The organism is Pantoea sp. FN0307, assembly GCF_050113815.1.
Taxonomy (GTDB): Bacteria; Pseudomonadota; Gammaproteobacteria; order Enterobacterales; family Enterobacteriaceae; genus Mixta; species Mixta alhagi.
The window spans coordinates 55,378-170,720 of the sequence record NZ_JBNJSO010000001.1 but is presented as its reverse complement, the minus strand read 5'-3'; the positions used below and the strand labels follow the sequence as shown (position 1 = coordinate 170,720).

The following is a 115,343-nucleotide window of genomic DNA, read 5'->3' as shown; positions in this document are numbered from 1 at the left end:
CAGCTCCTGCGGCCTGGCTGAAGAACAGAGCGATAGTGCGCTGTTTGTTGCAAGGATGAATCATGCGCAAACGCAGGCGGCGCTGATTATTGGCATTGACGATCCCCATATTCATTCGCTGGCGGCGGATCTGAATAAACCCTGCGTATTAATTAACTGCAGCGATCGTGAAATGCGCCTCGACAGCGTTTCCCCCGATCATCATCTCATCGGGGAATTTTCCGCCAGTTATCTGTTCCGACAGGGGCACCGCAATATCCTTAATTTGCAGTGTTTGCGGCGCGCTACCATGGAGCTGCGTCTGGCAGGGATTCGTCAGGCATGGATGCGGCAAAATCTCACTTTTGACGCAGGTCAGCATCTGGTTACTACCGCCGGTTTCGGCGCAGAGGAAGCGGAGCTGGCGGTCACCAGCTGGCTCAGCACCCTGCCCGATCGCACCCATCGGCCCAGCGCAATCCTTGCCGGCGGCGATTTTATGGCGATGGGCGCAGTGGCGGCGATAAAAAAACTGGGTCTGTCAGTGCCTGGCGATATCTCCGTAATGAGCACCGACAGTTCGAATCTGGCAGAGATCCATGACGTTCCTTTAACCTCAGTACAGGTACCGCGCGATGAACTGGGATTTGAGGCGATCCAGCTATTGCAGCGCCGACTGCTGCGGCCCGCTGCTCCATCCTGCAACCTGTTATTACAGGGAAAACTGGCGGTACGAGAATCGGTGCGGCGTTTCAGTGCACATAAAATAGAACCGGCGCTGAGTACCCATCATCCGCAGCTCTATGACGATCGCTTATAACATTAAATTTTTTAATAAATAAACAGTCGGAGCGAGAAGCAGATCCGTTTCATATCTGAGCTACACTTAGCTGGACCGCTTTAATCAATAAGGGTTATTTCAGCCTAAGGAGAGCCATTATGCCTCGTACGTCAGCTTGCTCAGTTATTCCTCCCTATATTCTGCGTAAAATTATTGATAACGGATCGGGGCATCAGCAGGATTATGCCCGCCGTACCTTAACGCATGTTCAGCATCTGATGGCGCATAACTGGCATAAGCCAACAGCGCCGCAAAACGCCGTCGGCGGTCATGTGGATCGTGAAATTTATGATGCGCAAAATACAGAAAGCTTGCCCGGTACGCTGGTGCGTAAGGAAGGCCAGCCTGACAATAACGATATTGCTGTTACCGAAGCCTGGGACTATTTGGGCGTAACCTATGATTTCTTCTGGCAGGCATATCAGCGTAACTCGCTGGATAACCAGGGGCTAACGCTGATGGGCACGGTGCACTATGGTAAAGAGTATCAAAACGCCTTCTGGAACGGACAGCAGATGGTGTTTGGCGACGGCGACGGCGAGATTTTTAACCGCTTCACCATTGCTATTGATGTGGTGGCGCATGAGTTAGCGCATGGCGTGACAGAAACCGAAGCGGGTCTGATTTATTTCGAACAGGCAGGCGCGCTGAATGAATCGCTCTCCGATGTATTTGGATCGCTGGTTAAACAGTTCCATCGCAAGCAAACTGCGGATCAGGCCGACTGGATTATTGGCGAAGGTTTACTGGCGGAGGGCATTAATGGACGCGGGCTGCGCTCAATGGCCGAGCCGGGCACCGCCTATGATGATCCCATGCTGGGCAAAGATCCGCAGCCGGGCCATATGCGCGACTATATTAAAACCCGTGAAGACAATGGCGGGGTTCATCTTAACTCTGGCATCCCAAACCGTGCATTTTATCTGGCAGCCAAAGCGCTGGGCGGCTACGCCTGGGAGCTGGCGGGACACGCCTGGTACGATACGGTTTGCGACAAAGAGTTGCCGCAGGATGCTGATTTTAACACCTTTGCGCAGTTCACGATTCGCCATGCGCAAAACCGTTTTAACAAGGCAACGGCGCAGGCAATTGAGAACGCGTGGAAAGAAACGGGCGTTTTATCATGAAAGAGTTACCGGAACTGACCGACGACGCCGTGATCGATCTGGCGCGCGAAGGCGGTTTTGCTTATATACCGAAACTGGCCGGTCAGCGGCGCATTGCGCTGGGGCAATTGGCCAATCCGCAAAAAGAGCGCGTCTGCGAAATTTTGCGGCACTCTTTACCATTAGGGGAACCGGCCGATAAGCAGCAACAGGCCGGGCGTGGCGATCAATATTATTACCGTATTCAAATCAGCTACGATACGCAGCATCACTCTGCTGATATTGTGATTGTGATTCCTGACAGCCTCGCGCCGCCGGAACTCAAGGCGCTGTGGAAAGAAGGCGAGTAAGACCATAAAAAAGGCCCCTTACGGGGCCTTTTTATTATTTCTTCTCGATCTGGTCATCCAGCGCGTAAGCAATCACATAATCGCCGCGATCCGGCGACTGACGTGCGCCGCCCGCAGAAATCAGGATGTACTGCTTACCGGTAGTCGGCGAGACATAGCTCATGGGGCCGCCCTGACTGCCGACCGGCAGACGTGCTTTCCATACCTCTTTACCGGTGGAGCTGTCGAAGGCGCGCAGATAGTAATCCTGCGTACCGGCGATAAACACTAACCCGCCCTGCGTGGCCAGCGTACCGCCCAGCGTCGGCATACCAATCGGCATCTGCATACGCATTTTCACGCCAAACGGACCGGTATCCTGCACGGTGCCTACCGGAACCTGCCAAACGATTTTCTGCGTTTTCAGGTCAATTGCAGAGAGCGTACCGAACGGCGGTGCCTGGCAGGGAATGCCCAGCGGCGACATAAAGCGGTTTTTATTAACCGCATACGGCGTGCCTTTCAGCGGTACTGCACCCATGCCGGTATTGATTGCTTCGCCGCCGTTGCTGCCGCGTGCAATTTTATCGGTGTTGGCCGGGATCATCTGTACCCACAGACCCAAACGCATATCATTAACAAAGATATAGTGATTGTTGGGATCGGTAGAGAGGCTGCCCCAGTTCATGCCGCCCAGCGAGCCAGGGAAACTGAGTGACTTATCGGTACCCGGTACGGTGAACAATCCGTCATAACGCATCGATTTAAAGGCGATACGACATACCAGCTGATCGAACGGCGTTGCGCCCCACATATCAGACTCTTTCAGCGTTTGCGCACCGATTTGCGGCATGCCTGTAGAGTGCGGCTGCGTTTTGGTGTACTGCTCGTTCGGGATATTGCCCTGCTTCATCGGCAGCTCTTCGACTTTCGTCAGCGGCTGACCGGTGAGGCGATCCAGCACAAAAATCTGCCCGGCCTTGGTGCCAAAAACCACCGCCGGTTTGGTGCTGCCATCTTTTTGCGGGAAATCAATCAGGCTCGGCTGCATGGGGATATCAAAATCCCACAGGTCGTTATGTACCGTTTGATAAACCCACTTCTCTTTGCCGGTAGTGGCATCAAGCGCCAGAATCGACGCGCCATATTTATGATCCAGCGGCGTACGATTAGCACCCCACAGGTCAACGGAGGAGCTGCCCATTGGAATAAATACGGTATTGGTCGCGGCATCCCATGACATTGGCGCCCAGGAGTTTGGCGTGCTGCGGGCATAAGACTGGCCCGGCTGCAGCGGCGCATTCGGCTGCTCATTGCCTGGATCGAATGCCCAACGCATCTGACCGGTAACCACATCGAAACCGCGCAGTACGCCGCCCGGCATATCGGTCTGCACGTTATCCGCTACGCGGCCGCCCACAACCACGGTAGTCCCTGCCAGAGTAGGCGCAGAGGTCAGCTGATATTTAGGATCCTGCGCATCGCCAAGTCCTGCTTTAAGATTAACGCTGCCGTTGTCACCAAACTGCTGGCAAAGCTCGCCATTATCAGCGTTGATCGCGATCAGGCGCGCGTCGATGGTGTTCATCAAAATACGGCGCTGGCAGCTATCACCCGCTGGCAAAGAGACCGGCGTAACTGGCGTTGAGCCAGGCATTGTTGGCTGAGGCAAAGGCTTATTAATATCAAAATAGGCCAGGCCACGGCAGCGGTTCCACACCTCGGCCTGTGCGTTAACCTCATGTTTCCAGATTTGCTTGCCGCTGTCGGCATCGACCGCAATCACATTGTTGTGCGGCGTACACATGTAAAGACGGTTGCCTACCTGCAGCGGCGTTTGCTGATCTTCCGCGCCGTTGCCGGTCGGACTATCCGGTACATCACCGGTGTGGAAGGTCCAAGCAACTTTTAAATCTTTCACGTTGTCACGCGTAATCTGATCCAGCGCCACAAAGCGGCTTCCGCCCGCTGTGTTGCCGTAGTTCTCCCAGTTTTTCTGCGCTTTACTTTGATCGACTGGCACCAGCGGCAGCTGTTGACCTTCAAAAGCTACCGTAGGGTGAGGCTGAAACATCTGCACCAGCGTTGCCAGCATAGCAACGACCAGCACGGCACTGGCACCATAAGCGGCTTTCGCGGCTGAGGGTTTATTCTCATGTTTGCGCAGTGCCGGTAACGTCAGCAACGCAAGGATCATAAAGCCGGTCGGCACCATCAGGCGCGAAACCAGCGGCCAGAAATCAAAGCCACCATCAATCGGTGCCCAAATCAAGGATCCGACAAACACCAGCGCGAACAGCAGCACCGCTGACGTTTTGCGACGGAAAAACTGAATTGCAGAGAGAATGGTGACAATGCCAGCAATAAGGAAGTACTTGCTACCGCCAAGTACGGCGAGTTTACCGCCGCCGATAGCAAAGAATCCCCCGGTAGCCAGCAGTACCAGCCCCAGCAAAATGCACCATATACCCAGCCCTTTCGATGAGCGGGCAGTTGTTTGAACCATAGTAGAACTCTCCTGGTGGAACCAAGGCTTAGCAATAATGATTAAGTCATCTGCCCGGCATGCGGACCGGCGCGGTGATTTATTATGCAGCCATAACAATGAGTTAATCCGAAACGGGCGATCCGCCCGCCAGTAGATCTTCTTCCTTAACCATCAACGCTTACTGCGCGACTCAAAAGAAAATAGACCAACGGCGCGGATTGTACCAATTGGTTCATAATGATTTAAACAAATATTTAACAATAGTGCGAAAATTCGCACTTTTACTGCAAACAGACGGAGAGAAAAGCGGGAGGGAAAAGAAGAGTTGCGCATCTGGCCGCCAGCCAGAGTAAAAGCGGTGAAAGCTTTACCGACTCAGCGGGAAAATTCGACCCGTTTCTTTGAAATAAGCCCGTGCCCATGCGTGCAGAAATAATCGGTCGCACCGCAGGCTTTCAACACCTGAAGCGGCTGATGGCATTCAGGACAGTGTGCCTGGCGAACATAGTGCGCACCGCACCGCTCACAGCAGAAATCGCTATCGGTCAGGGTTAGCGGGAAATCACATGCGTCACAGTGTTGCTTCATAACCTTTCCTTAACAATGAATATAAATTAAGCATCCGACTTTTTGCCGTCGGGAAAAAACCACAAGGCCTTAATGCCAGAATAATCTTTTTCAGTGAGATTTGCATGGCGTCAGTGATAGCTGGATAAAATATAAGTAAATCAATGATAAAAAACAAATAATGAGCAATATGGTTTATTTTTAATAACTCATTAAAAAATAATAATAGTAAAAACTAACCGCAGATTTATTAATTAATTGCTTATCGGGAGATACAAAAAATAAAGTTCAACTAGCTATTCTATTAGAGGATAATTGAAATGAAGTGCTTAAATAATGCACAGCTAAAACAGATTTCTGGCGCTAACCGTCCTGGCGGCTACTGGGAAAATGATTACTGGGACTACGACCAGCACAGCGCCTGGGCTAATCAGTGGCATGATGCGGGTCGCGATGCCTGGAACAACCGGGGAGAGAGAGATTATCCCTGGAACAGGTCATAAATATGATACGGGGCTGCATTTGCAGCCCCGTATCAATTAACGCTTGTTCTTTTTCAGGTGCGAAAGCAGACGCTTACGTTTACGCTGCTGATTTGGCGTCAGCAGGTTACGTTTACCGGCGAAGGGGTTATCGCCCTCTTTAAACTGAATACGGATCGGCGTTCCCATCACGTTCAGCGAACGGCGGAAATAGTTCATCAGGTAACGCTTATAGGAGTCAGGCAAATCCTTCACCTGGTTACCGTGAATAACCACGATCGGCGGATTATAACCACCGGCGTGCGCATACTTCAGCTTAACGCGACGGCCACGCACCAGCGGCGGCTGATGATCTTCTGAAGCCATGTTCATAATGCGCGTCAGCATAGAGGTACCAACGCGGCGCGTAGAACAATCGTAGGCTTCATTGATGGATTCAAACAGATTGCCAACGCCACTACCGTGCAGGGCAGAAATAAAGTGAACCCGTGCGAAGTCAATGAAGCCCAGACGGAAGTCGAGCGTCTCTTTCACTTCGTCCCGGATCTCCTGCGACAGGCCATCCCACTTGTTAACCACAATAACCAGTGAGCGCCCACTATTCAGGATGAAGCCAAGCAGTGAGAGATCCTGATCGGAAATCCCCTGACGGGCGTCAATAACCAGCAAGACAACGTTCGCATCTTCAATCGCCTGCAGCGTCTTGATAACCGAGAATTTTTCAACCGTCTCGGTTACTTTACCGCGCTTACGCACGCCAGCGGTGTCGATCAGAATATATTCCCGATCGTCACGTTCCATAGGAATATAGATACTGTCACGCGTGGTGCCCGGCATGTCATATACCACGACGCGATCTTCACCAAGGATGCGGTTAGTAAGCGTTGACTTACCAACGTTGGGGCGACCTACAATGGCAATTTTTACCGGCAGGCCCGTTGGGTCGAACTCTTCTTCCTCTTCCTCATCTTCGCCGCTCTCTTTAGCCGCTAACGCCGCCCAGTAGGCTTCGTTTTCTTGCTCTTCAGTCAGCGGTTCGGCCGGCACGACCTCGTCCATCCACGGCAGCAGCGCCGTTTCCAGCAGCGTGGTGACGCCGCGTCCGTGCGATGCAGCGATAGAGTGAATCTCGCCCAGCCCCAGCGCATAAAAATCAACCACGGCGCTGTCAGCATCCATCCCATCGGTTTTGTTGGCGACCAGAAAGGTTGCTTTCTCACGCGAGCGCAGATGTTTGGCAATAGCCTGATCGGCTGGCATCAGGCCAGCACGGGCGTCAACCATGAACAGCACCACGTCCGCCTCTTCAATCGCTAACAGCGACTGTTCCGCCATCCGCGTTTCCACGCCATCCTCGGTGCCGTCAATACCGCCGGTATCGATGACGATGAACTCACGTCCTTCTACCTCGGCGCGCCCGTATTTACGATCGCGCGTCAGACCGGGGAAATCTGCCACCAGCGCATCGCGGGTGCGCGTTAAACGGTTAAACAGGGTGGATTTGCCCACGTTAGGACGCCCAACCAGCGCGACCACAGGTATCATAAATAAAGCCTCATTACGAAACGAAAAATCAGAAGCCTGAACAGGTTAGTATATACGGTCAGAACCGCCCCGATCAGGCTGAAGGCGCTAAGGATAACACGCCATCAAAAAAACGAAACGGCCCCTGTAAGCCAGGAGCCGTTAATCAGCGTTACGTTAGCCGCCAGGGGTTAACGGGTGATGGAATAAACCTCTCCGTTTTTGGCCTGGATCAGCAGCTTATCGCTGGCCACTACCGGCTCAGTCTGGAAGCCGGAGCCGTCAACTTTCTGCTGTGCCACAAAACGACCATCATCAGTATTCAGCCAGTGCAGATAACCTTCGCTGTCCCCTACCACGATATAGCCGTTATAGAGCACCGGCGAAGTCAGGTTGCGGTGCAGTAGATCGCTCTGACGCCAGATGGCGACACCGCCGTCGGCGTTAAGCGCCACGACGCGGTCATCCTGATCGACAAGATAGATACGGCCTGCATCAACAATGAAATCTTTCACCGAGCCGATCTCACGTTTCCATAAGATCTGACCGGAGCGCAGGTCCAGCGCCGTCAGGTTGCCGTTGTAAGCAAGCGCATACACCACACCGTTAAGGATCACTGGCGTCGTATCAACATCGCTCAGACGATCGATTTCAGTGGCGCCGCTCGGCTGAGAAATACGCTGCTGCCAAATAATCTGACCCTGATTAAGGATCACGGCACTAACGCGACCATTATCGCCGCCTACAATCGCGCCGCCAAAGGCGGTTGCTGGCGCAGACTCGCCGCGCAGCGACAGCGCTGGCATGTCCAGGTTAACAGTCCATTTTACCACGCCGCTGCTCTGATCCAGCCCCTGCAGCATGCCGTTACTGGTATGAACCAATACCAGACCGTCGCTCACCACCGGACGAGAAAGCGCCTCGCCTGCGACTTTTGTCTGCCAGGCTATGGAACCATCACTGCTGTTGAGCGCATAAACCTGAGCGCGTTCGCTGCCAATATAGATATGCTCGCCGGCTGCGGTAATACCGCCTGACAGCAAGGCTGGCGTATTCTTCGAGAAGAAACCATTATCGGTAGAAAGGTTGATCTTCCATTTTTCTTTACCGTCACTGGCATCCATCGCCTTAACGATACCAAAACGGTCGGCAGCATAAACGGTGCCTTCCTGCCAGGCGGGATGCAGGTTTGAGTAATAATCGCCAATGCCGTCGCCGACAGAGGTGCTCCACGCTTCCTGCGGCTCAAACTGGTTTTCAACTTTCGGCAACGGGGCCATTTTGACGACATCTTCTTCGCCGCTAAACAGCGAGCAACCGCTGAGTAAAGTGACTGAAATCAGCCCTGGCAGCAGGTATTTACGTAATTCCATGCGCTCTCTCTTGAATGGCTTAACCTAAGTTATTCATTTTCATCTGCATCATTTCTTTCAGCGCCGGTGACGCTTCGGAATCGATCCCCTTACTCCAGGCATCACGGGCACCTTGTTTATCGCCCTTGCTTAGCAGCGCTTCACCGCGAATATCCGCGATGATAGCCGTCCAGCCTTCGCCTTTTATGCTGTCCAGGGTTTTCAGCGCCTCGTCAGCCTGCTTTTGCTGCAGCTGAATTCGCGCCAGACGCAGATTCATTACCGCCTGCAGGTTAGCGTTCTGCGTATGTTTTATGCCACTCTGAAGCTGCGTAGCCGCTTTAGCCAGCTCATTTTTATCAACGTATTGCTTCGCTAAATCGAGCGAAGCCAGTGCGCCATAGGTATTGCTGTTATCGTTAGCAAACTTTGCCACCGCTTCCAACGTCTGCGGCTTGCTGCCATCCAGCGCGCTGGTCAGCTGCTGGTAATGCGCTGACACCTCACGTGCGGAGGTATCTTCATGACCGCTCCAGTAACGCCAGCCAGCCAGGGCACCGATGCCCAGCACCACGCCAACCGCTAATGCTTTGCCGTTATTGGCAAAAAAACGACGGAGCGCGTCCACCTGTTCGTTTTCGTTGCTGTAAACTTCCACGCCATCCTTCTCCTTAACTGTTCCTGCCGTAAGCGCTTATGACAACAGCGTCACTAACGCCGCCGCGACATCGTTTTGCGCCAGCGTTTGTTGCTCGCCGCTGCGCAGGTCTTTCACCACTACCTGCCCGGCTTTTACTTCGTCTTCACCCAGCACCAGCGCAACGCGAGCGCCCCACTTATCGGCACGGGCAAACTGCTTCTTAAAATTACCGCCGCCGAAGTTGGTCATGAGTTTCAGCGCTGGCGCGGCATCACGCACCTGCTCAGCCAGTTGCATGGCGGCAGACTGCACGCCCTGACCTGAAGCGATAACATAGACATCAACAATACGAGACGGTTCAAAATCGGGGTTTACCGCCTGCACCAGCAGCACCAGACGTTCCATACCCATGGCGAAACCCACGCCCGGCGTAGCACGACCGCCCAGCTGCTCTACCAGACCGTCATAACGGCCACCGGCACAAACCGTGCCCTGCGCGCCCAGGCTGGTGGTTACCCATTCAAACACTGTGCGGTTATAGTAGTCGAGGCCGCGCACCAGACGCTGGTTGACGGTATACGCGATACCAACGCTGTCCAGCAGCGCACACAAGCCGGTGAAATGCTCGCGCGACTCTTCATCCAGATAATCGCCAAGCGTAGGCGCATCGTTTAACAGCGCCTGCACCTCTGGATTTTTACTGTCCAGTACGCGCAGTGGATTGCTGTACATACGACGTTTGCAATCTTCATCCAGCTTTTCTTTATGCTGCTCCAGGAACGCTACCAGCGCTTCGCGATAGTTGGCGCGCGCTTCCAGCGAGCCAATAGAGTTCAGCTCCAGTGCGACGTGGTCGGCAATTCCCAGCGCTTTCCACCAGCGAGCGGTCATCATAATCAGTTCGGCATCAATATCCGGCCCCTGCAGGCCAAAGACTTCAGCACCGATCTGGTGGAACTGACGATAGCGGCCTTTTTGCGGACGTTCATAGCGGAACATGGGACCCATGTACCACAGACGCTGCTCCTGGTTATAGAGCAGGCCATGCTCAATACCCGCTCGCACGCAGCCTGCGGTCCCTTCCGGGCGCAGCGTCAGGCTTTCGCCGTTGCGATCGTCGAAGGTGTACATCTCTTTTTCCACCACGTCGGTCACTTCGCCGATAGCGCGCTTAAACAACGGCGTATGTTCTACGATCGGCAGGCGAATTTCGCTGTAGCCATAGCTGGCCAGCACCTGTTTAAGGATCCCTTCGATACGCTGCCAGACAACGGTGTCTGTCGGCAAATAGTCGTTCATGCCGCGGATGGCCTGGATGTTCTTCGCCACGTCATTTCTCTCTATATGTAAATTACACCAGACATATTGCCTGGCCGTTCTGGTAATAACACCAAAAACGTAAAACAGAAAAAACCTGTACGGCGCAGCCGTTCAGGTTCATTCAGCGCGCCACCAGCGTGACGCCGCCAGTTACTTTTCTACCTGCTGCACATTAATGCGGCGGGTTTCATCAAGCATTGCTGCTTTGGCACGAATTCGCGCCTCAAGCTGATCGATCATATCATCATTGTCGAGACGGTCGCGCTGACGCACACCATCTTCATAAAAGCCGCTTTTCTTGTTGCTGCCGGTTACGCCCAGCGTTGAAACCAACGCTTCGCCTGGTCCATTTACCACACAGCCGATAATCGATACATCCATCGGCGTGATAATATCTTCCAGCCGCTGTTCCAGCGCGTTAACGGTGCCGATAACATCGAACTCCTGGCGGGAACAGGTTGGGCAGGCGATAAAGTTAATGCCGCGCGTACGAATGCGTAGCGACTTCAGAATATCGAAGCCAACTTTAACTTCTTCTACCGGATCGGCCGCCAGCGAAATGCGCAGCGTATCGCCGATGCCTTCTGAAAGCAGCAGCCCTAAGCCAATGGCTGATTTCACTGCACCAGCGCGTGCGCCACCCGCTTCGGTGATACCCAGATGCAAAGGCTGATCGATCTGCTTCGCCAGCAGACGGTAGGATTCGACGGCCAGGAAAACATCAGAGGCTTTAACGCTCACCTTAAACTGATCGAAGTTCAGTCGATCAAGGTGATCCACATGACGCATCGCTGACTCAAGCAGCGCCTGAGGCGTCGGCTCGCCATACTTTTCCTGCAGATCTTTTTCCAGCGAGCCGGCGTTCACGCCGATACGAATAGGGATATTACGATCGCGCGCGCACTCCACTACCTGGCGGATACGCTCATTGTTGCCGATATTACCGGGATTAATACGCAGGCAGTCAACGCCATACTCCGCTACTTTCAGCGCAATACGGTAATCAAAGTGAATATCCGCCACCAGCGGAACATTGACCTGCTGCTTGATAAGCTTAAAGGCTTCTGCGGCGTCCATCGTGGGCACTGAGACCCGCACGATATCAACGCCAACGCGCTCCAGCGCTTTAATTTGTTTAACCGTCGCTTCCACATCCGTGGTACGCGTATTGGTCATGGATTGTACGGCGATAGGTGCGCCGTCACCCACTGGCACCTTGCCGACGTAAATACGCGTTGATTTGCGACGGATAATGGGTGCTTCGTTATGCATGTTGTTTCTCCATAATCGCCGCGAAGCAGCGCTCGGGGCTTACTGCGCCCCAAGCGTCAAGCGGGCAACCTGGTTGGTACGAATAAAACGACTTAAATCAACGGGCTGGCCCTGGTAGTGAACCTGTACCGCTGCCGGTGCGCCAATTTTCAGACGATAAGGCGCCGTACCGGAGAGGCTGAGTTTACCACCACTACGTTGCATTCCGCTGAACAGTTTTTTACCTGCCGCATCGGTCACTTCCAGCCAGCAGTCGGCATTAAAATCCAGTACGACCGTATTTGCATCAGCGGCGGGCGGGCTAACGCTGGCGCTACTGGTTGGTAAAGGGGAAGCGTTATGCGTTACAGGCGCGGGCTCGGTAACTGGCGCCTGACTTGGGGAAACGACAGCATTCGCGTTATCAGCGCTGGCGGTTGCCGTAGGCGCTGCGGCAGCTGGCGCTGCGGCAGCTGGCGCAGCGGTATTTGGCGCTGGCGCGCTGGTACCGGGCGCGGCGGTGTTAGCCGCAGCGCTGCTGGTATTGTTGGCGTCATTTAACGGCACGCTGGTCCCCTGGTTTTCAGGTTGCGTTGCTGTCTGAGACGTACTATCGATGCTGCCGCTGTCGGTTAAAGGAATCGACTGGCTATTATCGTCAGCGGTACTGCTCTGATCGGAGAGCGAGACCAGATCGTCCTGGGCGGCTTTATGGTTCTGCCACCACCAGGCGCCGGTCAAACCCACCACGACAAAAACCACCAGCCAGGTAAAAATCATTAACCAGCCGTCACGTTTTTTACGCCGTTTGCCCAACGAGAAGCTCTGCATCGGCTCGACCTTTGCCGCACGCACCGGAGCCTGCTTCGCCATCATCGGCAGCAGCTCCTCTTCAGGGACGTGAACCAGACGCGCATAAGAGCGAATGTAACCACGTAAAAAGGTTGAGGCTAAATCAGCGGGGGCTTTATCCTCTTCAATGTTTCGCACGGTGGAAAGTTTCAGGCACAGGCGCTCAGCTACGTTTTGCTGTGTCAGCCCCATTTGCTCACGGGCTGCGCGCAGGCGGGTGCCTGTGGAATTTGCTGCTGCTGTTGTATCTTGAGTGGCTTCAGTATTCATTAGCTAGAAAATGCTGGTACTGTATCGATTGTGGAAAATTTTGCGCCAGTTGCTGACCGTAACGTGCTTTATCTACGGTCCGCTGTTCCAGCGCAGCGAAACGAATCTCCAACCACAGGCTTTCTGCTGTCGCAGGCACGCTGTGATGATATACCTCTAACAAAAGCCGCGCTTGCTCAAGCTCATGTTTTTCAAGATGCTTTTTAGCTTCAGTCAGTAACGCATCCACCTTGTGCCGATCGTTCTGCAGCGCCTGGAGGAGCATCTGTCGTGCAGATGCATACTCCTTCTGCTGCAACCAGCAATAACCGGCGCGTTCCTGACTGTCAGCCCTCGCTACGGCAGAATCCTGCACCGCAGCCAGAGTAAATTGTTGATGCGCCGCATCATACTGCCCTAAACCGCAAAGAAACGCACCGTAATTGTTAAGCACATAACCATTTTTTGGTGCGTTTTTCAGCGCCATTCGGAAATAATGGTGCGCCATTGCACTATCATTTTCCTGCTGACAGAGACGCGCCATCGCCAGCAGTACCCGATAATCTTTTGGCGCATCCTGCAACGCCCGCTGCAAATTGCGCCGCGCCGCCGACAATTCCCCCTGCGAGAGGTAAATCAGCCCCAACTGCAGGCGAATTTGTCCGCTGGTGCCGGGCTGTTTTTGTCCGTTGCAGCCCGTCAGCATCAGCGTCGCTAATACTATCAGGCAGGGTAATCCTTTACGCATACCGCCTCCCTGTGTGATGAAGTCTGGTATGTTACGCCAAACTCAGCAAGGCAGGCAGCCTGTAACGCCTGAAAAAGGCTTTACTTGTCCGGTTTCAGAGCGCCTTCACAGATATTTGTTCACCGGCCATTTTCTTGCGCAGCGTACGCTTGGTGCGGTCAATAACATCACCGGCCAGCTGACCACAGGCGGCATCAATATCGTCACCACGGGTTTTACGAACGATGGTGGTAAAACCATAGCCCATCAGCACTTTCGCAAAGCGATCGACGCGGCTATTCGAACTACGGCCATAAGGCGCGCCCGGGAAGGGGTTCCATGGGATCAGGTTAATCTTACATGGAGTATCCTTCAGCAGCTCTGCCAGCTCATGGGCGTTATCGGTGCTGTCGTTAATATGATCCAGCATGACATATTCAATCGTAACGCGACCCTGATTAGCATTGGATTTTTCCAGGTAACGGCGCACCGCAGCCAGGAAGGTCTCAATATTATATTTTTTATTGATCGGCACGATCTCGTCACGAATGGTATCGTTCGGCGCATGCAGCGAAATCGCCAGCGCGACGTCGATCACATCGCCCAGCTTATCCAGCGCAGGCACTACGCCAGAAGTGGAGAGCGTGACACGACGCTTGGAGAGGCCAAAGCCGAAATCATCCAGCATAATTTCCATCGCCGGGACGACATTATTCAGGTTAAGCAGCGGCTCGCCCATGCCCATCATCACGACGTTAGTAATCGGCCGCTGGCCGGTGACTTTAGCGGCACCAATAATTTTCGCGGCGCGCCATACCTGGCCAATGATTTCAGAAACGCGCAGGTTGCGGTTAAAGCCCTGCTGTGCGGTTGAACAGAATTTACACTCCAGCGCACAACCAACCTGGGAAGAAACGCACAGCGTAGCGCGGTCGTCTTCCGGGATATAGACCGTTTCCACCAGCTGATCGCCAACGCGAATCGCCCATTTAATCGTGCCATCGGCAGAGCGTTTTTCTTCAGCGACTTCCGGCGCACGGATTTCGGTTAACTGCTTGAGCTTATTGCGCAGCACCTTATTGATGTCGGTCATTTCATCGAAATCATCACAGCAGTAGTGATACATCCATTTCATAACCTGATCGGCACGGAAAGGTTTTTCGCCAAGGGAAAGGAAAAACTCGCGCATCTGCTGACGATTAAGATCGAGCAGATTGATTTTTTCGCTTTTGGGGGAAACAACAACGGGAGATGCGGACGACGGCGTCACAATGTGTTCGGACATAATTTTCTCTGGCCTCGTTATTACACGTTATGGCCCTGGTTAGGGATAAAAAAGAAGCGCCCTCGCTGAGTAAACTCATGAGGGCGCATTATTGTACAAATAACTGTAGCGTGAAGCTATTGCACGACCGGTTAACCTGACAATTAATTTGTAACTGTCATTGTGCGGTCAGGCGCATCCGTGATTAACGGGTACGCGGGCAAATCTCGTTTTCACCGAAAAAGAACGCGATTTCACGTGCAGCAGACTCCAGAGAGTCAGAACCGTGCGTGGCGTTTTCAGTGAAGCTGTCAGCGTAATCAGCACGCAGCGTACCAGCCAGCGCGTTAGCCGGGTTGGTTGCACCCATCAGATCGCGGTGACGCTGAACGGCGTTTTCGCCTTCCAGTACGGAAACAACGATCGGACCGGAGGTCATGAACTCAACCAGACCGTCGAAGAAAGGTTTGCCTTTATGCTCGGCATAAAAACCTTCCGCCTGCTCCTTGGTCAGGTGCAGCATTTTTGCAGCAACAATTTTGAAACCAGCGGCTTCGAAACGGTTATAAATTGCACCAATTACGTTTTTTGCCACCGCGTTGGGTTTTACGATGGAAAAGGTACGTTCTACTGTCATTTTGACCTCTGTCTTAACTTCCAGGTTAAGCCGGTTGTGAATATATTGATACCGGCCTGTGAAAACGGCGCCGATTATAGGGGCGCAGAGCCAGCTTGCCTATCTCAGAATCAGCAATTTATAGAAAAAGTATGATCCTTTTCGCGTTGCTGCTTCATTAATGCTCATTCTGACCCTACCGTAATTTATTCCACAGTAAAAGAGACGGCGGCGACCTGGCCAGCAGCATCCAGCACGCTGAGCTGATATTGCCCCGTACGATTAAATACCAACCGCTGCGTCAAACTGCCGTCGGCAGCGCTCAGTACTTCACCATTAAGAAACCACCATCGCGCCGTACCTTCTCCTCCCTGTGTGGTTACGCTCAGCGATAATTCAGATTTTCCCGGCAGACGATGCAGAATCTGCCCATCCCGTATGCCGGTTAAAAGTAGCGGCGGCGTGATACTTTGCAGGGCTGGCGCACAGCTGGCCGAGGGCAACGGCAGACGCTGCGCGCGCCGCTCGTTGGGCAGCAGCCACGGCTCCAGCGGCATGGGCCAAAGCGCTACCCGCCGGGCCCGCGCGCCACTGCAATCCGCTGCAACCCGCTCTCCTTGCGCATTGAGCCAAACGGTTTGCTGCAGGCCGAAAAGCCCTTCCTGACCGTTGGCAAGCAAGGTGGGTGGCGTGGTGCCGTTTAATACCCAGCTTTGTCGTCGCTGACGGCAGTTGCTGTCGCCTGCAGGCAACGGTTGTCCGCCCGGCCAACATAACGTTAACGCACTCACGCTGGCGGGACGCGGATCGGCAGGCAGCACAGCCCCACGCAGCTGCGGCGAGGCCATCAGCAGATGATGCACCTGATTAAGAACCGGAATAGCGCTTGCTGCACCAAACTGACCGGCTACCGGCGTGCCATCAGGCCGTCCAACCCATACCCCGATCAGATAACGCGCATTGATCCCGATAGCCCAGGCGTCACGATAGCCATAGCTGGTGCCGGTTTTCCAGGCTAACGGCGCTATCGCAGGCAACGCGGCGTCAGGCTGAGGCTGGGCTTCGCCCGCCAGAATGCGTCGTATAATCCAGGCCGCGCCAGGGGATAACAAAGGCCGTTCGATTAAGGGATCGCTGGCCAGCATACGCAAACGGGCCGCCTGGCCATGCCGGGCAAAAGCGCCATATGCCGCCACAATCTCTTCCATGCGCGCACCTGTGCCGCCAAGAATCAGCGACAGATTAGGTTCTGCCGCAGCGGGAAAACGCAGGGTTAAGCCCGCATTACGCAGCGCCGCAGTCAGACGTTTCGGACCATAAGCCTCCAGAAGCTGCACCGCAGGCAGGTTTAGCGAACGAACCAGCGCTTCGCTGGCGCTAACCGGGCCATGAAAGCCGGTATCAAAATTACCGGGTCGATAATCGCCAAAGCGGCGCGGCACATCCTGTAGCAAAGACTCTGCGGCGATCAAGCCATCATCCAGCGCCAGCCCATACAAAAAGGGTTTCAGCACCGATCCCGGCGATCGTACGCTGCCGATCATATCGACATGACCGAAGCGGCTCTCATCGTTAAGATCGACCGAACCCATCCAGGCGCGCACCTGCATCGTAGTATGATCCACTACCAGCACCGCCATAGAGGTACGCGGCGGCAACGATCCTTTCCAGCCCTGCGCTAACGCTTCGATCTGCCGCTGTAGCGAGGCATTGATGGTGGTGGTGATTTTGCCCTGCTTTGATAACGCCAACACCCGCCGCGCCAACAAAGGCGCTAACTGCGGCATCTGGCGCGGCGCAAGCCACACCGGCTCCTGCATTATTTCCTCAACGTCCGCCCGTGGCCAAACGCCATAGTCTGCCAGACGTAACAACACTTTATCGCGTGCTGCCTGTGCCCGTTCAGGCCAGCGGTCGGGGCGTAAACGGCTTGGCGCCTGTGGCAATACCGCCAACAGCGCCGCTTCGCCGCGCGTGAGCGCTGCAGGCGACTTACCCAACCAGCTCCAGCTGGCTGCTCCCACGCCCTCCAGCGTTCCACCAAAGGGCGCGCGGTTCAAATAGAGCGTTAATATTTCGCGCTTGGAGAGATGCCATTCCAGCTGCAATGCACGCCAGGCCTGATGCAGTTTGCCAGCAAAGGTTCGCGGCTGTGGATCGATCAACCGCGCAACCTGCATGGTAAGGGTGCTGCCGCCAGAGACGATCTCACCACCGCGTAGATCCTGCCAGGCTGCCCGTAAAAGCGCTAATGGATTGATGCCCGGATGATGCCAGAACCAGCGATCTTCATAAGTCAGCAGCGCCTGCAGATACCAGGGCGAGACTTCTTCCGGCGTGACCGGATAACGCCAGATGCCGTTTTTATCAGCGAAGCGCCATAGCGGGGTGCCATCTTCTGCTACCACCAGGCGGGCAGGTGCGGCCTGCTGCAACGGTAAAGGAAACAAACGATCCGCCATCCACAGCAGGGCCAGCAGAAAAAACAGACCTGCCAGCACAATTTTTACGGGGCGTAAAAGAGATTTCATAAAAAATAACGCCCGGTTTTACCCGGGCGCTCAGTTAGCGAACCGTCAGCCGCGCCGGCGTTTCACCGGTTGCGCGCCACTGCGGCACATACATCGATTCCACCTGCGGCGCCGGAACCTGATAGTTACCTGGCGTAACCGCTCGCGCTAAATAGAGCAGTTGAGCGGGCCGGTAGTTGTCCACATCAATAGCGGCAACAAAGCGATCGTCACGAAACTCCATGTGCTTAATGCTGACCTGCTGCATATCATTCATCAACTCCTGCACGTTCGCCGCGCTTTCGCCCAGACTGGCGCTGGCGCTGGCAAGGTTCTGATTCTCCAGCTCCAGCCCCGCAGGAAGCAGATCGGTAACCAGCGCATCCGGCACACGATCGGTAGCCGAGACGGTGAGATGCACCAATATCAGTTGGCCACTTTTCACTGCTGTCAGAGACAAGGGGTTGCCATTGAGATCGAGATATTCACGACGCACAGCAAGGTTATGACTGGACGCCGGCGGCGGGATCTGCGGGTAGCCGACTACCTCCAGGCGGCCATATACCGGGGCCTCGCTCAGGCTGTTTACCGTTATCCCAGCATCAAGCAGCGACTCGCCAGGCGGCAGAATGCGGGTTTTATTGCCGCTAATCAGCGCCTCCTGCTCATTGAGCCTTACCTGCCACACCGTGCTTTCATCTTGCTCCAGCGTATGTGCTGCAAGAAATAGCGCATTGTTTTCCTGCGTCGATAGCCACTGCTTCCCGTTAAGCTGTTGCGCCAGAGCAATAATTAAATCGTCCTGCGCTTCCGGCAGTAACTGATACTCGCGCAGCAGGGTGACAATTTGCGCACTGTCACGCAACGGGCTGCCGTAATCTTCCAGCCAGTAAAAATGGGCGGGACGCACGCTATGTATGCCCTGGTCCAGCAGCGCGTTGGCGCGTGGCGTATCGCCCATCAGCTTCAGCGCCACGCCCAGCTGCACCAGCGCCAGGCCCGATTTTGCCTGTGCTCGCTGTTCATACAGCGCACGCAATGCCCCCAGAGGCGCTTTTTGCTGACGTGCCAGAACCAGCGCAGCGTAAGACTGCACGTTAAAGCGCGTTGCCGCAGCATCATTGCTGTAATACACCTCTATTTGATTGCCATCCTGCAGGTAGCGCAGCAGACGCTCATTGCCTTTGGCCAGGATCGTTTTATCAGGATGATAGCCCTGCTCGCCTGCGCGCGTCAGGAAATCCATCGCATAGGCAGTAAGCCAGAATTCTTCGGCGCTCTCCTTACCCCATAAACCAAAGCCGCCGTTATAGCGCTGCATCTGGCCGATACGATCAATCCCGGTTTCAATCGCCGCGTGTCGCTCGCTATCGCTACCGCTTTTAATGCCCAGGGCCGTCAACTCTTTATGATTGGTGTATAGCGAGGGCCACAAACCGCTAATAGTTTGCTCCAGGCAACCGTAAGGCCAGGCATAAAGCTCGCTGATATAACGTGCAATGTTAAGTGGCGGACGGCCACTCAGCGCCAACTGGCTCTGTACTGTCGCAGGCTCCAGTCCGCTGAAGTTTTCAGCAGGCAACTGCCACGGCGTCCCGGGGCGTATAACAGCGTTAAAACTGCGCGTCTCTGCGGGCCAGGCGGGCCGTACGCCAAGGACCCAGCGGCCTTTACCCGGTGCCACATTTTCGCCCGGAATTTCCACGCCTGTAATAAGAGCCTCAATACTGCCTTCGCCATAACCCATTGCGGCACTGACCGGCACCAATAGCGTGGTGCGCTCTCCCGGACGCAGGCTTATCTGGCGCGGCGACGGATCCATCAGCGTTACCAGACCACTGGCCTGCAGGTTAACTGTCAATGTTTGCGGCCTTTCTGTGAGGTTGGTGATATCCAGCGCCAGACGGCTGCTGTCTCCGCCAGCCAGAAAGCGCGGCGATGCCATTTGAGTAATTAACGGCGCGGCAACCACCACGGTGCTTTCACTCTGGCCGAAGCGATCCTCGCTCCATGCCTGCGCCATCAGCCGCATCTCCCCGTTAAACTCCGGTATCGGCAGCGTAATGGTGCCCTCGCCGTTGGCATCCAGCGTAACCGGCTGAAGCTGTGTAGCCAGAATATTGACATGATTAACCGGCTGTTGCCCGCCGCGCTTTAAAGGATCGCCTTCATCGCCATCTCCACCGAAGCGCAACGCGGCCAGCCGCCCCTGCCCTTCGATTAGCTGTCCATAGACATCATACTGATCGGCGTTATAGCGCTTACGCCCAAAGAAGGCGGCGTAAGGATCGGGCGTTTTATAGTCAGTAATGTTCAATACACCGCTATCAACAGCTGACAACAGTACCTGCACCTGCTTTGGCATATCACCGCCTGCGCTCGATGCCTTTACCTTTATCGTGAGGTTTTGGTTCGGTCGTATTTTTTGCGGCGCCGTTAGCGTCAGATTCAGTCGGCGCGCCTCGTCCTGCATCGGTAAATGTAAAATTCCTACGGCGCGCTTCGGCGTAATGCCCTGCGCTTTATCTCCGGGACGAATAACCAGCGCGCTGAAGTAAAGGTCGTGACGACGCCACGCCTTATCGACAGGAACCGCCACCTGGATGCCCCCGGCAGGTACATCGACTGTTTGCCACCAGAGCGGACCGCCACTTGACTCCACCAGCAGATAGCCTTTGCCTGCAGCAGGCGCTTCTATCTGTACCATCGCCCTGTCGCCCGGCTGATAGTTGGCTTTATCCAGCTTGAGTTTCACCTGATCGGGCCGCACCGCGCCGGTGCCATCAGTATTATCCTGCCAGCTGTAGCCTGCCCAAAAACGTATGCTACTGCGGCGCTCACTGTCAGGCGCAACCGCTTCGATTCGATATGAGCCCCACTCTACCGGGAAAGCGACTCTGGCCTCGCCTTCAGCGCTAAGCGTTATCTGGCGCGTCTCTTCAACCAGATCTTTTTGATCATAACGTGACTGCCAGCCATCGCCTTCGGCGAAACTCCAGTAATAGTCACGTCGTTCACGGATCAGCCGTACTTCAACCTGCTGATCGGTTATTTTTTCGCCGCGCGCATTAGCCAGCACAATGCTGAATTCTGCGCTGCTGTTCTCATCGACAACCGGCTGCATGAGGGTGGTGTCGTTGCGGTAATCATAAACCTCTTTACTGGCAAATAATGGGCGGATGCCCGGCAGCACCTCGGCAGGCCAGATCGCCTGGCTAACGCGACGTGTAACCGGACGCCCACCGCTTTCCAGCAGGCTGGCCTGCAGAATAAGACGAGCTGGCGAAGCTATTTCCTGCCAGGAGGCAGGCGCGGCGACCGACGCCTTGCCCTGCGTATCCAGCGTCAAATCGATTTCATCCAGATTGCGCTTCAGCCCCTGCTCATTAATATCGCCGAACTGATAGCCAGGCAGGCTTTTCACCGCTTCGCGATCGGGACGCAAAAACAGCTGCCCCTGCAGGCGATTGCCTGCAGCCGGCGCGCCATACAGATAACGTCCGCTGACGTGAAAGTTGATATCGCTGGTTGGTGATACAGGCCGATCGCTGGCTGTCAGGCTGAGCGCCATGCGCTCCGGCATAAAATCTTCGACGCTAAACGGCCACTGACGCGGACGGCCATCGCCCGCATCCACCCGTAGCATCCAGCGCCCGGTCGGCGCATCTTTTGGTAACGGATAACGCAGCTGCCACAGGCCGTTTTCCGGCTGCCAGGTCAGGGTGCGTGCCGTGTCACCATCCGGCTTCACAATATCTAACTTTACCGGCTGCGGTGGCAGCGGTTTGCCATCCGCGTCGCGCATCAGCGCATTAGCGATCAGCGTCTCGCCTGGGCGGTAGAGATCGCGCGGCCCGAAAATAAACAGCTGTTTGTCATAGCCTTCAGGCCCGGCAACGGCAAACTCCGCCAGATCCAGCGCCGGGCGACTAAGATCGATCAGCGACGTTTGATCGTTTTTGGTTGCGAGGATCAACTTCGCTTTGGCCTGCCAGGGCAGTGTCGCATGCCCCTGATCATCGGTGGTGGCCTGGCTTAAGATATGCCCTTTTTCATCCAGCATGCTCAGAGCCACGCCATCCAGCGACGCGCCATCCTCCAGCCGCTGGCTAAAGAGATCTACTCGCTGTGGGAACTGATGCAGCGAGAGGCTAATATCGCTGAGCGTGAAGAGCGTAGCGGCATTGGTGTAGCTGTAAGTTCCCGCCTGCTTCATAACGGCCAGATAGACGCCTGACTGCGACAGCGGCTTAATATCCCCCAGCGGCAACTGGAGCTGTTCGCGCGTATTGCGTGCCGGGTTCAAATCAAAACGTCCGGTATAAACCAGATCCGCCTTTTGCAGCAGCGATTCAGACTGCCAGGTTTGCAGGCTGTTGCCATACTGCCAGTCGGCAATAAACGCCGGCAGGGAGGCCATTTTAATGCGGAAGAAATCAACATCCACCTGATTGACGTTAAGCGCCATTACCGGCAGCCCCGTTGTGATGCGCGTCGGCAACAGCGATCCACGGCTGGCGAACCCTACCATCGGCTGTATATCACGCGTGGTCAGCATCTGTTCCGCCGCTTTTTCCAGCGTGGCGCCGTTAGCGGCTTTCAGCCCGCTATCAACACGCACCTTGAGTTCTCTTGCTGGTTCCAGATGACGAAAACGCAGCTCTTTACGGTTAGGTGAAAGCTCCCAGCCGCCCTCCAGTGCGCCGCTTTTGCTGTCTGCGATATGAGCATATTGATTAAAGTTTTGCTGCTCATTCAACGAAACGGAAAAGGTCACCACCAGCGTGCCGGCGCCGTCGAGCTGCACTTCTGAAATATCGATAACCTGCAGCGGCTTGCCCTGCTCTCGCGCCTGCTGTGCGGCCCGCTGTTCAGCGCTGAGCTCAGTTGCGCTGCTCCTGGCTGTGGCCGTTGGTTGACTGGCGGCGGCCTTCAACGGCGTATCGGAATTGTTATCATCACAGCCGCTCAGCAGCATTAGCGACAGCAGCCAGGCGGCGCCAGCTTTATACCTTAACCGGGACATAGTTACTCCATGGCAAAAGTGCCTTGTAAAATCAGAGCGGCATTATCGCCTGAACAGAGAGAAAATTTAACAAGCCTGAATAATTTCCTGCGCAGCACCTTATTGCTCTGTTTACAAATTCTGGCAAGCGCTTATCGTGACGAAGAGAGGTTATTGCGGCGAGTGCCGCAAAACAAATGTAACCCTGAGGAAAAATATTTCGCTTTTTGCGGCTGCTTTTCCGAATCTGTAATCATGAACGCAGCATCAAAGATTGGGCCTTGAGCTGGGCTGCGAGATCGTCGACACTCACAGCACATCATTGGATATTGAGGTTGTTATGACATCCGCTCTCTTTGTAACCGCTCAGTGGTTAGCTGAACATCAGAACGATGCAGATTTGCAGATTATCGACGCGCGTATGGCGCCTGCGGGTCAGGAGCACTTACGGGATATGCATGCCGAATACGCGGCGGGACACCTGCCCAATGCGCCTTTTTTTGATATTGAGCAGCTCTCCGATCGTAACAGCCCTTATCCGCATATGATGCCGCGTCCGGAAACTTTTGCGGTGGCGATGCGAGAGCTGGGCATCGACAGCACAAAACATCTGGTGGTATATGATGAGGGCAATCTGTTTTCAGCGCCACGCGCCTGGTGGATGCTGCGCGCCTTCGGCGTTGAACGGGTTTCACTGCTGGCGGGCGGCCTGGCAGGCTGGAAGCAGGCTGGCTATGCGCTGCAAACCGGCGATGTCGATCTGCCGGAAGCGGAGTTTGAAGCACACTACGATCCGCAGTTGGTGAAAAGCGTTACTGACGTGCTGTTGATCAGCCATGAAGGCACCGCGCAGCTGATTGATGCGCGCCCGGCCAATCGCTTCGCAGGCGAAGTTGACGAGCCGCGTCCAGGCCTGCGTCGCGGCCATATCCCCGGCAGCAGGAATGTCCCCTGGGGTGAGTTGGTGATGAACGGTCAACTGAAGCCGGAAGCGGAGCTACGCGCCATTTTTCAGCGTCAGGGCGTAGACTTAACCCAGCCTATCGTAGCCAGCTGCGGTTCTGGCGTCACGGCGGCGGTCGCTATCCTGGCGCTAGCAGCGCTGGGTATCAAAGAGGTTAAACTGTATGACGGTTCATGGAGCGAATGGGGCAGCCGCGACGATCTGCCTGTTGCCACGTCGCACTAAGCGCCGCGGCCTGGGGTAAGGCATCGCCACAATAAAGAAGGGTCGCCAGGCGACCCTTTAATCATTCATACGCTCTGCGCGGCGGCGAAGCCAACTTAGATAATGCGCTGGCCGCCTTTGAACTCACGCAGGAAACTTCCCCAGCGTCGTTCATAAAACGGCGTAATGTGCGCCGTGAAGAAATGGCTGATGCCCTTCTCGCCTTCGACGATTTGGCAGATATCCACCGGCTCATCATCCATCAACGTATCGGTGGCGACCGCCCCTACAGCGCGAATGATCTTATCGATATCCTCATCCGCCTCAATAGCGATCAGCAGATTAGGTCGATCGTCTGCCTGCTCTTTGATATGCGCAACAAACGCCCGGCGCACCTGCTTATATTTGCTTAACAGCTGCGTTAAAGAATCGATCATCTGCGCAGGCGGCTCGGCAACTTCCGATAGCAGCAGCGGCGTACCGCCCTCCAGCACCGTTTGCTGGCTTAGCGCATCGCCCTCTTCCCCCAGCAGATGAGCAATCTCGCGTGGAGAGAACTCTTTCCCCGCTGGCAGTTTGGGATTAAGAAACAGCGTTTCGCCCTGCGTCATCTCAAACAGCGTGCGTACCGGCAGTATGACATAAGACTGTTCGCCCTCTGTCGCTTCCGCCATCGCCGCTTCGGAGGTAAAAAAAGGAATCACGCTGGTGCCATCTTCCTTTTCCCAGTGCTGTAGCTCTACCGGCGTGCTGGCATCCAGCTTTTCATCAGTGCTGCTGCCCGGCACCCAAACGCTGGCTTCCATCAGCAGGGTAAAAAACTCTGGCCGATGCGCAGGCTCGGTCGCCGCCAGTTCCAGCACCTTTTCCAGACGTGCGTTAGCGTTTGTTTCCATGTGATTCATGCTCTTTCTGTCTTGTTTAACGGGGCCAGAACCAGGCTGGCCCCAGGCGCTTATTTCAGCAGCAGATTAGCGATGGTGCGCACGCCAAGCCCGGTCGCACCGGCTGCCCACTGTTCAACCGCGCCTTTACGATAGGTAGCGGAACAATCAATATGCAGCCAGCCCTGCTGATAGTTACTGACAAAATGCGACAGGAACGCAGCGGCCGTACTTGCGCCTGCGGTATGTGCCGCACCGGCAATATTGTTCAGATCGGCAAAGTTGGATGACAGATGAGTCCGATGGAACTCCGCCAGCGGCAGACGCCAGAACGCTTCGTTTTCGCTGGCGGCGCTGTTTAACAGCTCCTGCGCCAGCCGATCGTCAAAGGTAAACAGCGCGTGATAATCGTTGCCCAGCGCGGTTTTTGCAGCGCCGGTCAGCGTAGCCGCATCAATAAGCAGCTCCGGCTGCTGCTGGCTGGCATCAATCAGGCCATCCGCCAGAACCAGACGCCCTTCCGCATCGGTATTCATGACCTCAACGGTTTTGCCGTTGCGGTAGCGAATAATATCGCCCAGGCGGAAAGCGTTGCCGCTCACCATATTGTCTGCACAGCAAAGATAGAGTTTTACGCGTTTTTTCAGGCCGCGCGCAATCGCCAGCCCTAACGCGCCGGTAACGGTTGCTGCGCCGCCCATATCGGACTTCATGGAGTCCATAAAGGCGCTTTGCTTCAGACTGTAGCCGCCGGTATCAAAGGTAATGCCTTTGCCTACCAGACAGGCGTAAACCGGGGTATTTTCGTCACCGCCCGGATTATAATCGAGCGCCAGCAGGACCGGACTGCGCGACGAGCCACGGCCCACGGTATGCAAACCCATATAGTTTTGCTCGCGCAGATCTTCACCCTTGGTGATACGGTAACTCACCGCATCGCCGGCATATTTGCTGATCAGATCAACCGCGCGCCGCGCCAGTTGCTCCGGGCCCAGCTCTTCAGCCGGCTGGTTAATCACATTGCGCACCCAGTCGATGATGTTCAGACGGCGCTCCAGCTCCTGGCGATCGCTGTCGCTGAGCGGTGCCCAGTCAACGCTGCGTTCGCCTTTTGGCCCGCGATAGCCTTGCCAAAACGCCCAGCTTTTTTCCAAATCCCAGCCGTCGCCGCTCAACGTCACATGGCGAATGCCCTGACCGTCAATTTTACGCGCGGCGCGCTGAATGGTTGCCAGCGCATCGCTGCCGTTCAGGTGGATTGTCATCCCTTCCTGGTTGCTGCTGAGGATCGCTTTTTCGCCCCAACGTGCATCCGCAGCCGTGGTCGACAGCGCGATATTCATCTTTTCAGTGGTCATTTTTGTGTCCCTTTATATTTTTCTGAAACGAGAATGAAGCTGCCGGAGTTACTCAAACTCATCCAGCCAAACCAGCAGTATCGCTTCAAGAATTTTTTCACTGGATGCATCAGGATTATCATCAAACCCTTCCAGCTGACAAATCCATTGATGCATATCGGTAAAGCGTACCGTTTTTGGGTCGGTATCAGGATAAGCATCGTACAAGGCTTCGCCGATTTCACGGCTGTCGGTCCATTTCAGTCCCACAATTTCTCCTCAGACGAAAACGGGCCGGCTTTAAGGCCGGCCCGCGTAATGATTAATGTTCGCGTGCGTGGTTGATGGTATAGCGTGGAAGCTCCACTACCAGGTCTTCATCCGTTACGCGCGCCTGGCAGCTGAGACGGCTTTCCGGCTCCAGTCCCCAGGCTTTATCCAGCATATCATCTTCATCTTCGCTGCTTTCCGGCAGTGAATCGAATCCTTCACGCACGATGCAGTGGCAGGTGGTGCAGGCACAGGATTTTTCACAGGCATGCTCAAGCTCAATGCCGTTGCGCAGCGCGACGTCAAGAATAGTATCGCCCTGTGCGGCGTCAAATACGCCACCTTCCGGCAGCAGGTCCTTATGGGGTAAAAAGACAATCTTCGGCATTGATCAAACCTCATCCACAGAATGACCGGCCAGCGCGCGACGGACTGAGTTGTCCATACGACGGGCGGCAAAATCCTGGGTTACTTTATCAAGTTGTTTTACCGCCGCGCTGATGGCATCGGCCTCTTCGGCGCGGAGTGTTTCCTGCAGCTGCTGCTGCGCCTGTTGAATCTTCTGTAACTCATCTGCGCTCAGCAATGCGGCATCTTCCGCCAGCGCGCCGACCAGGCTTTCCAGCACCCGCAGGCCTTCAACCTTCTGCTCGGCCAGCTTACGCGCCGCCACATCCTGCTGCGCATAGGCCATAGAGTCGGTAATCATGCTGGCAATTTCGTTTTCGGTCAGTCCATACGAGGGCTTAACCTGAATCGAAGCTTCTACGCCGGTGGATTTTTCCATCGCCGTCACGCTCAGCAGCCCATCCGCATCCACCTGAAAGGTTACACGAATATGCGCACCACCAGCGGGCATGGCCGGAATATTGCGCAGCGCGAAACGCGCCAGCGAACGACAATCGGCAACCAGCTCACGCTCGCCCTGCAGCACATGCATGCTCATCGCCGTTTGACCATCTTTAAAGGTGGTAAATTCCTGGGCGCGCGCGACCGGAATGGTGGTGTTACGCGGAATGATTTTCTCAACCAGGCCGCCCATGGTTTCCAGCCCTAAAGAGAGCGGGATCACATCCAGCAGCAGCATATCGCTGTCCGGTTTGTTACCTGCCAGAATATCAGCCTGAATCGCCGCCCCGATGGCCACCACTTTATCCGGATCGATGGTGGTTAACGGCTGACGACCAAAAAATTCGCCAACCTTTTCACGCACCAGCGGGACACGCGTCGAGCCGCCCACCATCACCACTTCCAGCACCTCTTCCGGCGTGACATCAGCATCTTTCAGCGCCCGGCGGCAGGAGAGCAGCGTCCGCTTCACCAGCCCGGCGATCAGGTTATCGAAATCAGCGCGCGTAACCGTGCCCTGCCACTCGCCCAGCGTTACGGCAACGCTCTCATGTTCGCTCAGCGCGATTTTGGCGGCGATGGCCTTATCCAGCAGCTGCCGCTGTACGCTGTGATCGCCACGATCGTGCAGCCCGGCCTGCTCACGCAGCCAGTCGGCCAGCAGATGGTCGAAATCATCGCCGCCCAGCGCTGAATCGCCGCCGGTCGCCAGCACCTCAAACACGCCACGGCTCAGGCGCAGCACGGAAATATCGAAAGTGCCGCCGCCAAGATCGTAAACCGCAATCACCCCTTCCTGACCTGAATCCAGGCCATAGGCGATCGCTGCCGCAGTGGGTTCGTTCAGCAGACGCAGCACCTTTAACCCCGCCAGACGAGCGGCGTCTTTGGTCCCCTGACGCTGTGCATCATCGAAATAGGCGGGAACGGTAATTACCACGCCGTCCAGCTCGCCCTGCAGGCTTTCACGCGCACGCTCGGCCAGCGCCTGCAGAATATCGGCAGAAACGCGTACCGGATTCACCATGCCCGCTGCCGTCTGGATCATCGGCAGACCGTTTTCACTGGGCAGCAGTTGATAGGGAAGATGAGGATAACGCTGTTGAATATCGGCCAGCGAACGGCCCATCAAACGCTTAACCGAACTAATGGTATTCACCGGATCGGTTGCCGCCTGCTGGCGCGCTTCCCATCCTACGCAATTTTGCTGCGCCTGATACCACACCACCGAAGGCAAAAGGTGACGACCCTGCGCATCGGGCAGGGTTTCTGCCTGTCCGCTGCGCACGGTGGCGACCAAAGAGTTAGTGGTGCCCAGATCGATTCCCACGGCCAGACGACGCTGGTGCGGGGCAGCACTCAGACCCGGCTCGCTAATTTGTAATAACGCCATGTTAGTTTTCCCGGTTAGAAATCGAGCAGCTTCTCTTCCAGCTGTTCTGTCTGGCTGCGCAGTTTAGCGAGAAAACGCAGCTTGCGCACCGTATCTGCCGCCGCGTCCCACTGGGCAGCGGCCAGTTCCTGCTGCATTTGCTGACTGCGCTGCTGCATCATTGCTGCCAGCCGCTGCATAAAGGCTTGCAGTTTCGCTTCGGCGTCGGGCGCCTGTTCTATCGCGTCCAGCTCTTCCCGCAACGCCAGCTGCTCCATCAGAAAGGCGGTATCGCGCATCGTATGCTGTTCATTATTGATATCGAAACCGTGCAGCGACAGCAGATATTCCGCGCGCGGCAGCGGCTGGCGCAGAGCCTGATAGCCTTGATTGATGGTGGCGGCCTGCTGTAAGGCCTGAAGGCGTTCACGCTCCGGCTGTGACGCGAAGCGATCGGGGTGGAACTGACGTTGCAGCGCCTGAAAACGAGCGGTGAGCTCTGCCGTGTCAATCTCAAAAGAGGGCGGCAGGCCAAAAAGAGTGAAGTAATCCATAGCAGACTCAGTTGATAACAGAGGGATGCATAAAAAGAATCGCCCCGTTCCCGGAGCGATTTATTCTGCTGCTGCGCCAACGCTAAACGTTGAAGCTTTCTCCGCAGCCGCATTCATCTTTCATGTTCGGGTTATTGAACCTGAACCCTTCGTTCAGGCCTTCCTTCACGAAATCAAGCTCGGTCCCATCGAGATAAACCAGGCTTTTCGCATCGATAACCACGTTAACGCCTTTATCTTCGAAAACGGTATCTTCGGGCTGGGGCGCATCAACAAATTCCAGCACGTAGGCCATGCCGGAACAGCCAGAGGTACGTACGCCAAGACGTAAGCCAAAGCCTTTACCACGGTTATGCAAAAAGTTGCTTACGCGGGAAGCCGCGCTGTCGCTCAGGGTAATAGACATAAATCCCCCTTACTGTGCGTCTTTCTTGCTCTTGTAATCCGCGATGGCGGCCTTGATGGCGTCTTCAGCCAGGATTGAGCAGTGAATTTTCACCGGCGGCAGTTCCAGCTCTTCGGCGATCTGAGTATTTTTAATCGCAGCGGCTTCATCAAGCGACTTGCCTTTTACCCATTCGGTAATCAGCGAGCTGGAAGCGATAGCGGAACCGCAACCGTAGGTTTTGAAACGCGCATCTTCAATAATGCCGCTGTCGCTTACCTTGATTTGCAGCTTCATAACGTCGCCGCACGCCGGTGCGCCGACCATGCCGCTGCCGATAGAGGGATCGCTGTTGTCAAAAGATCCCACGTTGCGTGGATTTTCGTAATGATCGATTACTTTTTCGCTGTAAGCCATGATCTGTTCTCCTGAAACCTGAAATTAATGATGCGCCCATTCGATGCTGTTCAAATCCACGCCCGCTTTAAACATTTCCCACAGTGGAGAAAGCTCGCGCAGTCGGCCAATGGATTTGCGCACCAGCGCAATGGTGTAATCAATCTCTTCTTCAGTCGTGAAGCGGCCAAGGGAGAAACGGATTGAACTGTGTGCCAGCTCGTCGCTCATACCGAGCGCGCGCAGCACGTAAGAAGGTTCCAGGCTGGCGGAAGTACAGGCGGAGCCAGAGGAAACCGCCAGATCTTTCAGCGCCATGATCAGCGACTCGCCTTCTACATAGTTGAAGCTGACGTTCAGAATGTTCGGTACGCCCTGCTCCAGATCGCCGTTAAGATAGACTTCTTCGATATCTTTCAGGCCATCCCACAGACGGTTACGCAGCGTGCGCAGGCGCGCCATTTCGCTTTCCATCTCTTGTTTCGCGATACGGTAAGCTTCGCCCATGCCGACAATCTGATGCACCGGCAGAGTACCGGAACGCATACCGCGTTCGTGACCGCCGCCGTGGATTTGCGCTTCCAGACGAATACGCGGCTTGCGACGTACGTAAAGCGCGCCGATGCCTTTCGGACCGTAGATTTTGTGCGCGGAGAACGACATCAGATCCACTTTCAGCTGGCTGAGGTCGATCGGCAGTTTGCCAACGCTTTGCGTGGCATCAACGTGGTAAATGATCCCGCGCGCGCGGCACATCTCACCGATGGTCGCGATATCCTGCACCACGCCGATTTCGTTATTAACATGCATGATGGAAACCAGAACGGTATCGTCACGCATCGCCGCTTCCAGTTGCTGCAGATCGATAATGCCGTTGCTCTGCGGCGCGAGATAAGTCACTTCAAAGCCTTCGCGCTCTAACTGGCGACAGGTATCCAGCACCGCTTTATGTTCGGTTTTGCTGGTAATGATGTGCTTGCCTTTTTTCTGATAAAACTGGGCGGCGCCTTTGATAGCCAGGTTGTCAGACTCGGTCGCGCCAGAGGTAAACACGATTTCACGCGGGTCAGCCCCTACCAGCTCGGCGATCTGGTTGCGCGCAATATCAACTGCCTCTTCCGACTGCCAGCCAAAACGGTGGGAACGGGAGGCCGGGTTACCGAAGGTGCCGTCCAGAGTAAGATACTGCATCATTTTTTCCGCCACACGCGGATCGGCCGGCGTGGTAGCGGAATAATCCAGGTAAATCGGTAATTTCATTGCTCTTAAGCTCCGTACATCGCTTCAAATCAAAAATTATCAGGCCCGCAGATTTATATTAATGGTCTCCTGCGTGCGGCCATTCGCCATACGGCGCGTTTCGTTATTCTGACGATCGGCTATATCAAGGATCTCTTTATTATTCACCAGCTCAGCCAGCGTAATGTTGTTGAGAAAATCGCTGATACGCTCGCTTAAATCGTGCCACAGGACGTGAGTCAGGCAGCGCTCGCCGCCCTGGCAGCCCTCTTTCCCCTGGCAGCGCGTCGCGTCAACCGACTCATCGACAGCGGTGATCACCGCGCCAACGGCGATTTCAGCCGCGCTTTTGCCCAGCAGATATCCACCGCCCGGTCCGCGTACGCTGGCCACCAGGCCATTTTTACGCAGGCGCGAAAAGAGCTGCTCAAGGTAAGAGAGAGAGATCCCCTGTCGCTCTGAAATATCGGCCAGCGGCACCGGCCCTTCATGTGAGTGCAGTGCAACGTCAAGCATCGCAGTAACGGCGTAACGGCCTTTTGATGTCAGTCTCATAGCTTGGCGACCCTCAGTTATACCCTGTTTCGGAGTGATATATGATGGTCTCAAGTCTGACATTCCCGAGTGTTTTGGTCAACTATTTAACCTGGTAAAACACTCAAGTATTAGCCGCTGCGTTTGTACTCTGGCAATGCTTAATTTTCGCCGCGCTTTTTCTCAAAAGAGGCAAGCATGCCGCGCAGAATATTTAGCTCGTCACGCTCCGGGCGGGCACGCGTATAAAGGCGGCGCAGCTTGCTCATTACCTGCCCCGGATTCGACGGGCGAATAAAGCCGCTGGTCACCATCATCTGCTCCATATGCTGATAAAAGCGCTCCAGATCGTCGACAAGCGGATAGGGGCTCTCTTCATACTGCGGCTGCTCTACACGATCGCTTTGCAGGAAAGCCATGCGCACTTCATACGCCAGGATCTGTACGGCCATCGCCAGATTCAGTGAGCTGTAGTCGGGGTTAGCCGGGATCGCTACGTGATAGTGACATTTTTGCAGTTCGTCATTGGTCAGGCCGACGCGTTCACGACCAAATACGATGGCAACCGGCGCCTGCGCGCCCTCTTCCACACATTTGACGCCGCACTCGCGCGCATCCAGCATCGGCCAGGGCAGCGTACGCGAACGGGCGCTGGTGCCGACCACCAGACTACAGCCGGCAATCGCTTCATCCAGCGATTCGACAATTACCGCATCGCCAATCACATCGCTGGCCCCTGCGGCGAGCGAGATGGCCTGCGAATCAGGCTTAACCAGCGGATTAACCAGATAAAGGTTAGTCAGCCCCATGGTTTTCATCGCGCGGGCGACGGAACCCATATTGCCAGTGTGAGAGGTTTCCACCAGCACAATACGAATATTTTGCAGCATATAACTCAAGGAGGTCGGTGAGATAATTTGTTGATGCTAACATAAATGCAGGACATTTTCCGATCTCCCTGCTATACTCCGCGCCGTTTTCCTCGTTCTTTAACATCCAGTGAGAGATACTGATGCATCCGATGCTCAACATCGCCGTGCGCGCTGCGCGCAAGGCCGGCAATTTAATCGCCAAAAATTACGAAACTCCGGACGCCGTTGAAGCTAGCCAGAAAGGCAGCAACGATTTCGTGACCAATGTTGACCGCGACGCCGAGCGCCTGATTATTGAGGTGATTCGCAAATCTTATCCGCAGCACACTATTATCGGTGAAGAGAGTGGTGAACTGACGGCAGAAGATCAGGATGTACAATGGATTATCGATCCGCTGGATGGCACCACCAACTTTATTAAACGCTTACCGCATTTCGCGGTCTCTATCGCTGTGCGCATCAAAGGCCGCACCGAAGTGGCTGTGGTTTACGATCCGATGCGTAACGAACTCTTCTCCGCCGTACGTGGCCAGGGCGCTCAGCTGAACGGCTATCGTCTGCGTGGCAGCAATGCCCGCGATCTGGACGGCACCATTCTGGCAACCGGCTTCCCGTTCAAACAGAAGCAGCACGCTGCGACCTATATGAAACTGGTTGGCAAGCTGTTTACCCAGTGCGCGGACTTCCGTCGTACCGGTTCAGCGGCGCTGGATCTCTGCTATGTCGCTGCCGGTCGCGTTGACGGTTATTTTGAAATTGGCCTGAAGCCGTGGGATTTCGCCGGTGGCGAACTGATTGCTCGTGAAGCGGGCGCGCTGGTAACTGACTTTACCGGTAATCATGGCTTTATGACCTCTGGTAATATCGTTGCCGGTAATCCGCGCGTAGTGAAAGCGATGCTGGCTTCCATGCGCGATGAGCTGAGCGATGCGCTGAAGCGTTAATCTCACGCTGGCGAGAAATGCCGCACGCTTCTTCTGGAAGGTGCGGCATTTTTTTATCTTTTTTCAGCGCAGCGCGCGCAGGCCGCCTGAAATCGCCGGTTGCGCGCTGAGCCACAGCACGACGCCGCCAGTCATCAACAGCAAACCGCCTGCCAGCGCCAGGCTCTGTAACGCCACGCGTTGCCAGGGCGCAGGCGCAGTGCGCCGGTTCAGCCGTATCGCCAGCGTACGCGAGCTGTGTACCAAAAGCGCCATCATTGAGACCGTCAGCGCTGTGCCCAGCGCCATCGCCAGTGCGCTAAACACGCCCCATGCATAGACGCCAATCACCCGGGAAAACAGCAGCATCATGATCGCACCGGAACAGGGGCGCAGCCCCATCGACAGTACCACCAGCAGTGACGTTTTCCAGCTGGTTGCCTGGGCCAGCTGCTGATCGTCAGGCAGATGCTGGTGACCGCAGCCGCAGTGCGCATCGTGCTGATGATCAAGCGGACGCAGCTGCTGAATGCGCAGCGCGCCGTTACGCCGCAACTGACGCAGCGCGCGCCAGCACAGCCAGACGCCAAGCCCGACCACCAGCAGATAGCTGCCCTTCTCCAGCCAGTAGCTGCTGAGATGAAGCTGGCGGGAAGAGGCCTGCAGAATCACTAACACCAACGTCACCAGCGCTACCGCCACGGAACCCTGCACCAGCGCGGCGGCCAGCGTCAGGCGCAGGCTGGTTTTCAGGCGCACAGGATGCGTGGCGAGAAAGGTGGCGATCACTACTTTACCGTGTCCCGGCCCCAGGGCATGAAGAATGCCATACAGCAGGCTAAAGCCCAGCAGGGCCAGCCCAGCCTGATGCGGATGCGCTGCCGTTCGCTGCAACAGAGCAATCATCTGCTGATGCAGACCCTTTTGCCAGATAACGCTTTGCCACAGCAGCTGCGGCCAATACCACCAGGCGGCCAGCGCGCCCAGCAGCGCCAGCATCAGTACGCTCCACAGCGGCCACAGGCTGCGCCAGCGCGCGTTATCGCGTTGCAGAATCATTGACATGAGAGCGTTACCGTTTGAGCGAACTGACGGCCCAGGTCCATGCTTTCCGGCGGCGCATCGGCTTTATCCAGCGACAGGGCGAAATTTTTCAACGCAGCGTCCGGCTGTGGTGTTTGCAGCGTCATTTTGCAGCGGGACGCCAGCGGTTCCGGCAGGCTTAACGCCTGAGCATTCTTCCAGGTCATATCGACAAAATAGGTGGGATCAAAAGAGCTAAAAGTATAGGTCTGGCCTTTCAACGGCTGCGGCTGCGCCAGCGGCAAAACAAATGTCAGCACCGCCTGCGCCCCGTTGCGAGCCAGCGCGTAAGATGGCGGCAGATTATCAAACTTTACCGCTTTGCCCCGATGCCAGAACTCAGTGAAATAGTGCTGTGCCAGTACGTTAGCCATTACTTCCGCCGCCAGTTTTTTCCATACCGGTGAACCGGGCTCGGCGTCGCCGGCATCATATAGCAGATCCGCTGAGGTGATCTCATCCATCGTCCAGACCATCTTTAAACCGGTCAGCGCATCATTACTGACCACCGGCATGGTTTGCATGGCAATAAAGCTGTGCGGATGAGACCAGGCTAAAGGCGAAAGGAGTAGCGTCAGGCAGCCAATACCGGCGCGTTTAATCAGGGTGGTCGCTGTCATTCATCTTCCTGTACGGCAATTCTGTGAGCCAGGTTAACGTCTGGATAAAAATATGTCGGCATGCATCTGTTGTCACGCCGGTTGTCTATGCTTATTTTTGGTATGACTGACCGGAAAATTCATGATGAGTTCTGCTACAACTACAGCACCACTCTTCTCCAGTTCCCAGCGTCGTTGTCATCTCCTGCTGATGCTCTATTTGCCCGAGCCCTTGCTGACCCTGGATAGCCTGTGCCAACTCAATCATGTAGATCCTCCGCTTGCCCGGCAAGATATAGCGGAGGTCGATGAAGAGATCCAGCGTTATCACCGCCTCGCCATTTTACAGCAGCAGGACGGCACATTTTTGCTGCAGGGCGAAGAGCTGGACAGACGCCTCTGCCTGCTGCACTGGCTGCGTCGGGCGCTGCGCGTTTCTCCGGTATTTATCGAAGGTCATTTTACGCCTGCACTGCGCCAGCATCTGCAGGCGCGTCAGATTGAAAAGCTTTTATATAACGAGCGCAACCTGCAGGCCCTGATTGAACACTGTGCAGGTCGCCTGCAACGCAACTTTAGCCCACGCGATCGGCTGTTTCTTCAGCTGTTTATGCAATATTCGCTGTGCCATGCGCGCCAGGCTAGTTTTTCGGCCCGTCAGCAGCTTTGGCTGGTAAATAAAGCCGAGCGGCTGGCGGCACAGGAGGTGATTCAGCACTGGCAGCGGCGCTGCCGCTTTGCACCCGACGCCAGCGAAATCGATTTCTATACATTGCTGTTCAGTATGATCCACGCGCCCTCCCCCGGGCGATTATCGCATCAGGGCGAACGGGAACTCATGGAGCAAACCCAACGGCTGATGGCGCGCTTTCAGTCTCTTTCCGGCATGCGCTTCAGCAATGAACAGGGGCTGTGCAGCCAGCTCTACACGCATCTGGCTCAGGCGCTGGACCGCTGCCATTTCTTGATCGGTATCGATAACAGCCTCTCTGAGGAGGTTATCCGCCTCTATCCACGCCTGCTGCGTACCACGCAAAGCGCTGTTGAAACCTTTGAAAATCATTATGGCATCCGCTTTTCCACAGAAGAGATGGGCCTGATCGCCGTTATTTTCGGATCCTGGCTAATGCAGGAGAGTGCTTTGCAGGAGAAACAGGTGCTGCTGTTGACGGGCGATAAGGCTGCGCTGGAAAAGGAGTTAGAGCAACAGCTGCGGGAACTCACGCTGTTGCCGTTGAATATTAAATATTTATCAACATGCGACTTTCAGCGTTACGGAGCGCCGAAAGGCGTGACGCTGGTGGTCTCGCCTTATGCCGCCCCGCTACCGCTCTATTCGCCACCCTTCATTCATGCTGAGCTGCCGTTAACCGCTCACCAGCAGCAGCGAATTCGTCTATTGCTGGAATCCTGAGGCCTGTACGCGCGGACGCAGAAACAGCGCTGGCAGCACCAGCAGCGCCATTAACCAAAAGATATTACCGTGCAGATGGCGGAATAGTACGCCGCACACCATGGTCATCACCGCAATACCGCCGCCCATCGCCAGCGCCGAATAAACCGATTGCAGACGAATCACTTCCCCACCCTGACGCGCCGCGATAAAACGCATTGCCGCCAGATGGCAAACGGTAAAACTGCCGCAGTGCAGGATCTGGGCGACAATCAACCATGGCAGTTGGGTGGTCGTGGCCATCAGGCTCCAGCGCACCAGCGCGCAGATGCCGGAGAGCAGCAGCAGATCGCGCGCGCTCCAGCGGCGGAACAGACGATTGCTCAGCGCAAAAATGATAATTTCCGCCACCACGCCCAGCGACCACAAATAGCCAACCACGCTGGCGGAATAGCCCGCCTCCTGCCACCAGATAGCGCTAAAGCCATAATAGGCGGCGTGCGCGCCCTGCATCAGCGTCACGCAGAGCAGGAAACGCCATACGCTGTTTTCCTGCAGCAGAGATTTCCATTCGGTCCACCCGGCGCTCTCCGTGGTGCGAGTTTCTCCCACTGGCATTATTGCCGGTCGCAGTAGCATCCCACCCAGCATCATCACAATGCCCACGCTTAACAGCGCCAGGATCGCCTGGCTGTTCCAGGCGGTAATCAGCACGCCGGTCAGCGCCGAGCTGATGACAAACGCCAGCGAACCCCACAGTCTTACCGGCCCGTAAGGCAGCGCGATTTGGCGCGTCCAGGTGGCGGCCAGCGCATCGCTGAGCGGCACCAGCGGCGAGAAAAACAGATTGAAGCCGATCATTACCAGCAGCAGCCACAGCCACTGCTGTCCCAGCCAGAACCCGGCGGCGCACAACAGCGTTAACAGCGCCAGCAGACGCAGCGCCAGCACCAGCTGTGAGGGATCGCGCACTCGTGAGGCGATAAGCAGGCTGCCACCAAAGCGGGCAATCATTCCGGCCCCCAGCAGCAGACCGATTTTTTCCGCATCCAGCCCGCTGCCTTTTAACCATACGGCCCAGAAAGGCAGATAGATGCCATAACAAAAAAAGTAGGTGAAGTAACCGAGTGCTAACCAGTATGTTGAACGGACCGTCATATATCCCCCGACAATAAGGCGCTTACTTTGGCAAATCGTGGAAGGATAAGCAATTAAGGGTTTCTGCGGGGATAAAAAAGCCCCGGCCAACGGGGCGGGGCTTTTAGCTAAAGCGAGAGGAAAACTCTCAGGCGTAAACCGGGAAGCGAGCGCAAACTTCCAGCACTTTCTGCTTCACGCGCTCGATGGTCGCTTCATCGTTGATGTTATCCAGCACATCCACAATCCAGCCAGCCAGCTCGCGAACTTCAGCTTCTTTAAAGCCGCGACGGGTGACCGCCGGCGTACCGATACGGATACCAGAGGTGACAAACGGGCTCTTGGGATCGTTCGGCACGCTGTTTTTGTTTACGGTGATGTTCGCACGGCCCAGCGCGGCATCGGCTTCTTTACCGGTAAGGTTTTTATCCACCAGATCCAGCAGGAACAGATGGTTGTAGGTGCCGCCGGAAACCACGTTGTAGCCACGTTCCAGGAAGACTTCGACCATCGCCTTGGCGTTCTTCGCCACCTGCTGCTGATAAACCCGGAACTCCGGCTCCATCGCTTCTTTCAGCGCCACCGCTTTACCCGCGATAACGTGCATCAGCGGGCCGCCCTGTCCGCCTGGGAAAACGGCAGAGTTAAGCTTTTTATACAGTTCTTCGTTGCCGCCCTTCGCCAGAATCAGGCCGCCGCGCGGACCCGCCAGCGTTTTATGGGTGGTGGTGGTAACGATATGCGCATGCGGAACCGGGTTCGGATAAACGTCTGCGGCAATCAGACCCGCAACGTGTGCCATATCAACAAACAGGTAAGCGCCAACGCTGTCGGCGATTTCACGCATTTTTGCCCAGTCGCATACGCCAGAGTAGGCGGAGAAGCCGCCAATGATCATCTTCGGCTTATGCTGCTGTGCCAGCGAAGCCAGCTCGTCATAATCGATTTTGCCCGTTTCGTCGATACCGTAAGGTACAACGTTATACAGTTTGCCAGAGAGGTTTACCGGAGAGCCGTGCGTCAGGTGACCGCCGTGTGCAAGGTTCATACCTAAAATGGTATCGCCCGGCTGCAGCAGCGCGGTATAGACTGCAAAGTTTGCCTGTGAACCAGAATGCGGCTGGACGTTGGCATAATCTGCGCCGAACAGCGCTTTGGCGCGATCGATAGCCAATTGCTCAACGATATCTACATATTCACAACCGCCGTAATAACGTTTGCCCGGATAGCCTTCGGCATATTTATTGGTCAGCTGTGAACCTTGCGCCTGCATCACGCGCGGGCTGGTGTAGTTTTCTGAAGCAATCAGTTCAATATGCTCTTCCTGACGAACCTTTTCTTGCTCCATTGCTTGCCACAACTCGGCATCGTAATCGGCAATGTTCATATCACGCTTTAACATCCGCATCTCCTGACTCAGCTAACTTTTAACGGCACTATATGGCCCTGACGGGCGAAGGCCAACAGTGTAAACCGTTTTGCAGGTAGAAGCATAGCCTCGTGAACGGCTTTTTACGCAAACGATTGGCTTGAGCACTGGCAAGGTTTGCAGCCCGATTGCCTTCCTGCTTTTATCATGACAGTTATTCAGTCGCCGCCTGTCTGTTTTTCATTATTGCTAACGTTAGCATCCTTTATTTTTCCAGGATTATTTACAAATAACGACAAAAGCAATTAACATGCATTTAAAATGCAATTTATAAATTTCACTGGAGAGTGATTATGCTTGATGCCCAAACCATCGCCACCGTTAAATCCACCCTGCCCGCTGTGGCAGCAACGGGTCCTGCGCTAACCGCTTACTTTTATGACCGGATGTTTACCCATAACCCGGAACTGAAAGATGTGTTTAATATGAGCAATCAGCGCAATGGCGATCAACGTCAGGCCCTTTTTGACGCTATCTGTGCTTATGGCGCTAACCTTGAAAATCTGGCGGCTCTGCTGCCTGCCGTAGAGCGTATCGCGCAAAAACACACCAGTTTTTCCGTTAAGCCGGAACAGTATCAGATTGTGGGCAAACACCTGCTGGCCACCATTGATGAAATGCTCAATCCTGGCCCGGAAGTGCTGGACGCCTGGGCCAAAGCCTATGGCGTGCTGGCCAATGTGTTTATCCAGCGCGAAGAGGAAATTTATCATGAGCACGAGGAAAAACCGGGCGGCTGGCGCGGCACACGGCCTTTCCGTATCAGCGCTATTCAGCAGCAGAGCGAGGTCATTAAAAGCTTTACCCTGACGCCGGTAGATGGCGAACCGGTGGCGGATTTTAACCCAGGCCAGTATCTGGGCGTGCATGTGCAGGATCCTGACTTCGCTAACCATGAAATCCGGCAATACTCTCTGACCCATGCGCCAAATGGTCGCGACTATCGCATCGCCGTAAAACATGAAGCGCTGGGTACGGTTTCCGGCTGGCTGCATGCGAAAGCAAAAGTTGGCGACGTGGTTAATCTGGCAGCGCCGGCCGGCGACTTTTTCCTGCAGGTCGAGGCGACAACACCTGTGACCCTGATTTCAGCTGGCGTCGGCTTAACGCCGATGCTGGCGATGCTGCATGCCCTTGCCAAACAGCCTCACCAGGCACCGGTAAGCTGGCTTCATGCAGCAGAGAACGGTGCCCGCCATGCGTTTGCTGATGAAGTCGCGCAAACCGGCGCGTTGCTTCCGCATTTCAACAGCCATGTCTGGTACAGCAAACCGCGTGAGCAAGATGCCGGACGCTTTAGCGCGCAAGGCAAAATAGATCTCTCTGCCGTTGCCGCCGAGCTGGCTGAAACAGATCGCCACTACTATCTTTGCGGTCCGGTAAGCTTTATGCAATTTATTGCGCGTCAGCTGCTGGATGCCGGCGTTCCCCATCAGCATATTCATTATGAGGTGTTTGGCCCGCACAAAGTGGTTTAAGCTCATTGCTGATTCCGGATATTTACGCAGGTGACGCATGAAAACGATCGGTTTGTTGGGCGGGATGAGCTGGGAGTCAACGGCGCTCTATTACAAAATTATCAACGAAGGCATCAACGCGCAGCTTGGTGGTTTGCACTCTGCCAGGCTGGTGATGTATAGCGTGGATTTTTATGAAATAGAGCAGCTGCAGGCGGCCGGTAACTGGCAGGAAGCAGGAGAAAAGCTTGCGGCAGCAGCCCACGCTTTGCAGACGGCGGGCGCTGATTTTATCGTGCTCTGTACCAATACCATGCATAAAGTGGCACCTGCAATCGCCTCGGCGTGCACTCTTCCGCTGCTGCATATTGCCGACGCCACGGCGGAAGCGATTAAAACGGCCGGGATGGGTAAAGTCGGGCTGTTAGGCACCCGCTTTACGATGGAGCAGGCATTTTATAAACAGCGGCTGCAGAACGACTATGGCATTGAAGTAGTGATCCCGGATGAAGCCGGACGCGAAACCGTGCATCAGGTTATCTATCAGGAGCTGTGCCTGGGCCATATTAATGCCGCTTCCCGAGAGAAATATCGCGCGGTGATGGAAGAGCTGGTCGCGCAGGGAGCGGAAGCCATTATTATGGGCTGTACGGAAATTACGCTGCTTATCGATCAACAGGATGCCACGGTTCCGCTGTTCGACACCACGCAAATTCATGCTGAAGCGGCCGTCGCGCTGGCATTAGCCTGATGAAAAGCCAGCCCCGACCAGGCGCTGGCAAAGAGTGCGGTCGGATTTAAACCCCACTGGCGTCCAGGCGCGAAAGCAATCAGCTCGCCTGGACGTTAGCAGCCAGTGGAATCAGATCGCCTCTTCATCTTCTTCACCGGTACGAATACGCACCACGCGCGCCACATCGTAGACAAAGATTTTGCCGTCGCCGATTTTGCCCGTTTGCGCCGTCTGCATAATGGTATCGACGCAGGTATCGACAATGTCGTCAGCCACTACGATTTCAATCTTTACCTTCGGCAGAAAGTCGACCATATACTCCGCGCCGCGATAAAGCTCCGTATGCCCTTTCTGGCGACCAAAGCCTTTTACTTCAGTCACGGTCATCCCGGTAATGCCCACTTCAGCCAGCGCCTCGCGAACATCGTCGAGCTTGAACGGTTTGATAATTGCGTCAATCTTTTTCATAACGGACCCTTTTTCTCTCCCTCCGTGGCCGGACGGGTAATACTCAGACTGTGTGCGGTAGATACGATCTCTGTTTCCGCAGGCTAAGCTAACATATCTGACCGCGTGAACGGCACTAAAAACTACAACTCTTTGAAGTCGTTAGCATCCAGCTCGTGACGCGCCAGCAGCTTATAAAACTCGGTGCGATTGCGTCCTGCCAGCCTCGCCGCGTTGGTAACGTTGCCTCTGGTCATCTGCAGCAGCTTACGCAGATAGTTGAGTTCAAACTGATTACGCGCCTCGACAAAGGTCGGCAGCACCGTGTTTTCGCCCGCCAGCGCCTGCTCCACCAGCGCCTCGCTAATTACCGGCGCGGAGGTCAACGCCACGCACTGCTCAATAACGTTAACCAGCTGACGCACGTTGCCGGGCCAGCTGGCGCTCATCAGACGCTTCATGGCATCGGTTGAGAAGCTGCGGACAAAGGGTTTATGCCGTTCTGCCGCCTGGCGCAACAGATGATTCGCCAGCAGCGGAATATCCTCGGCACGCTCATGTAACGCCGGGATTTTCAGGCTTACCACATTCAGGCGGTAAAACAGATCCTCGCGAAACTCCTGCTTCTCCATCGCTTTCGGCAAATCACGATGGGTGGCGGAAAGAATGCGCACGTTAATGTCCAGGTCGCGGTTGCTGCCCAAAGGCCGTACTTTCCGTTCCTGCAGCACGCGCAGCAGCTTAACCTGCAACGTTTGCGGCATATCGCCGATTTCATCTAAAAATAGCGTGCCGCCTTCAGCCGCCTGGAACAATCCTTCACGCGCGCTTACCGCCCCGGTAAAGGCGCCCCGGGCATGACCAAACAGCTCCGATTCCAGCAGCTGTTCCGGCAAAGCGCCGCAGTTAATGGCAATAAAAGGTTTACCGGCTCGCGGGCTGGCAGCATGAATCGCCTTCGCCAGCACCTCTTTACCGGTACCGCTTTGCCCGTTAATCAGCACGCTGACGTCAGATTGCGCCACCATATGCGCCTGTTCCAGCAGGCGCTGCATCAGCGGGCTGCGGGTAACGATCGCTTCGCGCCAGGCATCATTGCTGGCTGGCGCGCTATGGGACATCGCTTCATCAATCGCCTTATAGAGCGCATCCCGATCCACAGGCTTGGTAAGAAAGCTGAAAACGCCCTGGCGCGTGGCTGAAACCGCTTCAGGTATCGAGCCGTGCGCCGTCAGGATAATCACCGGCAGGCCAGGATGGAGCTTCTGAATTTCGCCAAACAGCGCCAGACCATCCATTTCATCCATACGCAGGTCGCTGATCACCAGATCGACCTTCTCTTTATTCAGCTGACGCAGCGCGTCTGGCCCGCTGCTGGCCGTCGTGACCTGAAAACCTTCGCTGGTCAGACGCATTCCCAATAGCTTTAGCAGCGCGGGATCGTCATCAACCAGCAGCAAACGGGCAGAGTTACGTGGCATTATTGCGCCTCTTTTTCATGGCTGTTTTCACCTGACGGCGCAGATGTCACGCTCTCATCAGAATGACTATTATCTGAGACATCAGGCGACTTACGCGACGAGAGCTGCCGTTCAATATCGGTCAGCGTCTCCAGCTTGCGACGCGTCTCCATCAACTCCCGATTCAGGCTGCGCTGCTTTTGCCGCAGCGCATCAAGCTGACTGTCGCTGCTCTGCTGCAGATGATGGTAGCGCGTCCGGCTTTCTGATAAATCCAGCTGGGACGCCTGGTTATTACGCCACAGCTGCAGTAGCGGGCGAACCGAGGCGGGATAAGCCACGCTGAAACTGTCCAACTGCTCTACGTACTGACGCCGTTCAACCGGCGTAACGTTGCCGTTATCCAGCAGGATCCCCTGCTTAAAGCTGTTTTGCCAGTTAGTGGCGGGCCAGCCGTGCGCCTCCGCCCGCGCCTGTACCGGCGACAGCCTGGCTGCGCAATCAATGGCGCGTATCCAGTAGAGCGGATTTTTAATACTGCTGCTGTCATCAATGTGCCAGACGCGAGCGCAATCCACCGCCAGATAATCAACGATATTGATTTTTGGTTCAGGCGGCGTCGCAGCCTGATTGGGTAAAACGCTGTGTGTGGGCTGCTGACAGGCAGCAACCAGTAAGGCCGACATCAACAGCAGAGGACGGCCAAAACTTTGTGCGGCAGAGAATGTAAATATGGTCATTGGCTATCATTTCCCGGCGCTCAAATTAAGTTCAATACGGAAGCAAACATCAGCCTGATCCGTGGTGATTAGCTGCAGATCGCCCTGCATACGCCGCAGGCAATCTTTGGCAATGCTCAACCCCAGACCGCTGCCTTTAACCGCGCCCTTACGCTGCTGGCTTCCCTGGAAAAAAGGCTCAAAGATCATTGCCTGTTCTGCAACCGGAATCGGCGTGCCGGTGTTAGCAACATCAATCCATACCCGGTTGCCGTGCTTCTGGCTGCGCAGCCAAATGGTACCGGATTCACTGCCGTAATATACAGCGTTAGAATAGAGATTATCGATCACCCGCATCAACAGCATCGGTTCCGCTCGACAGGTGGCAACCTGCAGGTCTACCTCGGTTTGCATCAGTTTACTGCGCGCCGGAAGCGCGTGCGCGTCAACCACGCTATGAATAATTTCCGCCAGGTTTACCGTTTCCAGCGGCTGCGGACTGTCTGCCAGCTTGCGGTTGTAGTCAAGCAGCTGCTCGATCAAGCGCTGCAAATGACGGCTGCTGCCGTCCAGAATGGCGACCACCTCTTTCTGATCGGCGGTCAGCGGCCCCGCTACCTCATCCGCCAACAGCTCGGTGCCTTCGCGCATGCTGGCCAGAGGCGTTTTTAGCTCATGGGAGATATGGCGTAAAAACTCATGGCGCTGTGATTCCAGCCATGCCAGCCGTTCGCTCAGCCACATAATGCGCTGGCCCAGCGCCCGGATTTCACGCGGGCCTTTAAAGCCGACCATATTGCCCAGCGGCCGGCCTTCGCCCAGCCGGTTGATCATCCTTTCAACTCTTTTTACCGGTCCGATAATCATGCGGGTAAACAACAGTACCAGCCCCAGCGTTACCATAAACAGCAGCAGCGCCTGCCAGCCAAAGAACTGTCCGCGCTCGGCGATCTCCCGTTGCAGCTGTAAGCCACGCGAAAAAGCGGTTTCACGCGTGGCCTGTACCATTTGCGCGTTCGCGCTGGAAAAGCTTGTCAGGCTCTCCGTGGCAGCGCTGATCGGGTTACTGTTCAGACAGTGCAATTGCTCCAGCCGGGACAATGCCTGACGCAGGCTGTGCCAGGCGCGCAGGTCGGGCAGCACCTGAGCGTGGGCATCCAGCATCTGAGAATAGCGTACGCGCTGGGTTTGATAGAGCCGCGCCAGCATCGGATCGCCAAGAACACAATATTGACGATAGCTGCGCTCCAGCTCCAGCGCGGTGCGTGCCATAGCCTCACTGCGCCGGATGTCGGTTAGCGTGGTGCGATTAGTATCGGCAGCCTGCTGGCTGAGCGCCGAAAGGCTTTCCCAGGCTTGCCATGCCAGTACCAGCAGCGGCAGCAAGACCAGTAAAAACGCCATCAGCACCAGCTGACGCAGGGAACGCGGAAACAGTCGCCAGGTTTTCACATGCATTATCCTTATTGAAGTGAGAATGATGCTAACCAACAACGCGGCGGGAGGAAAGTCTGAAGCAAAAAGCAGCCAGCGGGAACGCGGCAATGGCCGCAGAAATAAAAACGGCAGAGCCGAAGCCCTGCCGTTCCAGATGCGATGAACATTCACCGCATTAAAATTAGGTGGTGCCTAACTCAACGTTGCGCCCGGTGTTTGATAAAGTCGCAAGCGAACTATTATCGGTACGTGGACGGCAGGCACCGTTTTGTGCGTCATTCGGCGTTTTATGAAGCGCTTGACCGCGTTAGCAGGGCTGTCATAAGGAGGTGAATGAGCCACTGCGGATATATTAGCAAACAATGTGCCAACTTTGAAATATTTATATAACTGGCTAATTATTAAGGGATTGCCGTGGCAGCTATTGGTGAAAAGCGACTTAACCTAAATATCGACCCTCGCCTCTGTCGCTTATTGGCAACAGCCTGAGTACCATTATTAATAATTTATAAATATCATAGAGTTAAATGTCTCATTTTGGAGACACCCGATCCCCTTCACTGTCGCAGATTAGCTACGCTCCCTTAAAAACAAAAAAACCGCACCGAAAACGGTGCGGTTGATAGCGGGATGAGAAATTATCCCAGCTGTTTACGCGCATTGCGGAAAATGCGCATCCACGGGCCATCCTCATGCCATTCGGCTGGATGCCAGGAGTTGCTCACGGTACGGAACACGCGCTCCGGATGCGGCATCATAATAGTGACGCGGCCGTTTTCACTGGTCACTGCAGTTATGCCGTTTGGCGAGCCGTTAGGGTTAGCAGGATAGTTTTCGGTTACCTTGCCATAGTTATCGACAAAACGCAGCGCCACGATGCTTTTTGCCTCCAGTGCAGCAAGATGGGCAGCGTCACGCACTTCGACAAAGCCTTCACCGTGCGATACGGCAATCGGCATACGCGAGCCAGTCATACCTTCCAGCAACAGCGACGGGCTGGCCGCTACTTCAACCAGGCTGAAGCGCGCTTCAAAACGCTCGGACTGGTTGCGTACAAAACGCGGCCAGAGATCGCTGCCGGGGATCAGCTCACGCAGGTTAGACATCATCTGACAGCCGTTACAAACCCCCAGCGCCAGCGTTTGCGGGCGATGGAAGAAGGTTTCGAACTGATCGCGAACGCGGCTGTTGAACAAAATTGATTTCGCCCAGCCTTCGCCAGCGCCCAGCACGTCGCCATAGGAGAAACCGCCGCAGGCAACCAGCGCCTGCATCTCTTCCAGGCCGATACGGCCAGCCAGCAGATCGCTCATATGCACATCCACCGCATCAAAGCCGGCGCGATGGAAAGCTGCCGCCATCTCAACATGCGAGTTGACGCCCTGCTCACGCAGCACGGCCACTTTTGGCCGGGCACCGCGGGCAATAAAGGGAGCCGCGATATCTTCCTGTGGCTTAAAGGTGAGATGAACGTTCAGGCCCGGATCGTTATCATCCTTTTTCGCTTCATGTTCCTGATCGGCACAGTTGGGGTTATCACGCAGACGCTGCATCTGCCAGGTGGTTTCCGCCCACCAGACGCGTAGCGTAGAGCGGCTTTCGCTGTAGACCACTTTATCGCCCACGTGGATCACGAAACGATCGCCCGGCAGCGCCTTGCCAAGATAGTGAACGCAGTCGCTCAGGCCATGCTCGCTCAGCAGCGCTTCTACCACTGCGCGATCCTGCGCGCTGACCTGAATCACAGCGCCCAGCTCTTCATTAAACAGCGCCGCCAGCGCATCCGCGCCCAGCGTGGCGATATCCGCTTCGATCCCGCAGTGGCCGGCAAACGCCATCTCTGCCAGCGTGACCAGCAGGCCGCCGTCAGAACGGTCATGATAAGCCAACAGTTTCCCGGCCTGCACCAGCGCCTGTATGGCACTGAAAAAGCCTGCCAGCTGCTGAACATCACGTACGTCGGCCGGTTTATCGCCCAGCTGACGATACACCTGCGCCAGAGCGGTTGCGCCCAGAGCATTTTGCCCTTTACCCAAATCGATAAGCAGCAGCGCGTTATCTTCCGCCGTCTGCAGCTGCGGCGTTACCGTGCGGCGCACATCTTCCACGCGAGCAAAAGCGGTGATCACCAGCGACAGCGGCGCGGTCATTTCACGCTGCTCATTTTCCTGCTGCCAGCGGGTTTTCATCGACATTGAGTCTTTCCCTACCGGGATCGTCAGCTCCAGCGCCGGACAAAGCTCTTCGCCGATAGCTTTTACCGCATCGTAGAGGCCTGCATCTTCGCCCGGGTGCCCGGCTGCGGCCATCCAGTTAGCCGAGAGCTTCACGCGTTTCAGCGCGCCAATGTCAGTTGCCGCCAGGTTAGTTAACGCCTCTCCCACCGCCAGACGGGCCGAGGCAGCAAAGTCCAGCAGTGCGACCGGCGCACGTTCGCCAATAGAGAAAGCTTCGCCATGATAGCTGTCGAGGCTGGCGGTAGTAACCGCACAGTTAGCGACCGGGATCTGCCACGGCCCTACCATTTGGTCGCGCGCCACCATGCCGGTTACGCTGCGATCGCCAATGGTAATCAGGAAGGTTTTTTCCGCTACGGTCGGCAGATGTAAAACACGTTTAACCGCCTCTTCCAGCGTAACGCCATCGCGTACCAGCGCTTCTCCCTGCGCCTGCTGACGACTGACATCGCGCGTCATCTTCGGCGTTTTGCCCAGCAGGACGTCCAGCGGCATGTCGATCGGCTGATTGTCGAAGTGGCTATCGGAAAGGGTTAAATGCTGCTCTTCCGTCGCTTCGCCAATCACCGCGTAAGGGGCGCGTTCACGCTGACACAACCGATCGAACAGCGCCAGCTTGTCTGGCGCCACCGCCAGCACGTAGCGCTCCTGCGATTCATTACACCAGACTTCAAGCGGACTCATGCCTGGCTCATCATTGAGAATATCACGCAGGTTGAAACGTCCGCCGCGTCCGCCATCGCTGACCAGTTCCGGCATCGCGTTCGACAGGCCGCCCGCGCCGACATCGTGAATAAACAGAATCGGGTTCTCTTCGCCCAGCTGCCAGCAGCGGTCAATAACTTCCTGACAGCGACGCTCCATCTCCGGATTATCGCGTTGCACTGATGCAAAATCGAGATCGGCGTCGGACTGGCCGGAAGTCATCGACGAGGCCGCGCCGCCCCCCAGACCAATATTCATCGCAGGCCCGCCCAGCACGATCAGCTTCGCGCCAACCGTAATTTCGCCTTTCTGCACGTGATCGGCACGGATATTACCGATACCGCCCGCCAGCATAATTGGCTTATGGTAGCCGCGCAGCTCGGTGCCGTTATGGCTGTTTACGCGCTCTTCATAGGTACGGAAATAACCGTTCAGCGCCGGACGACCAAATTCATTATTGAACGCCGCGCCGCCCAACGGGCCTTCGGTCATAATATCCAGCGCGCTAACAATGCGATCCGGCTTGCCGAAATCTTCTTCCCACGGCTGTTCAAAGCCGGGAATACGCAGGTTAGAAACCGAGAAGCCCACCAGCCCCGCCTTTGGCTTAGCGCCCCGGCCTGTGGCACCTTCGTCACGAATTTCGCCGCCGGAGCCGGTTGCCGCGCCCGGCCATGGCGAGATCGCCGTGGGATGGTTATGGGTCTCTACCTTCATCAGAATATGGGTCGGCTCCTGATGGAAATCGTAAACGCCCTGCTGCGCATCCGCATAGAAGCGCCCCACCGCCGAGCCTTCTATTACCGCCGCGTTATCTTTATAGGCTGACAGCACATAGTCTGGCGTGGCGGCGAAGGTGTTTTTAATCATCCTGAACAGGGATTTCGGCTGTGATACGCCATCGATTACCCAGTCCGCATTGAAAATTTTATGGCGGCAATGCTCAGAGTTAGCCTGAGCAAACATATAAAGCTCGATATCGTTCGGGTTGCGTCCCAGTTTTTTAAACGCGGCCAGCAGATAGTCGATTTCATCATCGGCTAACGCCAGACCCAGCTTCTGATTCGCCGTCTCCAGCGCGGCACGCCCTTGCGTCAGAATATCAACGCTTTGCAGCGGCTGCGGCTGTTGCTGCACAAAGAGTTTTTCCGCTTCCTGTAGCTCGCTAAACACCGTTTCCATCATGCGGTCATGCAGCAGCGCGGCCAGCTGCGGCCACTGTGCTTCCGTTAGCTGTGGCGCCTGCACATAAAAGGCCAGCCCACGCTCAAGACGGCGCACCTGCGGTAAATCACAATTATGGGCAATATCGGTGGCTTTAGAAGACCAGGGAGAAATGGTGCCCGGACGGGGCGTTACCAGCAGCAGACGCCCTTGTGGCGCATGTTCAGCAAGAGAGGGACCGTATTTCAGCAGACGTTGCAGGCGGGATTTTTCTTCTGCGTTCAGCGGTGCGCTGACATCGGCAAAATGGACATACTCGGCGTAAATATCACTCACCGGCAGGTGAGCGTCCTGAAAACGGGTCAGCAGTTTGTTTACACGAAATGCCGACAGAGCGGGCGAACCACGCAGAATTTCCATCATTAAGATCTCTCGTCTTCGAAGTGCCGGAGGGCGCTTCTTTGGGCGCAACAGGGAAAACGGGCGATATTATAAAGAAACGGGGCCGGTAACGAAACCGTTTGCGTTGAAATTTCCGCGCTGCGAAATAGCCTGAAAATTGCACGATTCCTGCTATTAAAGTTGCTCTGTGCGGCTTTGTTGCGCAAAATGCCCCACGCTCTGGGATTTAATAGATAACAAACGCTGCCCAAAGAGACAGAGGCCTTAGAGCCACCGAGAGATAACTATTTGAAACGCCTGAAAATTAATTATCTGCTTATCGGGTTGATCACCGTGCTGCTGGCAGTAGCGCTTTGGCCAACCATCCCGTGGTACGGCGGGACGCAGGATAAAATTGCGCAGATAAAATCGCGGGGAGTGTTACGAATTAGTACCATTAATTCTCCGCTGACTTACTACACCGTCAATAACGCACCGGCCGGAATGGATTATGAGCTGGCGAAGCGATTCGCCGATTATCTGGGGGTGACGTTGCAGGTTACCGTTCGGCAAAATCTGAACGACCTGTTCGATGACCTTGATGACGGGGATGCCGATATGCTGGCTGCCGGGCTGATTTATAACAGCGAACGGCTGGCACGCTTTCGTACCGGCCCCAGCTATTATTCCGTCTCGCAGCAGCTGGTTTACCGCATCGGCACGCCGCGCCCGAAGAATCTTGGCAACCTGAAGGGGCGGCTCACGGTTGCTTCCGGCTCTGCCTATATGTCCACGCTACGCAATGTCAAAGAGAACCAGTATCCCGATCTGGACTGGGCGATCTCCACCGATCAGGGACCGAAAGCGCTACTGGAGGCAGTAGCGGATGGCGAGCTGGATTATACCATCGGCGATTCCGTGACTATCGGCCTGCTGCAACGTATTCATCCGCAGCTGGCGGTGGCGTTTGATATTACCGATGAAGAGCCTGTCACCTGGTATATGCAGCGTGAAGAAGATGACAGCCTCTATGCGGCGATGCTCGACTTCTTTAGCCAGATGGAAGAGGAAGGCGCAATGGCGCGGCTGGAAGAGAAATATCTTGGTCACGTTGGCGCTTTTGACTATGTGGATACCCGTACCTTCCTGCGCGCGATTGACGATACTCTGCCCGGTATCCGCCCGTTGTTTGAACGCTATGCGAAAGAAATAGACTGGCGGCTGCTGGCGGCAATCTCTTATCAGGAGTCGCACTGGAATCCGCAGGCGACCTCGCCAACCGGCGTGCGCGGCCTGATGATGCTGACCCGCAACACCGCTGACAGCCTGGCGGTGAGCGATCGTCTCGATCCAGAACAGAGCATTCGCGGCGGCAGTGAATATCTGCAACGCATGATGGAAAAGGTTCCTTCTACCGTGCCGGAGGATGAGCGTATCTGGTTTGCGCTGGCAGCCTATAATATGGGTTACGCGCATATACTGGATGTGCGTAAGCTGACTGAAAAACAGGGCGGCAATCCTGACAGCTGGGCAGACGTTAAGCTACGGCTGCCGATGCTGAGCCAGAAACGCTATTACAGTCAGACCACCTACGGCTATGCACGCGGTCACGAAGCCTATAACTACGTGGAGAATATCCGCAAGTATCAGCTTAGCCTGGTGGGCTATCTGCAGGAGCAAGAAAAAAAGCTGGCCCAGCGTAAAGCAGCGGAAGCGGCTTTGGGTGCGGGTTATCCGGCCGTTGCGCCCGATATCGCCATGAATTAAAGCGGTCTCAGGGCTGATTCGCCTGCGCTGCCCGCAGCGCCTGCCGCTGCGCACGTTTTTGTGCACGGCGCATGCGGAAAAAATCGCTGAGCGTGGCGGCGCATTCCTCTGCCAGTACGCCATGCTCCACCTTAACCTGGTGGTTCATGCCCGGATGCCCCAATATATCTACCAGCGACCCGGCCGCGCCGGTTTTTTCATCTCTGGCGCCAAAGACCAGTCGGCTAATGCGGCTATGAACAATCGCGCCCGCACACATGATGCATGGCTCCAGCGTGACGTATAGCGTGGTATCCAGCAGGCGATAGTTTTCCAGCACTTTACCTCCCTGACGCAACGCCATCATTTCAGCGTGCGCTGTAGGATCGTGCTGTTCGATGGGTCGGTTCCAGCCTTCGCCAATCACCTGATCATGCTGTACCAGCACCGCTCCCACCGGAACTTCGCCCTGCTCACGCGCCCGATGCGCCAGCTGTAACGCATAGCGCATCCAGTATTCATCACTTGTTTCGCTCACAGTACTCTCCAGCGGAAAAATGCGGCTGGCATTATAACCAAACCTGATAGCAGACCAAATTATTCCAACTGTTGCAGTTCGCCATGCGGCGTCACGCGCCAGCGGTGCTGGCAAAAATAGAGCAGTGGGTTGTCCTGCTTGCTGTCGCTATAGCCGCTGTAGAGCTGCAACGGCGTGCCGATCTGCTCTTCCAGCTGCACAACCTTCTCATGCCCCAGGCAGCGCAGGCTGAGAATACGTCCGCCCCAGCCTCGCTTCATTTGACTGGCGATCAGCTTCACGCGCGGCAGAAAGGCAGAGTCGTAATAGACCTTTTCCACCAGCGGCTGCGGCGACCCGGTGATCAGCCAGACATCGGCATCCTCACTGCTGAGATAATCGGTTAATCGCTGCTGCACTACCGGAAACGCCACCACCCGCTGACGGAACCAGCGGGCAAAGCTCTCCTCACGACGCTGTAACGCCGCTTCGCTGTGTCCAAAAGTGATAGACCATAGCAGCAGGCTCATTGGCCAGCGCGCCGCACGCCCCTTTAGCAACATACCGGCACCTACCACCGGCAGCAGCGGTACCACCAACAGCAAATTAAGCGGTTGTCGCCACAGCAGATAACGCATAAAGGTGCCAAACATATCCTGTTGATGTAAGGTGCCATCCAGATCAAAAAATACCACCCGTCGTTGCGAATCCGCCATTACACCGCTCTCCTTCGATAAACCTTTTGCTTCAGCATTCATTAGTGTAGACAGTAGCAGCCATCGCTGACTAACGGCAGCGCTATTGCAATGTAATTTGGCTTCCGCTTTGATCCGCGTTATAAAATTACATAAACAATGCTTTATGCTTATTCATCAGCAAGTAAGTAGCTAAGGCGGCGTGCAGGCCTGCTTCTGTTAGCTGGCAATATCAATCTGAAGGAGTCTGCCATGAGTGCCCTGTTACGCATCCGTCAACTCTATTCCGGGCTGGCGTTGAATGAGCGTCGGCTGGCCGATTATCTTCTGGCGCAGCCCGCACATGCCTGCCAACTCAGCTCGCCACGACTGGCGCAGGAAGCGGGTGTGAGTCAGTCCAGCGTAGTTAAATTTGCGCAAAAGCTGGGCTATAAAGGTTTTCCGGCGCTTAAGCTGGCGCTAAGCGCATCGCTACAGGCCAAAGAGTCAATTACGGTACATAACCATATTCTGAGCGGCGATCCGCTGAAGGTTGTGGGTGAAAAGCTGTTTACGGAAAAGGTTTCCGCTATTCGCGCTACGCTGGATATCAACAGCGAAGATAAGCTGCTGGAAACGCTGGCGCTTATCAAGCGCGCCGATCGCATTGTGCTGGTCGGCATGGGCGCATCGGGCCTGGTGGCGAAAGATTTTTCATGGAAGTTAATGAAAATCGGCATCAGCGCGGTAGCCGAACAGGATATGCATGCGCTGCTGGCCAGCGTACAGGCGCTACGCGCCGGGGATTTGCTGTTGGCTATCTCATACAGTGGAGAGCGACGCGAGATCAATCTCGCCGCGCAGGAGGCGGTGCGCGTGGGCGCTTATGTGCTGGCCTTTACCGGTTTTACGCCAAATACGCTGCAGCAGTGCGCTACCCACTGTTTATATACCGTGGCGGAAGAGCAGAGTACGCGCAGCGCCGCAATCTCCTCTACCTCGGCCCAGCTAGCGCTGACCGATCTGCTGTTTATGGCGCTGGTACAGCAGGATGCCGAACGCGCCTCTGACTATATTCGTCACAGCGAGTCGCTGGTAAAAAAACTGGTATGATCTGTTAGCGAGCGTATAATGACCGCGCTTTACGTTATTCAGGCAGGACCGGGAGCATCATGGCGTTACTGATTACTAAAAAATGCATCAATTGCGATATGTGCGAACCGGAGTGCCCTAACCAGGCGATTTCGATGGGCGATGAAATTTATGTGATTGATCCCTGGCTCTGCACAGAGTGCGTAGGACATTACGATACGCCGACCTGCATGAGCGTGTGCCCGATCGATAACACTATCGTGACCGATCCGGCACATCAGGAAAATCGTGAGCAGCTGTGGGAAAAATTTGTGCTGATCCACCACGCAGTATGAGGCGTTGCCGCCTCAACCTTCAATAATCACCGTTGCACAGGCGTAATGACGTTCATCAGCCAGCGTGACGTGAACGTTTTGCACCCCCAGCCGGGTTGCCAGCTCAGCCGCCTGCTGAAAAAAGCGTAGCTCCGGCTTACCCAGCGCATCGTTATAAACTTCAAACTGATTAAACGCCAGGCCGCCGCGAATACCTGTGCCGAATGCTTTTGCCGCCGCTTCTTTTACCGCAAAGCGTTTAGCCAGAAAACGCACCGGCTGCTGGTGCGTCTGATACTGCTGCCACTCGTTTTCACTCAGCACGCGGCGCGCCAGGCGATCGCCCGAACGGCTGATGACCCCTTCGATGCGCTCAATTTCAACAATATCGGTGCCCAGTCCAAGAATAGCCATTAGCGGCGCGCTTCCCGCATCAGCTGTTTCATCTCTTTTACCGCATCTGCCAGGCCGCTCATCAGCGCACGGCCAATAATAGCGTGGCCGATATTCAGCTCATGCATTTCCGGCAGCGCGGCGATCGGCTGCACGTTATGGTAGGTTAAGCCATGACCGGCGTTGACTTTCAACCCTTTCGACGCCGCATAGCTGGCCGCATGACGAATCCGCGCCAGTTCTGCATCACGCGCGCTGCCCTCTTCCGCTTCGGCGTAAGCGCCGGTGTGGATTTCGATATAAGGCGCGCCTGCCGCCACAGCGGCATCAATCTGACGCTCGTCGGCATCAATAAACAGGGAAACCAGAATGCCCGCCGCGCTCAGACGCTCTACCGCCGCGCTAACGTTCGCCTGCTGACCTGCCACGTCCAGACCGCCTTCGGTGGTCACTTCCTGACGCTTTTCCGGCACCAGACAGCAGAAATGCGGTTTTAGCTCACAGGCGATGGCTAACATCTCTTCCGTGACCGCCATCTCCAGGTTCATGCGCGTTTCAATGGTCTGTCGCAGCAGACGCACGTCGCGATCGGTAATATGGCGGCGGTCCTCACGCAGATGCACAGTAATGCCGTCGGCGCCTGCCTGCTCGGCAACAAAAGCTGCCTGAACCGGATCGGGATATTGGGTGCCGCGGGCGTTACGCACGGTAGCGATATGGTCAATATTGATGCCTAATAACAACTCAGCCATGGCAATCCTCAGAATGTTGCGGTTATTCAGGCAGCGAAACGCGCTGGCGCTCGCTGTATTTACTCCTGGCGATCCGGCGTTTCAGCACGCTTTTTGGGAATAAACTGGCGGAACAGTTCCTGGCTTTTTAACGGCTTGCCGCCCAGCCAGGGTTTTAACGCCATTCGTGTAAAGCGTTTTGCGGCTCGCAACGTATCGCCATCAGGAAAATTTCGCTCGGCGAGCGCGCGCAGCTGCCGTCCGGTAAAGCTGCGCTGATTAATGACCAGGCTGGCAATAAAGCCTTTTTCTTCACGATAGCTATAGGTCATGCCATCTTCAATCTCTTCTCCTGTGCCAGCACAGTGCAAAAAATCGACGCCATAACCTAAATGACTGAGCAGCGCCAGTTCAAACTGACGCAATGCCGGTTCCGGGCTGCCGTTGGCCTGTGCCAGAGACTGGATGCAGTGAAGATAATCAAAGAAGAGTTCGGGAAAGGGGGTTTCATGCTCCAGCACGCGCGCAACCAGCTCGTTAACATACAGGCCGCAGTACAGGGTAGTGCCGCTTAAGGGCAAAGCCAGCGAGACCGCCTCTACATTGCGCAGCGTTTTCACTTCACCACGACCGCCCCAGCGAACCAGCAGCGGCGTGAAAGGCTGTAGCGCCCCTTTGAGATGGGAGCGCTTAGCGCGCGCGCCTTTGGAAATAACGCGCACCCGACCATGATTTTCGGTAAACAGATCCAGCATCAGGCTGGTTTCGCTCCAGGGCCGCCCATGCAGGACAAAAGCGCGTTGCCAGCCTTCCATTCAGTGATTAAAGATCGTCAACATAGCCCAGACTACGCAGCGCACGTTCGTCATCTGCCCAGCCAGACTTCACTTTAACCCACAGTTCAAGATGCACTTTCATCTCGAACAGCTCTTCCATATCCTTACGCGCTTCAATACCGATGGTTTTGATTTTGGCGCCTTTATTACCGATCACCATCTTTTTCTGGCCTTCACGCTCCACCAGAATCAGGCCGTTGATATCATAACCGCCGCGTTCGTTGGTGATAAAGCGCTCAATCTCAACCGTGACCGAATAGGGCAGCTCGGCCCCCAGGAAACGCATCAGTTTTTCACGGATAATTTCCGACGCCATAAAACGCTGTGAGCGGTCGGTGATGTAATCTTCCGGGAAGTGATGATCGGCTACCGGCAGGCGCTTGCGCACGATACTGGCAATGGTATCGACATTTTTACCGCTTTCTGCGGAGATCGGCACCATATCCATAAATTCCATCTGCTCGCTCAGGAATTTCAGGTGCGGCAGCAGGATAGATTTATCGGTAATGTTATCGACTTTATTGATGGCCAGCAGCACCGGCACTTTGTTCTCTTTCAGCTTGTTGAGAACCATTTCATCATCCGCCGTCCAGCGGGTGCCTTCCACCACAAAGATGATCAGCTCTACGTCGCCAATTGAGCTACTGGCGGCGCGGTTCATCAGGCGGTTGATAGCCCGCTTCTCTTCAATGTGCAGGCCGGGCGTATCCACATAAATCGCCTGATACGCGCCTTCGGTATGGATGCCCATAATACGATGGCGCGTGGTTTGCGGTTTACGCGAGGTAATGGAAACCTTCTGCCCCAGTAACTGGTTCAGCAGCGTGGATTTTCCAACGTTGGGGCGGCCGACAATCGCAATAAAGCCGCAGTGCATCTGTTGTTCGCTCATTCGAGTCCTAACTTAATCAGCGCCTGTTCGGCCGCTGCCTGTTCAGCTTTACGACGGCTGGAACCGGTGCCTACCACCGGATCCGCCATGCCGCTCACCTGACAGTGAATGGTAAATTCCTGATCGTGCGCTTCGCCACGCACCTGCACCACCAGATAGGAGGGCAGCGGCAGATGACGACCCTGCAGATACTCCTGCAGACGCGTTTTTGGATCTTTCTGTTTGTCGCCGGGGCTAATCTGATCCAGACGGCTTTGATACCAGTTCAGAATCAGCTGCTCGACGGTCTGAATGTCGCTGTCGAGAAACACGCCGCCGATTAATGCTTCAACGGTATCGGCAAGGATCGATTCCCTACGGAATCCGCCGCTTTTCAGCTCGCCAGGCCCCAGACGCAGGCATTCGCCTAAATCAAATTCGCGCGCCATCTCCGCCAGGGTGTTTCCCCTTACCAGCGTTGCGCGCATGCGGCTCATATCGCCCTCATCCACGCGGGGAAAGCGGTGATAAAGCGCATTAGCAATAACAAAGCTCAGGATGGAATCGCCAAGAAACTCAAGACGCTCGTTGTGCTTACTGCTGGCACTCCGGTGGGTTAATGCCTGTTGCAGTAGATCCTGATGAGTAAAAGTGTAGCCCAGCTTTCGCTGGAGCTTGTTAATGAGGATGGGATTCATGCGATACCAATTTCAATAATGCGTCAATTATGCTGCATACGAAACAGGGCTGACAGCGGTCAACGCTAAACAGTTTCGTTTGCAGTGGCTTCCCGCAGGCGGGAAGCCATCCGTTTTACTCACGGCAACCTTAGTGGATGCCGCCAATACGACTCAGGCGAACGCCGGTTGGCCATTCACCCTCCTGTTTTTCAAAGCTCATCCAGATCGCGGTCGCTTTGCCAACCAGGTTTTTCTCTGGTACGAACCCCCAGTAACGGCTGTCAGCGCTGTTATCACGGTTATCGCCCATCATAAAATAGTGGCCTGCCGGCACAACCCAGCTCGCCTGCGGCTGTCCCGGCTGCTGATAATACATGCTGGCCTGACTTTGCGCTTCTGTTACCAGTAAAATATTGTGGGTTACGTCACCCAATGTCTCTTTACGGGCCGCCAGACGCAGGCCGCCGGGCATGGTTTCGCCCTGCGGCACCTGCCAGAAACCGTTACCGGATTCATTACCATCAAAGCCGCTGAAAGTCTGGATAAAGTTGCTGGGCGCTACGTCCGAGTAGGTAACCGGCAGCGCTTTATCGCACGATTTACCGCTGTCGCAAGCCGGGTTCACCGTCAGCGTTTTATTCAGAGCGTCATACGTCACGCGATCGCCAGGCAGGCCGATAACGCGCTTGATGTAATCCAGGCTCGGATCTTTAGGGTATTTAAACACAGCGATATCACCGCGTTTTGGATGCCCGGTCGGGATCAGCGTGGTTTGGGTAATAGGATCTTTAATGCCGTAGGCAAATTTCTCTACCACGATAAAATCGCCAATCAGCAGCGTCGGCATCATTGAACCGGAAGGGATCTGGAACGGCTCGTAAATAAACGAGCGCACCACGAATACCACCGCCAGCACCGGGAACACCGATGCTGCCGTTTCTACCCAGCCAGGCTGCTTCGCTACTTTCGCCAGCGTTTTATCATCCAGCGAACTGCCGGTTTGCGCCTGGGCCTGGGCCTGCTGCGCGCGGCGGGCTGGTGCCCACTTAAACCTGTCGATACACCAGATAATGCCGGTAACCAGCGTCGCAATCGCCAGAATCAGGGCAAACATATTAGCCATCAGATATCCTTATTTACTGTCTTTGCCCACGTGCAGAATGGCCAGGAACGCTTCCTGCGGCAGCTCAACGTTACCGACCTGCTTCATGCGTTTCTTACCTTCTTTCTGCTTCTGCAACAGCTTTTTCTTACGACTTACGTCGCCGCCGTAGCATTTAGCGATAACGTTTTTACGCAGCTGTTTCACTGTCGAACGGGCAATAATGTGGTTACCGATCGCCGCCTGAATCGCAATATCAAACTGCTGACGCGGGATCAGATCTTTCATCTTTTCTACCAGCTCACGACCACGATACTGCGAGTTGTCGCGGTGGGTAATCAGCGCCAGCGCATCAACGCGTTCGGCGTTGATTAATACGTCTACACGCACCATGTCAGAGGCCTGGAAGCGTTTGAAGTTATAATCCAGTGACGCATAACCGCGCGAAGTGGATTTCAGACGATCGAAAAAGTCCAGCACCACTTCCGCCATCGGAATCTCATAGGTCAGCGCAACCTGATTACCGTGATAGACCATATTGGTTTGTACGCCGCGTTTTTCAACGCACAGCGTAATCACGTTGCCCAGATATTCTTGCGGCATCAGCATGTGACATTCGGCGATCGGCTCGCGCAGCTCGCTAATATTATTCAACGGCGGCAGCTTGGAAGGGCTGTCGACATAAACGGTTTCACCACCGGTGGTTTCTACCTCATACACCACGGTCGGCGCGGTGGTGATCAGGTCAAGATCGTATTCACGCTCCAGACGCTCCTGAATGATCTCCATATGCAGCAGGCCAAGGAAGCCGCAGCGGAAACCAAAACCGAGCGCCGTTGAGCTTTCCGGCTCATAAAACAGCGAGGCATCGTTCAGACTCAGTTTGCCCAGCGCATCGCGGAAGGCTTCATAATCGTCTGAGCTGATCGGGAACAGACCGGCATAAACCTGCGGCTTCACTTTCTTAAAGCCCGGCAGCGCTTTTTCCGCGGTATGTTTCGCACCGGTTAAGGTATCGCCTACCGGCGCGCCGAGGATATCTTTAATCGCGCAAACCAGCCAGCCTACTTCACCGCAGTTCAGCACATCGCGATCCACCCGCTTCGGCGTAAAGATCCCCAGACGGTCAGCGTTGTAGACCTGCCCGGTACTCATCACCTTGATTTTCTCGCCCTTGCGCAGGGTGCCGTTTTTAATACGCACCAGCGACACAACGCCCAGATAGTTATCAAACCAGGAGTCGATGATCAGCGCCTGCAGCGGCGCGCTTGGGTCGCCTTCCGGCGGCGGAATATCACGTACCAGCCGCTCCAGCACTTCCGGCACGCCCACGCCGGTTTTGGCCGAGCAACGCACCGCATCCGTGGCGTCGATACCAACAATATCTTCAATTTCCTGCGCCGCGCGATCGGGGTCGGCCGCTGGCAGGTCAATTTTGTTCAGTACCGGCACCACTTCCAGATCCATTTCGATGGCGGTATAGCAGTTAGCCAGCGTTTGCGCTTCTACGCCCTGCCCTGCATCAACCACCAGCAGCGCACCTTCACAGGCAGCAAGAGAACGCGAGACCTCATAGGAGAAGTCAACGTGGCCTGGCGTGTCGATAAAATTGAGCTGGTAAGTTTCACCGTTTTGCGCTTTGTAATCGAGCGTCACGCTCTGCGCTTTAATAGTGATGCCGCGTTCCCGCTCCAGATCCATTGAGTCCAGAACCTGCGCAGCCATTTCACGATCGGCCAGGCCGCCGCAAATCTGGATCAAACGATCTGATAAGGTCGATTTACCGTGGTCAATGTGCGCGATGATCGAAAAGTTTCTTATATGCTTCATTATGGAGGTTATTCTGCCTTACAAATGCTGAAACTCTCGCGATGCAACCTCAGGAGAGCGTGGAATATCACAGGCGGAGACAGCCCGAATGGCGCATTGTACACGACATATCAGGGTGGTGGAATCATCGCGCCGGGAGATAAAGCAAGGAAAACGGGATGATAGCCTATTTGCTGTAAGGGAGGTGTAAAAAAGCGCAAAACATTGGCCGAACGAGATGCATCGTCCGGCTGACATTTAGTGGGATTCTGGCTCAACCCGAAGCGCATCGGGCGGCAACATAATATTCAGGATCACCGGCTGGAAAGCTTCGCCCTCGCCAAAGCGCATCGAAACGCCTTTGGCTACGATAAAGCCGCCGATTCCGCCTAACAGCGCGCCACAGGCTGCGGCCAGATCGGTATGAAACAGCATCTGAAACAGCCCGGCCAGCAAAAACAGCCCTAACAACGGCGTCATATAAACCAATAGCGCAGAGCTTAACAGGCTGCTTTCACGAATGCCTAACTCAACCCGTTGACCGGGCTGCAGCGGCTGTTCACTGGCAATCTGCATCACGTGCGCATTTTTTGGCCCCAGCTTGTTCAGCATTGCGCTGCCGCAGCCTTTGCGCGCTGAACAACTGTTACAGGTGGTTTTCACTTCCGAGTGGAGCGTGGCGATGCCATCCTGCCACGCAACTACGGTGGCCCATTCTCTCATCATCGTTGTGTACCTAAGTTGATACTGTCGGCGATACGCTTCGCCGTAGAGGGCGGCAATTCGCCAACAATGGTAATTTCAGTATTGTTGCGGGTAGCAGTTTGCACCGTGCGACGACCAGTACGCAATAGCTGCGTCGTGCTGTTTTTATCCGCCGGGCTGACGTTAATTGAAAAACTAAATAGCCCGTCTGAATAGAACCTTGATTCCACAAGCTTATTGATAGATGGCAGCGAACGTCGGCTTTGCGCCACCTCTTTCATACCAGCAGGCAACCAGACGGGCTGCCAGTTGAAAGAAACTTTTTGCGCTTCAGGCACCGAGAGCGACGGCGGCAAATCTGCCTTCTCCAGCCCCTGCATTAAATTGCGCACGCCTTCATCAACGGCAAAGCTGACCACACGATACTGTTCCAGCGTTTCACCATCGCGATCGAGCAGATCGATACGCAACGGCAGCCGGGTTTCGCTATCCAGCCACACAATGTAGCTGTAACGCGTACCGTCGCGCGCCACAATGCGCACCACTTCGCACAGCTGATCGGCAATACGCGTGCGCCCAACGGGCACAAAATCATAGCTGGTGGTTAAGTGTTTGAAATCGGCGTAAACCACTGAGGGAAGCGCATCAACGATATGCGAGCCGGGCAGCGAGAAAGGCTCCAGCCCCGGTTCAAAGTAGCTGATATCCTTGCCACGCTGAATCACTTCCCGACGCGGCCCATCCATCTGCAACAGCTGGGCATAAATCTTGTTATCAATTACCGCATGGCGATAGCGTAACGATTCAATACCCAACCGGGAGACAGTGATGTAGGCGAGTTCATAATTGAGAGATTGGCTGGCCTGTTCCATCTGTTGTAACAACGCCCCGGATGCAGTTTCCTGCGCCGGGGCGACGGACGGATAAAACAGGCCGCCAGCCAAAAGGCTAACGACACACCAGAGCTGCTTCATTACTGCTGCTGTATTCCTAACGACTGATTTCCTGGAACCTGAACCTGCGCCTGTTGTGGGCCGTTCGCATCAAACTGCATCTGTTCGGTATGTAAACGACGCTGTAGTTCGTAATCCTGCAGCATGGCATTTACCCGACGACGCTGCTCCTGCACTTGCTGGCTGGCGCTGTTGGTGTCAAAGCTTTCAGAAGGCACGCCCAGGCTAACCGGTGAAGCCTTGCCCATCATTGGAAGCGTATTGAATACGGGCGCTTCTGAGCCCTGGCTGGCATCCTGCGACTGGTTATAATGCTGTACGCCAACAATAACCGCCAGAGAGACACAGGCCGCCATGCCAACCTGGGTAATTTGCGCAGCCCACGGGCCCATTTTTTTCCAGAAAGGCATTTTTTCCCAGCGCGCAGGTTCTGGCTGCGCTTCCGGGATAAGCGTAGTGATATTACGCACCGGCTCTTGTTCGATAGCAGCGGCAACGCGCGCGGCAATATCGAAATGCACGGTTTCGCCCACGTCACCACGCAACGTATCGCGGATAAGATGATAGCTTTCCCATCTTTGTTGCAGCGTAGCGTCTTTAGACAATGCGGAAATCACTTCGTTGTCCAAAGTTTCGCCATCCATTAAAGCGGAAAGTTTTTCTTTCTGCATGCCTTAGTACCCTTCCTGTATCCGTTATTTCTAACGTTGGATAAGTGGTTGAACTTTGTTATCGATGGCCTCTCGTGCGCGAAAAATACGCGAGCGGACGGTGCCGACCGGACAATCCATGATGGCAGCTATCTCTTCATAGCTTAGACCATCCAGCTCCCGCAGCGTGATCGCCATACGCAGATCTTCCGGGAGCGATTCAATGGTACGGAACACTACCTGTTTCAGTTCATCAGACAACATTAGATTCTCAGGGTTCGAAATTTCTTTCAGCGCCCCGGCGCTTTCAAAATTTTCAGCCTCCATCGCATCCACATCGCTGGATGGCGGGCGTCTCCCCTGAGCAACCAGATAGTTTTTCGCGGTGTTAACGGCAATACGGTATAACCAGGTATAAAACGCGCTATCGCCGCGAAATGAATCAAGCGCACGATAAGCCTTAATAAAAGATTCTTGTACCACATCGGGTACATCGCCTGACGGTACGTAGCGCGAAACCAGGCTCGCCACTTTATGCTGGTAACGTACGACCAGTAAATTGAATGACTTCTGATCTCCTTTCTGTACCCGTTCAACGAGAATCTGATCCGTTAATTGCTCGCTCATCCGAGGTAATATCTCCTCAAATCATTCTCCACGCATAAATGAACCACCAGCAATCACTCAACTTTATGAGCAAGCTTTCGTTAGAGCCGGTCATAAGACAATAGTTCAGTTAAGCCACTTTTTTGTTGCGTCACCGGGTACTTTTACCTAACAAAACATTTAAATATGCTGAGGAAACGCACGGCGCCGACCTGTTTTTCATCATTAACCGGCTATCTGACGTAAGCCGCAGAGTACCCGATGCGCATGACATTTTCATCAATAACGCATAATTATTGCACCTTGTTCGCCATAATAAACAAATCACCGTTAAAACAGCCATTTCTCAGACTTTTCAAAGCAAAGAGCGATAAGGCCAGTGGTAAAACAAATGTTACTTTGCTTTAGATCGTGCTTTCATCATGTTTAATCTCTTTTTTAATCTGCTTTTTCCGCTTATGCTCGCATGACCACTTGTTTAGTAAAATAAACACCATGAGCGATATTTCTGATTACCAGTGCGATGTGTTGATTATTGGCAGCGGCGCGGCAGGTTTGTCATTGGCGCTGCGGCTGGCAGAGACGCAACAGGTTACCGTGTTAAGTAAAGGGCCGGTCAGCGAAGGTTCAAGTCTCTATGCACAGGGCGGTATTGCCGCCGTTTTTGATGAGATGGACAGCATCGAATCTCACGTAGAGGATACGCTGATTGCCGGAGCCGGGCTGTGCGAGCGCGAAGCGGTGGATTTTATCGCCAGCAATGCGCGCCACTGCGTCGAGTGGCTCATAAAACATGGCGTCGCCTTCGATAAAGAAACCCAGCCTGACGGCGAGGAACGTTATCACCTGACACGCGAAGGCGGTCACAGTCATCGTCGCATTTTACACAGCGCGGACGCCACCGGGCGCGAAGTGGTGACCACGCTGGTGAGCCAGGCGCTAAGTCATCCCAATATTCGCATTCTGGAACGTACGAATGCCGTCGATCTTATTCTTTCTGACCGGCTGGGCATGTCCGGGCCACGCCGTGTGCTGGGGGCCTGGATTTGGAATCGTAATCGGGAGCAGGTGGAAACCTGTAGCGCACGTGCCGTGGTGCTGGCCACCGGTGGCGCGGCCAAAGTTTACCAGTACACCACCAATCCTGACGTCGCCTCCGGCGATGGGGTTGCTATGGCCTGGCGTGCCGGTTGCCGCGTGGCCAATATGGAATTCAACCAGTTTCATCCGACCTGTCTCTATCATCCTCAGGCGCGCAATTTCTTATTAACCGAGGCGCTGCGTGGCGAAGGCGCTTATTTGCGCCGTCCTGACGGCAGCCGTTTTATGCCTGATTTTGATGAGCGCGCCGAGCTGGCACCGCGCGATATTGTCGCGCGCGCGATCGATCATGAAATGAAACGGCTTGGTGCCGAATGTATGTATCTGGATATCAGCCATCAGCCCGCTGATTTTATTCGCGCTCACTTTCCGATGATTGATGAGAAGCTCCGCTCGCTGGGTTTTGATTTAACCCGCGAGCCGATACCGATTGTGCCGGCGGCCCATTACACCTGTGGCGGCGTTATGGTTGATCATCATGGTCGTACCGATGTGGCGGGCCTCTACGCCATCGGAGAAGTGAGCTATACCGGTTTACATGGCGCTAACCGCATGGCGTCGAACTCACTGCTGGAGTGTCTGGTATATGGCTGGTCTGCCGCAGAAGAGATGGGGCGTACGCTGTCGCATATTGCGCGTATCGACAGGCTACCGGCATGGGATGAGAGCCAGGTAGACGATTCGGACGAACGGGTCGTGATCCAGCACAACTGGCATGAGCTGCGGCTGTTTATGTGGGATTACGTTGGTATTGTGCGCACCACCAAACGCCTGGAGCGCGCCAGCCGCCGCATTGCTCTGCTCCAGCAGGAAATAGAAGAGTATTACCGCCATTTCCGTATCTCGAACAACCTGCTGGAGCTAAAGAACCTAGCGCAGGTTGCCGAACTGATTATCCAGAGCGCCATGCTGCGTAAAGAGAGCCGGGGCCTGCACTTTACGCTCGACTATCCCGCCACACTGCCGGATTCAGGCCCAACGATCCTGACGCCGCCGGGTTACATAAACAGATAAAAGTCCTGCGTCAGGCTGCAGAAAGCCGGGGAGTAACGCTGGTCTGGCCCGCGAATGACCATGTGCTCTTGTAACAGCTCTCCCGCAACCGGCGAAAACCCCAGCAGCACGCGATGCGGCAGTCGTGTGCTGTTTTCCGCCACATCATTACGGAAACGCAGATGCCAGCCACGCGCCAGCGCCATGCTGACGAACCGCTTGCCCTCTTCTTCCGGCAATACCACGCAAAAGAAGCCCTCTTCGCCAATCAGCGTTTCCGCGCACTGCAATAAACTTTCATGGTTCAGGGTATGCGTGGCGCGCGCCTTATCCCGTGCGGATGAAGCACAGGCTGGCCCCGGCGTAAAATAGGGCGGATTGCTGACAATCAGCGAATAACGTTGTTCCTGACGTTTTGCCCAATCAATAATATCAGCCTGATGGATATGAATACGCTGCGCCCAGGGCGAACGCGCAGCATTTTCGGCTGCCTGCGCTGCCGCCTCTGGCTCCAGCTCTACAGCATCAATCGCTACTGCTTCGGCGGTGCGCTGCGCCAGCATTAATGCCAACAGACCGCTGCCGCTGCCGATATCCAGAACACGCGCAGCCTGCGCCACCGGAGCCCACGCGCCCAGCAAAATGCTGTCGGTGCCAACTTTCATTGCACAGCGATCGTGTGCGATAAAAAAGCGTTTAAAAGTAAAACCGTTGCCACGTAACTGGCGTTTTGATTGCGACATAATCAGGACCAAAGACAAAAACGGTGCCAGCATAGGGGAAATAAGAAAGGGTTAAAAGCGATAAACTGCCGACAAACAGATGAAGATCGTCGCTAATCTGTCTATAATCAGCGCCCCAAACTGAGGTAGAACATGACCGCAACCACATTCTCCGAACTCGAACTTGACGAAAGCCTGCTGGATGCCCTGCAGGACAAAGGCTTTTCCCGCCCTACCGCTATTCAGGCAGAAGCGATTCCCCCTGCGCTGGATGGTCGCGACGTGTTGGGTTCAGCACCAACCGGGACCGGGAAAACGGCGGCTTATCTTTTGCCTGCGCTGCAACATCTGCTGGATTTCCCGCGTAAAAAATCTGGTCCGCCACGGGTATTGATCCTGACGCCGACGCGCGAACTGGCGATGCAGGTTGCCGATCAGGCGCAGGAGCTGGCTAAGCATACTCAGCTGGACATCGCCACCATTACCGGCGGCGTGGCCTATATGAACCACGCTGAAGTATTCAGCGAAAACCAGGATATCGTGGTAGCCACCACGGGACGCCTGCTGCAATACATTAAAGAAGAAAACTTCGACTGTCGGGCGGTAGAGATCCTGATCCTCGACGAAGCGGACCGCATGCTGGACATGGGTTTTGCGCAGGACATCGAGACTATCGCGGCGGAAACGCGCTGGCGCAAGCAAACCATGCTCTTTTCTGCCACGCTGGAAGGCGACGGCATTAAAGATTTCGCCGAACGTCTGCTCAAAGAGCCGGTGGAAATCGATTCGGATCCTTCACGTCGTGAACGTAAAAAGATCCAACAATGGTATTACCGCGCAGACGATGTTGCCCATAAGACCAAATTGCTGGTGCATCTGCTGAAACAGCCGGAAGCCACCCGCTCTATCGTCTTTGTGCGTAAGCGCGAGCGTGTGCATGAACTGGTCGGCTGGCTGCGTGAAGCCGGTATTCAGACCAGCTATCTGGAAGGCGAGATGGTGCAGGCAAAGCGTAACGAAGCGCTGAAGCGTCTGATGGATGGTCGGGTTAATGTGCTGGTAGCCACCGATATAGCCGCACGCGGCATCGATGTGGATGACGTTAGCCATGTGTTTAACTTCGATCTGCCTCGCACGGCGGATGTCTATTTGCACCGTATTGGTCGCACCGGCCGCGCGGGTCGTAAAGGCACGGCGCTGTCGCTGGTCGAAGCGCACGATTATCTGCTGCTGGAGAAAATCAGCCGCTACATCAGTGAGCCGCTGAAAGCGCGCACTATTGATGAGCTGCGCCCGGCCACGCGCGCGCCCAGCCAGAAATTAAAAGGCAAGCCGTCGAAGAAAGTGCTGGCGAAGCGTAAAGAGAAAGAGAAGAAAAAAGAAGAAGAGAACAAGCCACGCGTTAAAGTACGTCACCGCGACCGCAAAAATATCGGGAAGCGACGCAAACCTGCCGCCGCTAACGGTAGCGATACGAATAAAGATGGTGCTGAATAATTGCACCGGGCAACAAAAAACCGCCGATAATTGGCGGTTTTTTTTCAGGCTGAGCGAGGGAATCGGGGCCTGTCTGCAAGTTTTGACGCCAACCCGTTAAAAAGCTTAAAGATTGTCAGGCGTTAAACGATAAGCGTTTACAGACTATTGTTTCTGAATCTCTTTTCCCCTTTCTGGCGCGCTGCTTTTTTCAACGCGCCTGCAACCTTCAGAACCTTTTTAGCTTACAGGCTCTCAGTAAAAGTACGAGTAATGACATCACGTTGCTGTTCAGGAGTCAGAGAATTAAAACGTACGGCATAACCTGATACGCGGATGGTCAGCTGCGGATATTTTTCCGGATGCTTAACCGCATCTTCCAGCGTTTCACGACGCAGCACGTTAACGTTCAGATGCTGACCGCCTTCCACGCGTACCTGCGGTTTCATTTCCAGCGGGACTTCGCGATACTCGAACTGTCCGAGATCGCTTACCGGGACAATCTGATCTTCGGTGTAATCGCCTTTTGCACAGACGCAACGCGCTTCAGCCTTTTCATTATCCAGCAGCCAGAACGAATTAAGCAGTGCGTTGTTATTGGTTTTTGTAATTTGAATACCTGTAATCATATTTGCCTCCCAGGCGTAATGACGCCAACGCCATGACGGCGTCAGATTTGCGTTTAAAAAACGTCCGTCTGTTTATATACCAATGCATTGCCCGACCAACTTTGATACAAATCAATTAAATGCCTGGTGCCAGGATTGGCATAAAGCTAAATTTTTGTTTTGAATCAATTTTCCTGAATAAATTATTTTTGTAAATTTTCAATTTATTTTGGGGGTTGCTCATGCGCGCAGAGTCGCTACTCTGTTGTTTTACTTTAAGAAGGAAGAACGTCATGGATAAAGCAGTAACCTGGCATGATGTGCTGGCAACGGAAAAAGAGCAGCCCTATTTTACTGAAACGCTGAAGATGGTGGCACAGGAGCGCGCGGCAGGCGTTACGGTTTATCCGCCGAAAGAAGATGTGTTTAACGCGTTTCGTCTGACCGAACTCAACGATGTAAAAGTAGTTATTTTAGGGCAGGATCCCTATCACGGCCCTAACCAGGCGCACGGTCTGGCATTTAGCGTCAGGCCTGGCGTTGCGGTTCCGCCTTCATTAATGAATATGTATAAAGAACTGGAGCAGGATATTCCCGGCTTTACGCGTCCGAATCATGGTTTTTTAGAGAGCTGGGCAAAGCAAGGCGTGCTGTTGTTGAATACGGTATTAACTGTCGAGGCGGGCAAAGCGCATTCCCATGCGCGTTTTGGCTGGGAAACCTTTACCGATCGGGTGATTGCCGTTATTAACGAGACGCGTGAAAACGTGGTGTTTTTACTCTGGGGCTCACATGCGCAGAAGAAAGGCAGTATTATTGATACGCAACGGCATCATGTGCTGAAGGCACCGCATCCCTCCCCGCTTTCTGCCCATCGGGGATTTTTTGGCTGCAGGCACTTTTCCCGCACCAATGAGATTCTGGCGCAGCAGGGCGACAAGCCAATTGACTGGACGCCACATCTTCCCTGAAACAACCGCGCCGTGACTGAGCCACGGCGCGAGCAGAATTAGCCTTTGGCTTTCGCCACGGCAACCATCGCCGGGCGCAGCAAACGACCATTCAGGGTATATCCGCGCTGCATCACCATCATAACGTGGTTCGGCGCAACGTCGTCCGATTCCATCATCGACATCGCCTGATGAACATCGGGATTAAACGGCACATTGGTTTCACCTACCACCTCAACGCCGAATTTACGTACCGCAGCCAGCAGAGACTTCAGCGTCAGCTCGATACCTTCGATCATCGCATTCAGGTCTGGATTGGTTTTATCCGCCACTTCCAGCGCACGCTCCAGGCTATCGATCACCGGAAGCAGCTCATTAGCGAATTTTTCCAGCGCAAACTTATGCGCTTTTTCCACATCCAGTTCGGTACGGCGGCGGATATTTTCAATCTCTGCCTGCGCACGCAGCTGAGCATCACGTACGCCGTTCTGTAATCCGGCCAGCTGCTCTTCAAGCTGAGCAATACGTTCATCACGCGGATCCACCACGTCTGCTTCAGACTCTGCCGTCTCCACGCTCTCGTTTTGCTGCTGTTCCATTTCAATCTCGTCTGAGACTTGCTCGTTTGGTGCTTTCTGATCTTTACTACTCATGAATTTCTCCGCGTTTTGCACATTCATCTCGCTGGTTCGCTTATTATGGGGATCAGATTAATGGTTTCAAGGGAACCAGTCACAATGTCAGGGCAGAATTGCCTCATGAGGAAGACCAGCATAATGAACAAACATTTCCAGTGCATCGGCATCGTCGGACATCCCCGTCATCCTACCGCCCTGACCACTCACGAAATGCTCTGGCGCTGGCTTAGCGAGAAAGGCTACGAAGTTATTGTTGAACAACAAATTGCGCGTGAGCTGTCGCTGGAACATGTGCAAACCGGCTCGCTGGCGGAAATTGGTCAACGCGCCGATCTGGCGGTGGTGGTCGGCGGCGATGGCAATATGCTGGGCGCGGCGCGCGTACTGGCGCGTTACGATATAAAAGTTATCGGCATCAACCGTGGCAATCTGGGCTTTCTCACCGATCTGGACCCCGATAACGCGCAACAGCAGCTGGATGATGTGCTGCGCGGCGAATACATCACAGAAAAACGTTTTCTGCTGGAAGCGCGCGTGTGTCGTGGCGAAGGCGCGCCGCGTATTGGCACCGCAATTAATGAGGTGGTGCTGCATCCGGGCAAAGTGGCGCATATGATTGAGTTTGAGGTTTATATCGATGAGAACTTCGCGTTCTCGCAGCGCTCTGACGGGCTGATTATCTCTACGCCTACCGGCTCTACCGCCTACTCTCTTTCGGCTGGCGGCCCAATTTTAACGCCATCGTTGGATGCCATCGCACTGGTGCCAATGTTTCCGCATACCCTTTCCGCCCGTCCGCTAGTCATTAACAGCAGCAGCACCATCCGCCTGCGTTTCTCCGACCTGCGCAACGATCTGGAGATCAGCTGTGACAGTCAAATCGCGCTGCCTATCCAGGAAGGCGAAGATGTGCTGGTACGCCGTAGCGACTATCACCTCAACCTAATCCACCCAAAAAACTACAGCTATTTCAATACGCTAAGTTCTAAACTCGGCTGGTCGAAAAAATTATTTTAAAAAGCGCAACGTGCCGCTTTACTGTATATAAAACCAGATTATACTGTACGAAAAACCATGTCTGTGTTTATGTACAGGAAGGCACATATGCTGGCCCAACTCACCATCAGTAATTTTGCAATTGTTCGCGAGCTGGAAATTGATTTTCAACGTGGCATGACCGCGATTACCGGGGAGACCGGTGCTGGTAAATCCATTGCTATCGATGCGCTGGGCCTCTGTCTGGGCGGCCGTGCTGAAGTGGATATGGTGCGCCAGGGCGCTAATCGTGCCGATCTCTGCGCCCGCTTTAATCTGAAAGATACGCCTTCAGCCCTGCGCTGGCTGGAAGAAAATCAGCTGGACGACGGCCAGGAGTGCCTGCTGCGCCGCGTAATCAGCAGCGATGGCCGCTCCCGTGGTTTTATCAACGGCACCGCAGTGCCCCTCTCTCAGCTGCGCGATTTAGGCCAGCTGCTAATTCAGATTCATGGGCAGCATGCGCACCAGCTGCTGTTAAAACCGGAACATCAAAAATCTTTGTTGGACGCCTATGCCGATCAGCCGCTGCTGATGCAGAGCATGGCGGCCAACTACCGTCAGTGGCATCAGAGCTGTCGCGCACTGGCACAGCATCAACAGCAGATGCAGGAACGCGAAGCAAGACGCGAGCTGTTGCAATATCAGCTAAAAGAGCTGAATGAGTTTGCCCCAGTCGCCGGTGAGTTCGAACAGATTGACGAGGAATACAAACGCCTCGCCAACAGCGGGCAGCTGCTTTCCACCAGCCAGCAGGCGCTTCACTTGCTGGCCGATGGCGACGACAGTAATTTGCAAAGCCTGCTCTATACCGCACGTCAGATGATGGGCGAACTGGTCACGATGGATGAAAAACTGAGCGGCGTGCTGAACATGCTGGAAGAAGCCTCCATCCAGATTAGTGAAGCAAGCGATGAGCTTCGTCATTACTGCGATCGTCTTGATCTCGATCCCAACCGGCTGTATGAGCTGGAGCAGCGTCTGTCACGTCAGATAAGCCTGGCGCGTAAGCATCACGTTGCACCAGAGGCGTTACCGGCCTTCCATCAGCAACTGTTGGACGAAGAACAACTGCTGTCGCAGCAGGAGAGCGATCAGGAAACGCTGAGCATGGCGGTAACGCAGCATCATCAGGCGGCACTTGCCAGCGCACAGAAGCTGCATGAGCAACGCGCGCATTACGCGCAAGAGTTAACTCAGCTGATTACCGAGAGCATGCATGCGCTCTCAATGCCGCACGGTCAGTTTACTATTGCCGTACAGTTCAACCCTGAGCAACTCACCGCTGAGGGCGCGGATCGCATCGATTTTCGCGTTAGCACTAACCCGGGTCAGCCGTTACAGCCGTTGGCTAAAGTGGCTTCCGGTGGTGAGTTGTCACGTATTGCTCTGGCGATTCAGGTTATCACCGCCCGTAAGATGGATACGCCAGCGCTGATTTTCGATGAGGTGGATGTGGGTATCAGCGGGCCGACGGCCGCAGTGGTTGGCAAGCTGTTGCGTCAGTTGGGCGAATCAACGCAGGTTATGTGCGTCACGCACCTGCCGCAGGTGGCGGGTTGTGGTCATCATCATTTCTTCGTCAGCAAAGAGACTGACGGCGCGATGACTGAAACCCACATGCAGCCGCTGGATAAGCGTGCACGCCTGCAGGAACTGGCGCGTTTGCTGGGCGGCAGCGAAGTGACGCGGAATACGCTGGCGAATGCGAAAGAGCTTTTAGCGGCCTGATATGCACTTTTTTACATTCCTGCGGTCATATGCTTGCTCTGTAAAGGTTTCCAACTGCGGTCAGGTTTATTATCATCGACAGCTTGTCGCCTGAATGAAACACATTGATCGCAGGCTGTGTTCAGACCGTGCTGGCACCAAACTCGCCTGTTTAAAAGGCGTTGAGCCTAAAAAAGGAATGTATAAATGCGCTGTAAAACGCTGACTGCTGCTGCAGTGTTACTTCTCATGATGACTGCTGGCTGTTCCACTCTGGAGCGCGTGGTTTACCGTCCTGATATCAATCAGGGTAACTATCTCACAACCACTGACGTTGCCAAGCTGCGCGTGGGCATGAACAAACAGCAGGTTGCCTATACGCTGGGTACGCCGATGATGAGCGATCCATTCAGCAACAATACCTGGTATTACGTATTCCGCCAGCAGCCTGGCCATGAAAAAGTAACCCAGCAAACGCTGACGCTGACTTTCGACAGTAGCGGCGTTCTGACCAATATCGATAATAAACCGAACCTGAGCGGCAACAAAGCTAACAACTAACCTGTTGTCGGGTATAAAAAAAGGCGCTGAAAGCGCCTTTATTTTTTTGCCGAACGTTCAGCACGCTGCCGTCGCAGCTCTTTCGGATCGGCGATAAGCGGACGATAAATTTCCACGCGATCGCCATCGTTAACCTCGTCCTGCAGTTTTACTGGTCGGCTATAGATGCCAATTTTATTCTGCGTCAGGTCAATATCATGACGCAACTCCAGTAAGCCGGACGCGCGGATAGCCTGTTCAACGCTGCTGCCTTCTGCCAGCGTTACCTGGCGCACATACTGTTTTTCCGGCAGCGCATAGACTACCTCAACAGTGAGCTCAGGCACGGTAAACCTCTTTTGCACGCTGGGTAAAGGCCTGAACCATACTGTTTGCCAGCTCTTTAAAGATACGGCCAAACGCCAGCTCAACCAGCATGTTAGTAAATTCGAACTCCAGATTGAGCTCAACTTTACAGGCATCGTCACCCAGTGAGGTAAAAGTCCAGCCGCCGGTTAGCTTACGGAACGGACCATCCACCAGCTGCATGCGGATGCTTTGATTACTGGTGAGCATGTTATGCGTCACGAACGTTTTGCTGATACCAGCTTTAGAAACATCGACCGACGCCGTCATCTCCTGTTCGGAAGCGGACAGCACACGGCTTCCCGAACAACCAGGCAAAAATTCCGGATAGGCATCAACATCGTTAACTAACTGGTACATTTGTTCAGCACTGTAAGGCACGAGTGCAGAACGGCTAATCTGGGCCATATCGTTTCCTGTGATTCCTAAAACGTACAAATAATAGCATTTTCAACAGCCAAACAGAAATTCTCTAAGTCGCAAGGCGTGCTAGAATAGCTTTTTTTCCCGGCGAATTTGGGACCGGGGATGCGATTAACACTGGTCTGATGTAAACTAAGTTGCACTATGACAAAGAAAAAAGCACATAAACCTGGTTCTGCCACTATTGCCCTTAACAAACGCGCCCGCCATGAATACTTCATTGAAGAGGAGTTCGAAGCGGGAATGGCGCTACAAGGATGGGAAGTTAAATCGCTACGCGCCGGTAAAGCCAACATCAGCGACAGCTATATTCTGCTGCGCGACGGTGAAGCTTATCTGTTCGGTGCCACCTTTCAGCCGTTGTCGGTCGCATCCAGCCATGTTGTCTGCGATCCTACGCGTAACCGTAAGCTGCTGCTAAATCAGCGCGAGCTGGACAGCTTGTACGGCCGCGTTAATCGCGAAGGCTATACGGTTGTTGCGCTGTCGCTCTACTGGAAAAACGCCTGGTGCAAGATTAAAATTGGCGTTGCGCGCGGTAAGAAACAGCATGACAAGCGTGAAGATGTAAAAAGCCGCGAATGGCAGCTGGATAAAGCACGCATTATGAAGAATGCCCATCGCTAAGCGCTGGATTGACCAAACGTTTTTTGCTATACTCTTTAATTCTTGGGGCTGATTCTGGATTCGACGGGATTCGCGAAACCCAAGGTGCATGCCGAGGGGCGGTTGGCCTCGTTAAAAGCCGCAAAAAAATAGTCGCAAACGACGAAAACTACGCACTAGCAGCTTAATAACCTGCTTAGAGCCCTCTCTCCCTAGCCTCCGCTCTTAGGACGGGGATCAAGAGAGGTCAAACCTAAAAGAGATCGCGTGGATATCCTGCCTGGGGTTGAAGCGTTAAAACTAATCAGGCTAGTTTGTTAGTGGCGTGTCCGTCCGCAGCTAACAAGCGAATGTAAAGACTGGACTAAGCATGTAGTACCGAGGATGTAGGAATTTCGGACGCGGGTTCAACTCCCGCCAGCTCCACCAAAATTCTCCATCGGTGATTACCAGAGTCATCCGATGAAGTCCTAAGAGCCCGCACGGCGCAAGCCCTGCGGGCTTTTTTGTGCCCTCAATTTGTCCCGCGAAGTCTGATGCCAACTAATTAAATCCAAACCTTTTAGGCACCTTGTTAGGCACCTCATAAAGCATTATTGTTTTTGAGGTGCCTAAAACTATGGAAACCCGGCAATGGCAAGACAAACCAAACCTCTCTCCGTTAAGGAAATCGAATCTGCCAAACCCAAGGAAGCGGACTATGTGCTCTATGATGGCGATGGCCTTGAGCTACTGATCAAATCCAGCGGGAGTAAAATCTGGCAATTTCGCTACATTCGCCCCGTCACCAAGAAGCGAGCGAAAAAGAGCATTGGCCCCTACCCGTCAGTTACGCTTGCCGATGCTCGAAGCTATCGGGCAGAATCCCGTTCTCTCCTTGCGAAACAAATCGATCCCCAGGAACATCAGCAAGAACAACTGCGTAGTTCGCTTGAAGCCAAAACTAATACTTTCCAGCTCGTGGCGGAACGTTGGTGGAATGTGAAGAAAGCCAGTGTTACCGAGGACTATGCAGAGGATATATGGCGCTCTCTTGAAAGAGATGTCTTTCCAGCGATTGGTGACGTCAGCGTTACAGATATCAAAGCTCATACGCTGGTTCAGGCCGTGCAACCAGTACAAGCCAGAGGTGCACTGGAAACTGTTCGTCGCCTTTGCCAACGCATCAATGAGGTCATGATCTATGCCCAAAATACGGGGCTGATTGATGCTGTTCCCAGTGTCAATATTGGCAAGGCATTCGAGAAGCCGCAGAAGAAAAACATGCCCAGTATTCGTCCGGATCAGCTGCCTCAGTTAATGCAGACGATGCGAACGGCCAGCATTAGCCTTTCAACAAGGTGCCTGTTCATGTGGCAGCTTCTTACCATCACCCGCCCTGCTGAAGCGGCTGAGGCTCGTTGGGAAGAGATAGACATGGAGGCACGAGAATGGAAGATTCCTGCATCACGCATGAAAATGAACCGCGACCACACTGTTCCATTGTCAGATGAAGCAATCGCAGTTTTGGAAATGATGAAACCGTTAAGTGGCAATCGGGAATTCATATTTCCCAGCCGTATCAAGCCTAACCAGCCAATGAATAGTCAGACAGTTAACGCATCACTAAAGCGTGCGGGCTTTGGCGGAGTGCTGGTTTCGCATGGCCTGCGATCTATCGCCAGTACGGCCCTTAACGAGCAAGGCTTTCCACCTGATGTTATTGAGGCGGCACTAGCTCATGTTGATAAGAATGAGGTTCGGCGTGCTTATAACCGCAGCGACTATCTTGAACAACGTCGCCCAATGATGCAATGGTGGGCTGACTTCGTAACTAACGCTGAAGCCGGGAAAGCACACAAGGGAACTTTGCGATTGGTCGGGTAACATCATATTAACAATGCAAAAATGGAGTGTCTTAGGCGCTTCATTTTTTTTTCTTAGTCCGAACCGTATTATTAAATGCTTCTCGAAGCAACTCATCTTTGTAGGCCCATTGTTTCAGCGTTGTCACTAAATTTTCATGGCTTAAATCAATCCTCTTCCCAAGATGATTTTGGTCTTCAATAAACTGCCAAAGTTCATCTACTATAGCCTTTACCGCCATAGATCTATTTCCCCATCCACCCTTGGTTGGGGCGTTTTCGTACAACAATTTTATAGCCTGCTCTTTAACTGGGATATTCAGCGCGGCCTTCGCAATACCGCCTTTGATGGCCCCCTGTGTTCTGTACCAATCAGACAACCCCATTGTTATTGTTTGGCTGAGCGTCATACACATCCCTCTCGCAGCCTCAACATGACTTACCGCCTTAAAAAGAGCTTTGAGTGATTCGCAATCATTTACATTGCGCAAATATATTCCTTTCTGACGCTCTCTAAGAGCACTCTCTAACTGTTTATAAAAAGACCCGAAAGCACTAGGCCATCCATCACTATTTTTTCGGTTGAGCCTTGGATCTAAAGAAGTGAATGAAAGTTCCACTCTGAAAAAAGGGTCCGCCGATGTGAATTCATCATTGAGCTGTTCCAGAAAAACCTTAATGTCAGGATTTTCGTAGTCCAACATGGGCCACGCTGATTCCCAGGGCGTATTTTCTACCCAGTTTGGTATCGTTCCACGTACGTCATCAAAGCTTTTTATCAAAAAATCGTAAGTTTCTTTAAAATTCATCTCATTAAAATCAATAAGTTACACCATCTCGTTTCAAAATAAAAAAAACAAGAAGGCACAAATGTTTTTTAAAAACGACCACATCCTTAATCTTCCTGCATCCAAACCAATGTGATTCAGGAGAACAAGCCATGACATCATCTAATGTAAAAATTCTACGCCTACCCGCTGTCGCCCTTAAAACGGGTCTTGCCAGGTCCACAATTTATGACTGGATCAATCCAAAATCGCCTCGCTTTGACCCAACGTTTCCAAGACCAAGGTGTTTGGGGAGTCAGTCTGTAGGATGGCTAGAGGCTGAACTTGATGAATGGATTCTACAACGAATCCACTCCATTCCCTGAATAATTATTTAAAAGCAGGTGGATAAGTTAACGTACATTTTTTCTTACGCTGCTATTCCGCTATTAATAGCAACAATAGCAGGCTGTACATAACGTATTATCATTTTCAGGAGGGCAAGATGGAGTGTGAAGGGAATATTCCTATCCAGAGATGTAAGCCAGATTTTCAAGGGGTAGTTAACGAACTTGTCGCTAATATGAAGATCCCACAGCCTATGGCCACCGTCGCGGTGATATCAGCCATGTCTCTTGCTTGTCAGGGGATAATTAATGTTCGCTTGATAGGAGACTTAGTAAGACCGGTAGGGCTGTACACTGTTATTGTTGCAGAATCAGGGGAAAGGAAAAGCGCGACTGATAGTAAGGTAAATGCACCGTTTTATGAATCTGACAACGAACAGCATGAAATCTATCTAAAAAAAATGGAGGAATACACTCAGGCATATGCATTTTATCAAGAGCATCTAAAGGTGTTACGTACAGAGTTCAAGGCTCTGGTTCGCAAGAAAGAATGCACGAAAGAGTTGGAACACGAAATCTGTATACTAAGGAAATCACGCCCTGAAATGCCGGTTCAGCATCAGTTCCTAGTATCTGATATTACACCTGCGGCGATGAAAAAGAGCTTTTCAGGAAAACAAAAGTCATTTGGCCTGATATCGCATGAAGCAGGTAATATTCTTGATGGACATGCCGGGCGCGATTTGTATCTCCTGAACATGGGATGGGATAACTCTACTATATCAGTTAAAAGGAAGAATGAACCTGAGCTACGAATAAAAGATGTTCGACTTACAGCATCTTTGATGACGCAAATGTCAGTACTTAAAAAATTCTTATCGAAGAAAAAAGGGCTTCCACGAGGCAGTGGATTTCTGGCGAGAGTATTGATCTGCTATCCAAAATCAACACAAGGAACCCGTTTCATTGAAGATGAGGGGATATCAACAAGATATATTGCAATGTTCCATCAAAGAATCAGAAGCTTAATCAGAGAGACGCTGGCTATACAAGACAGTGGGGAAAGAAAGTGTTTGAGATTTACTGTTGAAGCTCAAAAATCATGGATTCAAATTGCGAATGAAATTGAATCTCATCTTAATAAAGGTGGTTTACTGGAAGATTTCAAGGATTATGGCTCAAAGATGGCTGAAAATATCGCCAGGATGGCAGCAGCAATGCATTATTTCGAAGGATCTTTCGGAAATATACCAGAAAGCACGCTCCAAGCTGCAAAAGATATATGCTTCTGGTTTGCTGATGAACATATTAAAATATTCCGAGAAATTAATGGAATGAAAATAACACCAAATCTTGAACGTGAGCTTTTATGCTGGATAAGGAACCGATGCAACGCCCGGTTCGCTAAAGAAGGAAAGAATTATATTTCTAAAAATGATGTATTGCAGTATGGACCTGCGCAATTAAGAACTAAAGCTGCGGCTGATGAAATCCTGGAGCGATTACTGAAAAAAAATGAGATTCAGCGAGGAATAATTAATGGCGTAACCTGCATCAGAATATTCGATGTGGTTGAAGCGGCACTTGAAGCACTTGATTTTACATACTGATCTTAAAACAAGCTAATTGGAGAGTAACTTTTAAACAGTCAACACCGGCTGGGGCTGCATTTATCTAATATTTATATGTTGGATAGGTATTATAATGGCCTTCTATCACCACTACTAATTAACAATCATGTGAGTTGTGATACCAAGTAATAATCAGATCGCTGAAGTATGGGGATACTACAATCTGATGCCATAATATGCCTAAATCTATCGCAGTGTGCAACCCAGCCTGTGTGGCAATCATTAATACGGTCTTAAGAGACCGTAGGACCCGCTACATAGGAATACTGACATGAGTTATGTACAACTTTATCGAATGAAAATAAATGAACTACTGAATGCAATGACGAACAAATATCCAAGAGTCACCGCTATCAGGGCGGATGCTCATTTCCCAGGGATTGTTGATCGTGGTGATAATATTTGCTGCTTTCATAATCTGGAGCATGGTGAAATTACCCGTTTTTGTAAGTCGATGAAAGCTAAGATTATAGCCGACATTGAAAGAAAAGAGCGTGAAGGCATACGTGTTTACAGGGGCACAATGATTATTATATGGGCAAGAGAATTTTCTTTATCAGGAAAATGCCATTACCATCTTTGCCTACTCTTCAACAAAGATGCCTATTATCATCTCGGTGATTACAAGCGGGAAAATACGTTAAGGTCAATGATCATCGGAGCCTGGTACAGCGCAATGGGACTGCAACTGGACGATTACCCAGGTTTGGTGCATTTTCCGGAGAACTGCCGCTATGTGTTGAATTCCAGCCATCCGAATTTCCAGGCACACTACCAAGAGTTACTGAACCGCCTCGATTATCTTGCCAAAACAGAAACCAAAATCTTTGGCGAGGGGTATCGCAATTTCGGCTATTGCCAAGTCGATTTCTGATTCAAATGCGGCCTTCCCTGAATGGGAGGGCCATTTTCACGTCATGGATAAGTGATATGTCCTACAATCGCGCAGATTAGTCGATAATCGCTAACGTAGAAGATCTCCGGGTTTTCAGTGTTTTGCTCGCCGATAAAGAATACCCAAGCTTTATCTTTCAGCCCCTTGCCTTTGGCTTCTATTGCCTCTGTACGGGCAGCCTCCAGCTCTTTACGAACCACGGTACGCTTGGCTTTTGACCAGCTAGCCCAATCGATGTAGATCTGGTAGCTTCGGGTAGGTTTAGGTTTACCTGACTCATCTTCCCCCCATTCACCAGACAGTGGAATGATTAGGTTTTCATCATTTTCAGTAAATTTATTCCAGAGCAGTGGTGCATAAAAGATCTTCGACTCCGGGTAAGGTTGAACCTCATTCCGGAGCTTTTTAAACACCGTCATGTAGATTTGACCACTGATACCGGGAACGTTAAGCGACATTCCCCGGTCATGCGGGAAACGGATGAAGGCACGGCAAATATTGCGAATAGCATTCACTTGACGCCGGGATTGTCGTTCAGGTGAATTACCTTCACCAGATTGTGAGGATGCTGAACGTGTCGAACTGGATTTACTTTCATCACTAGAGAAACTTGGTTCAACAACCGGGCGTTGTTCAATCAACTTTAATCCCGAGGGCATTAAACCCGGAGCACTGTCCAGTATGTTGCGGACACTCGCCTTCTGGCCTTGGCGAATTACTGTGTTTTCAGCATCAGCATCGCATTCATGATGATGTTGAATATGTCGTTTCTTTTTAAAATAGGCTCTGACTTTTTTATCTTTTTCCCATGCAGCAGGATGCATGGTTATACCACACCCCCAGCATACATAGCCTTCAGTATCAACGCTATCAAGCAACCACAAATTCTCTGCTTCTACAATCTCACGGGTACGTTTATCACGTGCAGATTCCATCACTTTCTCCTCATCGCAGAACGTTTGTATAGGCTTCTAGCCTTTATTCAAACCGCTGTTCCCTTTCACTATCTTCCCTTTGTTCACGTTCTTTTTGGCGTTCGACCCACTGACTCATTTTTTCACAAACTGTTTTGGCAGCCTCGGCGATATCTGGACGCTCGTGTTTACTCAGCGCACCGATGACGCTTGATCTAGCTTGCATTATGTTCGCCAGGCTACCAGTCCAAGAGGATGGAGTGATTCGCTCAGTAAAAGACTCCAGCACAGCTAATGGCTCAGGAGAGGCCTCTAACAGTTCTATAGCAGCTTCGTGTAGGGTTAGTACATTCTGTTCATCATTCTTTGACCAGAGAGTCACACCAGCCGCAATGGCAGCCCAAACACTGGGATCATTTCTGGCACGGCACCATTCAATCAAGACGCTAGTACTTACATCAGCAAGAGGAGAACGGCGTAAACTGCCACGACGAATAAAGAACTGTCTTCCCTGCTGCTGTTCCTCGGTGCATTCAAAAATGCAATTGAGAAATGATTCAGGCATTAACGCAACAGTTGTTGCTATAGTCTTCTCGAATCCCAAAAAATATCCATAGTGTTCATCAATGACATTGAAAATTGCGTCCAACCACTCAATTTTTTTTGCCTCATTACCATCGAAACGCAATGCGGCATCGATAACTCGCTCCATGTAAAAATCAATTGTCCCTATTTGGCCTCTGTCGCTGTTTTTAATCCGCTGGATTGCAGCAGCAAGACCAATCAACCGAAAGTCTGCGCCAAGCGTATCTGCCGATTTGTCTTTACCATGCAGTCTCATGGAGAGCGCATGCAAAATGACATTATCTCCGCTTGCTTTACTCAGGAGTTGCTCAGCAAGCTCGAGAAGACGAATTCTCGGCAAATTGGCGTATTGTTCTCGCCATAAAATCGACTCATACATGAAAGGGCGAATGTCTGGATCGTCCAAATGCTTCATGCAGCGATCCAGATCATTTACTGTAAATTTCCCCCAAGGATGCAAGCCAACCAATACCTGTCGAAGTTCAGGATGCTGCGCACATTGGTCGAGAAACTTCTGTGCTAATGATGGATCGACAGAGTCAACTTCTTCGATGAATCCCCCAATAACTCCAAAGTCTTTGTTAGCATCTGGCTGTTTTTCAATTTGTTCAACTAGTCGCTGCCAGCCAATACTTAGATCATGTGCCCCTCGAGCAAGTCCTCGACCAAAGACAGCGCGATAAGGCATTCCACCGATGGAGAACAGATCTACTCCTAACTCCTCAAGCACATGATTTGATAAGGCAAAGTCCTGTCCCAATTGAAGTGCTTTAGCTTCAAGTCGTTTTCCGGCTGCGGTATATTTATCGGAGTCCTCATGATCAAAATCCGCATCCAGTGCCCAATAATCATGATTTATACTCAACACGTATGTCTTTATTGTTGGAATTAACGCAATGGGCTCCAACTCCTTCTCTAAGGCAGCAAGACTATCCGGCAACTGCTCAACATCATCTCCATCGCTACGCTTGGTATAGTCAAAATAGACCGTTGAACGAACGGCTTTCCAACCTTCCCCCCAAGGACTTAAAGCATTTAATGTACGGGCAGCATCGACGAGTTTGTGTCGCATTGCTTCTTGAAACCAAATTCCCCTGAATTTGTCTGCTAGGATTGATCTTGCAGGCCTTTCAAGCTCAGGAGCTCCGGATGCCGCTAAATGGATAATGACGTCAATAAAGGCGCTGCGCCATTCGACAAGTTCATCATAGTTGGGTTCGTATCCATAGTCTCTTGGTCGAGCTCCAAACTCACCAACCCCAAACCCTGACCACGGTGGGCCATCCAGGGCGGTTGACAGCATCTTGAAGCCCAAAGATCTACGCGTAATAATGTTTGATGGAATGCATTCGTTCATTAAAGCAATACGCTGGCTTAGTGATGCATGAGTACCAGACAGATACGCCTGGAAAAACCTTGGGACCATGTTTCGAGCAGAGTCCAGGTCATTATTATCGGCTTCGTCCTCTGCCATTTGAATAAGAAGCCTAGCGCATCGTTCAAAGGCGTTCGGTTCGTATGCCATCATTTGTAAAAGACGCAGAATACTACGTCGCTGCGGATTGTAGCCCGGTTCTATACCTTTGAAATCAGATGATGAGAGTACGGCCTCAATTCTGTTGAGCAATGCTTCAGGTGCAACCGGTCCGATATACCCAAGTATTCGTAACGAAATATCATTTAACTCGGCTATTCTTCCTAACATCCCTTCAGGCTGAAGCCAGGCTTCTACAATTTCTTTCGCAACAGGATGGTCATGCAACAACCCCAAGCGATGTGAAAAAGACATTAATAAACGCTCACAACCCGGAGCTTCAAAAGTCGCCCTAAGTTGATCGACGGGAATACTGTCGAGTGCGGATGCTGCCAATCTGTTAGCAATGGCATGAGGTAAGATAGCTCTCCAGTGAGATCTTTTCTGAACGATATGACGTTCCATCAGCTTCGTAACGGCTTTAAATAACTGGGTTCTGGAATACCCAAAGAGCGCCCCTAATATTTCCAGTTCGTCGGTAGCAGCATCTGGACTAGATACCGAGAATGAATACACCAGTGACAATATTTCAGCTTGTTCCCGTAAATTACCATCAGGATGATTACGCTGTTCAAACAAGCGATTAAACAACTGCGCATCAGAAAGTAGAGCCAAACTCTCGCCTTCCTCCCCTCTCTCAGCTATAGCCAAAGCAACTCTTGCATTCCCATCTGCAAACTCAGCAATACGACGGGCATTATTCTGACCAATAGAAGGGAAGCGACGGATAAGAAGTTGCTCTGCCACCTCTGGACCATCTGTCTCAATATGGATGACCTCAGTTGTCTGTGGTTTGTCATCCCTAATGTCGTACTCGATTGTGATGAGGCTTACTTCTTTTCCTGTGGCTGATACCTTACTGGCAAGCGAAGCATGGAGTTCTGATGGACAATTATCAAGGATCATAATTGCTCGTCGGTCCTCAGCGATCAGCTTATCAAGCATTGCTGTAGCCGACGGTACTGGCTCAGAACCAGTATCAACATAAATAGCTACTGTCCGGTCAAGCGCATCTGTTCCAACAGTTTCATCAAAGAGCGCCTGAACGATCCGAGTCTTCCCGACACCAGATAATCCTGTAATACGAACCGCCTTATTCGTCGAACGAATAAGGGCACGCATTGGGCTAATTGCTTCATCAATTTTAAATTTTTGCCCCTTTCCCGACGGTAAAGTAATGGTTACTCCTGGGGCTGAGATTAAAGTGTCTGTAACACCTTGGGGTGGATTGCTCCAAGCTCCGTAGGGTTGCCAACCGTAATACCCTTGCCCAAGCTTCCCTTTTACCCACAGCATGACTGATGAATGTTGGCGCAGCCATTGAATGAGTTTGGAACGGTCGTAGAAATCGAGATGAAGATTGCTTTTATTAGGATCATCTTTTACTGCATCCCTCATCGCTTTGAGACGATCCGCCTTTCCTGAGGGCGAGCAATCATCACCCAGGCTGACAATGATGTAGCTGCCTTGTTTTCTGGCTTGTTCAGATATGATGGATGAAAGCGCTTTACCGGTGCTCATTTCCTTCGTAATTGTAGCCTTTGGCATTTTATGTTTCTTTGCCTGAAAGACCGTATTAGGCCTTACAAGAAAGCTTGGTTTCAGTTGATCAACTGGAACCTGAACATGGATATCAATCCCTCCGTCAGGGGCTGTAATTGAGCCAGACCAATTTACACATGCAGGGCTATGACCATGTATTGCCACTTCAGCTTCTGCTAGCCGAGCTATCAGCTCTTCTAGCTGAGTATCGGAGAGCCGAAGTAATTCATCCTTTTCAATGTCAAAGATTGCCACGCCTTCACCTTAGTTAAAAATTTTTTTCCCTGGTTCTTACACTATGTATACATATTCGTGCGCCCCGCACTCTTAAGAGCAAGCAAGCGCTGTTTAAGTTTTTTTGCTTTGCCAGGATGGAATCTGGCCAATAAATGAACTAGTCCCAATGTTTGTGCATAAAGGCCCTTATCGAACTCGATAATTTCGCCCCTAAGAATGGCTTGCTCCAAATGATGGACGGCCGATCGTATCTGACTTTGCTTAGCGGAAGAGAGACCAGGTTTTGAATTCACCGAAAGCTTGGTAACTTCCATCCGTTGCCCAGATGTTCTGATTTCGTGTTTAGCTCGTTTAGGCTGGTAACCGTGCCTGGAAAGCATGCCATAAATCGAGGCTATCACATTCGTTTTAGCCGGTTTATCAAGAAAGTTTACTGACGAGACGGCGATATCATCAACGTAGCGGGAATAAATTATTCCTCTTGCCTGAAAACTGGCTTGCAGTGCCGGTTCATCTTTCCAAAACGCCAGGTTAGCCAGAAATGAACTAGTGATGGCCCCCTGAGGTAGCTTCCCTTGTCGGGTCGTCAGCTTGGTCAAACATTCAGCTACTTCATTATCGAAGCCAAAGAAATGTTGCCATATGTTATGCACTATTGTGTCTGAAGTTGACGGGAAAAAACGCGTGATATCTTCATTAATAACAATCGTAGAACCCGCGTGTAAAGTTGCATTAGTTTTATAATCACAACCTTTCAGACTACCTGTCAAATATGCTGGATAAACAACGTAATCAAGAATATTGCGCCTGATATTGCGTTGTACTTTTTTTAGAGGTGCATATGCATCCCAAGTCTGGCGCGAACTTCCGTCAGGCTTAGTGATAGTGCTGGCGAGTCGGTACATATTGTCCGCACGATTGGCTAGATTAAGTAGTTCGATAGGAGAGATGTTCAGCGCTTTTGATAGCGCTGTCATACTGCTGATGCGTCGTTTGCTATAGAAGGGTGAGTCAGACAGAGTGTGAATCATTAAGCAGCTCCAACGCAGTGCGTGCAAGTTCTCCCTGAAGCCCCTTATCAATACCTTGAAGATCACCGGCCTCTGCTGCAATAAAGAAAATAATGCTAACAGGAATGTTGAGAGCAGAAGCAATGCTGGTAAGAGTTGAAAGCGTTGGATCGCGTTTGTTGTTTTCAAGCATGGAAAGATAGGAAACAGAGCATTCAGCTTTTTGCGCTAAATCTGTCTGTGATATTTTTCTTCTGGTCCGACATAACTTGATGGCCTGTCCGACATTCATAATTAACCCCACAAATAAATATTGGGCCTGCTGCGTCTTGGCTCTGTTGCATTATTTCATCCAATCATCAATGTTTGTGATCAGACGAATTACAACGTCAATAATACGCAGAGCCCGGAAGACAATATCGTCAAACCGGAACCCGCTTTTTACCGGGCTGTCACGATGAATGCGTAACTGACGCAATACATCCTCCAGCTCTGCCAGAGCGCCAGCATCGAGTTGGCTGCAGTGAGCATCGCGCAGCTTTTCAAGCGTTGCGATGGTGTTCTTTAAAGTATCGTGTTTCATATTGCTCTCCTTTGAATCGGCAAAACGCCGAAGCCCCGTAACAAGGCGATGGCCGAAAGGAGCCAACCCGATGCGCAAGCCCAACACCAGTCTTCGCGACGATGAAGCCCCGTTTATTCCGATAGTGCAGTTGCCCGGTAGCCGCATATCGCGACTGGCTACGAATCACCATCATGACGAACGTGCTTAAGACTGACCGATGACGCTGGTCTGCCCGTCAAAATCTCCAACACCGGATGAAGGAGCGGCCTGATAAACAGGCAATTACGCTAGACCTTCGCTGTTACGATGAGAACAATCATTTTAAAGAACACAGCTCAGGCGAAACGCCTGACCTGTGATGAGTAGACCATACACTACGACTAAAAGCAATAATATTTCACTGACAGTGAAATGTTTGCTGTCAGTTCGATGAACTTGCTATGGACTGACGAAAGTGTAATAGGTGCTATTCTATCAAAATAACTGCCTCAAACGTACCGATCGGATATATGTCATCCAAGTGGAACTGTATGAAGTAGAGGCAGAGAAATGGTTGGTTATTAGTCAGTAGATGAAGAAGCTGTTTCTAGATGCTCAGAGCCGAATAATAATATTGTGGTTAATGCTCTGTGGATGGTCAGTCTGGGGCAAAAAATTAGTTGGTATTCGGTTTGTATCTCGGCGATGAACGTAGCGAGCTTTCGCCACCCGTGGCACCATACTGATCAGCTGGTTGTTTTTCAATCGGTCACAAGCACTACAAATCTTGCAAAAGACCTCGAGCCTCACAGGCATCAAGGAAAGGTTTTCTTAAGAAGTTGCAGTCGGCGTATGGACGATTTCGAGTCTGACGCTCTAGAGTTGTCAGAAAATCAGAGGGATTTCGGCCATCCATTCTCCATTCGTCAAGCACTTGCACTAGCCAGTACTTTCCACCATTTCCCCCGCAGAATTTAGCTTTGTAGCGTTCTTCAATACCGTAAATTTCCTTCCATGTATCGATTTCTTCGGCAATAGTATCTGGACCAAATTGCAGGGCGATATCGTTAGGTGCTAAGTTTTCTATGTCTGAAGTTTGCAGTGTAACTTGTAACTCGATGGAATGAGTCACAGATTTATATGGATAGAAAACCGCGCGACGACGAACAGCTCCTGCAGGGTCTTGTGGCATGTAGACAGGGTTCTTACTGGTCTTATAGCTACTATTGCAGTAGTGGCAGGTAGGCACGAGATTACGAAAGTTTATAGAGTTAAAAGGATACAATGCCTTAGGCAGATAATGGTCGTAAGCTTCGCGTTTAGTATGGTATTCGCCAAGTAAGTCACTGATACCACAAAACGGGCATTTCCCAACTTTATTAATTTGCACGAAGTTCTTGTAATGATCATCAATATCACCAATTTTGGCTCGCAAAGAAGCGAGATCCAGCAATGACTGCGAGTATAATCCTTTGAAAAACGTACCGAGTTGATCTGACAGCTTTTTATGGTTCACCGCGATGTCAGCGTAACGGGCTAGTTGAGTATTCGGCGTATTGGCACATACCTTTTCCAGATTATTATTACCTTGGTACCACCGTTTAAACTGAGCTATTTGCTCTCGCGAGAGCTCGGAGAAACTTTTATAAATAGCTTGAACTTGACTTGAAAAACGATCACCAGCCTCAGTATCACCATATGCAAAAGAGGTCATTATCTCTTTTAGAGGCGGATTAGCATCAAATAGAGCCAAGTCATATTCCCCTGCTTTCCTCGACCTACACCACACTTGATAGAAAATGAAATTAACAAACCGCTGCATCCTCTCCATTTGATGTGGTACATAAGTGTAAGTAAACAGCATCAACTCTACTCCTTCTCGCTACCTTGTGCATTTTGGTCAAGAATTGTTTTGATCAACAATAGTTTTTCTACCGAGTCACCTAATTGCTGCTGAATTTCGGTAATAAGAGCTTCCCGATCCTCTCCACCCTCCTCAAAACGTCTTCGCAAATCTTCGAGCAGGGTTTGTGCATAGCCACCAATAGTTTCACGTTTGCCAAAAGTGTTCATCGTGATCTTGTTGATAGAAGCACCCAGTGTGTTGTAGCCCGGGGGATTGATGCTGACAACACCAGTTGCTTCATCTTTGCTGAATACCAAAACCTTGTCTGGCTTACTATCTGAAATCAGAAACGGTGTGTGGGTTGTGATCAACATTTCTTGCGCCACATATTTTTGATCAGGTAAGCACTGACGCAAGCGGGTGATAAAACTGGCTCGCCAATTTGGGTTAAAGTGGGTTTCAGGCTCATCTAGCAGAAACAGGCAGTTAGTGTCACGAAATAGCACACACAAACCAAGGCTATGCAATAACTGGTGTTCGCCATCCGATAGCTCTTTGAGAAGCATCGGCTTCTCGACCCCTATTTTCCTGAAATAGAAATGTTTAAAGCGCATGATTCGCTCATCAGATGCTAGCGTCGGTACTGTTTCACTAACATAGTGGCTGGTTGAAGTATACAAATCCGACTTAAGCGTATCACTTACAAGATAAAGGTTAAGGGCTAACAACACCTGAAATGCCTGGAATAGAGCCAATGGTGAACCGTCAAAGTTTTCACGGAAGGCTTGCTTAGTTGCCTCATTAACCCGGTAATCTAAGATTAGCGTATCAGTAGCATCATCGACATAACTCAAGGTAGCGCATCGCTGTAAGGCATTAATCATTAATGAGGATCTTTCGTCGCCTTCCAATAAGTGGAGAATATTTAGACGATAATGGAGTCCCCCCTGTTCATCGATATGGAATTGTAGAGCGGGATTACTATTGACTATGTCTTCAGGTAATTGGTATTGATTTTCATCTTCACTAGCAAAAGCAGCAAGTTGTTCTGGTCGCAGTTCAACACTACGACGAACGATAATACGGAATTCCTGCAGCCCTTCAATTCCAACATCCTCGCGGAAAGGTCGCAAATTATCCTCATCGATAAACAGCAGGTTGCACAGCAAGATAGCCTGGCTGAATCCGTTATCAAGATATGCAAGTCTGGTTTCTGGGTGACCGGGATATGGAAGTTGCTGGGTAAGTGCGTTGTAGTACTCGTCAAATTGTACAAAACGCATCTTAAAAAAAGGAAGACTAAGGATTTCGTTCTCGCCTGAAGAGTAACCAAGCACGTACTGGGGTAACAGCATGTCTATATGGCTACTAGTGAATGCTTCATTTATATCCGTACCAAAGTCACTTTGGTTTTCCCAAAGAAAGCGCACCGATTCACCAGCATTTTTCCGTACATGCACTTTTGCCCATTCGGAACTGTTAGAGCTACGGTATTCAGGAAGGACTCGAATCAAATAGTCTAGCTCAAAGGAAATGGGTGAAAGATCCAAAGTCCCATTTTGCAATGCTTCAGGAAGAAAACTCCGGCGCACACGCAGAATTTCCAACTGAAAGAAGATTGCAGCCAGGACTTCAAGCAGATTGGATTTGCCGCTGCCATTCGGTCCGGCGCAGACGAAGGGGGCAAACTGGTCTGCTTTTGCGAGTTCATCCTGCAAGTTCCATTCGGTGCGAAAATGGTGCTCAAAACCGCAGGGCAGGCTGCGAAAGCCTGCCGGGTCAGTGATCTTCAAACGTAGTAGTTTCATATGGGATTGTGCTCAAGAGCGGCTTTGAGTTCGATGCGATTGCCTGCATCGTCAAACACCTGTTTCAATGTTCCAGCGGCCAAAGCTTCGAACACCCATGTCTTCATATATTCGTAGTCGCTGGCCCCCATCACTAAGTCATTGTCTGGATTGAGATCCGCCAGCCGACTTTGCGCCAGCTCCATAAACTGTTGTAACGAAAATGGTGTGTCAACAAGTTGAGTACGATAGGCTTCCAGCCATTCTGTAATCAACGTCTTGCGAGCCTCAGAATTTTCCAATGCAGCTAGAAGATTACCTGTATCGGGTAAATTAATGGCAGGCAGGGTTGGTACAACGGTGGCGGACATGGAGGTTTGGTCTTCCTGGAAAACAGCGGTAGCATCTTGAGTGGATGGTTTTGGCATGGGCACTCGCGTTAAATCCAACTCACCATTGAATGCATTTTGGCTCAGGGCACTAAAGAGGCATTCCAAATCGGTAAGGCTTTGCTGGTAGCGGGATTTGATTGCTTCAATTTTCAATACAATACTGGAAAATTGGTTTTGCAGATGTAGAGGAGGGAGGGCAAGGGAAACAGTTTTCAGATTTCCCTTAGAAATATTAGGCATGGAACCAGCAGCGCCCGCAGCTAACGATTGGATCGCTTTACGCTGTGAATCATTAACAAACAATCGCCACATGAAGATGGGGTTTACATCTGCATTCTGCTTGAATGAAAAGCGGAATATGAGATCTGGCATCAAAAGCTTTGGACGGGTTTTGAATACATAAGCACATGCGGCCACAAGATCGTAGGTATTCTTCCGGCTAAACAGTAAATCACCAGCTCTAACTTCATCTCGTAATGATGGAGCAATATCCTTCGGCAGAGCCTTGTTTTCCTTTTCATCAAATCTACAGCGAGTGATGGCACCAAGTTTAAGTACTCCCCATTCTTCAACATCGGCCTGTCTTGCCTCGCACTTTGGGCTTTTCCCGCTTTCAATATCTTCGAGCAAATCGGATAATTTCTGCTTACGCCAACCTTTCTCATTCCGTACAGGATCGCCAAACATCTCCAGAAATATGCTGTTAAGCAGAGTGTCGAGTTGTTGCAGGTGCTGTTTACGCTGGGCAATCAATCCTTCAACCTTGCCAAGCAGATGCGCAATGCGGATTTGGTCGTTAAGGGACGGTAGAGGAAGCTTAATTTTTTCCAGCCCCTTAAACTTCAGGGAGTCTCGTACAGCTCCCTCAGTATTGGCCCGAATCTGAGCATTGCCAAAATCACTTTTTAGATAGCGCAGTAAATAGTCAGCGTAAATATCTTTTTGTACTTCGAAAACGATATACAGAGGGCTTACGAGCACTGAGCGGTCATGTCGAAGGTAGTTAATCGATCCAACGTTGATGCGTGATGGATTGTAAGAAAATTGCCCAGGATTGACGACTTTGTAATTCGATACGTCCTTGCTGAAAACTTCTTTGCTGAAGTAATCAGATGATCTTGTGAACCCTTCTGAGTTGGTGACAGAAAACACTTCGATATCGGTTTCAGCCCTATTTCGTTGGCTTACCTGTCGAATGTAGTTTCCGAGTTCAACTATCGGGAAACGGCTTTTCATCCCACAATCCCCTTCAGCTCCAACAACTCGCGCACTATGCCGCTTTGAACATTGGCTAGTTCCGTTTCATCCACATTGCCTACTTCTGCTTGAATCAGCCGACCTAAAATTACGCCCGGCGCGTCGTAGTTCACTTCTTTAAATACATCTTCCTTATAGCGCGAAAGGGAGAGGTCGAAGTTATTCTTCTCATCCGCAATCTCGCTGTACGGTACCATAAAGTACTTAGCGGTTCGGTCGGTGTCGGCCCCCGCATTGCGATTGTGGTATTTAGTGATGATGTCTTGTAGGTCACCATAACCTTCCTGCTTACTACGCTTATCGTCCAACGAGTAACCATCAGCGGCCATTTCGTAAAACCAGATGTGTTCGGTAGCAGGTTTCGTAATCTTGTCTTTTGCTCCCCAAACCTTAGTGAACAGTAAAATGGCGGTGCTGACTCCGGCGTAGGGTTTGAACACGCCGCTAGGCAAGGTGATGACGGCTTTGAGATCGCAGCGCTCCACTAGAGTTTGGCGCAAATCCCTGAAGGCTTTACCAGAGCCGAACAGCACGCCCTGCGGCACGATCACGCAGGCGGTGCCGCCTTTTTTCAGCAATCGATAGATGTTTTCGACAAACAACAATTCGGTCTTAGTAGTAGCCAGTTGCAAAGCTTCGTTGATATCGCCCTTGTCGATGCTGCCGGTAAAGGGTGGGTTGGCTAGCACGATGTCGTAGGCGGATTCTTCGTTGTAGCTTTTGCTCAGAGTGTCCTGATAGTCAATATTGGGCTCATCGATACCGTGCATCATCAGGTTCATCAACCCCAAGCGCACCATGGTGGCATCGATATCGTAGCCGTATAGGCTTTCTTGCAGGACGAATTGGCGCTTTTCATCGAATGTTGCGGCAACTGAAGTGCGGATAAAACCATCTTCATCGGGTACAAGGTTCCTCGTACCGGCGTTGATAGCCAACTGGGTAACAATATATTGATAGGCACCCAGCAGAAATCCGCCAGTGCCGCAGGCCGGATCGATAATGCGGTGACCCAGTTGCGGCTGCACCAGCTCGGCCATCATCTTGATGATGTGTCGAGGAGTGCGGAACTGACCGTTCTTGCCTGCGGTAGCGATTTCCGAAAGCAGCATTTCATAAACATCGCCCTGGATGTCCTGGAAGGCCTGCCCATGCTCTTGTGAGTCCTTTTCCATCACCGCAAAGATGTCGTCGATGGTCTTAACTGCCTCTACCAACAGCGCCGGTTTGGGGATGATGAACACGGCGTTTTTCATATGGTGAGTGAAATTGGACTCCACACCGTTCAGGTCTTTTAGGAAGGGAAATACCTTGCCCTGTACGTGCTGCAGCATTTCCTCAGCCTGCATACGCTTAAATTCGCTCCAACGCAGCGTACGTTTGTCAATGGGACGCTGTTCCGTCACAGGCCAGTTGCGCTCCTCGGGCGGAATCCAGGTACCTTCAAACCTGGAGGTGTATTCTTCATTCGTCCACTCAGCATCGGCCTGCCGTTTTTGATCCAACTCATCAAGTCGTTTCATAAACAGCAGGTAGGTAATTTGCTCTATGGCAGTAAGCGGATTGCTGATGCCACCGCTCCAGAATTTGTTCCAAAGCAGGTCGATTTTAGATTTTAGTTCAGGGTTGTTCTGTAACATGGTATAGCCTGTTTTTAGGCAGCTAACCGTTCGGTAAGCTGTAAGATCTCTTGGATTTCAGCCGGGCTGAACACGCCGCGGATGCCTTTTGGATGGATGACCGTAAAGGGGGCGTTAATTAAGTCTTTCCTCTCCACCCTTTCGCGATCAACAATGAAGTTCTTCAATAGTTCAAGGAACTCCATCTGTCGGCTGCTGAGCGTAGTGTGGACACGGATAAACTGGTCGAAGGCTGCACTAACCTCATCAGGAAAGCTTTTGAGCACTTCGATGCCGAGGATATGGCGGATGAACTGAACGAAACGTGCCTTGCGGTTCTTATAGACTTGACGCAGTAGGTCTTCAGTAATGTGCGGATGCTCTTCATGCAGCAGTTCAGCCAGTTCATTGGCTTCCTGACTACTAACCGCATCACCGTTCTTGATTTTCTGTAGCACCGGATTGTGCTCAGTCAGCTCGGCAATCAAAGTTTCGACCATTTCACGGTAACGGGTAATGCTGACGGCTTCGTGCTGCGGTCCGAATTCCACCCATTCTTTCTTATAAAGCTCATCGGCCAAATCAAGCTGAGTTTGCTCCTCGCCCCTGGATTTTTCACGGAACTTCATCAAAGGGCCGAGCCTGGCGACTATAGCATCGAACGCATCCTCATCGGCTTTGGCCCAGTAATGATTAGTTTGTGCCGTGCGGATCAGCGCCTCTTCTTGTTGTACGAAGCTAACTGACAGCGGTAATTCACTGATCTGCTCGACGATGCCTTCTTTGAGCGTTTCGGCTTGTTCTTTGTTTTCATCGAGCACAGCCAGCGAAAATTCGAGCAGGTCGCGCTCAAAGCGCATGGCCTTGAAGTCGACCTCAGAAACAGTACGGAACAGAGGTTTGATTTCAGCACGTAAGGATTCCAGTCGGTCGTGGCTGAGATTAATCCAGAAGTTGTCATCCTCCAGCCGCGCCAGAGCTGTTACAGCCTCCTTGATTACGACCGACTCTTTGGGCAACGCTGCAATCTGCACACGAACCTTGGCAATTTCACGACTGGCAATATCGGCATGACCACGGTCATAAGCCTTCTCGATCTTGTCAAGCCGCAGGCCGAACAAACGCACTGGCAATGGCAATTGCTGTTTGAGTTCTTTGCCTTTTGGGTTGAGCTTGAAGTATTCGAAGTTGTCCCAGCAGTCGAGGATCAGAAACATATCCTTTTCAAGGCACCAAGGCTTGGGTTTGCTGGTTTCCAGCAGGCGCGTGCCGCGCCCTACCATCTGCCAGAACTTGGTGTAGGAATAGACTGGCTTGGCGAACACAAGGTTGACAATTTCACGTACATCAATACCGGTGTCTAGCATATCCACGCTGATGGCAATGCGCGGCATATCATTGTTAGTGAACTGGTCGAGAAGGCCACCCTTGCCATAGACACGTGGGTCTTCCGATACTAGCACCTTAGCCAGTTCTCCGTGGTATTGCGGATAGAGCTTATCGAAAATATCTTCCATACGCCGGGCGTGGGCCTTGGTGGCGCAAAAAAAGATAGTCTTACCGGGCAGAACTCCGTTGGCATCTTTAATTGCCTCTTCCATGAACTCGCGGACGATCAGGGTATTGGTACCCTTATTAATCACCTGCTTTTCAAGCTGGGTACCTTCAAAGTTGATGTCTTCGACATCCTTGCCTTGCAAGATCAGCTTTTTCTGGTCTTCCAACGAAATAGTGCGTTTGCTGATACCTTCCATCTGGAATTTGGTCTGAATCTTCATAACCTGAAAATTGCAGAGATAAGGCGGCACGTGGTTTACAGCCTCTTCATAGGTATAAGCGAACGTGGGAATACCGTCTTCGCAGTGAAATAGCCGGAAGGTATTGTGGTCGATAATATCAGTTGGCGTGGCAGTCAGCCCCAGAGTGATGGCTTTAAAATAATCGAGTACTTCGCCGAATGTGTTATAGATCGAGCGATGGCTCTCATCAACGACGATGAAATCGAAGAAGTGCGGCGACAGGTGCTGTACATCATCCCGGATGATATTGAGCATTGTCGGGTAGGTCGCGACGTATATGCGGCGGTCCGTAGCAATCAGCTTTTCCCCCACATTTGGCCAGCGCGGTTCATTCGGCAAGTGCTCTTTGAAAGCAGCCAATGCTTGCTCGCGCAAAGCGATGCGATCCACGAGAAATAGTACCCTTTCAGCATGTCCGCCACGCATCAAAGCATCAACCATGGCAATGCAAGTGCGCGTTTTGCCTGTGCCAGTGGCCATCACCAGAAGAAAGTCACGCCTTTTTTGTTCAATACCTTCGAGCACCGAACGAATAGCACGGATCTGGTAGTCACGACCAGCAATTGAGGTGTTAATGAATTCCTGCGTCAACGGCTTTCGATTGCGACGGATGTATGCAAAGCGTTCCAAATCGTCTCGCGTGGGGAAACCTAAGACCTGACGCGGTGGTGCGTTTTCTAGATCCCAGAAATAAAGTTCGTGCCCATTGGTGTAAAAGCAGAAGGGTAGCTCACCACCCAGTTGCTTCTGGATGTTGTAGCAATACTGCTTCGCTTGCTCACGGCCCAGAGCTGCATCTTTACTAGTGCGCTTAGCTTCGACTACAGCAAGTGGTTTGCCATCTTTCCCTAAGAGCACATAGTCACTGTACTGGTGCCCACCATACTCCTGGTCAGGTTCAGCTACACCTTCTGATTGATTCGTGAGGATATCAAATTCTTGCACAACTTTGGTTGGATCTTGTACATCCCACCCAGCAATGCACAATTGACTATCGATAACAGCAATCCGAGTTTCTTTCTCAGAACTTTGCATATCTCTCACATCTCCATGACAAGCTCATCCAAGCAGCATTGGGGGCGAACGCTTTTTAAGTAATTTTTTTCAATTGACGAAGCAATTTAAAAATAAACTTTTAATTCAATTAATTACGAGATAGCAACGAGATGTTTAAAATTCAACCTGCAAGGTGATATGCCGCTTTAATTGAGTAGTCCCCATCTTAACATTATGCCCTGCTGAAGAACGATGTCTGATTCATAAAAAGCTTAACACACCCTAGATACAATCTTGCTCTTACAGTTTTTCCACAAAGTTATAGTTGGAGTTGCCCCAGCTAAAATGGACACGGTTAATTTATAATTGGACTGACCCCGCCCCGGTAGACGATCCTGCCCTATAGTCTTCCATCCATTCCGTCAGTTCTTCCATTACGGTCACCGCATCCGGCAGGTCATTCATATACACGTAGCCACGCTTGAACGTTTTAACGGACGATTCTGCCATCACATTGCTCTCAGGTCTGCGCACTGGCGTCGTACACATGATGAACCCGAGTGGGGCGGCGAACGTTCTTGTTGCGTCCTCTATGTAGCCACTGCCGTTATCGTACGGTGGCAGCAATGGTATGCGCGATATCGACTTTTTTGCCTGTGCTATCTCAAGCGCGTACCTAAGGATTTCGGCTTCCATCGTTTTGCGCCCCAACATCTACTCAAGTTGTTTAACTTTTTTCTCCAGCGCTTTGACTTCGGAGACGCTGATCACCTCATCGCCAACGGCGAACATAGATTTCCCTACATCATTGATGAGTCTTTTCCACTTAAAAAGAAGACTGGGTGTGATGCCATATTGCCAGGCAACGAGTGAAACGGTGTAGCCGGGCTGCATGGCCAGCGCAACAGAACGGGCTTTCTCTTCGGGAGTATAACGACGGCGCTTTTGCTCGCCAGTGATCACTTCGATTCTTTGCACAGGACACTCCTTAAACATAGTTCTATGACTATGTCTTACTGGTGAAGTGACCTGTTTAAACGGGGAGCAGGTCACCGGGCTTAGTACCTCTGCGTAGCCCACTGGTTCAGCGCGTTCAGACGCGGCACCATTTTTTTCCTAATGTACTACCAGCCTGTCTGCCGCACTTCTGCTGCTACCCCTCAATATCAGTGCAGTATTTAATCAGAAATTCCTGACCTTCATCATAGACGCATGTGCATATTTTGATTATATTAATCCGCAAGTTAATTGATCATATTAGAGAAATCGCCAAAATGAATGCAGTAGAAATCAATGCACTTCTGGCTCAATATCGCGCACGCTTAGCGCTTGCTGCTGGTAGTAGTAGCTCCCAATCTGTGCTGGTCAGCATCCTCCGTGATATAGAGAACAAAGTTCAACATGGAACGCTGACTAAAGCACAAGCAGAAGAACTCGTAAAACGCCTTTTCAGCTATTCATTTGAAAGCTTCGGTATCGAGGGACTTGAATCTCTCAGCGAATCTATAGAAAAGGGTGCTGTTGATATTTCGTTCGATCACGGCGATTCATTAGCGGACACAGTTGCAGCACTTAAGACGAAAAAATAATGGCTGATCAAGCAACTACTGAAGTAGTCGTGTGGACTCTTCGAGATGGGCTGTATTCTTGTGGCGTAGTTGTTGCTTTAGCGTCCGCAGCTATCGCAGGATTTAGCGCTTTCAAAACGGGAAAACGAGACCTCAATTCTCTTGGAGATTCAGAAATAAAAACATTTGAAATGATAGCTAAAGCGGAAAAAGACTTTGCTGAATTTAACGCTTCTATTGTTGATGAACATGATGCTTTCCAACTTGATAAAAAAAATGATGGTAAGGAGTATGAATTAACTAAAGGTAAGGCGAGTCTTCGGGGGTTCTATACTGATAGCGTGCTGAATGCCTACGAAATCGCGTGCCAACGTTATCTTGATGGTAAATTAGATAGAGCGCGATTTTCAAAAACATATGCGGCCAGACTGAAAAAGCTATGCTCAAATGTAGCCTACAAAGAAACTATTAATAATAAAGACTTTAACTTTTCAGCACTGACCAAGGTAAATAAACAATTGAATGATCCTGAAAATTAAGAAGCTCCCCATCCTTATCTTGAAGGTTTATTTATAATGTTTTCACCTCGATTAAAAAAAATTGTTAACTTCAGATATTTGAAGAGTTTTAGCTAGGCTTTCAGGATACCAACGAGACGTTGGACCAAGATCAACACTTTCGGGATTTATTGACTCCGCCCTGCAGCCATTAACTAGCCTCTTTATGTACGATTATTTATAACTACTTGAAAACTTGTTAGTTGACAGCTTGTGGATTACTGTTAATAATTGTTTTTTTATTTTAAATTTTAACATCAAATTAATTATGGCTTTAAGCAACCATGCAACATATTCTTATTAATAGATATTGCTTGCCAGACAACTAAAACATCATCATCTAATTCGCTAAGTAAAACATGATTGGATAATCATTCTGAAGCTGCTGATAGGCCGACCAATACCCTTTCGATAAAAGTGACCAACTAAATCCACGTTAATATTCGATATAATCAATAGCTTACAAGCATCAGCATAATCCAAGCCTTCCCAACTGGAAAGTGCTAAATTGCTTGATTTAACGGGGAGCAAGCCACCTCTTCCTGCAATGTAGATTAAAAAAGTGTAGTGGATAACAAAACCACTATATCTCTTAAGCCTCTATTCGCCACTCCTCACATCACTGAGTATCAGGAAACTATTGCGAATGTATGAGCGTTTTTCGTTATACCATTACAGTTCTTTCCTATCAGATATTCTAAGTAATCTCAGATAGATATCATCTTAGCGAGCCCCCGCATCCTTACCGGATCGCGGAGTTTTTATTTTCACGCTGAGATCTCTGTATGACTAAATCTGACGGCCTTCAAGCCATCGAGAAGCCGCTGGCTTCCCTTCCTGACACTGTTCGAAATCTTATCCTCGACCACTTTCACACACTTACCAGATACGAACCTGTGATTGGCATCATGGGGAAAACGGGATCGGGTAAAAGCAGTCTCTGTAACGCGCTATTTGCTGGTAACGTTACTCCAGTAAGCGATGTCACTGCATGTACCCGAGAGGCGCTGCATTTTCGACTTTACAGCGGCGAACACAGCCTGTTACTGGTCGATTTGCCTGGCGTCGGCGAGAGTGAAATGCGCGATGAGGAGTACGAAGCTTTGTACCGCAATATTCTTCCTGAGCTGGATCTGATCCTGTGGGTTATCAAAGCGGATGATCGCGCGCTCTCTACTGATGAGCGTTTTTATCAGCGAGTTATGGCTGACTACCAACACAGAGTGCTGTTTGTCATCAATCAGGCCGATAAAATTGAACCCAGCCATGAATGGGACGCCACCAGCAACACACCATCGCCTAATCAGTCAGCCAATATTGATGCCAAAAAGGAATCCATCCACCACCTGTTCTCACCCTTTAACCCAGTGTGCAGCATCTCTGCCAGAACGGAATGGAACCTCCCGCTTCTGGTCGAAACCATGATGCGTTGTCTTCCGGATCGAGCGACCAGTCCTCTGGCAACGCAACTGCACGAGAGGTTGTGCAGTGAATCCGTAAAAAAGCAGGCGCGTGAAGATTTCGGTCGTGCGACAGGTGCAGTGTTTGACTCAGCGACAACGACTCTACCTCAGTCATTTAAAGCCGTAATTAATAGTGTCCGGAATGCCGTCGTGTCAATGGCGCGTGCTGTCTGGGACTGGATATTCTTCTGACTAAATGAAACATCATCATTTTGATGGTGAATTATTTCGTTTATCCATTGGTTTACAGACAATTCCAGCATCAACGACACAACCTGTCGGCATCAGAAGATGATAATGCCAGCTGTAAACTTGTACCCCTCCCCACTTAGCATCCAGCTTATCGATCCGCATTAACCACGTAGCCACGCGCCACCGACATAACCTGTCCACAGCGCACATTACAGTAACACCATCTTTATTAATCACTTACCTGTCATGGAGATCATAAATGTCTCAGGCTGAGCGTCGTTATGATCGCTTGTCTGTTCGGCTGTCGCTGATTATCGGCCGCTTGATCGCTGGTGAAACGCTGAATGTACGCATGCTTGCGGTAGAGTTTGGTGTTTCGGAACGCACGCTGCAGCGTGATTTTCGCGAACGGTTGATTTACCTCGATCTCGAATATCAGAACGGCTGCTGCCGCCTGTTGACGGGAGGGCGACATGAACTCAGGGAAGAGGCTGCGATGCAATTTGCCCGCCAGTCAGGTATTGGCGCTCTGTTTCCGGATATGGACAGCCATCTGGTCAGCTCACTTCTTAATCGCCAGGGCTCGCCGCCGTGTCTTGTCTGGCATCAGGAATCGCCAGCTTCACCAACGCGTCCGGGCATTTTTACTCGCCTCGTCAGAGCAGCGACTGAACAACGCCTTATTACCTTACTGGCAGACGGATGTCGTTGTGACGGTCTTGCACCTTACCGGCTAATTTTCAGTGCCGGTGACTGGTTCCTGGTAGGGGAGCACCTCGGGAAAATAACCGTTTTCCCGCTGCACATCATCCATTCCGTCACATGCCATTCAGAGATGTTTACACCGAAAAGAGAGCTATCCAGCGTACTTTCATGCCCGGAATTTCTCCGGGCATTACCTCATTTTCGCTTTTTCCATTCACTTCTTGTCGCACCAGCGGTGGGATGAGATACCTCAAAAGGAATAATCACTATGAAACTGCTTACTACTACAGCGCTGGTCGCCAGCATTTGCCTTGGGGCTGTTTTTACCGCTGAAGCTGGGAATATTGTCGGTACAGTCAAAGCCTGGCAATACATGCAGGCTGAAGGCTGGAAATCAGCCGATGGCATGGATGACAACACACTGCACAATATGCTCTATCAGGCCAGTGTGATTGATAATTATCCGTGGACAAAACAGTTTCTGTTACGTGTCCGTGGTGGCGGTGCGCTTTTTCTTGCCGATAAAAAGACGCACACGATTCGCCAATTGAAAGTGGAGCCTGTAGGTGAAACCTACAATGACATTGAAACGGTCTATCAGGGAGAAGACAAAGGTGAAGGATGCTATTTCGCTATTATCGACAATCAATCTTCAGCAAGACAAAAAGCGATTGATGACCTTCTCAGCTACCCGCCAGTTGATGATGTCGATGCTAAAGCAAAAAAGATCCGACAGCAGATGACCCCGAAAGTCGTTATGGTCATGCCGGATAATTGTGTGAACAAGCAGCAGCAGGCTGCTCTGGCAGCTAAACGTTCGGAAGAAGATCGGAAGTTACAGCAATGGGTAGCACAACAAAGTCTGAAGGAATTATGCCGTCGTACGGGCAACTGCTGAGAGACTTCCCGCAATACCAAAGCGATCCTTACCAAAATCAGGAGCACCATTTTTGAACCGATTTCTTAAAGCCCTACCTTTCATCGCTGGTTTAACGTGGTGCTATTTGCAACCCGCACAGGCCGACGAAAAACGCTATATCAGTATCCGTAACACCGATACAGTCTGGACTCCCGGCAATATTTGCGTTTATCAGTTTCGCCTCGATAACGGCGGAAGTGGGACAAGTTTCGGCCAACTGAATGTGTCACTGCATTTGAAAGACAAAGCTGGCAAAACGCTCGCGCAAGGCGTCATGGAAGTCGCTCCCTTTGGAGAAAGTGACGCAACACGCTCACAGGACGCTTTTCTGGAGCATGAATGTGTTGAAGGTGTCAGTGCCGTTGAAATTTTGAAGGTAACTGCACTACATGCAGGCCATCAGACTGATCTGCCACTGTCCATCTTCGATCCGCAGTATTACCAACCATTGTCAGTATCAGTTGCCGTGAATTAATCGTCGCGGCTGGCTGAGACGGGCATCTGCCACACCTCAGCTATCACTCACTTAAAACATGTCAGGCCATGCCTCCTCCGGGAAGCATGGCCTTTTTGTTTTCAAACTACTCATACGGAATCAACATGGATCACACCACAACACCAGTCACCGCATCACCCGTACCCGACAGGCAGCGCCTTAACTTCTGGCCGAAGCACTTCGGCAAAATCCCCCAGTGGATGCTGCTGGAGCCTCGCGCTTTTGCCTGGATGGATCGCCTGTGTGAAGCTTACCGCGGTGAATACTGGAATTATTACACGCTCAGCAACGGCGGTGCCTTCATCGCACCTGACAGCGAAGACAAGTGGGCCGTGTTCAACAAGCTGAATGGCAACAGCGCGGAGATGAGCAGTGAAACCGCAGGCATCAGTGTCTGCTTGCTGGACTGGAGCCACCACGCCTGCAGAACCGGCAGCTCCGCCATGAGTGAACACTACTATCGCCTGCGTGAATTTGCGCTGAGCCATCCTGAAAGCAGTGCCATCATGCACATCATCGACTGATGCCGGAGGACATTATGGAAACAACTGCATTATCTCTTCCACTTTCATCACACCGCACCATAAAACGCGCCCTGACGCTTATCGAAAATCACCTGCGTGAACCGGGCGTGTCGTTTACCTCAGCATCACTCACCCGTGACTGGCTGCGGCTCAACCTCGCAGGGCTGGAGCGGGAAGTGTTCATGGTGATGTTTCTGGACAATCAGAACCGGCTGCTGGCGCACGAAACCCTATTTCACGGCTCCATCATTAGTACGGAAATTCATCCCCGCGAGGTGGTTAAGGCCGCATTACGGCACAACGCCGCTGCGGCCATCTTTGCCCACAATCATCCCTCCGGATATGCCGAGCCCAGCGATGCCGATCGTCGCATCACCGAACGGCTGAAAAAAGCGCTGGCTCTGGTTGAGGTGCGCGTGCTGGACCATCTGATTGTCGGCAGCAAAGAGATTGTTTCGTTCGCCGAACGCGGCTGGTCATGAAGGAGGACATATGCATTTTCAACAATGGGGCCTAAAGTGCGGAAAAACGCCGTGTTTCGGTGCCAGGCTGGTGCAGGAAGGCAACCGGCTGTACTTCCTGGCTGATCGGGCAGGATTTACCGGCGACTTCAGCGATGATGAAGCATTGCGCCTTGACCAAGCTTTTCCGCTGATAATGAAACAGCTGGAACAGATGCTTTTAGCTGGAGAGCTGAATCTCCGCCAGCAGCAACGCGTTACACTGCATCACAACGGGCTGGCCTGCGAAGCCGATACGCTCGGTTCACACGGTTACGTTTACCTCGCGATTTATCCCTCTCCGGCAGTCACCGGCTGACCCCGCAGCATCTGACAACAGGATCACACCACATGCAAAATTTACCTTTACCCGAGCCACGGGCGGCTGAACCCTGCCCGTCGCCTGTGCAGGTCTGGCAGCTGCTGCTCACACATCTGCTGGATAAGCACTACAGCCTCACGCTCATCGACACGCCGTTTGGCGACGACAACGTAATTCAGGCGCACATCAATGCCGGTATTTCTCTGTGCGACGCCGTCAATTTCATTGTTGAAAGGTATGAACTGGTGCGCACCGACCATAGCCGTTTCAGTCTCTCCGAACGCTCTTCACTGATTAGTGCCATAGACATCCTGCGTGCCCGTCGTGCAACCGGACTGATAGTGAGCAGCGGCTACAGCACCATAACCCGCATCACAACAGGCCGGTATCGGGAGGACAAAACACAATGAAAATCGCTCTGGACTTCTGCGCTGAAAGCATCAGCGTGCTGGCGCTGAACATGGGCAAAATCGCGGTAAAGGTTGAAGGTAACCTTTTCATCATCTCTCACTTCAACTCATACACCCGTACTTAAACTGGCGGGTGTTTTCATTTATGGAGACAACATGCAACCGGACACCGATGTACTGGCCGACCATACTGACATTATCTGCTCCACCAGCATCGAACGCATCGTTACCGGACGTGATGCAGCGCTGGTGCAGATTGAGCAGTTGATTCAGCAACTCGAAACCCTTTCCCAACTGACAGCCGGAATCGGCGGCGGCAAAGCTGCCGACTGGGCGATGAAACAAGGTAATCGCTATGACTGCTGGCTGATGGAAAAGCCAGAGGAAGCGATGCCGGTGATCACCCGCAATATTGACCGCAGCTTGTGGCACGACCTGATGCTGAAATCCGGCATGCTATCGTTGATGGATGCGCAGGCCCGTACGCAGTGGTATCAGAATCTGGAAGATGGCGACCTTCCTGCCATCAGTGAGGCCAATATCCTCAGCACCTTTGAACAGCTGCATAAAAGCAAGGCGGAAGTGTTTGAGCGCAGTATCATCAACGTGTTCAAAGGGCTGTCATGGGATTACAAAACCAACAGCCCTTGTTACTTCGGCAAGAAGATCATCATCAACAATCTGGTGACGCACAACCGTTGGGGCTTCAGTCTGACGTGGGGTGTCAGACGTGATCAACTGGCCGACCTTGAAAGAATGCTGTATTTGCTCGATGGCAAAGCGATACCAGACAATCGTGCAGACATTTCCATTAACCTGATGAATCACATCCGCGATAATCCTGGCAAGGATGTTTATGACGATACATACTTCTCCATCCGCTACTTTCAGAAGGGCACCGCGCATCTCACGTTCAAGCGCCCTGAGCTAGTCCAGAAGATGAACGACATCATTGCAAAGCATTATCCAGACCAGCTCCCCCCTTCAACTAACCAACGTTGTGAGATGATGAAAAACGAGCTGAAAAAAATGGAAAATGCTTTAGGCACCCTCTTAGGCACCAATGAAAATTTGAATTGATAAATTGGCAATTTAATTCAGTTGGTTAGCGAACCAATTCAGACTCCGCCAGCCCACCAAATTCTTGGTTGATGGTTCCAGAGCCATTTAACGAAGTCCTGAAAGCCCGCATGGCACAAGCCCTGCGGGCTTTTTTGTGTCTGTAAGCTTCCGAGCCGATCCGCCTGAATCCAAAGATAATTGGTACACATTTAGGTACATGCTATAAAGTGGGCGGGGAATGTTTCAGCGGCAGCGGCCCGGCTTTCAGTAGATCCTCGTTTACGCCTTGAATATTCAAAGCGTATTAAAGAAATGGCTGAGGACCTTAGATCACGGGCTAATCTCGGCCTCATTACATGGGAGCAGGCTGCACGTGAGGCACAGGAAACTCGCAACCTGATAATGGATATGGTCCGATCGCGAAGTACCCCGCTGGGCCGTGCAATGGCAGAGCAGATGAAATCATCTGGCAAAACGCTGAATGAGTTAGTAGCCAAAAAAGCAACGTCACTTTTCGGCCCCAGAGTTAATTTTAACACCCTGTCTGAAACGCAAAAAAATCAGGTTTATGCCAGCATTGTTGAATCCGCTGGTAAATCCAACCCGCAAGTTAATCTGAGGATGATGCGGCTTTCCCGCGCAGGAAAAGGGCTGATAGTACTTTTTATTGCCATCTCTTTTTATGAAATCTATACGGCTGAGAACAAGGTTTCAGAAACGGGGAGACAGCTGGCTATTAATGGTGCGGGCATTGCCGGAGGAGCTGCTGGCGGAGCGATGGCTGGGTTAATGTGTGGGCCGGGCGCGCCTGTCTGTGTTGTCATCGGTGGATTTGTCGGAGGCGCACTCGCCGCGTGGGAGATGGGACGTATATGGAGATAAATATGCAGCCGGTTAATACGGTGGCTTTGATTGAAAACAGTCCGGCGACTGAATTTAAACAAGCGAAGTCAGAAGTGATTGTTGCAGGGAAAGCAACCGGCGTTATTGTTTCCGGCCATGTACTGGAGGCGGCAGTTCAGGTTGATGATGACCGCTACCTTATTTTCACCACGGATGATGTGATTTATGAAGAGTTCCTTACGGTAACGCTGATTAGTCTCAATGATGGCGTTCTTGAATCTTTGCACTTAGGAAACGAATATTCCTCCGGTGTTTTTGAAAAGCTCAGTACAAGCCATGAAAGCGTTCACTTTCACTTTATTGGTGATGCAGTCTGGACGATAAAGGTTGCCGATTCACCGCGTTTGCGCCTCCCTTTCTTCTCAGATCCACGCGGTGTTAAGCGAACATCAGGCTTAAAAACCTATATGACAATCATGGCAGAACCCATTCCAGCCCCCCCAAATAATGGTAACGCTTTACGTTATTGGTATACGCTTAAGTATACCAATAAAATATAAATTACGAAAAAATAAATAAAATCAAGTAGATATGTAAATAATTCAGATTCCGCCAGTTTTTGATGGTTCCAGAGCCATTTAACGAAGTCCTGAAAGCCCGCATGGCACAAGCCCTGCGGGCTTTTTTGTGTCTGTAAGCTTCCGAGCCGATCCGCCTGAATCCAAAGATAATTGGTACACATTTAGGTACACGCTATAAAGTGGGCGGGGAATGTTTCAGCGGCAGCAGCCCGGCTTTCAGTAGATCCTCGTTTACGTCTTGAGTATTCAAAGCGTATTAAAGAAATGGCTGAAGACCTTAGACCACGGGCTAATCTCGGCCTCATCACATGGGAACAGGCTGCACGTGAGGCACAGGAAACTCGCAACCTGATAACGGATAGGGTCCGATCGCGAAGTACCCCGCTGAGCCGTGCAATAGCAGAGCAGATGAAATCATCTGGCAAAACGATAAATGAGCTATAAGATTTCAGAAACCAGGAGACAACTGGCTATTAACGGGGCAGGCATTACCGGAGGAGCTGCTGGCGGAGCGATGGCTAATTTAATGTGCGGTCCGGGAGCGCCAGAATGAGTAGAAAAACCATGAGACATCTCTCATTGAAATTTAAAATGCCTGATTTTCGCGGCGTATCGCGCCGCTTCAGTTTAAGAAAATTATTGGTACCTCAGAAGGTGTTTCGCCAACCCAGACTAATACTCACATTCAATACCAGGGCAGAGATATTCAATTTCCTCAATTAGTTCAGCGCACTTTTTTTTAAAAGAGGCAGAACTACAAGTATACTTTAATTCATCAAGCCGATTTAGAATTTGCCTGTGATCAGGTAATTCGCCATTCAATAACGAATCCATTGTCACCCTCCCCAGAATAGTGAGTTGAGTAATATCATAGCATTTTACTTCACCAAGCTGTTCAAAATGCTGGGCAATTTGTTGCTCTATTGTGTTTGACATCGTTTTGACTACCCAATTAAAGAAACCATGCTCATGTAAATAATATTGATTATAGTTTTTTTAAAGACTATTTGAAGTCAATACTTTTGATTTACACGCAATCACAACAGTTATTTCAAAAAATTACAATTCAGTAATGGCAAGATAAAAATCTAAAAACACCCCTTAGCCAGAATAAAAATCTAGATTTAAAACACAAATCGAGTTTTTATGTCGAAAGATGTAAATATACAGCTTAAACCTTATGATTTAGCGCCAACGACAGCAACATCTTAAAAAAATTCAGTTGAGCCCTTAAAAAAGCTCTGTTACATAACATCCAGCCTTGAAGGATTTTATTACAAGGCAGACAGATGCTTAATTACACAGAGACATAATTATGAAAAAAACAATTGTTGCGTTATTCATTGGTACAGCTTTAGCGCCCGTTGCACACGCTGCTGAAGTCTATAATAAAGATGGCAATAAACTTGACGTTTACGGCAAGGCCGTTGCTCGTCATTATTTTAGCAAAAATTCATCTATTGATGGTGACAATACCTACATCCGTTTTGGATTTAAGGGTGAGACCCAGATCACCAATGAACTTACTGGCTATGGTCAGTGGGAGTACAATATTCAGGCTAATCACTCAGAAAGTGGTCGCGATGCGCAGAATGGAAACAAAACGCGTTTAGGTTTTGCTGGTCTGAAGTTTGGTAACTGGGGCTCACTGGATTATGGACGTAACTACGGTGTGATTTATGACGTCGCAGCGATTACAGATACGCCAGTGATTTTTGATGACGAGACTTTCAGCTATACCGATAACTTTATGACAGGCCGTGGTAATGGTTTCTTAACTTATCGGAATAACAATTTCTTTGGTTTGGTTGATGGCCTGAATTTTGCTCTTCAGTATCAGGGCGCGAACAATGATAGCACAAACAACTCCCGCGATCCTATGCGCTCAAATGGAGATGGCTACGGTGCATCTGTAAGTTATGATTTCGGATACGATATCACTGCTCTTGGCGCATATTCATCTTCACGCCGCACTGAAGCCCAGAACAATCTTTTACTGGGTGAAGGTAAACATGCTGATATCTGGGCTGTAGGCCTGAAATACGATGACGGTCACGCTTACCTGGCAGGTACATATGCGCAGGCGCGTAATCTTACACCGATCCGTTCACTCGGTTATGCTAATAAGTCAGAAAACCTTGAGCTGGTGGCTAAATATACCTTTGACAACGGCTTCGTGCCTGGCGTAGGTTATTTCCGTTCCAAAGGAAAAGATTTAGGGCCAGCTGCGGACCAGGATCTGTTGCATTACTGGGATTTTTCTATCAGCTATTATTTCAACAAAAACATGTCCATTTATGCTGACTATAAGCTTAACCGCATCAGCAGCAACAACCAACTTGGACTCGCCCACGATGACCAAACGGGTCTGGGCCTCACTTATCAATTCTGATAATAAAGGCCTGCTTTGCAGGCCTTATCTTTATGTTGGAATGATCAAAACAAATCGGGCTCCACCAAGTGTACTATCTTCACATTTCACCGTCCCGCCATGAGCCTGGGCAATTGCCCGTACCACTGACAGCCCCAGGCCTGATGAACCATGAGCAGTTTGTTTTAGAGGATCTATTCGATAAAACGATTCAAAAATAGTATGCCGCAATTCCGCTTCTATACCTGGCCCCTCGTCTTCGACAGTAATATAAAGCTTGTCGCCACCCATCCAACAATGAATGCTGATAACACCTTCATTGGCGTAATCAAGCGCATTATGGAGTAATGCAAGTATCGCCTGCCTGAGTCGTACATGATCTGCGTAACAGTTGTTAACCAAAATTTTGTAAACCAGCTTTTTCCCACGCTTAGCAAAATTTGGCTCAAGTGATTGTAAGATAGTATTTATTTCCTGACTGAGATCGCCCCATTCTCTGTAGAGTGTAAGCTGATTAGAATCTGCTAAACTCACCGTCCGCAAATCATCAATTAAGCGTGACAGGCCATCAATATTTTTCATAAATGCAGCAATGACATCAGGATCGGCGCTAAGTACTCCGTCAGCTATTCCCTGAAGCCCGCCTTTAAGAACCGTCACAGGGGTTCTCAGCTCATGAGCAATAGCTGCGTTCCAGAGCTTCATATCGTTCGTCATGATCTCCATACGTTCAGCCATCAGATTAAAATCCTGCACCAATAGATCAAGTTCATTAAGGCAGAACGTGCCTGCCTTAGCTCTTGTGGTAAGGTTTCCCTGGGCAATTTGCCTTGCAGAGGCTGCAATGGATGTAATAGGAGGCAATAGCTTTTTTGCAAATTTAAGCGAAATAAAAAAAGATAAAAAAACCGTTAATAAAGTAGATATTAATATCGGCAAATAATCACTGGGTTCGGGAATGATTTCTATTGGATCATGGATAAAAAAAAAGCGTAAAGATAATACACGGGGATAGGTAATATTGTTGCAATTACAGTGAGCATAGCAAGCAGTTGGAAAATACGGTGTTGCAATGAATTTTTATGCATGCTTAATCCCCCAGACGATAACCCACACCTCGTATTCCTTCCGGAACATGAGATATGCCTACCGTTTCAAGTTTTTTTCTGAGCTTGCTGATATGACTATCAACCGTTCTGTCGCTGACATCGGAGTCAGAGAAACAAGCCTCAATCAATTCGTAACGAGTAAAGACCCGACTAGGATTACGCATCAAATGCAGGAGAATTCTAAACTCCGTATAAGTGATAAGTTTTGAAATTTCTTTATGTCCTTCATTTGTCCAGAGTTGATGTGTCGCCTGATTAATAGTCAGATGTTGAGAGCGATAAACTTTTAATTCGTCACTGTGGCTGTGGTAAGTCATTCGCTTAAGAATCACATGTACGCGCGCGACAAGCTCTACCGGGCTGAACGGTTTAACCAGATAATCGTCGGCTCCCGTCTTCAGAGCCAAAACCTTATCAATATCGGCATCCAGCGCAGTCAGCATCATTATCGGTGCGTTGCTAAAGCTTCTGATTTCTTTCAGCACATGCCAGCCATCTTTTTTGGGCATTTTTATATCAAGTATCACAAAATCAGGGAGAGTTTGCTGCGCTATTTTCACAGCGACTTCGCCATCAATTGCATGGATGACGTCAAAACCCTCACGCCGGAGATAAGCTTCTACTATCGTTGCAATGCCAGTATCGTCTTCCGCAAGTAATACTCGTTTTTTATTCCTGCTCATAACGAACTCCAGGACCAGTCATTTAATTTTGAAAAAGCACATAATAACCTCAGCAAAAAGCACCTATCTTTCTGATTTATATTACTCTGAGACAACGCCTTGCTGATAATGCGTCACCTATAAAAAAGAAAATTCTGGTGGCATTTTATATTCTTTTCCATTAATGAACAATAGATTAATTAAAAAACAAGCATCGCTTTATTAAAGCAGCGCTTACTAATTTATTTCTACATGTAAAATAGATGGATATTACGTTGCACTACATTATTCCCTTATGCCGTGCATTTAATATAATCCAGGTTTTAATAAAGCTATCGATGTCTAATTTTGATAACCCGTTAAGCCATTATTATTATCGTTTGCATCATCTATGATGAAACAATTAAAATCAAAGAACTTACATTATTATTGGCCAGCACCCAACACAGGATAAGACACTTAATAGAATGAGTGTACAGTATTGCCTGCTACATTAAATTTACCGCAACCCGCAGCAAACTGAATCTTATGCCGCACCCTGGATGCGGCTGTTAAGCAAAAATTTTACAGGCATATTTGGGAGCAGTGCAAACACTTTCATTCTTAACGAGGCGTAAGACTCTTATACAAGCAGCATACCGCAGTGTGCTTTTAATTCTCTGACAATAGCGCCAGCCTCACTGTCCCTTACTTCGCCACACATTCCTCGTTTCACTTCAAGCACGCCTACACCACAAGCTATTAACAGCGGATCAAGAGAAATTATCGTTCCTGGCTGACTTTCAGAAAAAGATTCCTTAATACAGCTTTCCCATATAATCAGCTTTTTTTCCCCCGCCATCGTATACGCACCGGGCCAGGGATATGTGATCCCACGGATCAGATTATGGATTTCAATGGCAGATTTTTTCCAGTTTATAAGGCCATCATCCGGTTGCCTTGCTCCGGGACAACTGGCGAGCCTTTCATCCTGAATCCGCTCAATAAGTGTTCCCTGCTGCAAGCCCCGTAACCATTCAGGTAATCGTGCGCGGGTCATCTGAACAAGTTTTTTATGCAAGCTCAAAGCATTATCATGTTTTTCAATCGTAACTTTGGCTTGAGCTAAAATTGGACCTGCGTCTTTCTGACGGGTGACCCTGTGAAGGGTTACTCCGGTATGTTTCTCACCATTAATGATGACCCAGTTCAAGTGCGAGCGGCCTCGGTAAGCAGGTAAAAGCGAGGCATGGATATTATGAGCACCAAACGTTGCAGCCTGTGTTATTTCTTCAGTCAGTTCTTGCCGGTAAGATAAAGTAAACAGGTAATCCGGTTTAAGTTGCTTTATTAATTCAACGCACTGTGATTCATTAACGTTGTCGGGAAAAAAAACAGGGATACTGAGTTTTTCAGCTTGCCCGGCAACTGAATCAAAAAAAATCTCTTCAGAATCACTGTTTCTATGCGTAAAAACAGCAACAACATTGTATTCGGCTTCAAGCAGCGATTGCAAACCGGCACAGCCCATATCGTGATAGCCAAAAAGGATAGCCACAGGTTTTTTAAAATATCGTTCAAGCCTCATATGACCTACGTTATACATGTATGTGTTGAAGTATATACATACCAATAGTTATATAAATGAATGCCAAACAACAACTGTTTATTTACACGATTACACTAAAACGCAACAAAAAACACCGTCTGATACACATTATTTATAGAGAATATTTGTGTATTTTTTTTTGCACGATTAGTTTTTATAAACCCCGTTAACGTCCGTGCAAAACTGCTGGAACCCGCGTTGGTTACATTTAGCTCAGGTTTGCGTATAACTCATTGCCATTTTATAAGCTTATTTTGATGATAACTGAGAACTTTAATAAACTCACAAAAACCTACGAAAATAAAAAATCGTTATTAACCTCTGGTAATGTTGACCTTATTTATTTTATTGGCCTGTTTATTTGCTGGATGTTACCCGGCCTTATTGGACATGAGCCATGGAAACCTGACGAAGCCTACTCTTTTGGCCTGATATTACATATATATCAAACTGGAGACTGGGTTGTACCCACTCTCGCAGGGGAGCCATTCATGGAAAAGCCCCCCATTTACTATGTGATATCAGCGTTAATGGTTCATTTGTTATCTCCTCTGTTATCTCTTCCCGATGCTGCCCGTCTGGCATCCGGAATTTTTATGATAATCACATGTTCAGCAATTACCGGGGCAGCCAGGCTAACATTTGAGAAAGGGTACGGTAGATGGGCGGCAGTTGTATTTTTGTCATGTCTGGGTCTATGCGTTCGCTCTCATCAAATGATAACCGACACTGCACTGCTGGCCGGCTGTAGCCTGGGGCTGTTCGGATTAATTGCTTCAGAAAAACGTTGCTTAATTGGGGGAGTATATCTTGCTATTGGCGCTGCGTTTGCTTTTCTGGCCAAAGGCTTGTTAGGACCAGGGATCCTTGGGTTAACGGTTTTTTTTGCTGTGCTTTTATTTAAGCAATGCAGGAAAAAGGATTTCTTTATCGCGATTATTGTGGCTTCTCTGATCTTCATAAGCGCAGTTACCCCTTGGTTATATGCATTGTGGCAACGTTCCCCAGAACTTTTCCTTACCTGGTTATGGGATAACAATCTTGGCCGTTTCTTTGGCGCTAACGACCTTGGCCCTAAAAAGGGGCATTTCTTTTATCTGTATACCCTCCCCTGGTACGCTTTCCCTGCACTTCCTTTAGTATTTTACTATTTGTATAAAAAAAAGAATGAGATGTACTCATTCGGGTTAAAAGCATCATTGCTTTATTTTATCATCACCTTTTTCGTACTTTCAGCATCCAGTGACGCCCGAGAGCTTTATGCCCTTCCAATGTTGCCTCCGCTTGCCATTATCGCTTCCGGCATAGCTAAAAATCTTCGCATGAAAAAAGTATCCACGTCAGTGATTATTCTGACAGTTTTTTTTGCGCTTGTTTTATGGGCCATCGGCTTGCTCTTTGCTTTTGGGTCGGCTTGCCCCTGGTTTATAGAAGTAGTCACCCATTATCTTCCGGGTTTTAACGCAGAGTTTAATCCAAACCTCATTTTTTCTGCTCTTGCTGCCACGTTGTTTATTTGTCTTGCACTTATGCAAGGACTAAAAAAGAACATGCCTGATGCTTATTATTTTTTCTGCATAATTACACTGGTCTGGTCTTGCATTATGACTCTCGGTCTTCCGGCTATCGATTACTCAAAACGGTACTCTGACGTTTTCCTCAGCCTTAAGCCTTATCTTAAAGGTAATGAATGCCTGGTTAGTAAAGGGCTGGGAGAGCCGCAGCGAGCCATGGTTGAATACTATACGGGAATAAAAACCAAGCGAGTTGAGATGCATGGTATGGAACATAATTGCAGCCTGTTATTGCTACAGACCTCTATCTCCTCTCCGAGCGAAAATAATGAAGATATTCTTTGGAAAGGTCATCGGCCAGCAGACGACGACGAATTTTATATACTTTATAAACTCACGGCAAAAACGAAGGGTTACCTCAATTGATTGCCATTGGGTATTTATAAAACCCCGTAAAGGGGACGGCAAAATGTAACTACCAGCGCGGTGTAAATGTTACAAAATGAAAATTAAATGGCACCTTGCGTGCCCTTTCTATCTTTCTTATAAATTGTTTATTTAGCGTTTATTTTTTGTAGCCCACTATATCGGCCGTCAGTTGTGACGTTAGGTAAATATATTATTTTTTAGCATTAAATTTAACTTAACGCACTCAACCTTCTGTATTAATGGTAAGGATAATATGGCTTTTTTACCTTTTTCACGTCCCTCGTTTGGAGAAAGTGAGATTGCTGCCGTGCGTGATGTTTTTGATTCTGGCTGGATAACAACCGGACCCAAAAATGCAGCACTCGAGCAGGCTTTTTGTGAGTTGACAGGCAATCAACATGCTATTGCTGTTAGCTCAGCTACGGCAGGTATGCATGTTGCGTTACTCGCACTAGGCATTAAACCTGGCGATGAAGTCATTACGCCCTCTCTCACTTGGGTGTCCACGATTAATATCATCACGTTGCTCGGAGCCACTCCGGTAATGATTGATGTTGATCGGCACACTTTAATGGTGACGCCAGAGCAGATTGAAGCAGCAATAACACCACGCACTCGCGCCATTATTCCGGTGCATTATGCGGGCGCACCCGCTGATCTGGACGGAGTCCGTGCAGTCGGCACACGTCACGGCATTCCAGTGATTGAAGATGCAGCTCATGCAGCAGGTTGTTATTACAAAGGACAACATATTGGCAATCAGGGAACGGCAATCTTCTCTTTTCACGCCATCAAAAACATGAGCTGTGCCGAAGGTGGCCTGATTGTTACAGATGATGCTGAACTGGCAGATCGTATGCGCAGCCTAA

107 protein-coding genes, 1 other RNA gene and 1 pseudogene (2 of these 109 only partly in view) are annotated in these 115,343 nt (G+C 51.6%); 43 read left to right on the top strand and 66 right to left on the bottom strand.

Translation table 11 applies throughout. The features are described from left to right. The 3 genes from ACQE3Z_RS00835 to ACQE3Z_RS00825 all read left to right on the top strand — a co-directional run. On the top strand, window positions 1-799 hold the 3' portion of the coding sequence (locus ACQE3Z_RS00835) for a LacI family DNA-binding transcriptional regulator (protein WP_426971667.1). 290 nt of this gene lie to the left of the window's left edge; only the last 799 of its 1,089 coding nucleotides appear in the window; the start codon falls outside the window, past its left edge; it ends in the stop codon at window positions 797-799. 119 nt (window positions 800-918) lie between these two features. Next, window positions 919-1,947: a M4 family metallopeptidase gene (locus ACQE3Z_RS00830; protein WP_426971666.1), complete on the top strand. Its 1,029-nt coding sequence runs from the start codon at window positions 919-921 to the stop codon at window positions 1,945-1,947. Next, entirely contained in the window at window positions 1,944-2,276 is a 333-nt protein-coding gene (locus tag ACQE3Z_RS00825; protein WP_085070736.1) for a protealysin inhibitor emfourin, read from the top strand. The genes ACQE3Z_RS00830 and ACQE3Z_RS00825 overlap by 4 nt, the downstream gene beginning before the upstream one ends. 34 nt (window positions 2,277-2,310) lie before the next feature. Here the strand turns inward: ACQE3Z_RS00825 and ACQE3Z_RS00820 are convergent, their stop codons facing one another. Continuing rightward, a complete protein-coding gene (locus tag ACQE3Z_RS00820) occupies window positions 2,311-4,761 on the bottom strand; it encodes a glucose/quinate/shikimate family membrane-bound PQQ-dependent dehydrogenase (protein WP_426971664.1) in 2,451 nt (816 codons plus the stop codon). Between the two features lie 357 nt (window positions 4,762-5,118). Beyond that, window positions 5,119-5,331: a zinc ribbon domain-containing protein gene (locus ACQE3Z_RS00815; protein WP_426971663.1), complete on the bottom strand. Its 213-nt coding sequence runs from the start codon at window positions 5,329-5,331 to the stop codon at window positions 5,119-5,121. Window positions 5,332-5,630: 299 nt separating this feature from the next. On the opposite strand from ACQE3Z_RS00815, the gene ACQE3Z_RS00810 reads away from it, so the two are divergent. Beyond that, window positions 5,631-5,813, top strand: a complete 183-nt coding sequence (locus tag ACQE3Z_RS00810) for a hypothetical protein (RefSeq protein ID WP_426971661.1) — start codon at window positions 5,631-5,633, stop codon at window positions 5,811-5,813. 36 nt (window positions 5,814-5,849) lie between these two features. Here the strand turns inward: ACQE3Z_RS00810 and der are convergent, their stop codons facing one another. From der to ACQE3Z_RS00755, 11 genes are all read right to left on the bottom strand, one after another. Beyond that, window positions 5,850-7,337: a ribosome biogenesis GTPase Der gene (der, locus tag ACQE3Z_RS00805; protein ID WP_426971660.1), complete on the bottom strand. Its 1,488-nt coding sequence runs from the start codon at window positions 7,335-7,337 to the stop codon at window positions 5,850-5,852. 170 nt (window positions 7,338-7,507) lie between these two features. Then, window positions 7,508-8,689: an outer membrane protein assembly factor BamB gene (bamB, locus tag ACQE3Z_RS00800; RefSeq protein ID WP_426971658.1), complete on the bottom strand. Its 1,182-nt coding sequence runs from the start codon at window positions 8,687-8,689 to the stop codon at window positions 7,508-7,510. Between the two features lie 19 nt (window positions 8,690-8,708). Continuing rightward, window positions 8,709-9,326, bottom strand: coding sequence for a YfgM family protein (locus ACQE3Z_RS00795; protein WP_250650591.1), 618 nt, complete (start codon window positions 9,324-9,326; stop codon window positions 8,709-8,711). A 36-nt stretch (window positions 9,327-9,362) separates the two neighbouring features. Further along, window positions 9,363-10,637 carry a histidine--tRNA ligase gene (gene hisS, locus ACQE3Z_RS00790; RefSeq protein ID WP_085070724.1) on the bottom strand — a complete coding sequence of 425 codons (1,275 nt, stop codon included), beginning with the start codon at window positions 10,635-10,637 and terminating at the stop codon, window positions 9,363-9,365. 141 nt (window positions 10,638-10,778) lie between these two features. After that, window positions 10,779-11,900 carry a flavodoxin-dependent (E)-4-hydroxy-3-methylbut-2-enyl-diphosphate synthase gene (gene ispG / locus ACQE3Z_RS00785; protein ID WP_085070722.1) on the bottom strand — a complete coding sequence of 374 codons (1,122 nt, stop codon included), beginning with the start codon at window positions 11,898-11,900 and terminating at the stop codon, window positions 10,779-10,781. 39 nt (window positions 11,901-11,939) lie between these two features. After that, on the bottom strand, window positions 11,940-13,001 hold the full coding sequence (gene rodZ, locus ACQE3Z_RS00780; RefSeq protein WP_426971656.1) for a cytoskeleton protein RodZ: 1,062 nt from the start codon (window positions 12,999-13,001) through the stop codon (window positions 11,940-11,942). After that, entirely contained in the window at window positions 12,991-13,728 is a 738-nt protein-coding gene (pilW, locus tag ACQE3Z_RS00775) for a type IV pilus biogenesis/stability protein PilW (protein WP_426971655.1), read from the bottom strand. Before pilW ends, rodZ begins: the two co-directional genes overlap by 11 nt. Before the next feature lie 94 nt (window positions 13,729-13,822). Beyond that, on the bottom strand, window positions 13,823-14,992 hold the full coding sequence (locus ACQE3Z_RS00770) for a bifunctional tRNA (adenosine(37)-C2)-methyltransferase TrmG/ribosomal RNA large subunit methyltransferase RlmN (RefSeq protein WP_085070716.1): 1,170 nt from the start codon (window positions 14,990-14,992) through the stop codon (window positions 13,823-13,825). Window positions 14,993-15,176: 184 nt separating this feature from the next. After that, window positions 15,177-15,608 carry a nucleoside-diphosphate kinase gene (ndk, locus tag ACQE3Z_RS00765; RefSeq protein WP_038624703.1) on the bottom strand — a complete coding sequence of 144 codons (432 nt, stop codon included), beginning with the start codon at window positions 15,606-15,608 and terminating at the stop codon, window positions 15,177-15,179. A gap of 185 nt (window positions 15,609-15,793) precedes the next feature. Continuing rightward, window positions 15,794-18,118, bottom strand: coding sequence for a peptidoglycan glycosyltransferase PbpC (gene pbpC, locus ACQE3Z_RS00760; protein WP_426971653.1), 2,325 nt, complete (start codon window positions 18,116-18,118; stop codon window positions 15,794-15,796). 34 nt (window positions 18,119-18,152) lie between these two features. Then, window positions 18,153-23,123, bottom strand: a complete 4,971-nt coding sequence (locus tag ACQE3Z_RS00755; protein WP_426971651.1) for an alpha-2-macroglobulin family protein — start codon at window positions 23,121-23,123, stop codon at window positions 18,153-18,155. Between the two features lie 9 nt (window positions 23,124-23,132). On the opposite strand from ACQE3Z_RS00755, the gene ACQE3Z_RS00750 reads away from it, so the two are divergent. Together ACQE3Z_RS00750 and sseA are read left to right on the top strand one after the other, a co-directional pair. Beyond that, a complete protein-coding gene (locus tag ACQE3Z_RS00750) occupies window positions 23,133-23,387 on the top strand; it encodes a hypothetical protein (RefSeq protein WP_250650597.1) in 255 nt (84 codons plus the stop codon). 55 nt (window positions 23,388-23,442) lie between these two features. Then, a complete protein-coding gene (gene sseA / locus ACQE3Z_RS00745; protein ID WP_426971650.1) occupies window positions 23,443-24,291 on the top strand; it encodes a 3-mercaptopyruvate sulfurtransferase in 849 nt (282 codons plus the stop codon). Between the two features lie 95 nt (window positions 24,292-24,386). On the opposite strand, the gene sseB is transcribed toward sseA, so the two are convergent. The 11 genes from sseB to trmJ all read right to left on the bottom strand — a co-directional run bounded on the left by sseB (window position 24,387) and on the right by trmJ (window position 32,980). Further along, a complete protein-coding gene (gene sseB, locus ACQE3Z_RS00740; RefSeq protein WP_426971648.1) occupies window positions 24,387-25,166 on the bottom strand; it encodes an enhanced serine sensitivity protein SseB in 780 nt (259 codons plus the stop codon). Between the two features lie 59 nt (window positions 25,167-25,225). Next, window positions 25,226-26,512, bottom strand: a complete 1,287-nt coding sequence (pepB, locus tag ACQE3Z_RS00735) for an aminopeptidase PepB (protein ID WP_426971646.1) — start codon at window positions 26,510-26,512, stop codon at window positions 25,226-25,228. A gap of 48 nt (window positions 26,513-26,560) precedes the next feature. After that, the gene (gene iscX / locus ACQE3Z_RS00730; protein ID WP_085070708.1) at window positions 26,561-26,761 is read right to left on the bottom strand and encodes a Fe-S cluster assembly protein IscX; all 201 of its coding nucleotides are present in this window, start codon (window positions 26,759-26,761) and stop codon (window positions 26,561-26,563) included. Window positions 26,762-26,813: 52 nt separating this feature from the next. Beyond that, window positions 26,814-27,149, bottom strand: a complete 336-nt coding sequence (fdx, locus tag ACQE3Z_RS00725; protein WP_085070706.1) for an ISC system 2Fe-2S type ferredoxin — start codon at window positions 27,147-27,149, stop codon at window positions 26,814-26,816. A 3-nt stretch (window positions 27,150-27,152) separates the two neighbouring features. Next, the gene (gene hscA, locus ACQE3Z_RS00720) at window positions 27,153-29,003 is read right to left on the bottom strand and encodes a Fe-S protein assembly chaperone HscA (RefSeq protein ID WP_426971645.1); all 1,851 of its coding nucleotides are present in this window, start codon (window positions 29,001-29,003) and stop codon (window positions 27,153-27,155) included. Window positions 29,004-29,017: 14 nt separating this feature from the next. After that, entirely contained in the window at window positions 29,018-29,536 is a 519-nt protein-coding gene (hscB, locus tag ACQE3Z_RS00715; RefSeq protein ID WP_426971644.1) for a co-chaperone HscB, read from the bottom strand. Between the two features lie 82 nt (window positions 29,537-29,618). After that, a complete protein-coding gene (gene iscA, locus ACQE3Z_RS00710; RefSeq protein WP_085070700.1) occupies window positions 29,619-29,942 on the bottom strand; it encodes an iron-sulfur cluster assembly protein IscA in 324 nt (107 codons plus the stop codon). A 9-nt stretch (window positions 29,943-29,951) separates the two neighbouring features. After that, window positions 29,952-30,338: a Fe-S cluster assembly scaffold IscU gene (gene iscU / locus ACQE3Z_RS00705; RefSeq protein WP_103060082.1), complete on the bottom strand. Its 387-nt coding sequence runs from the start codon at window positions 30,336-30,338 to the stop codon at window positions 29,952-29,954. 24 nt (window positions 30,339-30,362) lie between these two features. After that, window positions 30,363-31,577, bottom strand: coding sequence for an IscS subfamily cysteine desulfurase (locus ACQE3Z_RS00700; protein WP_250650602.1), 1,215 nt, complete (start codon window positions 31,575-31,577; stop codon window positions 30,363-30,365). A 39-nt stretch (window positions 31,578-31,616) separates the two neighbouring features. Then, window positions 31,617-32,111 (bottom strand): Fe-S cluster assembly transcriptional regulator IscR, encoded by a 495-nt coding sequence (gene iscR / locus ACQE3Z_RS00695; RefSeq protein WP_103060084.1) that lies wholly within the window; start codon window positions 32,109-32,111, stop codon window positions 31,617-31,619. Window positions 32,112-32,251: 140 nt separating this feature from the next. Continuing rightward, a complete protein-coding gene (gene trmJ / locus ACQE3Z_RS00690; protein ID WP_085070692.1) occupies window positions 32,252-32,980 on the bottom strand; it encodes a tRNA (cytosine(32)/uridine(32)-2'-O)-methyltransferase TrmJ in 729 nt (242 codons plus the stop codon). 122 nt (window positions 32,981-33,102) lie between these two features. On the opposite strand from trmJ, the gene suhB reads away from it, so the two are divergent. After that, window positions 33,103-33,906: an inositol-1-monophosphatase gene (gene suhB / locus ACQE3Z_RS00685; protein ID WP_085070691.1), complete on the top strand. Its 804-nt coding sequence runs from the start codon at window positions 33,103-33,105 to the stop codon at window positions 33,904-33,906. Window positions 33,907-33,969: 63 nt separating this feature from the next. Here the strand turns inward: suhB and ACQE3Z_RS00680 are convergent, their stop codons facing one another. Then, on the bottom strand, window positions 33,970-34,950 hold the full coding sequence (locus ACQE3Z_RS00680) for a nickel/cobalt transporter (RefSeq protein WP_426971641.1): 981 nt from the start codon (window positions 34,948-34,950) through the stop codon (window positions 33,970-33,972). Then, window positions 34,941-35,588: a DUF1007 family protein gene (locus ACQE3Z_RS00675; RefSeq protein ID WP_426971639.1), complete on the bottom strand. Its 648-nt coding sequence runs from the start codon at window positions 35,586-35,588 to the stop codon at window positions 34,941-34,943. Before ACQE3Z_RS00675 ends, ACQE3Z_RS00680 begins: the two co-directional genes overlap by 10 nt. Window positions 35,589-35,712: 124 nt before the next feature. Here ACQE3Z_RS00675 and csiE point away from each other — a divergent pair, with 124 nt between their 5' ends. Beyond that, window positions 35,713-36,981, top strand: a complete 1,269-nt coding sequence (csiE, locus tag ACQE3Z_RS00670) for a stationary phase inducible protein CsiE (protein ID WP_426973022.1) — start codon at window positions 35,713-35,715, stop codon at window positions 36,979-36,981. Here the strand turns inward: csiE and ACQE3Z_RS00665 are convergent. Continuing rightward, a complete protein-coding gene (locus ACQE3Z_RS00665; RefSeq protein WP_426971637.1) occupies window positions 36,964-38,118 on the bottom strand; it encodes a 3-phenylpropionate MFS transporter in 1,155 nt (384 codons plus the stop codon). The genes csiE and ACQE3Z_RS00665 overlap by 18 nt on opposite strands. 127 nt (window positions 38,119-38,245) lie before the next feature. Continuing rightward, window positions 38,246-39,499 (bottom strand): serine hydroxymethyltransferase, encoded by a 1,254-nt coding sequence (glyA, locus tag ACQE3Z_RS00660; RefSeq protein WP_426971636.1) that lies wholly within the window; start codon window positions 39,497-39,499, stop codon window positions 38,246-38,248. A gap of 320 nt (window positions 39,500-39,819) precedes the next feature. On the opposite strand from glyA, the gene hmpA reads away from it, so the two are divergent. Together hmpA and ACQE3Z_RS00650 are read left to right on the top strand one after the other, a co-directional pair. Further along, the gene (gene hmpA / locus ACQE3Z_RS00655; protein ID WP_426971635.1) at window positions 39,820-41,004 is read left to right on the top strand and encodes an NO-inducible flavohemoprotein; all 1,185 of its coding nucleotides are present in this window, start codon (window positions 39,820-39,822) and stop codon (window positions 41,002-41,004) included. A gap of 37 nt (window positions 41,005-41,041) precedes the next feature. Then, window positions 41,042-41,734, top strand: a complete 693-nt coding sequence (locus ACQE3Z_RS00650) for an aspartate/glutamate racemase family protein (protein WP_426971634.1) — start codon at window positions 41,042-41,044, stop codon at window positions 41,732-41,734. A 111-nt stretch (window positions 41,735-41,845) separates the two neighbouring features. On the opposite strand, the gene glnB is transcribed toward ACQE3Z_RS00650, so the two are convergent. The 5 genes from glnB to purL all read right to left on the bottom strand — a co-directional run bounded on the left by glnB (window position 41,846) and on the right by purL (window position 50,308). Then, a complete protein-coding gene (gene glnB, locus ACQE3Z_RS00645; RefSeq protein WP_038624670.1) occupies window positions 41,846-42,184 on the bottom strand; it encodes a nitrogen regulatory protein P-II in 339 nt (112 codons plus the stop codon). A 122-nt stretch (window positions 42,185-42,306) separates the two neighbouring features. Beyond that, window positions 42,307-43,644, bottom strand: coding sequence for a two-component system response regulator GlrR (glrR, locus tag ACQE3Z_RS00640; RefSeq protein WP_250650611.1), 1,338 nt, complete (start codon window positions 43,642-43,644; stop codon window positions 42,307-42,309). Continuing rightward, the gene (gene qseG, locus ACQE3Z_RS00635; protein WP_250650612.1) at window positions 43,644-44,363 is read right to left on the bottom strand and encodes a two-component system QseEF-associated lipoprotein QseG; all 720 of its coding nucleotides are present in this window, start codon (window positions 44,361-44,363) and stop codon (window positions 43,644-43,646) included. Before qseG ends, glrR begins: the two co-directional genes overlap by 1 nt. Window positions 44,364-44,369: 6 nt before the next feature. Next, a complete protein-coding gene (locus tag ACQE3Z_RS00630; RefSeq protein WP_426971631.1) occupies window positions 44,370-45,794 on the bottom strand; it encodes a sensor histidine kinase in 1,425 nt (474 codons plus the stop codon). Between the two features lie 623 nt (window positions 45,795-46,417). Beyond that, window positions 46,418-50,308, bottom strand: coding sequence for a phosphoribosylformylglycinamidine synthase (gene purL, locus ACQE3Z_RS00625; RefSeq protein ID WP_426971630.1), 3,891 nt, complete (start codon window positions 50,306-50,308; stop codon window positions 46,418-46,420). A gap of 267 nt (window positions 50,309-50,575) precedes the next feature. On the opposite strand from purL, the gene mltF reads away from it, so the two are divergent. Beyond that, a complete protein-coding gene (gene mltF, locus ACQE3Z_RS00620; RefSeq protein WP_426971628.1) occupies window positions 50,576-52,033 on the top strand; it encodes a membrane-bound lytic murein transglycosylase MltF in 1,458 nt (485 codons plus the stop codon). Window positions 52,034-52,040: 7 nt separating this feature from the next. Here the strand turns inward: mltF and tadA are convergent, their stop codons facing one another. Both tadA and yfhb read right to left on the bottom strand, forming a co-directional pair. Next, on the bottom strand, window positions 52,041-52,550 hold the full coding sequence (tadA, locus tag ACQE3Z_RS00615; RefSeq protein ID WP_426971626.1) for a tRNA adenosine(34) deaminase TadA: 510 nt from the start codon (window positions 52,548-52,550) through the stop codon (window positions 52,041-52,043). Between the two features lie 59 nt (window positions 52,551-52,609). Then, window positions 52,610-53,245 carry a phosphatidylglycerophosphatase C gene (gene yfhb / locus ACQE3Z_RS00610; RefSeq protein ID WP_085070672.1) on the bottom strand — a complete coding sequence of 212 codons (636 nt, stop codon included), beginning with the start codon at window positions 53,243-53,245 and terminating at the stop codon, window positions 52,610-52,612. A gap of 231 nt (window positions 53,246-53,476) precedes the next feature. Between yfhb and ACQE3Z_RS00605 the strand changes: the two genes are divergently transcribed. Both ACQE3Z_RS00605 and ACQE3Z_RS00600 read left to right on the top strand, forming a co-directional pair. Continuing rightward, window positions 53,477-54,316 (top strand): MurR/RpiR family transcriptional regulator, encoded by an 840-nt coding sequence (locus tag ACQE3Z_RS00605; protein WP_085070670.1) that lies wholly within the window; start codon window positions 53,477-53,479, stop codon window positions 54,314-54,316. Window positions 54,317-54,375: 59 nt separating this feature from the next. Then, complete coding sequence (locus ACQE3Z_RS00600; RefSeq protein ID WP_250650618.1) at window positions 54,376-54,630, top strand: YfhL family 4Fe-4S dicluster ferredoxin; 255 nt, start codon at window positions 54,376-54,378, stop codon at window positions 54,628-54,630. Window positions 54,631-54,642: 12 nt separating this feature from the next. Here the strand turns inward: ACQE3Z_RS00600 and acpS are convergent, their stop codons facing one another. The 11 genes from acpS to rpoE form a co-directional block, all read right to left on the bottom strand. Next, window positions 54,643-55,023: a holo-ACP synthase gene (gene acpS / locus ACQE3Z_RS00595; RefSeq protein ID WP_085070666.1), complete on the bottom strand. Its 381-nt coding sequence runs from the start codon at window positions 55,021-55,023 to the stop codon at window positions 54,643-54,645. Further along, window positions 55,023-55,754, bottom strand: coding sequence for a pyridoxine 5'-phosphate synthase (gene pdxJ, locus ACQE3Z_RS00590; RefSeq protein ID WP_426971623.1), 732 nt, complete (start codon window positions 55,752-55,754; stop codon window positions 55,023-55,025). Before pdxJ ends, acpS begins: the two co-directional genes overlap by 1 nt. A 59-nt stretch (window positions 55,755-55,813) precedes the next feature. After that, complete coding sequence (recO, locus tag ACQE3Z_RS00585; RefSeq protein ID WP_426971622.1) at window positions 55,814-56,548, bottom strand: DNA repair protein RecO; 735 nt, start codon at window positions 56,546-56,548, stop codon at window positions 55,814-55,816. Window positions 56,549-56,555: 7 nt separating this feature from the next. Beyond that, window positions 56,556-57,461 (bottom strand): GTPase Era, encoded by a 906-nt coding sequence (gene era / locus ACQE3Z_RS00580; RefSeq protein WP_085070661.1) that lies wholly within the window; start codon window positions 57,459-57,461, stop codon window positions 56,556-56,558. Next, entirely contained in the window at window positions 57,458-58,138 is a 681-nt protein-coding gene (gene rnc, locus ACQE3Z_RS00575; RefSeq protein WP_085070659.1) for a ribonuclease III, read from the bottom strand. The genes era and rnc overlap by 4 nt, the downstream gene beginning before the upstream one ends. Before the next feature lie 130 nt (window positions 58,139-58,268). Then, window positions 58,269-59,243 carry a signal peptidase I gene (lepB, locus tag ACQE3Z_RS00570; RefSeq protein WP_085070657.1) on the bottom strand — a complete coding sequence of 325 codons (975 nt, stop codon included), beginning with the start codon at window positions 59,241-59,243 and terminating at the stop codon, window positions 58,269-58,271. 9 nt (window positions 59,244-59,252) lie between these two features. Next, window positions 59,253-61,052, bottom strand: coding sequence for a translation elongation factor 4 (gene lepA / locus ACQE3Z_RS00565; protein WP_426971621.1), 1,800 nt, complete (start codon window positions 61,050-61,052; stop codon window positions 59,253-59,255). Window positions 61,053-61,289: 237 nt separating this feature from the next. Next, a complete protein-coding gene (gene rseC, locus ACQE3Z_RS00560) occupies window positions 61,290-61,757 on the bottom strand; it encodes a SoxR-reducing system protein RseC (RefSeq protein ID WP_426971619.1) in 468 nt (155 codons plus the stop codon). Then, window positions 61,754-62,710, bottom strand: a complete 957-nt coding sequence (rseB, locus tag ACQE3Z_RS00555) for a sigma-E factor regulatory protein RseB (protein ID WP_426971617.1) — start codon at window positions 62,708-62,710, stop codon at window positions 61,754-61,756. The genes rseC and rseB overlap by 4 nt, the downstream gene beginning before the upstream one ends. Continuing rightward, on the bottom strand, window positions 62,710-63,360 hold the full coding sequence (gene rseA / locus ACQE3Z_RS00550) for an anti-sigma-E factor RseA (RefSeq protein WP_426971615.1): 651 nt from the start codon (window positions 63,358-63,360) through the stop codon (window positions 62,710-62,712). Before rseA ends, rseB begins: the two co-directional genes overlap by 1 nt. A gap of 30 nt (window positions 63,361-63,390) precedes the next feature. Further along, window positions 63,391-63,966, bottom strand: a complete 576-nt coding sequence (gene rpoE, locus ACQE3Z_RS00545; protein ID WP_085070649.1) for an RNA polymerase sigma factor RpoE — start codon at window positions 63,964-63,966, stop codon at window positions 63,391-63,393. 474 nt (window positions 63,967-64,440) lie between these two features. On the opposite strand from rpoE, the gene nadB reads away from it, so the two are divergent. Continuing rightward, the gene (nadB, locus tag ACQE3Z_RS00540; protein WP_426971614.1) at window positions 64,441-66,060 is read left to right on the top strand and encodes an L-aspartate oxidase; all 1,620 of its coding nucleotides are present in this window, start codon (window positions 64,441-64,443) and stop codon (window positions 66,058-66,060) included. Here nadB and trmN read toward each other — a convergent pair. Beyond that, window positions 66,045-66,815 (bottom strand): tRNA(1)(Val) (adenine(37)-N(6))-methyltransferase TrmN, encoded by a 771-nt coding sequence (gene trmN, locus ACQE3Z_RS00535; RefSeq protein ID WP_426971613.1) that lies wholly within the window; start codon window positions 66,813-66,815, stop codon window positions 66,045-66,047. The genes nadB and trmN overlap by 16 nt on opposite strands. A 99-nt stretch (window positions 66,816-66,914) precedes the next feature. Here trmN and srmB point away from each other — a divergent pair, with 99 nt between their 5' ends. Beyond that, the gene (gene srmB, locus ACQE3Z_RS00530; RefSeq protein ID WP_426971611.1) at window positions 66,915-68,258 is read left to right on the top strand and encodes an ATP-dependent RNA helicase SrmB; all 1,344 of its coding nucleotides are present in this window, start codon (window positions 66,915-66,917) and stop codon (window positions 68,256-68,258) included. Window positions 68,259-68,482: 224 nt separating this feature from the next. On the opposite strand, the gene grcA is transcribed toward srmB, so the two are convergent. Continuing rightward, on the bottom strand, window positions 68,483-68,866 hold the full coding sequence (gene grcA / locus ACQE3Z_RS00525) for an autonomous glycyl radical cofactor GrcA (protein WP_426971609.1): 384 nt from the start codon (window positions 68,864-68,866) through the stop codon (window positions 68,483-68,485). 272 nt (window positions 68,867-69,138) lie between these two features. Between grcA and ung the strand changes: the two genes are divergently transcribed. Then, window positions 69,139-69,816 (top strand): uracil-DNA glycosylase, encoded by a 678-nt coding sequence (ung, locus tag ACQE3Z_RS00520; protein WP_426971607.1) that lies wholly within the window; start codon window positions 69,139-69,141, stop codon window positions 69,814-69,816. A 38-nt stretch (window positions 69,817-69,854) separates the two neighbouring features. Here the strand turns inward: ung and grpE are convergent, their stop codons facing one another. Further along, a complete protein-coding gene (gene grpE, locus ACQE3Z_RS00515) occupies window positions 69,855-70,448 on the bottom strand; it encodes a nucleotide exchange factor GrpE (protein WP_250650629.1) in 594 nt (197 codons plus the stop codon). 123 nt (window positions 70,449-70,571) lie between these two features. On the opposite strand from grpE, the gene nadK reads away from it, so the two are divergent. The 3 genes from nadK to bamE all read left to right on the top strand — a co-directional run bounded on the left by nadK (window position 70,572) and on the right by bamE (window position 73,739). Further along, the gene (gene nadK / locus ACQE3Z_RS00510; protein WP_085070638.1) at window positions 70,572-71,450 is read left to right on the top strand and encodes an NAD(+) kinase; all 879 of its coding nucleotides are present in this window, start codon (window positions 70,572-70,574) and stop codon (window positions 71,448-71,450) included. A gap of 87 nt (window positions 71,451-71,537) precedes the next feature. Then, on the top strand, window positions 71,538-73,199 hold the full coding sequence (gene recN, locus ACQE3Z_RS00505) for a DNA repair protein RecN (RefSeq protein ID WP_426971605.1): 1,662 nt from the start codon (window positions 71,538-71,540) through the stop codon (window positions 73,197-73,199). Window positions 73,200-73,385: 186 nt separating this feature from the next. After that, complete coding sequence (gene bamE / locus ACQE3Z_RS00500) at window positions 73,386-73,739, top strand: outer membrane protein assembly factor BamE (protein ID WP_426971604.1); 354 nt, start codon at window positions 73,386-73,388, stop codon at window positions 73,737-73,739. Window positions 73,740-73,777: 38 nt separating this feature from the next. Here the strand turns inward: bamE and ACQE3Z_RS00495 are convergent, their stop codons facing one another. Both ACQE3Z_RS00495 and ACQE3Z_RS00490 read right to left on the bottom strand, forming a co-directional pair. Further along, window positions 73,778-74,065 (bottom strand): RnfH family protein, encoded by a 288-nt coding sequence (locus ACQE3Z_RS00495; protein WP_426971602.1) that lies wholly within the window; start codon window positions 74,063-74,065, stop codon window positions 73,778-73,780. Next, window positions 74,058-74,492 carry a type II toxin-antitoxin system RatA family toxin gene (locus tag ACQE3Z_RS00490; protein WP_085070630.1) on the bottom strand — a complete coding sequence of 145 codons (435 nt, stop codon included), beginning with the start codon at window positions 74,490-74,492 and terminating at the stop codon, window positions 74,058-74,060. Before ACQE3Z_RS00490 ends, ACQE3Z_RS00495 begins: the two co-directional genes overlap by 8 nt. A 159-nt stretch (window positions 74,493-74,651) precedes the next feature. Here ACQE3Z_RS00490 and smpB point away from each other — a divergent pair, with 159 nt between their 5' ends. From smpB to ACQE3Z_RS00475, 3 genes are all read left to right on the top strand, one after another. Continuing rightward, the gene (gene smpB, locus ACQE3Z_RS00485; RefSeq protein ID WP_085070628.1) at window positions 74,652-75,134 is read left to right on the top strand and encodes an SsrA-binding protein SmpB; all 483 of its coding nucleotides are present in this window, start codon (window positions 74,652-74,654) and stop codon (window positions 75,132-75,134) included. A 44-nt stretch (window positions 75,135-75,178) separates the two neighbouring features. Next, window positions 75,179-75,542: a transfer-messenger RNA gene (ssrA, locus tag ACQE3Z_RS00480) on the top strand. A 204-nt stretch (window positions 75,543-75,746) separates the two neighbouring features. Beyond that, window positions 75,747-76,979 carry an integrase domain-containing protein gene (locus tag ACQE3Z_RS00475; RefSeq protein WP_426971601.1) on the top strand — a complete coding sequence of 411 codons (1,233 nt, stop codon included), beginning with the start codon at window positions 75,747-75,749 and terminating at the stop codon, window positions 76,977-76,979. A 40-nt stretch (window positions 76,980-77,019) separates the two neighbouring features. On the opposite strand, the gene ACQE3Z_RS00470 is transcribed toward ACQE3Z_RS00475, so the two are convergent. Next, window positions 77,020-77,766, bottom strand: a complete 747-nt coding sequence (locus ACQE3Z_RS00470; protein ID WP_426971599.1) for a hypothetical protein — start codon at window positions 77,764-77,766, stop codon at window positions 77,020-77,022. Between the two features lie 131 nt (window positions 77,767-77,897). Between ACQE3Z_RS00470 and ACQE3Z_RS00465 the strand changes: the two genes are divergently transcribed. From ACQE3Z_RS00465 to ACQE3Z_RS00455, 3 genes are all read left to right on the top strand, one after another. Then, complete coding sequence (locus tag ACQE3Z_RS00465; protein WP_426971598.1) at window positions 77,898-78,110, top strand: helix-turn-helix transcriptional regulator; 213 nt, start codon at window positions 77,898-77,900, stop codon at window positions 78,108-78,110. Between the two features lie 119 nt (window positions 78,111-78,229). Continuing rightward, the gene (locus tag ACQE3Z_RS00460; protein WP_426971597.1) at window positions 78,230-79,681 is read left to right on the top strand and encodes a YfjI family protein; all 1,452 of its coding nucleotides are present in this window, start codon (window positions 78,230-78,232) and stop codon (window positions 79,679-79,681) included. A gap of 292 nt (window positions 79,682-79,973) precedes the next feature. Continuing rightward, window positions 79,974-80,576: an inovirus Gp2 family protein gene (locus ACQE3Z_RS00455; RefSeq protein WP_426971596.1), complete on the top strand. Its 603-nt coding sequence runs from the start codon at window positions 79,974-79,976 to the stop codon at window positions 80,574-80,576. A gap of 41 nt (window positions 80,577-80,617) precedes the next feature. On the opposite strand, the gene ACQE3Z_RS00450 is transcribed toward ACQE3Z_RS00455, so the two are convergent. From ACQE3Z_RS00450 to ACQE3Z_RS00400, 11 genes and pseudogenes are all read right to left on the bottom strand, one after another. Beyond that, a complete protein-coding gene (locus tag ACQE3Z_RS00450; RefSeq protein ID WP_426971594.1) occupies window positions 80,618-81,532 on the bottom strand; it encodes a hypothetical protein in 915 nt (304 codons plus the stop codon). 43 nt (window positions 81,533-81,575) lie between these two features. After that, entirely contained in the window at window positions 81,576-85,427 is a 3,852-nt protein-coding gene (locus ACQE3Z_RS00445; protein WP_426971593.1) for a hypothetical protein, read from the bottom strand. 41 nt (window positions 85,428-85,468) lie between these two features. Then, window positions 85,469-86,440: a reverse transcriptase family protein gene (locus tag ACQE3Z_RS00440; RefSeq protein WP_426971592.1), complete on the bottom strand. Its 972-nt coding sequence runs from the start codon at window positions 86,438-86,440 to the stop codon at window positions 85,469-85,471. Further along, a complete protein-coding gene (locus ACQE3Z_RS00435; protein WP_426971591.1) occupies window positions 86,421-86,711 on the bottom strand; it encodes a helix-turn-helix domain-containing protein in 291 nt (96 codons plus the stop codon). Before ACQE3Z_RS00435 ends, ACQE3Z_RS00440 begins: the two co-directional genes overlap by 20 nt. A 51-nt stretch (window positions 86,712-86,762) precedes the next feature. Continuing rightward, a complete protein-coding gene (locus ACQE3Z_RS00430; RefSeq protein WP_039277793.1) occupies window positions 86,763-87,002 on the bottom strand; it encodes a hypothetical protein in 240 nt (79 codons plus the stop codon). Window positions 87,003-87,741: 739 nt separating this feature from the next. Then, on the bottom strand, window positions 87,742-88,827 hold the full coding sequence (locus ACQE3Z_RS00425; RefSeq protein ID WP_426973021.1) for a hypothetical protein: 1,086 nt from the start codon (window positions 88,825-88,827) through the stop codon (window positions 87,742-87,744). Between the two features lie 5 nt (window positions 88,828-88,832). After that, window positions 88,833-90,617 (bottom strand): restriction system-associated AAA family ATPase, encoded by a 1,785-nt coding sequence (locus ACQE3Z_RS00420; protein WP_426971590.1) that lies wholly within the window; start codon window positions 90,615-90,617, stop codon window positions 88,833-88,835. Then, window positions 90,614-92,224 (bottom strand): restriction endonuclease subunit S, encoded by a 1,611-nt coding sequence (locus ACQE3Z_RS00415; protein ID WP_426971588.1) that lies wholly within the window; start codon window positions 92,222-92,224, stop codon window positions 90,614-90,616. Before ACQE3Z_RS00415 ends, ACQE3Z_RS00420 begins: the two co-directional genes overlap by 4 nt. Further along, window positions 92,221-93,885 (bottom strand): type I restriction-modification system subunit M, encoded by a 1,665-nt coding sequence (locus ACQE3Z_RS00410; protein WP_426971587.1) that lies wholly within the window; start codon window positions 93,883-93,885, stop codon window positions 92,221-92,223. The genes ACQE3Z_RS00415 and ACQE3Z_RS00410 overlap by 4 nt, the downstream gene beginning before the upstream one ends. A 14-nt stretch (window positions 93,886-93,899) precedes the next feature. Further along, entirely contained in the window at window positions 93,900-96,698 is a 2,799-nt protein-coding gene (locus ACQE3Z_RS00405; protein ID WP_426971586.1) for a DEAD/DEAH box helicase family protein, read from the bottom strand. A 363-nt stretch (window positions 96,699-97,061) separates the two neighbouring features. Then, window positions 97,062-97,637, bottom strand: a pseudogene (locus ACQE3Z_RS00400) (transposase); the annotation flags it as partial. Between the two features lie 296 nt (window positions 97,638-97,933). On the opposite strand from ACQE3Z_RS00400, the gene ACQE3Z_RS00395 reads away from it, so the two are divergent. The 15 genes from ACQE3Z_RS00395 to ACQE3Z_RS00325 all read left to right on the top strand — a co-directional run bounded on the left by ACQE3Z_RS00395 (window position 97,934) and on the right by ACQE3Z_RS00325 (window position 109,193). Continuing rightward, on the top strand, window positions 97,934-98,248 hold the full coding sequence (locus ACQE3Z_RS00395; protein WP_426971585.1) for a hypothetical protein: 315 nt from the start codon (window positions 97,934-97,936) through the stop codon (window positions 98,246-98,248). Then, on the top strand, window positions 98,248-98,766 hold the full coding sequence (locus ACQE3Z_RS00390) for a hypothetical protein (RefSeq protein WP_426971584.1): 519 nt from the start codon (window positions 98,248-98,250) through the stop codon (window positions 98,764-98,766). Before ACQE3Z_RS00395 ends, ACQE3Z_RS00390 begins: the two co-directional genes overlap by 1 nt. A gap of 803 nt (window positions 98,767-99,569) precedes the next feature. Next, window positions 99,570-100,439, top strand: coding sequence for a GTPase family protein (locus tag ACQE3Z_RS00385; protein ID WP_426971582.1), 870 nt, complete (start codon window positions 99,570-99,572; stop codon window positions 100,437-100,439). Window positions 100,440-100,698: 259 nt separating this feature from the next. Further along, entirely contained in the window at window positions 100,699-101,388 is a 690-nt protein-coding gene (locus ACQE3Z_RS00380; RefSeq protein WP_426971581.1) for a transcriptional regulator, read from the top strand. Between the two features lie 24 nt (window positions 101,389-101,412). Beyond that, entirely contained in the window at window positions 101,413-102,042 is a 630-nt protein-coding gene (locus ACQE3Z_RS00375; RefSeq protein ID WP_426971580.1) for a hypothetical protein, read from the top strand. A gap of 52 nt (window positions 102,043-102,094) precedes the next feature. Beyond that, on the top strand, window positions 102,095-102,538 hold the full coding sequence (locus tag ACQE3Z_RS00370) for an IrmA family protein (RefSeq protein WP_426971579.1): 444 nt from the start codon (window positions 102,095-102,097) through the stop codon (window positions 102,536-102,538). Between the two features lie 125 nt (window positions 102,539-102,663). After that, window positions 102,664-103,083 (top strand): antirestriction protein, encoded by a 420-nt coding sequence (locus ACQE3Z_RS00365; RefSeq protein WP_426971578.1) that lies wholly within the window; start codon window positions 102,664-102,666, stop codon window positions 103,081-103,083. A gap of 14 nt (window positions 103,084-103,097) precedes the next feature. Further along, window positions 103,098-103,565: a RadC family protein gene (radC, locus tag ACQE3Z_RS00360; RefSeq protein WP_154299257.1), complete on the top strand. Its 468-nt coding sequence runs from the start codon at window positions 103,098-103,100 to the stop codon at window positions 103,563-103,565. 10 nt (window positions 103,566-103,575) lie between these two features. Then, window positions 103,576-103,902, top strand: a complete 327-nt coding sequence (locus ACQE3Z_RS00355) for a type IV toxin-antitoxin system YeeU family antitoxin (RefSeq protein WP_046888481.1) — start codon at window positions 103,576-103,578, stop codon at window positions 103,900-103,902. Window positions 103,903-103,934: 32 nt separating this feature from the next. Then, window positions 103,935-104,315 (top strand): TA system toxin CbtA family protein, encoded by a 381-nt coding sequence (locus ACQE3Z_RS00350; protein WP_426971576.1) that lies wholly within the window; start codon window positions 103,935-103,937, stop codon window positions 104,313-104,315. Continuing rightward, complete coding sequence (locus ACQE3Z_RS00345) at window positions 104,312-104,440, top strand: hypothetical protein (protein WP_426971575.1); 129 nt, start codon at window positions 104,312-104,314, stop codon at window positions 104,438-104,440. Before ACQE3Z_RS00350 ends, ACQE3Z_RS00345 begins: the two co-directional genes overlap by 4 nt. 31 nt (window positions 104,441-104,471) lie before the next feature. Next, window positions 104,472-105,395: a DUF4942 domain-containing protein gene (locus ACQE3Z_RS00340; protein WP_426971573.1), complete on the top strand. Its 924-nt coding sequence runs from the start codon at window positions 104,472-104,474 to the stop codon at window positions 105,393-105,395. Window positions 105,396-105,821: 426 nt separating this feature from the next. Beyond that, entirely contained in the window at window positions 105,822-106,259 is a 438-nt protein-coding gene (locus tag ACQE3Z_RS00335) for a hypothetical protein (protein WP_426971572.1), read from the top strand. 2 nt (window positions 106,260-106,261) lie between these two features. After that, window positions 106,262-106,780 (top strand): hypothetical protein, encoded by a 519-nt coding sequence (locus ACQE3Z_RS00330; RefSeq protein ID WP_426971570.1) that lies wholly within the window; start codon window positions 106,262-106,264, stop codon window positions 106,778-106,780. Window positions 106,781-108,116: 1,336 nt separating this feature from the next. Continuing rightward, the gene (locus ACQE3Z_RS00325) at window positions 108,117-109,193 is read left to right on the top strand and encodes a porin (protein ID WP_426971569.1); all 1,077 of its coding nucleotides are present in this window, start codon (window positions 108,117-108,119) and stop codon (window positions 109,191-109,193) included. 30 nt (window positions 109,194-109,223) lie between these two features. Here ACQE3Z_RS00325 and ACQE3Z_RS00320 read toward each other — a convergent pair whose 3' ends face one another. Next, a complete protein-coding gene (locus ACQE3Z_RS00320; protein WP_426973019.1) occupies window positions 109,224-109,997 on the bottom strand; it encodes an ATP-binding protein in 774 nt (257 codons plus the stop codon). On the opposite strand from ACQE3Z_RS00320, the gene ACQE3Z_RS00315 reads away from it, so the two are divergent. Beyond that, window positions 109,957-110,115, top strand: a complete 159-nt coding sequence (locus tag ACQE3Z_RS00315; RefSeq protein ID WP_426973092.1) for a hypothetical protein — start codon at window positions 109,957-109,959, stop codon at window positions 110,113-110,115. The genes ACQE3Z_RS00320 and ACQE3Z_RS00315 overlap by 41 nt on opposite strands. A 147-nt stretch (window positions 110,116-110,262) precedes the next feature. Here ACQE3Z_RS00315 and ACQE3Z_RS00310 read toward each other — a convergent pair whose 3' ends face one another. Together ACQE3Z_RS00310 and ACQE3Z_RS00305 are read right to left on the bottom strand one after the other, a co-directional pair. After that, window positions 110,263-110,964: a response regulator gene (locus ACQE3Z_RS00310; RefSeq protein ID WP_426971567.1), complete on the bottom strand. Its 702-nt coding sequence runs from the start codon at window positions 110,962-110,964 to the stop codon at window positions 110,263-110,265. Window positions 110,965-111,565: 601 nt separating this feature from the next. Then, on the bottom strand, window positions 111,566-112,510 hold the full coding sequence (locus tag ACQE3Z_RS00305) for a formyltransferase family protein (RefSeq protein WP_426971566.1): 945 nt from the start codon (window positions 112,508-112,510) through the stop codon (window positions 111,566-111,568). Window positions 112,511-112,788: 278 nt separating this feature from the next. Here ACQE3Z_RS00305 and ACQE3Z_RS00300 point away from each other — a divergent pair, with 278 nt between their 5' ends. Together ACQE3Z_RS00300 and arnB are read left to right on the top strand one after the other, a co-directional pair. Beyond that, complete coding sequence (locus ACQE3Z_RS00300) at window positions 112,789-114,471, top strand: ArnT family glycosyltransferase (protein ID WP_426971565.1); 1,683 nt, start codon at window positions 112,789-112,791, stop codon at window positions 114,469-114,471. 256 nt (window positions 114,472-114,727) lie between these two features. Then, on the top strand, window positions 114,728-115,343 hold the 5' portion of the coding sequence (gene arnB, locus ACQE3Z_RS00295; RefSeq protein ID WP_426971564.1) for a UDP-4-amino-4-deoxy-L-arabinose aminotransferase. Its footprint extends 521 nt past the window's final position; only the first 616 of its 1,137 coding nucleotides appear in the window; its start codon is at window positions 114,728-114,730; its stop codon lies off the right edge, out of view.

Bases quoted from the DNA above. Each gene is read 5' to 3' on its own strand.
- ACQE3Z_RS00830 (WP_426971666.1), top strand. From the start codon at position 919: ATGCCTCGTACGTCAGCTTGCTCAGTTATTCCTCCCTATATTCTGCGT.
- ACQE3Z_RS00825 (WP_085070736.1), top strand. From the start codon at position 1,944: ATGAAAGAGTTACCGGAACTGACCGACGACGCCGTGATCGATCTGGCG.
- ACQE3Z_RS00820 (WP_426971664.1), bottom strand. From the start codon at position 4,761: ATGGTTCAAACAACTGCCCGCTCATCGAAAGGGCTGGGTATATGGTGC.
- ACQE3Z_RS00815 (WP_426971663.1), bottom strand. From the start codon at position 5,331: ATGAAGCAACACTGTGACGCATGTGATTTCCCGCTAACCCTGACCGAT.
- ACQE3Z_RS00810 (WP_426971661.1), top strand. From the start codon at position 5,631: ATGAAGTGCTTAAATAATGCACAGCTAAAACAGATTTCTGGCGCTAAC.
- der (WP_426971660.1), bottom strand. From the start codon at position 7,337: ATGATACCTGTGGTCGCGCTGGTTGGGCGTCCTAACGTGGGCAAATCC.
- bamB (WP_426971658.1), bottom strand. From the start codon at position 8,689: ATGGAATTACGTAAATACCTGCTGCCAGGGCTGATTTCAGTCACTTTA.
- ispG (WP_085070722.1), bottom strand. From the start codon at position 11,900: ATGCATAACGAAGCACCCATTATCCGTCGCAAATCAACGCGTATTTAC.
- rodZ (WP_426971656.1), bottom strand. From the start codon at position 13,001: ATGAATACTGAAGCCACTCAAGATACAACAGCAGCAGCAAATTCCACA.
- pilW (WP_426971655.1), bottom strand. From the start codon at position 13,728: ATGCGTAAAGGATTACCCTGCCTGATAGTATTAGCGACGCTGATGCTG.
- ACQE3Z_RS00770 (WP_085070716.1), bottom strand. From the start codon at position 14,992: ATGTCCGAACACATTGTGACGCCGTCGTCCGCATCTCCCGTTGTTGTT.
- ndk (WP_038624703.1), bottom strand. From the start codon at position 15,608: ATGACAGTAGAACGTACCTTTTCCATCGTAAAACCCAACGCGGTGGCA.
- pbpC (WP_426971653.1), bottom strand. From the start codon at position 18,118: ATGAAATCTCTTTTACGCCCCGTAAAAATTGTGCTGGCAGGTCTGTTT.
- ACQE3Z_RS00755 (WP_426971651.1), bottom strand. From the start codon at position 23,123: ATGTCCCGGTTAAGGTATAAAGCTGGCGCCGCCTGGCTGCTGTCGCTA.
- ACQE3Z_RS00750 (WP_250650597.1), top strand. From the start codon at position 23,133: ATGGCAAAAGTGCCTTGTAAAATCAGAGCGGCATTATCGCCTGAACAG.
- sseA (WP_426971650.1), top strand. From the start codon at position 23,443: ATGACATCCGCTCTCTTTGTAACCGCTCAGTGGTTAGCTGAACATCAG.
- sseB (WP_426971648.1), bottom strand. From the start codon at position 25,166: ATGGAAACAAACGCTAACGCACGTCTGGAAAAGGTGCTGGAACTGGCG.
- pepB (WP_426971646.1), bottom strand. From the start codon at position 26,512: ATGACCACTGAAAAGATGAATATCGCGCTGTCGACCACGGCTGCGGAT.
- fdx (WP_085070706.1), bottom strand. From the start codon at position 27,149: ATGCCGAAGATTGTCTTTTTACCCCATAAGGACCTGCTGCCGGAAGGT.
- hscA (WP_426971645.1), bottom strand. From the start codon at position 29,003: ATGGCGTTATTACAAATTAGCGAGCCGGGTCTGAGTGCTGCCCCGCAC.
- hscB (WP_426971644.1), bottom strand. From the start codon at position 29,536: ATGGATTACTTCACTCTTTTTGGCCTGCCGCCCTCTTTTGAGATTGAC.
- iscA (WP_085070700.1), bottom strand. From the start codon at position 29,942: ATGTCTATTACCCTGAGCGACAGCGCGGCTTCCCGCGTAAGCAACTTT.
- iscU (WP_103060082.1), bottom strand. From the start codon at position 30,338: ATGGCTTACAGCGAAAAAGTAATCGATCATTACGAAAATCCACGCAAC.
- ACQE3Z_RS00700 (WP_250650602.1), bottom strand. From the start codon at position 31,577: ATGAAATTACCGATTTACCTGGATTATTCCGCTACCACGCCGGCCGAT.
- iscR (WP_103060084.1), bottom strand. From the start codon at position 32,111: ATGAGACTGACATCAAAAGGCCGTTACGCCGTTACTGCGATGCTTGAC.
- trmJ (WP_085070692.1), bottom strand. From the start codon at position 32,980: ATGCTGCAAAATATTCGTATTGTGCTGGTGGAAACCTCTCACACTGGC.
- suhB (WP_085070691.1), top strand. From the start codon at position 33,103: ATGCATCCGATGCTCAACATCGCCGTGCGCGCTGCGCGCAAGGCCGGC.
- ACQE3Z_RS00680 (WP_426971641.1), bottom strand. From the start codon at position 34,950: ATGTCAATGATTCTGCAACGCGATAACGCGCGCTGGCGCAGCCTGTGG.
- ACQE3Z_RS00675 (WP_426971639.1), bottom strand. From the start codon at position 35,588: ATGACAGCGACCACCCTGATTAAACGCGCCGGTATTGGCTGCCTGACG.
- csiE (WP_426973022.1), top strand. From the start codon at position 35,713: ATGAGTTCTGCTACAACTACAGCACCACTCTTCTCCAGTTCCCAGCGT.
- ACQE3Z_RS00665 (WP_426971637.1), bottom strand. From the start codon at position 38,118: ATGACGGTCCGTTCAACATACTGGTTAGCACTCGGTTACTTCACCTAC.
- glyA (WP_426971636.1), bottom strand. From the start codon at position 39,499: ATGTTAAAGCGTGATATGAACATTGCCGATTACGATGCCGAGTTGTGG.
- hmpA (WP_426971635.1), top strand. From the start codon at position 39,820: ATGCTTGATGCCCAAACCATCGCCACCGTTAAATCCACCCTGCCCGCT.
- ACQE3Z_RS00650 (WP_426971634.1), top strand. From the start codon at position 41,042: ATGAAAACGATCGGTTTGTTGGGCGGGATGAGCTGGGAGTCAACGGCG.
- glnB (WP_038624670.1), bottom strand. From the start codon at position 42,184: ATGAAAAAGATTGACGCAATTATCAAACCGTTCAAGCTCGACGATGTT.
- glrR (WP_250650611.1), bottom strand. From the start codon at position 43,644: ATGCCACGTAACTCTGCCCGTTTGCTGCTGGTTGATGACGATCCCGCG.
- qseG (WP_250650612.1), bottom strand. From the start codon at position 44,363: ATGACCATATTTACATTCTCTGCCGCACAAAGTTTTGGCCGTCCTCTG.
- purL (WP_426971630.1), bottom strand. From the start codon at position 50,308: ATGATGGAAATTCTGCGTGGTTCGCCCGCTCTGTCGGCATTTCGTGTA.
- yfhb (WP_085070672.1), bottom strand. From the start codon at position 53,245: ATGGCGGATTCGCAACGACGGGTGGTATTTTTTGATCTGGATGGCACC.
- ACQE3Z_RS00605 (WP_085070670.1), top strand. From the start codon at position 53,477: ATGAGTGCCCTGTTACGCATCCGTCAACTCTATTCCGGGCTGGCGTTG.
- ACQE3Z_RS00600 (WP_250650618.1), top strand. From the start codon at position 54,376: ATGGCGTTACTGATTACTAAAAAATGCATCAATTGCGATATGTGCGAA.
- acpS (WP_085070666.1), bottom strand. From the start codon at position 55,023: ATGGCTATTCTTGGACTGGGCACCGATATTGTTGAAATTGAGCGCATC.
- pdxJ (WP_426971623.1), bottom strand. From the start codon at position 55,754: ATGGCTGAGTTGTTATTAGGCATCAATATTGACCATATCGCTACCGTG.
- recO (WP_426971622.1), bottom strand. From the start codon at position 56,548: ATGGAAGGCTGGCAACGCGCTTTTGTCCTGCATGGGCGGCCCTGGAGC.
- era (WP_085070661.1), bottom strand. From the start codon at position 57,461: ATGAGCGAACAACAGATGCACTGCGGCTTTATTGCGATTGTCGGCCGC.
- rnc (WP_085070659.1), bottom strand. From the start codon at position 58,138: ATGAATCCCATCCTCATTAACAAGCTCCAGCGAAAGCTGGGCTACACT.
- lepB (WP_085070657.1), bottom strand. From the start codon at position 59,243: ATGGCTAATATGTTTGCCCTGATTCTGGCGATTGCGACGCTGGTTACC.
- lepA (WP_426971621.1), bottom strand. From the start codon at position 61,052: ATGAAGCATATAAGAAACTTTTCGATCATCGCGCACATTGACCACGGT.
- rseC (WP_426971619.1), bottom strand. From the start codon at position 61,757: ATGATGAGAGAATGGGCCACCGTAGTTGCGTGGCAGGATGGCATCGCC.
- rseB (WP_426971617.1), bottom strand. From the start codon at position 62,710: ATGAAGCAGCTCTGGTGTGTCGTTAGCCTTTTGGCTGGCGGCCTGTTT.
- rseA (WP_426971615.1), bottom strand. From the start codon at position 63,360: ATGCAGAAAGAAAAACTTTCCGCTTTAATGGATGGCGAAACTTTGGAC.
- rpoE (WP_085070649.1), bottom strand. From the start codon at position 63,966: ATGAGCGAGCAATTAACGGATCAGATTCTCGTTGAACGGGTACAGAAA.
- nadB (WP_426971614.1), top strand. From the start codon at position 64,441: ATGAGCGATATTTCTGATTACCAGTGCGATGTGTTGATTATTGGCAGC.
- trmN (WP_426971613.1), bottom strand. From the start codon at position 66,815: ATGCTGGCACCGTTTTTGTCTTTGGTCCTGATTATGTCGCAATCAAAA.
- srmB (WP_426971611.1), top strand. From the start codon at position 66,915: ATGACCGCAACCACATTCTCCGAACTCGAACTTGACGAAAGCCTGCTG.
- grcA (WP_426971609.1), bottom strand. From the start codon at position 68,866: ATGATTACAGGTATTCAAATTACAAAAACCAATAACAACGCACTGCTT.
- ung (WP_426971607.1), top strand. From the start codon at position 69,139: ATGGATAAAGCAGTAACCTGGCATGATGTGCTGGCAACGGAAAAAGAG.
- grpE (WP_250650629.1), bottom strand. From the start codon at position 70,448: ATGAGTAGTAAAGATCAGAAAGCACCAAACGAGCAAGTCTCAGACGAG.
- nadK (WP_085070638.1), top strand. From the start codon at position 70,572: ATGAACAAACATTTCCAGTGCATCGGCATCGTCGGACATCCCCGTCAT.
- recN (WP_426971605.1), top strand. From the start codon at position 71,538: ATGCTGGCCCAACTCACCATCAGTAATTTTGCAATTGTTCGCGAGCTG.
- bamE (WP_426971604.1), top strand. From the start codon at position 73,386: ATGCGCTGTAAAACGCTGACTGCTGCTGCAGTGTTACTTCTCATGATG.
- ACQE3Z_RS00490 (WP_085070630.1), bottom strand. From the start codon at position 74,492: ATGGCCCAGATTAGCCGTTCTGCACTCGTGCCTTACAGTGCTGAACAA.
- smpB (WP_085070628.1), top strand. From the start codon at position 74,652: ATGACAAAGAAAAAAGCACATAAACCTGGTTCTGCCACTATTGCCCTT.
- ACQE3Z_RS00475 (WP_426971601.1), top strand. From the start codon at position 75,747: ATGGCAAGACAAACCAAACCTCTCTCCGTTAAGGAAATCGAATCTGCC.
- ACQE3Z_RS00470 (WP_426971599.1), bottom strand. From the start codon at position 77,766: ATGAATTTTAAAGAAACTTACGATTTTTTGATAAAAAGCTTTGATGAC.
- ACQE3Z_RS00465 (WP_426971598.1), top strand. From the start codon at position 77,898: ATGACATCATCTAATGTAAAAATTCTACGCCTACCCGCTGTCGCCCTT.
- ACQE3Z_RS00460 (WP_426971597.1), top strand. From the start codon at position 78,230: ATGGAGTGTGAAGGGAATATTCCTATCCAGAGATGTAAGCCAGATTTT.
- ACQE3Z_RS00455 (WP_426971596.1), top strand. From the start codon at position 79,974: ATGAGTTATGTACAACTTTATCGAATGAAAATAAATGAACTACTGAAT.
- ACQE3Z_RS00450 (WP_426971594.1), bottom strand. From the start codon at position 81,532: ATGGAATCTGCACGTGATAAACGTACCCGTGAGATTGTAGAAGCAGAG.
- ACQE3Z_RS00440 (WP_426971592.1), bottom strand. From the start codon at position 86,440: ATGATTCACACTCTGTCTGACTCACCCTTCTATAGCAAACGACGCATC.
- ACQE3Z_RS00435 (WP_426971591.1), bottom strand. From the start codon at position 86,711: ATGAATGTCGGACAGGCCATCAAGTTATGTCGGACCAGAAGAAAAATA.
- ACQE3Z_RS00430 (WP_039277793.1), bottom strand. From the start codon at position 87,002: ATGAAACACGATACTTTAAAGAACACCATCGCAACGCTTGAAAAGCTG.
- ACQE3Z_RS00425 (WP_426973021.1), bottom strand. From the start codon at position 88,827: ATGCTGTTTACTTACACTTATGTACCACATCAAATGGAGAGGATGCAG.
- ACQE3Z_RS00420 (WP_426971590.1), bottom strand. From the start codon at position 90,617: ATGAAACTACTACGTTTGAAGATCACTGACCCGGCAGGCTTTCGCAGC.
- ACQE3Z_RS00415 (WP_426971588.1), bottom strand. From the start codon at position 92,224: ATGAAAAGCCGTTTCCCGATAGTTGAACTCGGAAACTACATTCGACAG.
- ACQE3Z_RS00410 (WP_426971587.1), bottom strand. From the start codon at position 93,885: ATGTTACAGAACAACCCTGAACTAAAATCTAAAATCGACCTGCTTTGG.
- ACQE3Z_RS00405 (WP_426971586.1), bottom strand. From the start codon at position 96,698: ATGCAAAGTTCTGAGAAAGAAACTCGGATTGCTGTTATCGATAGTCAA.
- ACQE3Z_RS00395 (WP_426971585.1), top strand. From the start codon at position 97,934: ATGAATGCAGTAGAAATCAATGCACTTCTGGCTCAATATCGCGCACGC.
- ACQE3Z_RS00390 (WP_426971584.1), top strand. From the start codon at position 98,248: ATGGCTGATCAAGCAACTACTGAAGTAGTCGTGTGGACTCTTCGAGAT.
- ACQE3Z_RS00385 (WP_426971582.1), top strand. From the start codon at position 99,570: ATGACTAAATCTGACGGCCTTCAAGCCATCGAGAAGCCGCTGGCTTCC.
- ACQE3Z_RS00380 (WP_426971581.1), top strand. From the start codon at position 100,699: ATGTCTCAGGCTGAGCGTCGTTATGATCGCTTGTCTGTTCGGCTGTCG.
- ACQE3Z_RS00375 (WP_426971580.1), top strand. From the start codon at position 101,413: ATGAAACTGCTTACTACTACAGCGCTGGTCGCCAGCATTTGCCTTGGG.
- ACQE3Z_RS00365 (WP_426971578.1), top strand. From the start codon at position 102,664: ATGGATCACACCACAACACCAGTCACCGCATCACCCGTACCCGACAGG.
- radC (WP_154299257.1), top strand. From the start codon at position 103,098: ATGGAAACAACTGCATTATCTCTTCCACTTTCATCACACCGCACCATA.
- ACQE3Z_RS00355 (WP_046888481.1), top strand. From the start codon at position 103,576: ATGCATTTTCAACAATGGGGCCTAAAGTGCGGAAAAACGCCGTGTTTC.
- ACQE3Z_RS00350 (WP_426971576.1), top strand. From the start codon at position 103,935: ATGCAAAATTTACCTTTACCCGAGCCACGGGCGGCTGAACCCTGCCCG.
- ACQE3Z_RS00345 (WP_426971575.1), top strand. From the start codon at position 104,312: ATGAAAATCGCTCTGGACTTCTGCGCTGAAAGCATCAGCGTGCTGGCG.
- ACQE3Z_RS00340 (WP_426971573.1), top strand. From the start codon at position 104,472: ATGCAACCGGACACCGATGTACTGGCCGACCATACTGACATTATCTGC.
- ACQE3Z_RS00335 (WP_426971572.1), top strand. From the start codon at position 105,822: ATGGCAGAGCAGATGAAATCATCTGGCAAAACGCTGAATGAGTTAGTA.
- ACQE3Z_RS00330 (WP_426971570.1), top strand. From the start codon at position 106,262: ATGCAGCCGGTTAATACGGTGGCTTTGATTGAAAACAGTCCGGCGACT.
- ACQE3Z_RS00325 (WP_426971569.1), top strand. From the start codon at position 108,117: ATGAAAAAAACAATTGTTGCGTTATTCATTGGTACAGCTTTAGCGCCC.
- ACQE3Z_RS00310 (WP_426971567.1), bottom strand. From the start codon at position 110,964: ATGAGCAGGAATAAAAAACGAGTATTACTTGCGGAAGACGATACTGGC.
- ACQE3Z_RS00305 (WP_426971566.1), bottom strand. From the start codon at position 112,510: ATGAGGCTTGAACGATATTTTAAAAAACCTGTGGCTATCCTTTTTGGC.
- ACQE3Z_RS00300 (WP_426971565.1), top strand. From the start codon at position 112,789: ATGATAACTGAGAACTTTAATAAACTCACAAAAACCTACGAAAATAAA.